Annotated in this window: 99 protein-coding genes and 2 pseudogenes (1 of these 101 cut by a window edge); 43 read left to right on the top strand and 58 right to left on the bottom strand. The window is 48.8% G+C overall.

Annotated features, from left to right (window positions below; genetic code table 11):
• Positions 1-30 precede the first annotated feature (30 nt).
• Complete coding sequence (locus MJO57_RS11395; RefSeq protein WP_252025407.1) at positions 31-1,074, bottom strand: YafY family protein; 1,044 nt, start codon at positions 1,072-1,074, stop codon at positions 31-33.
• Positions 1,075-1,401: 327 nt separating this feature from the next.
• Between MJO57_RS11395 and MJO57_RS11390 the strand changes: the two genes are divergently transcribed.
• From MJO57_RS11390 to MJO57_RS11380, 3 genes are read left to right on the top strand one after another with little or no spacing between them, the layout of a single operon-like run.
• Positions 1,402-3,336: a type I restriction-modification system subunit M gene (locus MJO57_RS11390; RefSeq protein WP_252025405.1), complete on the top strand. Its 1,935-nt coding sequence runs from the start codon at positions 1,402-1,404 to the stop codon at positions 3,334-3,336.
• The gene (locus tag MJO57_RS11385; protein ID WP_252025403.1) at positions 3,317-4,051 is read left to right on the top strand and encodes a hypothetical protein; all 735 of its coding nucleotides are present in this window, start codon (positions 3,317-3,319) and stop codon (positions 4,049-4,051) included. The genes MJO57_RS11390 and MJO57_RS11385 overlap by 20 nt, the downstream gene beginning before the upstream one ends.
• Positions 4,042-4,848 carry a restriction endonuclease subunit S gene (locus MJO57_RS11380; protein WP_252025401.1) on the top strand — a complete coding sequence of 269 codons (807 nt, stop codon included), beginning with the start codon at positions 4,042-4,044 and terminating at the stop codon, positions 4,846-4,848. The genes MJO57_RS11385 and MJO57_RS11380 overlap by 10 nt, the downstream gene beginning before the upstream one ends.
• Here MJO57_RS11380 and MJO57_RS11375 read toward each other — a convergent pair.
• Together MJO57_RS11375 and MJO57_RS11370 are read right to left on the bottom strand one after the other, a co-directional pair.
• A complete protein-coding gene (locus tag MJO57_RS11375) occupies positions 4,739-6,016 on the bottom strand; it encodes an IS4 family transposase (RefSeq protein WP_256493275.1) in 1,278 nt (425 codons plus the stop codon). The genes MJO57_RS11380 and MJO57_RS11375 overlap by 110 nt on opposite strands.
• A 21-nt stretch (positions 6,017-6,037) precedes the next feature.
• On the bottom strand, positions 6,038-6,418 hold the full coding sequence (locus MJO57_RS11370; RefSeq protein ID WP_252025397.1) for a hypothetical protein: 381 nt from the start codon (positions 6,416-6,418) through the stop codon (positions 6,038-6,040).
• Between the two features lie 57 nt (positions 6,419-6,475).
• Here MJO57_RS11370 and MJO57_RS11365 point away from each other — a divergent pair.
• The 6 genes from MJO57_RS11365 to MJO57_RS11340 all read left to right on the top strand — a co-directional run bounded on the left by MJO57_RS11365 (position 6,476) and on the right by MJO57_RS11340 (position 14,143).
• A protein-coding gene (locus tag MJO57_RS11365) for an IS3 family transposase (RefSeq protein WP_252017319.1) occupies positions 6,476-8,046 on the top strand; the annotation gives its coding sequence in 2 pieces (ribosomal slippage) (positions 6,476-6,950 and positions 6,950-8,046; 1,572 coding nt in all).
• A gap of 31 nt (positions 8,047-8,077) precedes the next feature.
• Positions 8,078-8,398: a restriction endonuclease subunit S gene (locus tag MJO57_RS11360; RefSeq protein ID WP_252025395.1), complete on the top strand. Its 321-nt coding sequence runs from the start codon at positions 8,078-8,080 to the stop codon at positions 8,396-8,398.
• A gap of 79 nt (positions 8,399-8,477) precedes the next feature.
• Positions 8,478-11,555, top strand: a complete 3,078-nt coding sequence (locus MJO57_RS11355; RefSeq protein ID WP_252025393.1) for a type I restriction endonuclease subunit R — start codon at positions 8,478-8,480, stop codon at positions 11,553-11,555.
• A 134-nt stretch (positions 11,556-11,689) separates the two neighbouring features.
• Positions 11,690-12,271 carry a M48 family metallopeptidase gene (locus MJO57_RS11350; protein WP_252025391.1) on the top strand — a complete coding sequence of 194 codons (582 nt, stop codon included), beginning with the start codon at positions 11,690-11,692 and terminating at the stop codon, positions 12,269-12,271.
• Between the two features lie 148 nt (positions 12,272-12,419).
• The gene (locus MJO57_RS11345; RefSeq protein ID WP_252025389.1) at positions 12,420-12,941 is read left to right on the top strand and encodes a hypothetical protein; all 522 of its coding nucleotides are present in this window, start codon (positions 12,420-12,422) and stop codon (positions 12,939-12,941) included.
• A 395-nt stretch (positions 12,942-13,336) separates the two neighbouring features.
• On the top strand, positions 13,337-14,143 hold the full coding sequence (locus tag MJO57_RS11340) for a DUF2971 domain-containing protein (protein ID WP_252025387.1): 807 nt from the start codon (positions 13,337-13,339) through the stop codon (positions 14,141-14,143).
• Positions 14,144-14,147: 4 nt separating this feature from the next.
• On the opposite strand, the gene MJO57_RS11335 is transcribed toward MJO57_RS11340, so the two are convergent.
• Positions 14,148-15,806 (bottom strand): transposase, encoded by a 1,659-nt coding sequence (locus MJO57_RS11335; RefSeq protein WP_252017470.1) that lies wholly within the window; start codon positions 15,804-15,806, stop codon positions 14,148-14,150.
• Positions 15,807-16,356: 550 nt separating this feature from the next.
• Here MJO57_RS11335 and MJO57_RS11330 point away from each other — a divergent pair.
• The gene (locus MJO57_RS11330; protein ID WP_252025385.1) at positions 16,357-16,530 is read left to right on the top strand and encodes a hypothetical protein; all 174 of its coding nucleotides are present in this window, start codon (positions 16,357-16,359) and stop codon (positions 16,528-16,530) included.
• Positions 16,531-16,533: 3 nt separating this feature from the next.
• Here MJO57_RS11330 and MJO57_RS11325 read toward each other — a convergent pair whose 3' ends face one another.
• Both MJO57_RS11325 and MJO57_RS11320 read right to left on the bottom strand, forming a co-directional pair.
• On the bottom strand, positions 16,534-17,811 hold the full coding sequence (locus MJO57_RS11325; protein ID WP_256491693.1) for an IS4 family transposase: 1,278 nt from the start codon (positions 17,809-17,811) through the stop codon (positions 16,534-16,536).
• Between the two features lie 452 nt (positions 17,812-18,263).
• A complete protein-coding gene (locus tag MJO57_RS11320) occupies positions 18,264-19,304 on the bottom strand; it encodes an IS1595 family transposase (protein ID WP_252017335.1) in 1,041 nt (346 codons plus the stop codon).
• Positions 19,305-19,439: 135 nt separating this feature from the next.
• Here MJO57_RS11320 and MJO57_RS11315 point away from each other — a divergent pair, with 135 nt between their 5' ends.
• Positions 19,440-20,387 carry an NYN domain-containing protein gene (locus MJO57_RS11315; RefSeq protein ID WP_163369599.1) on the top strand — a complete coding sequence of 316 codons (948 nt, stop codon included), beginning with the start codon at positions 19,440-19,442 and terminating at the stop codon, positions 20,385-20,387.
• Between the two features lie 16 nt (positions 20,388-20,403).
• Here the strand turns inward: MJO57_RS11315 and MJO57_RS11310 are convergent, their stop codons facing one another.
• The 3 genes from MJO57_RS11310 to MJO57_RS11300 all read right to left on the bottom strand — a co-directional run bounded on the left by MJO57_RS11310 (position 20,404) and on the right by MJO57_RS11300 (position 23,361).
• Positions 20,404-20,637: a hypothetical protein gene (locus MJO57_RS11310; RefSeq protein ID WP_252025383.1), complete on the bottom strand. Its 234-nt coding sequence runs from the start codon at positions 20,635-20,637 to the stop codon at positions 20,404-20,406.
• 97 nt (positions 20,638-20,734) lie between these two features.
• Positions 20,735-22,594 (bottom strand): hypothetical protein, encoded by a 1,860-nt coding sequence (locus MJO57_RS11305; RefSeq protein WP_252025381.1) that lies wholly within the window; start codon positions 22,592-22,594, stop codon positions 20,735-20,737.
• On the bottom strand, positions 22,591-23,361 hold the full coding sequence (locus MJO57_RS11300; RefSeq protein WP_252025379.1) for a hypothetical protein: 771 nt from the start codon (positions 23,359-23,361) through the stop codon (positions 22,591-22,593). Before MJO57_RS11300 ends, MJO57_RS11305 begins: the two co-directional genes overlap by 4 nt.
• Before the next feature lie 325 nt (positions 23,362-23,686).
• Here MJO57_RS11300 and MJO57_RS11295 point away from each other — a divergent pair, with 325 nt between their 5' ends.
• Positions 23,687-24,964 (top strand): IS4 family transposase, encoded by a 1,278-nt coding sequence (locus tag MJO57_RS11295; protein ID WP_256491593.1) that lies wholly within the window; start codon positions 23,687-23,689, stop codon positions 24,962-24,964.
• 246 nt (positions 24,965-25,210) lie between these two features.
• Here the strand turns inward: MJO57_RS11295 and MJO57_RS11290 are convergent, their stop codons facing one another.
• The 6 genes from MJO57_RS11290 to MJO57_RS11265 all read right to left on the bottom strand — a co-directional run bounded on the left by MJO57_RS11290 (position 25,211) and on the right by MJO57_RS11265 (position 30,691).
• Positions 25,211-25,693: an IS1595 family transposase gene (locus tag MJO57_RS11290; protein WP_252026893.1), complete on the bottom strand. Its 483-nt coding sequence runs from the start codon at positions 25,691-25,693 to the stop codon at positions 25,211-25,213.
• Positions 25,662-26,150: a transposase gene (locus tag MJO57_RS11285; RefSeq protein WP_252018121.1), complete on the bottom strand. Its 489-nt coding sequence runs from the start codon at positions 26,148-26,150 to the stop codon at positions 25,662-25,664. Before MJO57_RS11285 ends, MJO57_RS11290 begins: the two co-directional genes overlap by 32 nt.
• Positions 26,151-26,172: 22 nt before the next feature.
• On the bottom strand, positions 26,173-26,826 hold the full coding sequence (locus tag MJO57_RS11280; protein ID WP_252025377.1) for a hypothetical protein: 654 nt from the start codon (positions 26,824-26,826) through the stop codon (positions 26,173-26,175).
• Positions 26,826-27,323 carry a hypothetical protein gene (locus MJO57_RS11275; protein WP_252025375.1) on the bottom strand — a complete coding sequence of 166 codons (498 nt, stop codon included), beginning with the start codon at positions 27,321-27,323 and terminating at the stop codon, positions 26,826-26,828. The genes MJO57_RS11280 and MJO57_RS11275 overlap by 1 nt, the downstream gene beginning before the upstream one ends.
• Before the next feature lie 166 nt (positions 27,324-27,489).
• Positions 27,490-28,827, bottom strand: a complete 1,338-nt coding sequence (locus MJO57_RS11270) for a transposase (protein WP_252017304.1) — start codon at positions 28,825-28,827, stop codon at positions 27,490-27,492.
• Between the two features lie 55 nt (positions 28,828-28,882).
• Complete coding sequence (locus MJO57_RS11265) at positions 28,883-30,691, bottom strand: hypothetical protein (protein WP_252025373.1); 1,809 nt, start codon at positions 30,689-30,691, stop codon at positions 28,883-28,885.
• Positions 30,692-30,808: 117 nt separating this feature from the next.
• Between MJO57_RS11265 and MJO57_RS11260 the strand changes: the two genes are divergently transcribed.
• Entirely contained in the window at positions 30,809-32,170 is a 1,362-nt protein-coding gene (locus MJO57_RS11260; RefSeq protein WP_252017318.1) for an ISNCY family transposase, read from the top strand.
• Positions 32,171-32,515: 345 nt separating this feature from the next.
• Positions 32,516-33,877, top strand: a complete 1,362-nt coding sequence (locus MJO57_RS11255) for an ISNCY family transposase (protein ID WP_252017318.1) — start codon at positions 32,516-32,518, stop codon at positions 33,875-33,877.
• A 201-nt stretch (positions 33,878-34,078) separates the two neighbouring features.
• Here the strand turns inward: MJO57_RS11255 and MJO57_RS11250 are convergent, their stop codons facing one another.
• From MJO57_RS11250 to MJO57_RS11175, 16 genes are all read right to left on the bottom strand, one after another.
• The gene (locus MJO57_RS11250; protein WP_252025371.1) at positions 34,079-35,314 is read right to left on the bottom strand and encodes a hypothetical protein; all 1,236 of its coding nucleotides are present in this window, start codon (positions 35,312-35,314) and stop codon (positions 34,079-34,081) included.
• Positions 35,315-35,728: 414 nt separating this feature from the next.
• A complete protein-coding gene (locus tag MJO57_RS11245) occupies positions 35,729-37,156 on the bottom strand; it encodes an IS4 family transposase (RefSeq protein WP_252017676.1) in 1,428 nt (475 codons plus the stop codon).
• Between the two features lie 38 nt (positions 37,157-37,194).
• A complete protein-coding gene (locus MJO57_RS11240; RefSeq protein WP_252025370.1) occupies positions 37,195-37,554 on the bottom strand; it encodes a hypothetical protein in 360 nt (119 codons plus the stop codon).
• A 182-nt stretch (positions 37,555-37,736) separates the two neighbouring features.
• Positions 37,737-39,842: a hypothetical protein gene (locus tag MJO57_RS11235; RefSeq protein ID WP_252025368.1), complete on the bottom strand. Its 2,106-nt coding sequence runs from the start codon at positions 39,840-39,842 to the stop codon at positions 37,737-37,739.
• 245 nt (positions 39,843-40,087) lie between these two features.
• Complete coding sequence (locus tag MJO57_RS11230) at positions 40,088-40,435, bottom strand: type II toxin-antitoxin system PemK/MazF family toxin (RefSeq protein ID WP_252025366.1); 348 nt, start codon at positions 40,433-40,435, stop codon at positions 40,088-40,090.
• Entirely contained in the window at positions 40,411-40,629 is a 219-nt protein-coding gene (locus MJO57_RS11225) for a hypothetical protein (RefSeq protein ID WP_252025364.1), read from the bottom strand. The genes MJO57_RS11230 and MJO57_RS11225 overlap by 25 nt, the downstream gene beginning before the upstream one ends.
• A gap of 70 nt (positions 40,630-40,699) precedes the next feature.
• On the bottom strand, positions 40,700-41,629 hold the full coding sequence (locus MJO57_RS11220) for a hypothetical protein (protein WP_252025362.1): 930 nt from the start codon (positions 41,627-41,629) through the stop codon (positions 40,700-40,702).
• A complete protein-coding gene (locus MJO57_RS11215) occupies positions 41,626-43,089 on the bottom strand; it encodes an IS4 family transposase (RefSeq protein ID WP_252021066.1) in 1,464 nt (487 codons plus the stop codon). Before MJO57_RS11215 ends, MJO57_RS11220 begins: the two co-directional genes overlap by 4 nt.
• A gap of 38 nt (positions 43,090-43,127) precedes the next feature.
• Positions 43,128-43,871, bottom strand: coding sequence for a hypothetical protein (locus MJO57_RS11210; protein WP_252025360.1), 744 nt, complete (start codon positions 43,869-43,871; stop codon positions 43,128-43,130).
• Between the two features lie 6 nt (positions 43,872-43,877).
• Complete coding sequence (locus MJO57_RS11205) at positions 43,878-45,524, bottom strand: tail fiber protein (RefSeq protein ID WP_252025358.1); 1,647 nt, start codon at positions 45,522-45,524, stop codon at positions 43,878-43,880.
• The gene (locus MJO57_RS11200; protein WP_252025357.1) at positions 45,481-46,026 is read right to left on the bottom strand and encodes a hypothetical protein; all 546 of its coding nucleotides are present in this window, start codon (positions 46,024-46,026) and stop codon (positions 45,481-45,483) included. The genes MJO57_RS11205 and MJO57_RS11200 overlap by 44 nt, the downstream gene beginning before the upstream one ends.
• A complete protein-coding gene (locus MJO57_RS11195; RefSeq protein WP_252025355.1) occupies positions 46,026-46,382 on the bottom strand; it encodes a hypothetical protein in 357 nt (118 codons plus the stop codon). The genes MJO57_RS11200 and MJO57_RS11195 overlap by 1 nt, the downstream gene beginning before the upstream one ends.
• A complete protein-coding gene (locus MJO57_RS11190) occupies positions 46,382-46,987 on the bottom strand; it encodes a hypothetical protein (protein ID WP_252025353.1) in 606 nt (201 codons plus the stop codon). Before MJO57_RS11190 ends, MJO57_RS11195 begins: the two co-directional genes overlap by 1 nt.
• Positions 46,988-47,644 carry a DUF6682 family protein gene (locus MJO57_RS11185; protein WP_252025351.1) on the bottom strand — a complete coding sequence of 219 codons (657 nt, stop codon included), beginning with the start codon at positions 47,642-47,644 and terminating at the stop codon, positions 46,988-46,990.
• Positions 47,645-47,717: 73 nt separating this feature from the next.
• The gene (locus tag MJO57_RS11180) at positions 47,718-48,245 is read right to left on the bottom strand and encodes a transposase (RefSeq protein WP_252020273.1); all 528 of its coding nucleotides are present in this window, start codon (positions 48,243-48,245) and stop codon (positions 47,718-47,720) included.
• On the bottom strand, positions 48,154-49,239 hold the full coding sequence (locus tag MJO57_RS11175; protein WP_252020275.1) for an IS66 family transposase: 1,086 nt from the start codon (positions 49,237-49,239) through the stop codon (positions 48,154-48,156). Before MJO57_RS11175 ends, MJO57_RS11180 begins: the two co-directional genes overlap by 92 nt.
• A 384-nt stretch (positions 49,240-49,623) precedes the next feature.
• On the opposite strand from MJO57_RS11175, the gene MJO57_RS11170 reads away from it, so the two are divergent.
• Entirely contained in the window at positions 49,624-50,538 is a 915-nt protein-coding gene (locus MJO57_RS11170) for an IS1595 family transposase (protein WP_252020277.1), read from the top strand.
• A 238-nt stretch (positions 50,539-50,776) separates the two neighbouring features.
• Here MJO57_RS11170 and MJO57_RS11165 read toward each other — a convergent pair whose 3' ends face one another.
• The 3 genes from MJO57_RS11165 to MJO57_RS11155 are packed head-to-tail and all read right to left on the bottom strand — an operon-like array spanning position 50,777 to position 52,293.
• Complete coding sequence (locus tag MJO57_RS11165; protein WP_252020279.1) at positions 50,777-51,007, bottom strand: TonB-dependent receptor domain-containing protein; 231 nt, start codon at positions 51,005-51,007, stop codon at positions 50,777-50,779.
• Positions 50,980-52,020: an IS1595 family transposase gene (locus MJO57_RS11160; protein WP_252017335.1), complete on the bottom strand. Its 1,041-nt coding sequence runs from the start codon at positions 52,018-52,020 to the stop codon at positions 50,980-50,982. The genes MJO57_RS11165 and MJO57_RS11160 overlap by 28 nt, the downstream gene beginning before the upstream one ends.
• Before the next feature lie 60 nt (positions 52,021-52,080).
• Positions 52,081-52,293, bottom strand: a complete 213-nt coding sequence (locus tag MJO57_RS11155) for a hypothetical protein (protein ID WP_252020282.1) — start codon at positions 52,291-52,293, stop codon at positions 52,081-52,083.
• Between MJO57_RS11155 and MJO57_RS11150 the strand changes: the two genes are divergently transcribed.
• Complete coding sequence (locus tag MJO57_RS11150; RefSeq protein ID WP_252017330.1) at positions 52,292-53,806, top strand: IS66 family transposase; 1,515 nt, start codon at positions 52,292-52,294, stop codon at positions 53,804-53,806. The two genes, MJO57_RS11155 and MJO57_RS11150, sit on opposite strands and share 2 nt — an antisense overlap.
• Here MJO57_RS11150 and MJO57_RS11145 read toward each other — a convergent pair.
• From MJO57_RS11145 to MJO57_RS11135, 3 genes are all read right to left on the bottom strand, one after another.
• Positions 53,773-54,660, bottom strand: coding sequence for a transposase (locus tag MJO57_RS11145; RefSeq protein WP_252023927.1), 888 nt, complete (start codon positions 54,658-54,660; stop codon positions 53,773-53,775). The two genes, MJO57_RS11150 and MJO57_RS11145, sit on opposite strands and share 34 nt — an antisense overlap.
• Positions 54,657-55,742, bottom strand: a complete 1,086-nt coding sequence (locus tag MJO57_RS11140) for a hypothetical protein (protein WP_252025349.1) — start codon at positions 55,740-55,742, stop codon at positions 54,657-54,659. Before MJO57_RS11140 ends, MJO57_RS11145 begins: the two co-directional genes overlap by 4 nt.
• Positions 55,743-56,083: 341 nt before the next feature.
• Positions 56,084-57,040 carry an IS1595 family transposase gene (locus MJO57_RS11135; RefSeq protein WP_252017306.1) on the bottom strand — a complete coding sequence of 319 codons (957 nt, stop codon included), beginning with the start codon at positions 57,038-57,040 and terminating at the stop codon, positions 56,084-56,086.
• 168 nt (positions 57,041-57,208) lie between these two features.
• Here MJO57_RS11135 and MJO57_RS11130 point away from each other — a divergent pair, with 168 nt between their 5' ends.
• The 5 genes from MJO57_RS11130 (at position 57,209) to MJO57_RS11110 (ending at position 65,787) form a co-directional block, all read left to right on the top strand.
• A complete protein-coding gene (locus MJO57_RS11130; RefSeq protein ID WP_252017318.1) occupies positions 57,209-58,570 on the top strand; it encodes an ISNCY family transposase in 1,362 nt (453 codons plus the stop codon).
• Between the two features lie 528 nt (positions 58,571-59,098).
• Positions 59,099-61,273 carry an ABC transporter substrate-binding protein gene (locus MJO57_RS11125; RefSeq protein ID WP_252025347.1) on the top strand — a complete coding sequence of 725 codons (2,175 nt, stop codon included), beginning with the start codon at positions 59,099-59,101 and terminating at the stop codon, positions 61,271-61,273.
• Between the two features lie 404 nt (positions 61,274-61,677).
• Positions 61,678-62,655, top strand: a complete 978-nt coding sequence (locus MJO57_RS11120; protein WP_252025345.1) for an ABC transporter permease — start codon at positions 61,678-61,680, stop codon at positions 62,653-62,655.
• Positions 62,656-62,674: 19 nt separating this feature from the next.
• A complete protein-coding gene (locus MJO57_RS11115) occupies positions 62,675-64,105 on the top strand; it encodes an ABC transporter permease (RefSeq protein ID WP_252025343.1) in 1,431 nt (476 codons plus the stop codon).
• Entirely contained in the window at positions 64,102-65,787 is a 1,686-nt protein-coding gene (locus tag MJO57_RS11110; RefSeq protein ID WP_252025341.1) for an ABC transporter ATP-binding protein, read from the top strand. The genes MJO57_RS11115 and MJO57_RS11110 overlap by 4 nt, the downstream gene beginning before the upstream one ends.
• 103 nt (positions 65,788-65,890) lie before the next feature.
• On the opposite strand, the gene MJO57_RS11105 is transcribed toward MJO57_RS11110, so the two are convergent.
• Entirely contained in the window at positions 65,891-66,799 is a 909-nt protein-coding gene (locus MJO57_RS11105; RefSeq protein ID WP_252025339.1) for a DUF3472 domain-containing protein, read from the bottom strand.
• A 63-nt stretch (positions 66,800-66,862) separates the two neighbouring features.
• Here MJO57_RS11105 and MJO57_RS11100 point away from each other — a divergent pair, with 63 nt between their 5' ends.
• On the top strand, positions 66,863-67,264 hold the full coding sequence (locus MJO57_RS11100) for a transposase DNA-binding-containing protein (RefSeq protein WP_252025337.1): 402 nt from the start codon (positions 66,863-66,865) through the stop codon (positions 67,262-67,264).
• Here the strand turns inward: MJO57_RS11100 and MJO57_RS11095 are convergent, their stop codons facing one another.
• Both MJO57_RS11095 and MJO57_RS11090 read right to left on the bottom strand, forming a co-directional pair.
• Positions 67,265-67,441: a hypothetical protein gene (locus tag MJO57_RS11095; RefSeq protein WP_252025336.1), complete on the bottom strand. Its 177-nt coding sequence runs from the start codon at positions 67,439-67,441 to the stop codon at positions 67,265-67,267.
• Positions 67,429-67,584 carry a hypothetical protein gene (locus MJO57_RS11090; protein ID WP_252025334.1) on the bottom strand — a complete coding sequence of 52 codons (156 nt, stop codon included), beginning with the start codon at positions 67,582-67,584 and terminating at the stop codon, positions 67,429-67,431. The genes MJO57_RS11095 and MJO57_RS11090 overlap by 13 nt, the downstream gene beginning before the upstream one ends.
• On the opposite strand from MJO57_RS11090, the gene MJO57_RS11085 reads away from it, so the two are divergent.
• A complete protein-coding gene (locus tag MJO57_RS11085; RefSeq protein WP_252017851.1) occupies positions 67,583-69,097 on the top strand; it encodes an IS66 family transposase in 1,515 nt (504 codons plus the stop codon). The genes MJO57_RS11090 and MJO57_RS11085 overlap by 2 nt on opposite strands.
• On the opposite strand, the gene MJO57_RS11080 is transcribed toward MJO57_RS11085, so the two are convergent.
• Entirely contained in the window at positions 69,064-70,395 is a 1,332-nt protein-coding gene (locus MJO57_RS11080; protein ID WP_252025332.1) for an IS66 family transposase, read from the bottom strand. The genes MJO57_RS11085 and MJO57_RS11080 overlap by 34 nt on opposite strands.
• Between MJO57_RS11080 and MJO57_RS32730 the strand changes: the two genes are divergently transcribed.
• Both MJO57_RS32730 and MJO57_RS11075 read left to right on the top strand, forming a co-directional pair.
• Positions 70,394-70,519, top strand: a complete 126-nt coding sequence (locus MJO57_RS32730; protein ID WP_256493273.1) for a hypothetical protein — start codon at positions 70,394-70,396, stop codon at positions 70,517-70,519. The two genes, MJO57_RS11080 and MJO57_RS32730, sit on opposite strands and share 2 nt — an antisense overlap.
• On the top strand, positions 70,470-71,522 hold the full coding sequence (locus MJO57_RS11075; RefSeq protein WP_252025330.1) for an IS4 family transposase: 1,053 nt from the start codon (positions 70,470-70,472) through the stop codon (positions 71,520-71,522). Before MJO57_RS32730 ends, MJO57_RS11075 begins: the two co-directional genes overlap by 50 nt.
• 7 nt (positions 71,523-71,529) lie before the next feature.
• On the opposite strand, the gene MJO57_RS11070 is transcribed toward MJO57_RS11075, so the two are convergent.
• On the bottom strand, positions 71,530-71,850 hold the full coding sequence (locus MJO57_RS11070) for a hypothetical protein (RefSeq protein ID WP_252025328.1): 321 nt from the start codon (positions 71,848-71,850) through the stop codon (positions 71,530-71,532).
• Positions 71,851-72,237: 387 nt separating this feature from the next.
• Between MJO57_RS11070 and MJO57_RS11065 the strand changes: the two genes are divergently transcribed.
• From MJO57_RS11065 to MJO57_RS11040, 6 genes are all read left to right on the top strand, one after another.
• Positions 72,238-75,357: an ankyrin repeat domain-containing protein gene (locus tag MJO57_RS11065; protein ID WP_252025326.1), complete on the top strand. Its 3,120-nt coding sequence runs from the start codon at positions 72,238-72,240 to the stop codon at positions 75,355-75,357.
• A gap of 198 nt (positions 75,358-75,555) precedes the next feature.
• Positions 75,556-77,001 carry a DUF3375 domain-containing protein gene (locus MJO57_RS11060; protein ID WP_252025324.1) on the top strand — a complete coding sequence of 482 codons (1,446 nt, stop codon included), beginning with the start codon at positions 75,556-75,558 and terminating at the stop codon, positions 76,999-77,001.
• Positions 77,002-77,030: 29 nt separating this feature from the next.
• The gene (locus tag MJO57_RS11055) at positions 77,031-77,498 is read left to right on the top strand and encodes a DUF4194 domain-containing protein (RefSeq protein ID WP_252025322.1); all 468 of its coding nucleotides are present in this window, start codon (positions 77,031-77,033) and stop codon (positions 77,496-77,498) included.
• A complete protein-coding gene (locus MJO57_RS11050; protein WP_252025320.1) occupies positions 77,491-77,643 on the top strand; it encodes a DUF4194 domain-containing protein in 153 nt (50 codons plus the stop codon). Before MJO57_RS11055 ends, MJO57_RS11050 begins: the two co-directional genes overlap by 8 nt.
• A complete protein-coding gene (locus tag MJO57_RS11045) occupies positions 77,624-81,049 on the top strand; it encodes an ATP-binding protein (protein WP_252025318.1) in 3,426 nt (1,141 codons plus the stop codon). The genes MJO57_RS11050 and MJO57_RS11045 overlap by 20 nt, the downstream gene beginning before the upstream one ends.
• Positions 81,050-81,215: 166 nt before the next feature.
• Positions 81,216-82,379, top strand: a complete 1,164-nt coding sequence (locus tag MJO57_RS11040) for a DUF3322 domain-containing protein (RefSeq protein ID WP_252025316.1) — start codon at positions 81,216-81,218, stop codon at positions 82,377-82,379.
• A 33-nt stretch (positions 82,380-82,412) separates the two neighbouring features.
• On the opposite strand, the gene MJO57_RS11035 is transcribed toward MJO57_RS11040, so the two are convergent.
• From MJO57_RS11035 to MJO57_RS11015, 5 genes and pseudogenes are all read right to left on the bottom strand, one after another.
• Positions 82,413-83,189: a ferredoxin--NADP reductase gene (locus MJO57_RS11035; RefSeq protein ID WP_252025314.1), complete on the bottom strand. Its 777-nt coding sequence runs from the start codon at positions 83,187-83,189 to the stop codon at positions 82,413-82,415.
• A gap of 109 nt (positions 83,190-83,298) precedes the next feature.
• Positions 83,299-84,795: an FAD-binding protein gene (locus tag MJO57_RS11030; protein ID WP_252025312.1), complete on the bottom strand. Its 1,497-nt coding sequence runs from the start codon at positions 84,793-84,795 to the stop codon at positions 83,299-83,301.
• Positions 84,796-84,809: 14 nt separating this feature from the next.
• Positions 84,810-85,283 (bottom strand): FAD-binding protein, encoded by a 474-nt coding sequence (locus MJO57_RS11025; RefSeq protein ID WP_252025310.1) that lies wholly within the window; start codon positions 85,281-85,283, stop codon positions 84,810-84,812.
• 158 nt (positions 85,284-85,441) lie between these two features.
• A pseudogene (locus MJO57_RS11020) lies at positions 85,442-85,726 on the bottom strand (transposase); the annotation flags it as partial.
• A 134-nt stretch (positions 85,727-85,860) separates the two neighbouring features.
• A complete protein-coding gene (locus MJO57_RS11015) occupies positions 85,861-87,123 on the bottom strand; it encodes an IS66 family transposase (RefSeq protein WP_252025308.1) in 1,263 nt (420 codons plus the stop codon).
• Positions 87,124-87,433: 310 nt separating this feature from the next.
• Between MJO57_RS11015 and MJO57_RS11010 the strand changes: the two genes are divergently transcribed.
• From MJO57_RS11010 to MJO57_RS11000, 3 genes are all read left to right on the top strand, one after another.
• Positions 87,434-89,938, top strand: a complete 2,505-nt coding sequence (locus MJO57_RS11010; RefSeq protein WP_252025306.1) for a hypothetical protein — start codon at positions 87,434-87,436, stop codon at positions 89,936-89,938.
• A gap of 330 nt (positions 89,939-90,268) precedes the next feature.
• Positions 90,269-90,967, top strand: coding sequence for a hypothetical protein (locus MJO57_RS11005; RefSeq protein ID WP_252025304.1), 699 nt, complete (start codon positions 90,269-90,271; stop codon positions 90,965-90,967).
• Positions 90,968-91,235: 268 nt separating this feature from the next.
• On the top strand, positions 91,236-92,597 hold the full coding sequence (locus tag MJO57_RS11000; RefSeq protein WP_252017318.1) for an ISNCY family transposase: 1,362 nt from the start codon (positions 91,236-91,238) through the stop codon (positions 92,595-92,597).
• A gap of 225 nt (positions 92,598-92,822) precedes the next feature.
• Here the strand turns inward: MJO57_RS11000 and MJO57_RS10995 are convergent, their stop codons facing one another.
• The 6 genes from MJO57_RS10995 to MJO57_RS10970 all read right to left on the bottom strand — a co-directional run bounded on the left by MJO57_RS10995 (position 92,823) and on the right by MJO57_RS10970 (position 100,564).
• A complete protein-coding gene (locus MJO57_RS10995) occupies positions 92,823-93,458 on the bottom strand; it encodes a hypothetical protein (RefSeq protein WP_252025302.1) in 636 nt (211 codons plus the stop codon).
• A 376-nt stretch (positions 93,459-93,834) separates the two neighbouring features.
• Entirely contained in the window at positions 93,835-94,191 is a 357-nt protein-coding gene (gene rplT / locus MJO57_RS10990; RefSeq protein WP_252025300.1) for a 50S ribosomal protein L20, read from the bottom strand.
• A gap of 35 nt (positions 94,192-94,226) precedes the next feature.
• Positions 94,227-94,418 (bottom strand): 50S ribosomal protein L35, encoded by a 192-nt coding sequence (gene rpmI / locus MJO57_RS10985; RefSeq protein ID WP_066018013.1) that lies wholly within the window; start codon positions 94,416-94,418, stop codon positions 94,227-94,229.
• Between the two features lie 165 nt (positions 94,419-94,583).
• A complete protein-coding gene (gene infC, locus MJO57_RS10980; RefSeq protein ID WP_252027010.1) occupies positions 94,584-95,126 on the bottom strand; it encodes a translation initiation factor IF-3 in 543 nt (180 codons plus the stop codon).
• 119 nt (positions 95,127-95,245) lie between these two features.
• Positions 95,246-97,168 (bottom strand): threonine--tRNA ligase, encoded by a 1,923-nt coding sequence (gene thrS / locus MJO57_RS10975; RefSeq protein WP_252025298.1) that lies wholly within the window; start codon positions 97,166-97,168, stop codon positions 95,246-95,248.
• Positions 97,169-97,441: 273 nt separating this feature from the next.
• Entirely contained in the window at positions 97,442-100,564 is a 3,123-nt protein-coding gene (locus MJO57_RS10970) for a hypothetical protein (RefSeq protein ID WP_252025297.1), read from the bottom strand.
• A gap of 652 nt (positions 100,565-101,216) precedes the next feature.
• Here MJO57_RS10970 and MJO57_RS10965 point away from each other — a divergent pair.
• The 4 genes and pseudogenes from MJO57_RS10965 (at position 101,217) to MJO57_RS10950 (ending at position 104,879) form a co-directional block, all read left to right on the top strand.
• The gene (locus MJO57_RS10965; protein ID WP_252025295.1) at positions 101,217-101,969 is read left to right on the top strand and encodes a TerC family protein; all 753 of its coding nucleotides are present in this window, start codon (positions 101,217-101,219) and stop codon (positions 101,967-101,969) included.
• A gap of 67 nt (positions 101,970-102,036) precedes the next feature.
• Positions 102,037-103,077: an IS1595 family transposase gene (locus tag MJO57_RS10960; RefSeq protein ID WP_252017335.1), complete on the top strand. Its 1,041-nt coding sequence runs from the start codon at positions 102,037-102,039 to the stop codon at positions 103,075-103,077.
• Between the two features lie 54 nt (positions 103,078-103,131).
• Positions 103,132-103,284, top strand: a pseudogene (locus MJO57_RS10955) (L-serine ammonia-lyase, iron-sulfur-dependent, subunit alpha); the annotation flags it as partial.
• A gap of 95 nt (positions 103,285-103,379) precedes the next feature.
• On the top strand, positions 103,380-104,879 hold the full coding sequence (locus tag MJO57_RS10950; protein WP_252025293.1) for a hypothetical protein: 1,500 nt from the start codon (positions 103,380-103,382) through the stop codon (positions 104,877-104,879).
• Between the two features lie 447 nt (positions 104,880-105,326).
• On the opposite strand, the gene MJO57_RS10945 is transcribed toward MJO57_RS10950, so the two are convergent.
• Positions 105,327-105,473 (bottom strand): hypothetical protein, encoded by a 147-nt coding sequence (locus tag MJO57_RS10945; RefSeq protein ID WP_252025291.1) that lies wholly within the window; start codon positions 105,471-105,473, stop codon positions 105,327-105,329.
• 124 nt (positions 105,474-105,597) lie between these two features.
• On the opposite strand from MJO57_RS10945, the gene mnmH reads away from it, so the two are divergent.
• From mnmH to MJO57_RS10920, 5 genes are all read left to right on the top strand, one after another.
• The gene (gene mnmH, locus MJO57_RS10940; RefSeq protein WP_256493272.1) at positions 105,598-106,785 is read left to right on the top strand and encodes a tRNA 2-selenouridine(34) synthase MnmH; all 1,188 of its coding nucleotides are present in this window, start codon (positions 105,598-105,600) and stop codon (positions 106,783-106,785) included.
• The gene (locus MJO57_RS10935; RefSeq protein ID WP_252025287.1) at positions 106,782-107,927 is read left to right on the top strand and encodes a MalY/PatB family protein; all 1,146 of its coding nucleotides are present in this window, start codon (positions 106,782-106,784) and stop codon (positions 107,925-107,927) included. The genes mnmH and MJO57_RS10935 overlap by 4 nt, the downstream gene beginning before the upstream one ends.
• A 116-nt stretch (positions 107,928-108,043) precedes the next feature.
• Entirely contained in the window at positions 108,044-108,955 is a 912-nt protein-coding gene (gene tsaA / locus MJO57_RS10930; protein WP_371924817.1) for a tRNA (N6-threonylcarbamoyladenosine(37)-N6)-methyltransferase TrmO, read from the top strand.
• A gap of 15 nt (positions 108,956-108,970) precedes the next feature.
• Positions 108,971-109,204, top strand: coding sequence for a YheU family protein (locus MJO57_RS10925; RefSeq protein ID WP_252025285.1), 234 nt, complete (start codon positions 108,971-108,973; stop codon positions 109,202-109,204).
• A gap of 185 nt (positions 109,205-109,389) precedes the next feature.
• Positions 109,390-110,691: a hypothetical protein gene (locus tag MJO57_RS10920; protein ID WP_252025283.1), complete on the top strand. Its 1,302-nt coding sequence runs from the start codon at positions 109,390-109,392 to the stop codon at positions 110,689-110,691.
• On the opposite strand, the gene MJO57_RS10915 is transcribed toward MJO57_RS10920, so the two are convergent.
• The 4 genes from MJO57_RS10915 to smc all read right to left on the bottom strand — a co-directional run.
• A complete protein-coding gene (locus MJO57_RS10915) occupies positions 110,692-111,273 on the bottom strand; it encodes a hypothetical protein (RefSeq protein ID WP_252025281.1) in 582 nt (193 codons plus the stop codon).
• Positions 111,274-111,325: 52 nt separating this feature from the next.
• The gene (ligA, locus tag MJO57_RS10910) at positions 111,326-113,383 is read right to left on the bottom strand and encodes an NAD-dependent DNA ligase LigA (RefSeq protein WP_252025279.1); all 2,058 of its coding nucleotides are present in this window, start codon (positions 113,381-113,383) and stop codon (positions 111,326-111,328) included.
• Between the two features lie 104 nt (positions 113,384-113,487).
• Positions 113,488-114,702 carry a cell division protein ZipA gene (gene zipA, locus MJO57_RS10905; protein ID WP_252025277.1) on the bottom strand — a complete coding sequence of 405 codons (1,215 nt, stop codon included), beginning with the start codon at positions 114,700-114,702 and terminating at the stop codon, positions 113,488-113,490.
• Between the two features lie 278 nt (positions 114,703-114,980).
• Positions 114,981-115,343: the final stretch of a chromosome segregation protein SMC gene (gene smc / locus MJO57_RS10900; protein ID WP_252027008.1), read on the bottom strand. 3,147 nt of this gene lie beyond the right edge of the window; the window shows 363 of its 3,510 coding nt (coding positions 3,148-3,510); its start codon lies beyond the right edge, outside the window; it ends in the stop codon at positions 114,981-114,983.

The following is a 115,343-nucleotide window of genomic DNA, read 5'->3' as shown; positions in this document are numbered from 1 at the left end:
GAATTTGATTGCCGGAGAACCAGCACTGTTTTATTCAGCTATTTCCTCATCAACTGGCTGGTAATCAATGTCCCAGGCATCCTTACCGAAACCATTAATCCAGAACTTGAGCTGAAGTGAGTCCATAGCGGTGGCGCTGATTTCATAGCAGTCCTTATGCTCAATGTACGTTTGATCTTCAGATAGTCTGGATTCCAGAATATGAAGCCCAGCCTCCTTATCAACGCGGAAAGACAGCTTCACTTTTTTGCCCTCCCCGAATGAGAACCGCGCCTCATCGTTGTACTGCTTCAGGTCAAACCCCTCTGGTCGTTCAAAAGTCATTGAGGTTGAGTGAGCGGATAGCATGCTGTGCATCGCCAGATTCCGTTCATCGTCATAACCCTTGAACCGGCAGACCAGGAACAACCGAGGCCCTTGTTGAGCTAGCCCCAGAGGCATGACGGTTTTTTCTTTTACCTCTCCACCAGCATTCCTGTAGGTAATATCCAGCCAGTAGTTGTTGTAGAGAGCACAGCTGACTTCATTGAACACATCCGGTTGCAATTCGGGCGGTAACAATGGCTGTGTCTCAGGTGCCACCACCACCTTGGATAACCACTGAATCTCCTTGGCGGGGTCTTGGGCATGGCTGATATTTCGGTTGGCTTCCTCAAAAAAGCCAGACATGGAGTCCATCAAGCTGCAGGGCAACAGGTTCTTCAATGTCTTGTGCGCCATTTGCAGAATCAGTGACTCCTGAATACTCAGGGCGTTCACCGTAAAGCCCACAGCCTGCTGGCTCCACCGGTAGCCATAAGGTTTACTGCGGTTATTCATATCAATGGGGAAATGACTGCTCTCTACCAGAGACTTCATATGTCGTTGAATGGTGTGGATATCCCGGTCCAATCCAATCTCGGCCAGCTGTTGTTTCAGCTGTTGAGCAGTAATCCACCAGCTTTTGGGGATGCGTTTCAGTAACTCAATGATGAGAATGGTGGTTTCCAGAGAAGATTGTCGTTTATTCATATCCTTGTCAGACTCCGCAAAACAGGTGTAGCATAGAAAGCTCACTTCATCGCCATTCGGCATCGCTTTCCCGTTTCAGAATCCCATCATAAAACAGCCCTGCGACGAGTTGTGTCGCATGCAAACCAAAAATTGAAAATTTTTTTAGATTTTTACTTCGACAAGACACGACTACCGCCAAACACCTTACATGCGTACAATGACTGATTACCTAAAACTGCACCTCTGAGCTATCTGGTCCCATGCTCCCCAAAGTCAATAAAAGACGGCGGTAAAATCCACGGGCGGTAGCGTCGATTCATATCATCTTCTGTAAAGCACCCTATGGCGATTAAAAAATCCGAACTGTACTCATCTCTCTGGGCCAGCTGCGACGAGCTGCGGGGCGGGATGGATGCCAGCCAGTACAAAGACTATGTGCTGGTGATGCTCTTTGTGAAATACATCAGCGATAAATTTGTCGGCCAGTTCAGCCCGCCGGTGAAAATCCCGACAGGTGCCACCTTTGCGGATATGGTTGCCCTGAAAGGCAAGCCCACCATAGGCGACGACATCAATAAGAAAATCATTATTCCCTTGCGTGATGCCAACAAGCTCACCGGGATGCCGGACTTTAACGATCCGGACAAACTCGGCAGCGGCAAAGAGATGGTGGAAAAACTCACCAACCTGATCGCTATTTTTGAAAGCAAAGACCTGGACTTCAGTAAGAACAGGGCCGATGGCGACGATATTCTCGGCGATGCCTATGAATACCTGATGCGTCACTTCGCCTCTGAAAGTGGCAAGAGCAAAGGGCAGTTTTATACCCCGGCAGAAGTGAGCCGCATACTTGCCAAGGTGATCGATATTGAGAAAATCGATAGCCGTGGCTACTCCGTGTACGACCCGACCTGTGGTTCCGGCTCATTACTCCTGAAAGTGGCGGACGAAGCCGGTGAACACGTTTCCCTCTACGGCCAGGAGAAAGATGCCACCACCAGCGGCCTGGCGCGGATGAACATGATTCTGCACAACAACCCCACCGCGCAAATTCGCCAGGGCAACACCCTGGCCAACCCGCTGTTTACCGAGGGTGACAGCCTGAAAACCTTCGATTTCGTGGTGGCCAATCCGCCGTTCAGCGATAAACGCTGGGGCAGTGGTGTGGATGCGGAAGAGGACCCGCACTACCGTTTTCAGAGCTACGGCGTGCCACCGGCCAAGAACGGCGATTATGCTTACCTGCTGCATATTATCCGCAGCCTGAAAAGCCATGGTAAAGGTGCCTGCATTTTGCCTCATGGTGTGTTGTTCCGGGGTAATGCCGAGGCAACGATTCGTCAGTCCCTGGTGGAACGGGGTTATATCAAAGGCATTATCGGGCTGCCTGCCAACCTGTTTTATGGCACCGGCATTCCGGCCTGTGTGATTGTTATTGATAAAGAAGGCGCGGCGGCACGCAAAGGCATCTTTATGGTGGATGCCGGTAAAGGCTTTATCAAAGATGGCAATAAGAACCGTCTGCGGGAGATGGATATCCATAAGATTGTGGATGTGTTCAACAAGCAGATCGCCATAGACGGTTACAGCCGTATGGTCAGCTACGATGAAATCCGCAAAAACGAATTCAACCTCAATATTCCCCGATACATTGACAGCTCCGTGGCGGAAGATATTCAGGATATCGATGCCCATCTCCACGGTGATATTCCCAAGGTGGATATTGATGCACTGCACCACTACTGGCAGGTATTTCCGACCCTGAAAACCACGCTGTTTGCTACCGCTGCCCGCTCTGAGAATTACTACACGCTCCAGGTCAGTACAGAAGCGCTTAAGCCAACCATTTACGAACATGCGGAATTTGTCGCTTACACCAAGGAGATGAACCAGGTATTTACTGGCTGGAAAACCGCCACCCAAATCTACCTGAAGCAGCAGGATGACGGTTGCAAACCCAAGGCGATGATTGAGGAGATCAGCGAATCACTGCTGAGCGCCTACACCGGCAAACCGCTGCTGGACAAGTACGATGTTTACCAGCACCTGATGAACTATTGGGCAGATACCATGCAGGACGACTGCTACCTGATCTCTGCCGATGGTTGGGAAGCGAAAACCTATCAGATCATCGAGGTTAAAAAAGGCAAAGAGGTGATCAAAGGCTGGACCTGCGACCTGATTCCCAAATACCTGGTGATTAACCGTTACTTTGCTGGAGAGCAAGCTGCCATTGATCAGCTGATTGCCAATAAAGAGCAACTGGAAAGCCAACTGGAAACCTTGCAGGAAGAGCGAAGAGCACAGCGGCGAAGATGGGGTATTGAACGACGTTGGCAGTAAAGCCGAGGCTGCTGCGGTACTGATGGAGTATCAGGAGTTGGCGTGGGCAGCGCTGGATGCCGCAACCCATCAGGAATACACCGTTATACAAAAGCGGCTGGAAACCACCATTGACGATTTTAATGAGCTAAAAAACGACAGCTTTCTGGATGCCCTGAAAAACAGCAAAGGCACCATCACCGCCAAAGCGGTGAAGGATCGCCTGAAGCGCACGGGCGACCGGGAAGAGACTGATACTCTCAATGAGTTCCTGACCACCGAAGCCACTATCAAAGAATGGCGCAAAACCTGCCGGGTGCTCTGGTCGGATGCCCTGACGCTGATTGACCGAACGATTTACCCCGACAACGAAGACCGGGACAACCTGAAAGAGATTGTGGTGCTGAACCGCTATCTGGAATTGCTGGACGATATCGCCACAGAAAAAAGGGCGATCAAACATGAAGAGCTGGAACTGGATAAAGCCCTGTACGAGCACTACCCGGCGCTGACAGAAGACGAGATCAAACAACTGGTGGTGGACGACAAATGGCTAATGACCATTGACCGGGATGTGCATACCGAGATGGATCGCATCAGCCAGCGGCTGACCCAGCGGATTAAAGAGCTGGCGGATCGCTATGAAACCTCGTTGCCGCAATTTAACCAGCGCGTGGTAAGGCTGGAACAGGCGGTGGGTAAACATCTGGTGAAGATGGGGTTTGTATGGAACTGAAGCCGGGGTATAAGCAGACTGAGGTTGGGGTGATTCCGGAGGATTGGTCAGCAATATCACTTGGCAATCTTGCACAAATTCAGCGTGGAGCTTCACCTCGCCCTATCGATAGCCCAGTTTGGTTTGATGAAAACTCCAAAACTGGTTGGTTGAGAATTTCTGATGTATCAAAGTCTAACAAGTATTTAAAAAACACTTTACAAAGTCTATCCGATAAGGGAATCGCTAATAGCCGCTTTGTTCCTTCCAAAAGCTTGGTAATGAGTATCTGTGCCACGGTAGGTCGGCCAATCATTACTCTAAAAGATGTTTGTATACACGATGGGTTTGTGGTTTTTGGCAACTTAAAAACCAATATGGACTTTCTATATTATGTGTTAACAGATCTTGAAAAAGATTGGTCAAAGCATGGTCAAACTGGCTCCCAGATGAACCTGAATACGGGATTAATTAACTCCACTAAAATCCCGCTGCCACCAACCAAAGCCGAACAACAAGCCATTGCCAACGCCCTGAGCGATATGGATACCCTAATCCAGTCGTTGGAGCAGCAGATCATCAAAAAGCAGCAGATTAAGCAAGGGGCTATGCAGTCGCTGCTTAATCCTTATGATGAAAATGGCAACCTGAAAAATGGCTGGTTGACTAAACCTCTTTCAGAATTAGCTGAAATTCTTAAGGTAGACATTAAGCTCCACCCACTGCACAGAAGCCTAATCTTGTACGCCCTGAACAACCATCCCGTGCAGGGTGTTCTCGTTTCGCATTATTTCCCCAGAAGTCCAGTAGCTTTTTAATGCATGAGACCAATGATTTTCCTGCATTCATCAACGATGAAATCACATTACCAAACAGGTGAGTCCCACTTTTCATCACCTTGTGCGTCGAGATTTCCTCAATGCTCCCACTTTCACTGAGGTTCGCCTGTGCAGCATGGGCAAGGTACCTTTTCAACGTCACAACCACAAAGGACATCAGAATCAGGCTAAACACCAGTGTCGCTGATTTGGTGTTAAAACGATGCCACCCTGAATAGGATTTGATCTCTTTGAAAATCAGCTCTATCTGCCACCGTAGACGATAGGCCTGGAGCACATCACTCAAGGTGAACTCCACCCGGTTCAGGTTGGTCACAACGAAAACCCACTTCTGTTTTTTGTCATTCCAGCGGACAACCAAGCGGAATGGCCAGGCTTTGAATCCCGGCCATTCTACATCCAGGTCGAGGCACTGGTCTTTGGGGAAGCCAGACAGTACATCCTTCAGTTTTTGTCCTTTGTAGCGATTGAGATTCTTGCCATCCTCCCGTACCGCGCTGAGTATCGTCGGGTTGATACTCTGAGGTGCCTTGCAGATAAAAGAACCCTCCCTGTCATCAATAGCGGCAAAGAGTTCCAGCTCAAAATAACCGGCATCCATTAGCATCAGGATATAGGCCATGGATGTTGGCAGTGGTGGCAGACAGTCTCTTTCTGAACGGGTATCTTCAGTCAGCTGCACCCGCACCAGGTTGTTGGTGAGAAGATCCATTGTCGTATGAAGCTCGACGGCAGCAGGACTGACCGTTGAGAACCTGCCGGGAAATGCTTCTTTCAGGGCATCATAGACAGCTTGTGACGAACCGTCCTGAATCAGAATGTGCTCAAACTCTGAAAATGGACTGTCTTCATCAAACGCCATGAGTTTGCGGGAAAATATTTCCAGACACTGCACCCATAGCCACAGGATAAGAGTAGGCAGCGCGTCCTTTTTAGCTTGATTTGCCCAAGAACGATAAGAGACATTCAGCCCCGTCAACTCGTTAAATTTACGGTGTAGATCCGCCAGGGTATCGCAGTTTCCATCACCAGCGAGGGCATCAATCAGTGAGAGGATAAAATCCAAAGGACGGATATCTCGCTGTCGTATAGTAAAACCAAGCTGTTCCGCCATACTTAGGAGTTCTGACCGGTCGAAACAGGTCAACAGTTTTTTTCAACTAATCTACTATTTGCAGTACTCATCTTGTTCAGCCATTGATAATGGTTTCGAAGCTTTATTGTGGCTGTTCAAGGTGGGTTCTGCCGCCGGAAACGAACCTTTTTTGAGCTTAATGTCTACCCTAAGAGCTGAAATTAGGAGTGGTGGAACACCAAGTACAAACATTTCTGAATATTGGGGTAATGATTTGCTGTGGTGCACCCCAACTGATATCACAGCACTTGATGGCAAAAAATATCTGACTGATACCAAGCGCAAGATAACACACAAAGGACTAGCTTCAAGTTCAGCGGAATTATTACCTCCAAAGTCAATCGTTATGACTTCTCGCGCAACTATTGGAGAATGTGCTGTCACAATGAGCGAGATGACCCCCTGTGTCAGCATAGTTGTCGCCTCTCCTGAAATTAGAAATCTCAACAGGGGGCGGTCTATGAGTAATCAATGGCCCGCTATTCAGAAGAGTTCAAAGAGTCCATCATTCAGAAGATGATGCCACCCAATAATGTGCCAGTTTCGCAGTTGGTACGTGAGACTGGTATCTCTGATGTGACCCTGTACACTTGGCGAAAGAAAGCAGTATCTAAAGGAGTGCCTGTGCCGGGCGACGGAAAGAATCCAGATCAATGGACAACTGAAAACAAGTTAGCCGTAATCATTGAAACGGCTGCGTTAAATGAAGCAGAAATGGCTGAATACTGTCGTAAAAAAGGTCTGTTTGCTGAACAAATTCAGCAGTGGAAGGCTGCCTTTATTAACAGTGTTTCTGTCCAGCCTGAAAGTCAGTCAAAACAGCGTAAGGCGCTGTCTGACGAACACAAAAAAGATAAGAAAACCATCAAAAAGCTTGAGCGTGAACTCAATCGCAAGGACAAGGCGTTAGCAGAAACTGCTGCCTTGCTGGTACTCACAAAAAAGGCCCAAGAGATCTGGGGGGCGCCAGAGGACGATTAGTCTCTCTCCCGGATCGACAAAATGCTGTTAGCCTGATTAAACAGGCAGTTAAAGATGGGGCTCGTCAGTCAAAAGCCTGCAAAGCCCTTGGTCTTACAGAAAGAACTGTACAACGCTGGATGCAGGGTGATGACGTGCGCGCAGATAATCGCAAAAATGCTGACAGGCCAGAACCGGTTAACAAGTTTTCTGAAGCTGAGCGACAGGCGATTGTTGACGTCTGTAACAGCGAGCGGTTCAAAAGCCTTCCGCCCAGCCAGATTGTGCCCACATTGTTAGATGAAGGTCTCTATATGGGGTCTGAAAGGACATTTTACCGGGTGTTGGAGGAAACAGGGCAACAGCATCATCGGGGCAGTGCTGCCAAGCCAAACAGGTATAAGCCAACGTCCTGGTGTGCTACCGGACCCAACCAGGTCTGGTCCTGGGATATTACCTATCTGCGCTCTCCGATACGGGGGCAGTTTTATTACCTGTACCTGGTGATAGACATCTTTAGTCGTATGATTGTTACATGGGAAATTCATGAAACCGAATCAGCTGAGCATGCATCAGAAATGATCACTAAAGCCTGTATCAAACAGGGAATTGCAGCCTTGGAGTGGCCACTGGTTCTGCACTCAGATAATGGTAGTCCCATGAAGGGTGGCACTATGCTGTCAACACTGCAGCGTCTTGGGGTCGTGAGCTCATTCAGTCGTCCCCGGGTCAGTGATGATAACCCCTTTTCCGAGGCCATATTCAGAACCCTGAAATACCGCCCTGGTTATCCGCGCACGCCATTTGCTGATCTTGAAGCAGCACGTAGCTGGGTGCATGGTTTTGCCCAATGGTACAACGAAGAGCACAAGCACAGTGGGCTGAAATTTCTGACACCCGGGCAAAGGCATCGTGGTGAAACCAAGGTGCTTATGGCTAACCGCAGAAAGGTTTATGAACAAGCCAAAGAACGTCACCCAGAGCGCTGGGGAAAGAGGTCAACAAGGAACTGGGATCTGGCTGATGAAGTCTGGTTGAATCCCGACAGACCTGCTGATGATCAACTAAGCAAAGCCGCTTAAGTTGAGGCGACAACTATGTTGACAAACACCGATGACAACTAATCAAGGCTTTAAGAATTTCATACCCAATGCTGAAACTGATCTTGAGTTCCTCTTTTACCTACTGAAGATGCAAACACCGGGTTTTATTGGTTTGTGTAGTGGGAGTACATTCTTAGAAATCAGTAAACTTCAGGTGGCGAGCTATAAGGTTTCAGTACCCTGGCAAAAGAAGCAGCAAGAAAAAATATCTTCGGCCTTAGCAAGTATGGATGATGATATTTCTGTACTACAAGATAAGCTCGCTAAGCACCAAACTCTCAAACAAGGCATGATGCAAAACCTGCTCACCGGCACCGTCCGCCTCGTTTAACCACCCCTTACCCCCTTCAACCGCCGGCAGCACACTTTCACACCCTGCCGGTACTTCCCCTATTTTCAAGGAGAACGCCATGGCTGGCTCCGGTACCGTAACCAAACCCGAACGGGCCACCCAAAACCGGGTGGTGAAAACCCTGTTTCAGGATCAACTGGGCTATCACTATCTGGGCGACTGGGAAGACCGCCCCAATAACAGCAATGTGGAAGAAACCCGGTTAACGGGCTTTCTGGTGGGCAAGGGTTACAACAGCGCCGCCATCAGCCGGGCGGTCACCCAACTGAAAGCCGCCGCCAGTGAACAGAGCAAAAGCCTCTACCAAAGCAATAAAGCTTTTTATGAGCTGCTCCGTTTCGGCGTGAATGTGAAAACGGATGCAGGCAATCTTACCGAAACCGTCCAGGTGATTGACTGGCACAACCCCGAAGACAACGACTTTGCCATTGCCGAAGAGGTCACCGTCTTTGGTGAACGGGAAAAACGCCCGGATGTGGTGCTCTACGTCAACGGTATCGCCGTGGCGGTGCTGGAGCTGAAAAACAGCCGTGAATCCGTGGGCAAAGCCATACGACAGAGCAATACCAATCAGCGGGACGATTTTATCCGCTCCTTTTTCAATACCGTCCAGTTTGTTTTTGCCGGTAACGATTCGGAGGGTTTGAAATACGGCACCATCCTGACGCCGGAAAAGTTCTTCCTCACCTGGAAAGAGGACGAGGCGGACAACAGCGGTTACAAGCTGGATAAATACCTGGGCAAACTGTGCGAGAAACGGCGGTTTATTGAGCTGCTGTACGACTTTGTACTGTTTGATGGCGGCATCAAAAAACTGCCACGGGTGCATCAATACTTTGGGGTGAAAGCGGCACAGGAACATATCCGTCGGCGGGAAGGCGGGATTATCTGGCACACCCAGGGCAGTGGCAAAAGTATCACCATGGTGTTGCTGGCCAAGTGGATTCTGGAAAACAAGCCCGATGCCCGGGTGCTGGTGATTACCGACCGAGTGGAACTGAACGACCAGATTGAGCGGGTGTTTACCGATGCCGGTGAAGCCATCTCCACCACGAGCAGCGGCCGTGATTTGATGGCCCAGCTTGGCCAGGCCAAACCCCGGCTGATCTGCTCGCTGGTGCATAAGTTCGGCCGCCGGGAGGTGGATGACCTGGATGCCTATATCAAAGAACTGGGCAAGCAGGAACGCCATGCAGTGGGGGATATCTACGTGTTTGTGGATGAGTGCCATCGCACCCAGAGCGGCAGTTTGCACCGACTGATGAAGGCGATTCTGCCCGGTGCGCTGTTTATTGGTTTTACCGGCACGCCGTTGCTGAAAAAGGATAAAGCCACCAGCCTTGAGGTGTTTGGCAAATACATTCACACCTATAAGTTCAACGAGGCTGTGGAAGACGGTGTGGTGCTGGATTTGGTCTATGAGGCCCGGGATATTGACCAGCGACTGAAATCCCAGGGCAAGGTGGATGAGTGGTTTGACGCCAAAACCAAACCGTTGAATGACTACCAGAAATCCGAACTGAAAAAAATGTGGGGCACTATGCAAAAGGTATTGAGTGCCCGCTCTCGGATGAATGTGGTGGTGAGCGATATCATTCTGGATTTCAATACCAAACAACGGCTCAGCTCGCAGTCGGGTAATGCCATTCTGGTGGCTTCCAGCATTTATGAGGCGTGCCGTTATTATCAGATTTTTCAGGAGACGGAGCTGAAGGGTAAGTGTGCGGTGGTTACCTCCTATAACCCGCAGACCAAAGATATCGCCACCGAAGGCACCGGCAATAATACTGAGACGGATAAAGAGTTTGTCTTCCGGGTTTATGAACAACTGCTGAAGGATGTGAAGCCGGAAGCGGGCAAAACCAAGACCGAAACTTACGAATCCAAAGCTAAATCTCTGTTCACCAAAGAACCGGCCAATATGAAACTGCTGATCGTGGTGGATAAGCTGCTGACCGGTTTTGATGCGCCCAGCTGTACGTATCTTTATATTGATAAATCCATGCAGGATCACGGTCTGTTTCAGGCGATCTGCCGGGTGAACCGGCTGGATACGGAAGATAAGATTAACGGCTATATCATTGACTACAAAGACCTGTTTAATAAAGTGGGCAAGGCGGTTGCGGTTTATACCAGTGAGCTGGATTACGACGACTTTAAGGAAGAGGATTGTGAGATTCTACTCAAGCAGCGGCTGGAAGAAGGTCGGGAGCGGCTGGACAATGCCCTGGAAGCCATCGAGATGCTGTGTGAGCCGGTGCCGCCGCCCAGGGGGGATCTGGAGTTTATCCATTACTTCTGTGGTAATAGCGAGATGGCGGCAGACCTCAAGGCAAAAGAACCTTTGCGGGCTGCGCTCTATAAATCGACGGTGGCGCTGATCCGGGCTTATGCCAATATTGCCGATGAACTTGTGGCTGCGGGTTATACCGCTAAACGGATTGAGCAGATCAAAGAGCGGCTGGATTTTTATGTGAAGCTGCGGGAGCTGATTCGCCGTTCCAGCAATGAGGTGATTGACCTTAAAGCCTATGAAGCGGATATGCGTCACCTGATTGATACTTATATTCAGGCGGATGATTCGGTGGAGATTTCCCCGTTCAAGGATACGCCGCTGATTGACGTGATTGTGCGCAGTGGTATGGCCGAGGCGATCCGGACAGAACTGGGGCGGATGAAGGGCAATCAACAGGCGGTGTCGGAAGCCATTGAAAATAACGTACGCAGCCGCATTATCGAGAGCCAGCTGAATGACCCGGCCTATTTTGACAAGATGTCTACACTGCTTGATGAGCTGATTCGCCAGCGCAAGCAGAATGCCATTGAGTACGAAAAGTATCTGAAGGAAATTGCCGAGCTGGCGAACAAAGTCGTGACCGGGCAAAAGGATGATATGCCTGCGGCGTTGGATACTCCGGCAAAGCGTATGCTCTACAATAACCTGGGTGAAGATGAGGCGTTGGTGTTAAAAGTGGATGCCGCAGTTAGAGCCAATCTGATGGATGCCTGGCGTGGGGATGAGGCCAAGGAGAGCTATATACTCAATGCGCTCTATGAGATTCTGCAAGATGAGGATGAAACGTTTCGTGTTTTCAATCTTATCTCTAATCAGCAAGAGTATTTATCAGGAGCCTGAATGCCCGAAATGACGTTAGGAGGTATTGATATTGAGGTGGTGCAAAAGAATATCAAGAATGTTCACCTGAGCGTTCTGCCACCGGAAAAGGTCAGGTTCGGGTTTCTGCACCGCTGCATATCGAACAGGAGACCTTGCGGGCCTATATCATCACCAAACTGCCCTGGATCAGAAAGCAGCAGCAGAAACTGCAAGCCCAGGTGCGCGAAGCGCCACGGGATATGGTGGGTGGTGAAAGCCATTATTTTAACGGGCAACGTTATCTATTAGAGATTGTCGAACGCGATTCGCCGCCGGTGGTGGATTTAGGCCACCATACGATCACGCTCTATGTGCGCCCCGGCACAGACCCGGATAAGCGACTGGCGATTTTGCGGGAATGGTACCGGGCAAAGCTGAAGGAGCGGCTGCCGCCGATTATTGAACACTACGAAAAACTGATGGGTGTGAAGGTTGCCGAGTTTGGTGTTAAGCAGATGAAAACCAAATGGGGTACCTGTAACCCTGCTGCGGGCCGGATTTGGGTGAATCTGGAATTGGCAAAAAAACCGGCATTGTGTCTGGAATATATTGTGGTGCATGAGATGGTGCATTTGCTGGAGCCTTCTCATAACAAGCGGTTTAAGTCTTTGATGGAACAGTATATGCCGAACTGGCGCGGTTATCGGGATGAGTTGAATAGTTTGCCGGTAAGGTATGAGGATTGGGGGTATTGATGGTACTTTTTGAGCAACAATATATTTTCATTGATAATTAAATATTTTGGCACTTGGTATTTGCACAACCAAATTATATACATCTGCTCTCAGACACTTGGATGAGTTGATCCAATGAGGGTTAGCCGCTAATAAACATCAACATCTTATGAAAAAATCAATACTTAATATATTAAAGAAAATCCATAAATGCAGGGAGCTTTCAGCTCATGAAATAGATGTATTTATTGAAAAAAGATTTAATGACCATAGAGATTATTATCCTTTGTCTTTTCTCATGAAGGATAAATACATTCAATTAAGCTTATACAGCGATGATAAGAATATTTCAGAAAATTGTGAACGAACCATTGCATACTCTCTTTATGCCATGATGCAGAATAAGCATGAGGTAATGATAGAGGGGATTAAATTCACAAACAGTACTAACCTAAAATCTGAAAAATTTCACTGCATGGTAAAAACTGACTTCTACTTCAGTGAACAAAGTGAAAAAAGAAAGGATCGAATTATTGGTATTGTCATAGCTGCGTGCATCGCCATTTTTTCATCATGTGTTACGGTTGTAGTGAAAGATCTCCATAGTCAGGAGCAGCAACTCTCAAGGCTGGAAAAGAAAGCTGAAGTGCCACAACAAAAAATACTGCACAAAGAGGCAGCAAACAGCTAATTCTGGCAAGGTCTTGTTTCTTTACAGTCATTCTTTCCAGGATAAGGGTGTGAACCGTCAGTGCACAACCACCGCATTTACAGTAACCCTCAAACCAAAGAGTTTTGTAATCTTGGGCACACTCATTGGACTCAGTCTTTTATGCGATTTCTGTTCATCGGCTCGCATTGCACTAGGGCTTTCTCCACACAACCCCTATCGGTACTGCAATTGCCTTAAGCTAGTGGTTATCATCGGTGGGCTCATTCAGCTCCATATCCAATGCTGTTTACCCACAGGGGACTTCCACGCCATTAGTTCATATCCATGCTGAGTGTACCCAAATAAATTCAAGCGATGCCTCTGGCGTCCCTGATTTAGGCATTATGTTTCAATAGAGGGTGATGTGTATATAAATGAGAATGTTATATAAATATGTTTCAAACCCTGAAAATATTCTTAAAGATGGTTTTATTCGAGCTACACAACTTTCTGCATTAAATGATCCTTTTGAGGCTGTTTACAGCTCTGAAGGCCTCAAAGAGTTAGCTTCAAATTTTGACTTTGAAACCGGTGATGAGTTCATAAAGTACATTGATGAGAATAAACATAAGGTAGGTGTAATTAGTCTTACAGAGTCAAAAGATAATTTACTAATGTGGTCTCATTATGCAAACGAACACAAAGGCGTAATACTAGGTTTTCACACATCCTGTTTTGATAAATCTCACCCTTTCGAGAATTTGTTCAAACTTAGAATGAGAAATACGAATTTCCTAGAAGGGTTTGAACTGTTTAGAGGTGACTGTTACCCCGTTATATATAGAAAACAGCCACGCTATAAAGTCGACATGTATGACTTCGATTATTCAAATATAAGTGCTGAAGGTTGTGACCGAATTTTATTTGAAATTTTTCAACAAAAAAGTGATGAGTGGATATATGAGAAAGAGCATCGAATCACACTAAGGCTCGAGCAAGCGGATAAAGTAATAGTTTATGATCTAGAAAAAATTTCCAGTAAAAAAGCTTTGAATGATATTATTAAATCTAATTTCTATGAAGTAGAAGAAATTCAAGATGAAGTGAAACATACTATTCATTTGAACAAAGTCTTGGACTCGACATCAAGAGAGTTGTATGCGTCACTTCTTGCAGAGCTTTCTGAAAATTATAGAAATCTATACCTATTCAAGCTGGCTTCTAACTCAGTATCTTCGTAATTTCTCAAAAACTGCTGGCAGCACCACACGGAAGATGACGTGAAGCCTCCTCAATCAGGTTACTCAATCTCGGAAATAACCCATCGCCCATTAGTCGGCTTTTCAGATAATCCCAAAAAGAGAGACCATACAGGCGACACGTTTTTTTCAGGCTGGCAAAGGTGTCGCGACATTGCCGCCCCAAATCGCTTCGCGTCCCACTACTGATCTTTCGTCGTTTAACATATTCTCGTATCTGACTCTCGCTCAGGTTGTTGTGCAGCGGTAAGCTCGGGTCATCCAGAACCAGTAATAGCTCTTCCTTGATTACAGCCAACCCTGACAGAGCATCCTGAAGAAGCCCACTGCACGTTTGGGTTTGGATCAGCGCCTGGAACCCCTGTCGTACTTTTATTGCCTTTTTTTCAGTTGGCTCTGTCTTGAAGTCTTTAAGGTCATCGTAAATGGCCCAGAACCATGTCCGAAGCCATTTCTGAGCCATGGCCTGCTGATCATTGACCGGATGAACTTTTGCCAGCCCTCGCTCTGCATGTATCCAGCACTGGCTGTGTTTGAAAACGTCGAACTGCCTTGCCCCATCACTGAAGGTGGTAAGATGTCCTGCTCCATGCTGTATCAGGCTGCCATAAATCATGGCTTCACTGGCCTGCTGGCGCCGTCTACCAGTTAGTCTCAGGTCTTTCATACATTCTTCCCAGGCTTCATGGCTCAGGAAGGTGACGCCTCTGTATGGATTAAGAACGCGTAGCCACTTTTTGGGGTAATCCAGTTTTTCCAGATAGATCAAGGCATCGTCGGTGAACGTGTAAGTTGACCATGGGCGGTGCAGTAGGCTTACGAAATTTTCCCGGCTTTTGCTGTCTGTGCTCTCGAACCAGGCAAAGGACTCGTTATTGATGATGGTGCAGTAACCGTTCTTCCCCTTATGCCTTGTTCCCGTGTCGTCTGTCTGGATATAACTTGAACAGCGAATACCTGTAGTCAACAGCTCATCTTTCTCAGCATGGAACTGCTCGTGTCCTTTCGTCAGAAGCTGGCTGAGTTCCCCGCTGGAAATAGAGATTCCAATGTCCCATAGCCAGTCCAGCAGTTCTGGCTGGGTAACGGAGCAACCATGATACTGGTGCAGAACGTAGGCCTGCAGCATTGGCCCGTAATGATGTCCATGAAGGCTGGCTGGCGGTTTGGCCGTAATGGTTTGTCCATCGGGTGTCACCCATTGCTCTAAAAGATATTCAATACTGGATGTTTGTATTGTCAGTTCCTGAACATGAAAAGGGGTGGTTCCATTCCTGATTGATCCCTCCGGAACATCAGTGGCAGCAATGGGTATGGATTTTTCCGCCGATGGCTTTCGGGGCTGTTTACGCTGCTTTCTGGTTTTCTCGTTGGGCTTCTTAACCTTCTGCTTTGACGAGGTGTCTGGGCTGGCTCCATCGTTACCCTCAGGAGCGGATGGATCTCCATCAGGGCTGCCGGTGTCATCATCGGGAGGTTTGGTGTTTGGTTTGATGTCAGGCTTTGCGGGCAGTTTTTTTAGACGACGAATCTCTGCTTCAAGCAATTCTATCTGCTCTTTGAGCTGAATGATCTGCTCTTGCTGCTGAGTGATGAATCTCAGTAGATCTTCAGGTTGTAACTGCTGGTGTTCTAGAAAAGCCATGGTGAGAGGATAGACGACTGACCGAAATTATCCTGCTTCCAGCACTTTTTGAGAAATTACGTATCTTCGATTATAATTGGCTATAAATCATTATTCGACTTTAACAACTTGAGCCTGGGATATTTTCGTCAAACAGGCTATTTAGATTTTTGGCGAGCTGAATTGAATGATGAGTTTTATACATTGAAGTTCTCTGAGCAAATTGGTATATAAATCGGGTAAGAGCTGGTCTTTCTCAAGCCCTTTCCACACTATCCGGCATGAGAGTTCGCAATAGGCGGTTCGCAAAAATGGTTAACTTTCACTGGGCTAAATAGGGCTGTATTTGCTTTAAATGTTGAAATGAAGAAACCGAGATTGGGAAACCGCAGTCTTGATCTGATCGTCTTACACTTCCACTTCATTCTGCGCCAGATTCGGCGCAGCTCCCATCCTTGCATCATAAGCTCATCCATCAAGATTTTATCTAATCTTCCGCTACCAATAAAAACCAAGGCTCACAAAGGATGAGCAAATTTTGAAAAGCCTGATGCGCCTGATTAAGTCTGCTTTGGAATATCGCCCCATTACAGATCTGGATGAGAGTAAAACCAGTATGCAGCTTGTCCCCAAAGGCATACGGGGTATTTATGCCCTCTATCGTAAGCAGGGGAAGCACTACAATGTAGTTTATGTAGGCATGTCCAGCGAAGGGAAGCTTCGCAAGCGCTTGTTCTTAAGGTAGACATTAAGCCCCACCCACCGCACAAAGGCCTAATCTTGTACGCCCTGAACAACCATCCCGTGCAGGGTGTTCTCGTTTCGCATTATTTCCCCAGAAGTCCAGTAGCTTTTTAATGCATGAGACCAATGACTTTCCTGCATTCATCAACGATGAAATCACATTACCAAACAGGTGAGTCCCACTTTTCATCACCTTGTGCGTCGAGATTTCCTCAATGCTCCCACTTTCACAGAGGTTCGCCTGTGCAGCATGGGCAAGGTACCTTTTCAACGTCACAACCACAAAGGACATCAGAATCAGGCTAAACACCAGTGTCGCTGATTTGGTGTTAAAACGATGCCACCCTGAATAGGATTTGATCTCTTTGAAAATCAGCTCTATCTGCCACCGTAGACGATAGGCCTGGAGCACATCACTCAAGGTGAACTCCACCCGGTTCAGGTTGGTCACAACGAAAACCCACTTCTGTTTTTTGTCATTCCAGCGGACAACCAAGCGGAATGGCCAGGCTTTGAATCCCGGCCATTCTACATCCAGGTCGAGGCACTGGTCTTTGGGGAAGCCAGACAGTACATCCTTCAGTTTTTGTCCTTTGTAGCGATTGAGATTCTTGCCATCCTCCCGTACCGCGCTGAGTATCGTCGGGTTGATACTCTGAGGTGCCTTGCAGATAAAAGAACCCTCCCTGTCATCAATAGCGGCAAAGAGTTCCAGCTCAAAATAACCGGCATCCATTAGCATCAGGATATAGGCCATGGATGTTGGCAGTGGTGGCAGACAGTCTCTTTCTGAACGGGTATCTTCAGTCAGCTGCACCCGCACCAGGTTGTTGGTGAGAAGATCCATTGTCGTATGAAGCTCGACGGCAGCAGGACTGACCGTTGAGAACCTGCCGGGAAATGCTTCTTTCAGGGCATCATAGACAGCTTGTGACGAACCGTCCTGAATCAGAATGTGCTCAAACTCTGAAAATGGACTGTCTTCATCAAACGCCATGACTTTGCGGGAAAATATTTCCAGACACTGCACCCATAGCCACAGGATAAGAGTAGGCAGCGCGTCCTTTTTAGCTTGATTTGCCCAAGAACGATAAGAGACATTCAGCCCCGTCAACTCGTTAAATTTACGGTGTAGATCCGCCTGGGTATCGCAGTTTCCATCACCAGCGAGGGCATCGATCAGTGAGAGGATAAAATCCAAAGGACGGATATCTCGCTGTCGTATAGTAAAACCAAGCTGTTCCGCCATACTTAGGAGTTCTGACCGGTCGAAACAGGTCAACAGTTTTTTTCAACTAATCTACTATTTGCAGTACTCATCTTGTTCAGCCATTGATAATGGTTTCGAAGCTTTATTGTGGCTGTTCAAGGTGGGTTCTGCCGCCGGAAACGAACCTTTTTTGAGCTTAATGTCTACCCTAAGAGCGCTTGTTCAGCCACAAGCGGAACCGAGATGGCGAGTGGACGCACTTCTCATACTTTGAGGTGTGGGACAATATCTCCGATCAGGAGATAAAAGAACTGGAAGGACTTTTCCGGCAGATTTACCGGTTTGATGAGAGGGCAAACCGCCTGAATATTCAGCAGACATTTAAGCCGCTGAACCGAATTCTGCGAAGTACTGAAAACGTGTTCGGTTTGACCAGGATCAAAAAAAGCTAACCGACAGTAGCCTGCTCCCCCTTGATTTCGATGTACTTACCCCTACCTTATACTTATAACGGTAACCTTTGGCTAAGTTACCGTTAATGGTTGGAAGCACCAATGTTCAGTAATTCTGCTGATCAACCGGCCAACAGTTAATTTTTTTGCTGCCGTCAGTTCTCGCCTCCAGGCCAGATAATGGGGAAGGTAACGAGTTGCAACCCCTTGGAATACGCCGCCAATCCAGCGTTTTAAATGACTGTGATAAGAATTTACAGTCTGGATGTGGTAGATGCCTTCAACAACATGTTGACCTGCTGATGTCACCAGCTCCTTGAAGACAAATCCAAGCTTGTCAGCAAGTTTTTCGTGAGCGAGGTGTGCATCCGCACAGACCGTGGCCTGTATCGATATGCGGCCATTTAAATGCCTGCACAATTCATTAGCACTTTCGTTTTCTAATACACCGTCAACGGTATTTCGATTACGGTCCCGAGCCACCATTACCGGGACTTTTCGGGCTTTGTTGGGATCATTACCCCGCTTTCGGGTTGGCCGTGGAAGGCCTTCTCTTTGCCCTTTGAAGGATTCACGGAAAAATGTTTCATCAAGCTCAGTAATGCCACAAAGCTCTTCTGCTTGATCATTATTAATCACTTCAAGAAAGCGGTGACGCCAGCGGAACGCAGTTTTCAAGTCAATGGCATTCTCAGCAGCAGCTGGTCGCAAGACCATAGAGTGAGTCATACCTGCGAGGTACTTGTTCCATTTTTCAGGGTGCCTGAGCCTTGCCAAAGGCGTTCCACTAAAGGCGTTAAACGTTGAGTCGCAAGTCTTGCAGTGGTAGCGCTGTCGGCCATTTCGTATGCCCCAGCGACCAACGCTATGGCTTTTGCATTTGGGGCACCTGGGGTTTTCGGCAAATTGGGCAAGTATGCTCTTTTCTACGTCAGGTGTTGCATTATCGTTATTGGGTATAGATTCACTGTAAACAGGTTCAGAGTCAGTGGTTTCTACTACCTCGGTAACCTCTATTTGAGTACTAAGGAGCGAGTTGTTAAGAATGTCTCGCTGTTCACTGGTTAATGTTGAAATGGAATCAATAAAATTCTGGAAGAGTTCAGATTGCATATCACTCCCCTACAACGTAGATTTTATGGGAGTTTAGCTGATTCAACCATTAACGGTAACTTAGCCGTAACCTTTGGCGTCATTCATGCCCGGCAGCGCAGACAGTGACCGTCAATCGACTTTAAGGAAGAGTAAGTGATCAACCAAAAAAATTTTGCGGTTCTGATTGATGGAGAAAATTGCAGCCCTAAACAGTTTTCCGGGATTTTGAAGGAAGTACAAAGGCTGGGAAGTATTGCGGTAAAGCGAGTCTATGCAGACTGGACGAACCCTGCACGATCTTCATGGAAGGAGATTTTACACCTTAACGGGGCAAGACCAATTCAACAGTTTGACTATGGTAAGGATGCTGCAGACCATGCGTTGATCATGGATGCGGTGGAAATTCTAACCAAAACACCTGAAATTAACGCCGTCTGTATTGCTTCGTCTGACAATGGCTTTCAGTTTCTGGCTCAGCGAATCAGAGAAATGGGCAAGTATGTTCTGGGTGTTGGGCGCAGAGAGCCACCCGCTAAAAACTTAATTGCTGCATGCCACAGCTATGTTTATTACGATAATCTTCCAGACGCAAATAATGAAAATGATTTTGAGACCACAAAATCTGATATGCCGCTGGAAGAACTTCTCGTCAAGGCATACAACAGCTTCTCATCCAACGATGAACAAATTTACCTTGGTGATTTAGGTAAATCATTAAAAGACTTTGACCCTGCCTTCGATCCCAGGAGTTATGGCTTTGCCAGTTTAAAGAAACTGGTTAAAAATCATCCTGAGATTATATCCATTACTGAAGAAACTAGTGACAGGTGCTTTATCACGCTTGCTCAAAAGGCAGAGATAGTCACTGAAAATACATTAAATGGAACCATGAAAAGGTGGTGTGGAAACTTCGGTTTTATTGAAGGTGATGATGGGCATGATTATTATTTCTGCAAAACCAATGTAACTAAGGAGCAAAGAGACGACCGCTTCAAAGTAGGGCAAAGGTTTACCTTTACGGTCAGCAAGAAGCCCGATCCAGAGGCAGAAGATAATGCTACAAGAAATGGAAAAGTTGCCCTGGTTATGGCTGTTTCTTGATTAGAATTGTCTTGTCTTAAACTTCCACATCGTACTGCGCCAGATTCGGCGCAGCTCCTTTTACTTCCCCACTCTGAATAAACACCTTCTCTCCAACGCTCACAGACTCCCCCATAACCGTAATAACCGAACCATTCCGAAGCTTTGCCTGACTGGTGCCGTTGCCATTATTGCCAGTAATGGTAGCAACGATCCGTACGTCATCAGGAAGCAGAGCCCTAAACTGTTGCCAGATATTCGTGGTGGCCATTGTTAATTATCCCTGTGCTAGTCTTTTGAATGTGACTGTTGTTCATCCATATCCAGCAGGCGCAAAGCCCCGGAGAAACTCCCTCCGGGCATTTATTCTAATAGTGGCGCTCTAAGTCAACCGATTGAATAACGGTTCCCACGCCACTTGCACTGATACTGGTCGCCAGACAAAGGGCTTGCCAGTCTCCCGTTATATCCTGAACCTCGACTAGCATACCCGGCTCAATTAACCCGGGTGCTGTGTTGGTGTCGGTCAATGGCAGCTCGATGGTGGTAATGCTCTGATTGCCACCCTTAGCCAGCTCATTCCGGCCTCGCTCAGTATTGACCTGCGTTTCCGTGAGCCAGTCTTCCAGAATATCGGGAGCCGGGTTATCGCCATTGGAGCCGGTTCGTTTGACGTTGACCGCCACGCCAGCATTAGTCCCGGAAACATAGACTGCATTATAAGCCTGCTCCGGTCGCCAGTTGGCGCTCAAACTAATAACCATACTGGCCGGAATGATCTTATCCATCGTGGCCGTATTCCAGTGCCAAGGGCTGGCCGGGTATCGGGGTTGAATGCTCACCTGGTCATTATCACGGCTCGGGATAATCACTGATCCGGCTGTGGTTGCGACCTTGGCCACTACCTGCATAGCGGTCTGGTTCTGATAGCTGAATGAGCCTCCGGGCATAATCCAATCCGGTGTGCTGTAGTCATTCAGGTCAGGATAGGTGGCTGTAAACCCGGTATTGGCCAGTTCTTCGATGATAGCCTGTTTGGCGTTGAGGTTAGCGCTGTTGCTCTTGCTTCGTTGTGGCGCATAAGGCGCTGCGAGCAGTTGGGTTCGGCTGCTGCCATAGAGGGTGTAACGCTCATCCCCGAAGCGTCTATCCGTACTGTAACGCTCGATAATGAAGATCCACTTCCAGCCATTGATATCCACCTCGATCTGCTTCGGACCGTTCTCGTCCGGTTCCACCAGTGCGATATTGGAAGCGCCCCACAGCTGCCCGGTAAAGCTCCATGAGAAGCTATCAATATCCAAGCTAATCTCCATTGAGGGCAGTTCCAGTGGTGTCCGGGCAGGCAATACCACGGCAGTGATGATGTTCATAAGCAGATAACTCTCCCTGATCTCTGGCTGTTCCGGCTCCGGCTTTTCAATGACCTCCGGGTCTATCTCGCCGCCATAGTTGCCGGTTACCGTTTCATCCCTGGCTTTCTGACCGAAGCCCCACGGCAGGATGACCGGCTGATCTTCGGCTCGGTTGCTCTGGAAGGTAAAGCGTCGTTTGCTATCCACAGGGACAGCGATGACTTCTTTTTCAAAGGCACCAATCTGGAAAAATACCGAGCCGTTTGTCTGTGGCTGGTATTCCCTATCTCGGAAGGTAAAGTTCAGAGGCTGCTGCGGATGGATGTAAGCAGGGCTTTGCCACTTTCTGGAACCGTACAGATCAACTGACTGCATCCCCTCGGATACACTGCTATCCCGCTCCGGCGGAAGGTTCCACGGTGAGGATTGCCCCTGATCCTGCGACTTAATGCTTTTATCCCATGCACTCTTCTTACCGCTATCTTTCCGCTCGGACTGCTGCCAACGGTCACTGGCTGTCGACTCTTTCTTCTGGCTCTGGCCATGACTAAAACTGACTTTAACTTCCTTTTTAGCCACAGCACCCCAAAACAGGCCAAACGGTGTGGCTTCCAGAGGCTTTGCCTGCTGACTACTTTGCCGCCGGGTAGTACTAACAGGCCGACTGGTGGAATAGCCCGCAGAAAAGCCCTGCTGCCGACTGAGTGCCCCTTGCCATTGGCTTTTATAAGGGCGAATCACACCGGGAGGCGGTGCAAAATAAACCAACGGTCTCCCGTCAAAGGAAAAGTAAGCAATAGCCGACGATGACACGGTATAGGGAGCGCCAGTCAGCCGAAAGTCTAAATCCCCCGTTGGAACCTCATAACTCATGATAAAGGCTCTGCTTTGATCGGACCGTGAGACAGAGGCCGATAAAATGGAATCGCCCGGAGGGTAATGCCGCCTTCGATGGTGCGGGTATGATTGGTGCCGGTATCAATCCACCAGGTCGGTTCGGTGGCTGGCAAGGTGCCGCCTGCCTCCACCCGGTAAACATGGCCATTGGGAACAGTAGGATGAATGATTTCACCTTGGACGACTGAAGCGGTGGCGGTAAAAGGCACACCGTATTCATCAACCGCCAGCACAAAGGTATCGCCGCCATCGGTCAGCACTTCCAGTGTATAGCTGCCATTTTCAGCGTCACTGGTGGTATTGCCGGTCACCGCCCATGAACCATCGGGCTTGTGTTCAATGGCCACCAGCTGCCTTGCTGCGGGTTCGGCCTGATTGTCCAGCACCCGCTCTACCTTGCCGCTGATGGTAGCCGGGTCGCCGGTTGGCGCACCGCCGCCTCCGCTGGTGCTGATGGCTATCTCGTAAATGATCACGTTATCTACCGTAATCAGATCGCTCATATATGGACGACCATCTTTGTATATTAGAAAGCAGAACGATTTAGTGCCAAAGGAATCCGGGAGATATTGAAAATGCACCACGCCGTTTTGGATGATGGAACCAATGACGTAACGGGTAGCTCCATTCATAAACAACTCTGCACTGCCGTTGTAGGGTAAACCATCCACTGAAATATTGGCCTTGATCTGATGCTGATAAGTGATTTCCTTTGGATAGAACTCGTAAGGGATTTGAAGCATTACCAGTCTCCTGACACTTGCACATAAACCGTCAATGGCCTGTCAGAAGGCTGATTACTGAATTGAGGCAAGGCAAGATAGTCATGTCCATTAACAGATACGATTTCCATAAAGTTTCTTTTATTACTGGAATTCGCTGTGCGTAGCCACGGATAAAAAGAGTAAGCGCCTCTTAATCGGTATACTTAGGGTAGACATTAAGCTCAAAAAAGGTTCGTTTCCGGCGGCAGAACCCACCTTGAACAGCCACAATAAAGCTTCGAAACCATTATCAATGGCTGAACAAGATGAGTACTGCAAATAGTAGATTAGTTGAAAAAAACTGTTGACCTGTTTCGACCGGTCAGAACTCCTAAGTATGGCGGAACAGCTTGGTTTTACTATACGACAGCGAGATATCCGTCCTTTGGATTTTATCCTCTCACTGATCGATGCCCTCGCTGGTGATGGAAACTGCGATACCCAGGCGGATCTACACCGTAAATTTAACGAGTTGACGGGGCTGAATGTCTCTTATCGTTCTTGGGCAAATCAAGCTAAAAAGGACGCGCTGCCTACTCTTATCCTGTGGCTATGGGTGCAGTGTCTGGAAATATTTTCCCGCAAAGTCATGGCGTTTGATGAAGACAGTCCATTTTCAGAGTTTGAGCACATTCTGATTCAGGACGGTTCGTCACAAGCTGTCTATGATGCCCTGAAAGAAGCATTTCCCGGCAGGTTCTCAACGGTCAGTCCTGCTGCCGTCGAGCTTCATACGACAATGGATCTTCTCACCAACAACCTGGTGCGGGTGCAGCTGACTGAAGATACCCGTTCAGAAAGAGACTGTCTGCCACCACTGCCAACATCCATGGCCTATATCCTGATGCTAATGGATGCCGGTTATTTTGAGCTGGAACTCTTTGCCGCTATTGATGACAGGGAGGGTTCTTTTATCTGCAAGGCACCTCAGAGTATCAACCCGACGATACTCAGCGCGGTACGGGAGGATGGCAAGAATCTCAATCGCTACAAAGGACAAAAACTGAAGGATGTACTGTCTGGCTTCCCCAAAGACCAGTGCCTCGACCTGGATGTAGAATGGCCGGGATTCAAAGCCTGGCCATTCCGCTTGGTTGTCCGCTGGAATGACAAAAAACAGAAGTGGGTTTTCGTTGTGACCAACCTGAACCGGGTGGAGTTCACCTTGAGTGATGTGCTCCAGGCCTATCGTCTACGGTGGCAGATAGAGCTGATTTTCAAAGAGATCAAATCCTATTCAGGGTGGCATCGTTTTAACACCAAATCAGCGACACTGGTGTTTAGCCTGATTCTGATGTCCTTTGTGGTTGTGACGTTGAAAAGGTACCTTGCCCATGCTGCACAGGCGAACCTCTGTGAAAGTGGGAGCATTGAGGAAATCTCGACGCACAAGGTGATGAAAAGTGGGACTCACCTGTTTGGTAATGTGATTTCATCGTTGATAAATGCAGGAAAGTCATTGGTCTCATGCATTAAAAAGCTACTGGACTTCTGGGGAAATAATGCGAAACGAGAACACCCTGCACGGGATGGTTGTTCAGGGCGTACAAGATTAGGCTTCTGTGCAGTGGGTGGAGCTTAATGTCTACCTTAAGAATCGGTATATATGGTTTGCCCCAAAAAGCATAAACCAAGGACTTCTTGCCTTGGCATTTGCTTCAAAGTCTGCAACATCATAAAAGATAGCGCTTCGTTCAACTGAATTCGCACTACCTCCTTCGAAAGCAGCAAGGTTAATTGTTATTCCATTTTCTGACCACGCTTCACCGGGTATCTGTGTAAACGGTCTGAACGTATAATTTTTTGGCTCTTTTCCAATTCCAGACTGCTATGTAACCAGCAAGTTGACTAAGGGCTGAAGAAGACTTTTGCCTCTTCGGCCAATATTATGCAAAAACTCAAAAAAGCCAAGGTAAAGGGGTAAAGCCTCTTGGGATATTCCCCTGTGAGGCCTTAGCCACGAGCGTAGAAGTGACCAAAACCCCTCCATAGTATTAACATGCACCTCGTAAATACCGTCTTTGTCATCATCACGAGCATACTCACCTTTGCCGTGACAGACCGTTTTATGTCTGAAGCCCCAGCTTTCAAGGTCATCATAGATGTTGTATTCATCGGTATAAATCTGGCTCTGTGGGGCTACGTGTTTCTTGATAAATGGTTCGATTGTCGCCTTCTTAACGTTCGACAGCATGTTGATAATGACCTGACCTCCCCTTTGAATCATTCCCAATACCGGCGGTTTGTCTTTTTCAAGAGTCCCACGGCCCGGAGCGCCTTTAAGCCTTCTTTTTCTCGGTGGACGATCCAGATTTTTTTAATGCTTCAGGGTGTCCCTTGTGACCAGCTACAATGTAGACCTCGTCGAATTCAACTTCGCCATCAAGAATCACTTCAGGCTTTCGGTCAACAACACCATTTCGTAAGACTGTGGTCATATGGTGTGCATCACTGACACACAGATCAAGTTCCTGAGCTATCTGGCTGTTGGAGACGTTCAGCCCCATTAAATAGAGACAGGCAATCCAGACTTTGAGTGGTCGGTGGTGTCCTGCGAAAACCGTATTTGTCAGGTCATCGAAGTAGCGCTTACAGGACTTACAGTAATAGTGCTGGCACTCTACCTGCACATTGTCGTGTCCATTCTTTTTGACATTCTCAGAATCACAGTGCGGACAGAGAACAGTGCCATCTGGCCAGCGGTTCTCACGGATCATCTCAAAGCAGGTGTCATTACTGATGAGATCTGAGATTCGGCCTATATTCATGGTCAATGCTGGCGATGGCTAATTATATCCACCAAGGATAGTTCAGCAGTTCGGAATTCGAAAAGAGCCAATTTTTTTTGTCAATTCCAAAGGTTCCCTTGTTGTCACCGGGATGAGTGACGGTATCCAAGGTTCCTTTGAGCATATAGCTGCTGAGCAATCCCCAACCTTTATGATTGCTGCCTTCATCGATCTCAAAATCACCGGCATAAATACAGTAAGGCAAATAAGAGCTTCCGTTAGAGTTATTCCTGACGTACCAGCTATAAAACAGAAAAATAATCGTTCGCTCATCACCCACAGCCATCCAATACTGCTGCCCTCCATGCGTTTGACAACCGGCGACTACCTGACTGTAACCACTGTAGGTTTCAGGATCGGTAACAACATCCGCTATCTGCATCCGAATCGTCAGCGAGTTTTCTTTACCGCTTTCAACCAGAAGAAACATATCGTCCTGATTCGCTGACTTGTTTTTATAAACGGTACGATTGCTGTCAGGAACGTCAGAGCTCATCTCTTTTGTCCAGCCACAACCCGGCTTGCTGCCGTAACCAGTCACCAGAATCGCATCCATGACCTTATCAATAGAATTCTGGTAATTCCCGCCGACATTTCGGGTCACTTCAAGCTGTGGCGCACCGGCGTCTTCCGAACTATAGAATTGAACCGTCATCAGTCTGCATCCCCCCGAATCTGTAGTGTAAAATCGTCGTTTGTTTCCGTACCCTGCCCTGACAGCACCGTCCGACAAATCCAAACAGGCGCAAGGCATCCGTCAGTGTTAAAGCGGATCGCATTACCCGTTGCCCAACCGCTGCCCCAACCATCGGCTTTCAAGGTGAAATAAGGCACTCCTGCCTCCGGGTTAATCGGTGCGGTATCCGTTGCTGTGCTGCCGGTTGCTATGATCCCGAGTTTTTCCTCAACAATCTGGAAGGCAGTACTGCTGGTAAAAATGATCGCCCATTTGCCATAGATAGCGCCCTTGTTGGTCACTTCCACCGGGTAGTTGATGGTGTTGTATTGGGCAGTTGTCTGGTCGCCTTCCCGGTAATCCGTCCAGTTTGGATCGCCGTTGTCCCATACCTTCTGGCTAAAAAAGTTTTTTACTCTCGCCTGAAGATCGCCATATACGACAGCACTGCTGACCGAGGTTTCCCCTGCAGGCAAATCCCACGGCACCGGGGAGATAATGGACAGATCACCATTGATCCTCGACTTTAGAGTCTGTATAAAACGATAATTCGGTCAGCTTTTTATAGTGAAGCAAGCCGAAATCAGTGAACTGTTTTTCCAAGTTCGTTATTACTTCCGTTTTTTGCCTAAAAGCCTTTAGTTATGCTGCTTCTGAATTATCCGGTATTAACTGGTCGATCAGATCGCGAAAATTGAACTCATATTTTTGCTTATATCTGTTCCAGCCCTTGCGAATAGAGAACCTCGGAATAATTCCTGAAAGAGCAATTTTCATCATGCCTGCAGTGGTTGTATCCGGGCTTCTCCAGGGTATCCGAGAAATATTCAGACATGCCTGATTTTTACAAACGGTTAATAACTGCAATAATGCATAGCCTGCCATTTTCAAATGCATCCATCGAAGCAGTGTTCGCAATTTCTGCTGCCATAAATGGCAACAGCCAAAAGCATGTTTGAGTTGGTGAAACATTGGCTCTACCGGCCATCTCCGGGAATAGGCACGAAGCACCTCCAGTCCCTCAAGTTCCGGATTGGTCGAGATGAATATTCTGCTTTCGGTCAGACCTTTGTCATTTTCAAAGCGACTCCAGACGACGCGTACTTCACGACCTTTAAGGAATCTGGCGCGACAGATCAGGGTACGATAACGTATTTTGCGAAATTTGCCGTACATCCATACTGTTGCTTTTTCTTCCGGCAGTTTCTTAACCTGTTCTGTCGTCATCTTGATGCCGTACTTTTTTGGGCGCCCTCGCTTCTTTACGGTGGGTGCTGGCGGCAAAGCATAGAGGGCCCGATTTGAAGGTATCTGACCAACAACTTCTATGTTCATTTCCAGAGCTGGCTTTATCAGTGTCCAGTTCATATACCAGCAATCGGTTAGCAGGCGTAGCACTCGATCCTTCACTTCATTGCGTACCACCCTGAGCATGGCCACGGCAATTTTCAGTTTGCTGGTGTTACCTGAAGCTGGTGTCGGAAATGAGATCACCGGTATGGCGGTAAATACTTCATCTGCAGCCCGCTCAAATATGATGGCCAGGGAAACCCAACACTGCCCCCAGATGTACGTCGGCCGATTGCGTTTCTTGCTGTGTTGATGATGTGTACGACAAGCAGGGGCTTTGTCGGAAAACCGTTCGATTACCCAGTCATCAAGCCCCAGGACCACAGGTTGATTCTCAGGAGCTTTGGAGCAGACCAGACGGATCAAGTGGCGTGCCAAGTTCTTCCATTGCCACTTGCCCTGAGATAGCCAGTGGTGGTAGCTGCTCCACACACAATGAAAATCAATTGTTAACAACGCCTGTGTAACAAAGCCGTCGGCTGAAAGCATGCAACCGAACAGCAGTTCGCAGAACGTTGGTACTGCAGTTGATGATAGCGCTCCAGCAAGAAAGGTTGTATATGAAGCGAGCTCCCTGAGGATTACTTGATGATCTGAAGTGAGCATGGCAACCATCTCGAATTTCGTCATTGGGGATGGTTGCTTTTAGCAGATTATGCGCCGGAACTATTGTGCTCTTAAAACTCTAAAGTCGAGCATTGATCTGCACATCGCTTAATACGCTCATGTGCTCCACCCGATCCTTGATGGTATAGGGTGCCGATAGCGGGTTACTGTTAGCATCAATCAGGCTCAACGGATCAGCAAAGGTAACGGTGCCTGCCTCTCTATCGACGGTGTATTGATCGCTGGCTAGCAGAGCCCCTGCGCTATCTTCCACCACTATTTCTGCCTGATGGTCACGAGCCAGGTTAATCACTTGTCCTGCCGTTGGCGTGCCAGCATCCGTGGTGGCCGTATGACTGATAACCACAATATCCCCGGCTCGATAGATTGGCACTTTGCCATCGGGAGGCAGACGCACCGGGTCGAGGCCGATCAATTCAGCATCCAACGGCAGACTGGTTTCCACCACGCAGTTGTAACGGACACTTTGCGGGATCACGTAAATCGGCTTCTTTTCAGGAGAGTTTCCATCGATAAATTGAATCTCGCACCAGCCAGTAGTCACGTCGATGCTCCCGACCACTTCTGCGGTATCAAACTCGCCATTAAAGTCAGCTGTCGCCGTAATAATATCCCCGTTATCCACCCGCACCGCCGTTAGCTGCAAGCTGCCCTGACGGATTGGAGCGCCGGGAGTACGGAAGGCCACCGCATCGATCTTGAAGCCAACGCCAATGGTCGCCGCTGCCTGAATGGTGGCCGTGTTGACGGTTCCGGACGGATAACTGGCCAGTGTCGCCATTCCCCCGCTGTAATCCACCCTGCCGACCTGAACACCGGCATTGGTTTCAGTACTCAGGTTTTTATAGAGGGAACCATCCCGGTCATAGTAGGTTTCACCATTCCATTCAAAGACCACGCTGCCGGGAAGCAAAACGACATTGTCCATCAAGGGCAACAGATCAATGGTTAGCTCTGGCGAGGTAATATTCTCGTTATACGGCGCATGACTGAGGTTGCTCGCCTGTGCAATGGCGGTAATAGTGCTGCCATTGAAGGTTTGGGTCTTGGTGGTATTGGTGGCCTCGACCTTTCTGATGTAACCGTTGTTATACGTTCTTGAAACCCGCCATTCTGGATAGGAGTAATCCTGCAAAGCCAGAATGGTAAAGGCGCCTGTCTGGTAATCAATGGTGCCGGTCACCCCCCGCCACCCTCCCGCTGTATCATCGCTGACCTGCTTGGCGACATTTCTGGTGGTCTCATAAGTTGTCCAGTCATCCTCCTGCCTTGCGCCATTGGGAACGTTGGACAGCTGCTCGACCAGAAATTGCAGCTGGATAGAACCTGGCAGCAAGGGAGCCCCCGGAATGGTGCCGCTCATAACGCCCTGACCATCCACAGCCACAATAACCTCGCCACCAGCACTGGTGCCTTCTTCATAGGTCAGTTGAATCTCGGTGCCGCTATCGGGCAGGTTATCCAGCTTAAAGCTCAACTCGCCGGGAGCGTAATGAATAGCGCCGCTACCATCGCCCGTCAGCAGACCATTAGCCTGATCGGTCAGGGTTTTATTCTCCCCGGAGGAAACATACGTCACTGTCATTGAGCCGGGTTTAATACCGGGCTTCTCGACGGTATGCCGGAAGGTCATATCATCCACCGGCACCGAGCCTGTGCGAATGGTTACTTCATCATCATTCTGCGCCACATAGCTAAATACAATGGCACTGTCAGGATCAGGCAGCGCATCGAGGGTAATCGCTGCCGAGCCGGTTGCAAACAGAATGGTGCCGGTTCCAGAACCAGTCATCTGCCCATTACCGGGATCACGAATATCCTGCCATTTGCCAAGGGCGATATAGCTAGTTCTCGTCCAAAAACACAACCAATTGAAAACTGTAGATTTTATCCTGAAAAATTAAGTGGAGCCCTACTGCTATCTGGCGACTAAACTTCCCAAGAGCAAGAAACATAAGGGATTGCCAAAAACAGAGGACTCCAAATGCGCAAAAAACGCAACCCGCAGTGTAGTATGGAACTCCATTACGTACCTCATGAAATCTGCTCCCAGCTTTCCGGTATCTCGCAATGGCTTGACGCCCATCCACAGTTCAATGACTGGATTTATGAGGACTTAAGTTCTGGTGATAAACAGAACACTGGGCGGAACGGACTATCAGCAGAATCCGTTCTTCGTGCGGCACTCCTGAAACAGTATTTGAATTGTGATTATGACTACTTGTCGTTTGTTTTGATGGACTCCATGCTCTTTCGAGACTTTTGTCGCCTCGAACCAAACCAGCGCCCCAGTCGCTCCAGTTTGCATGGGCTCATCAGCCTTCTTACTGCATCTACATGGGAACGGATTAATAACTGTCAGCTAATGACCGCTAAAGATCAGGGTATTGAAAAAGGGCGCACTGTGGCTATTGACAGCACAGTCACCGAATCGGATATCAAACCTCCTTGCGACAGTGATCTTTTAGCCAGTTCCGTTAAAGAAATTTGTCGGCTGCTGGAACGGGGACAAACACTGACAGCGACACCGCTTTATGAATATACCCATCACAACCGAGCCGTAAAAGATGCGGCCAGAAAATGCATCTACGCTGGCAAAGAAGAGCGGCATCAGCATTATAAAAAACTGCTGCAGTTGACCCGAAAATCCCGGAAGGTACTTATCGAAGCTACTGTCACGCTAGCAAACGCCCGTCAGCAGGGGCAGTGTCTCCTGGCTGATGATGCCGACAAGTGGCAGGCCGATGTGGATCACCTGTTACCCCTGGTGGATGCAATAGTCTCCCAGACAGAGCGCAGGGTCTTTAAGGGTGAAAAGGTGCCAGCCCAGGAAAAAGTGGTTAGCCTGTATGAACCCCATACGGATATCATCGTAAAAGACAGGCGGCAAGTACAGTATGGCCATAAACTGAACCTGGTTCAGGGAAAAAGTCGATTGATCCTGGACCTGGTTATTGAGGAAGGTAACCCAGCCGATTCGGACCAATTCATTCCGATGATGGAAAGACAAAAAGAAATTTATGGTCGTGTACCTCGCCAGACAAGCGGTGACGGCGGATACGCGTGTCGCGCTAATTTGGAAAAAGCCAAGGCCATGGGAATCAGCGATGTAGCTTTTAATAAGAAGCGCGGACTTGAAGTCGAAGAGATGACTAAAAGTCAGTATGTGTATAAAACGCTCTTTCGCTTCCGGGCAGGTATTGAAGCGGGAATTTCGTGGCTAAAGAGATGTTTTGGGCTATCACGTTGCCACTGCAAGGGTTCTGAGCGTTTTGATTCTCATTGCTGGTTATCGGTGGTCTGTTACAACCTGGTGATTCTGGCCAGACACCCGGCACCATCCTGATAGCCACCTCCACGCTACATGAAAGTACCTTTCCAGCATGGTGGGAGGATGTTTTCTGCCTGCTTTTCGCGTTTTTCTCCAATATCCGTCCCAGATTAGAGAAAAAAAGGGAAGAGTTTTTGCGGCTCTCTGGAATTTCAGGAAATATCAAAACGCACGTACAATCTAATTATGATTGCCTGATGCGTTTTTGGACGAGAACTAGCTAGTTCTCGTCCAAAAACACAACCAATTGAAAACTGTAGATTTTATCCTGAAAAATTAAGTGGAGCCCTACTGCTATCTGGCGACTAAACTTCCCAAGAGCAAGAAACATAAGGGATTGCCAAAAACAGAGGACTCCAAATGCGCAAAAAACGCAACCCGCAGTGTAGTATGGAACTCCATTACGTACCTCATGAAATCTGCTCCCAGCTTTCCGGTATCTCGCAATGGCTTGACGCCCATCCACAGTTCAATGACTGGATTTATGAGGACTTAAGTTCTGGTGATAAACAGAACACTGGGCGGAACGGACTATCAGCAGAATCCGTTCTTCGTGCGGCACTCCTGAAACAGTATTTGAATTGTGATTATGACTACTTGTCGTTTGTTTTGATGGACTCCATGCTCTTTCGAGACTTTTGTCGCCTCGAACCAAACCAGCGCCCCAGTCGCTCCAGTTTGCATGGGCTCATCAGCCTTCTTACTGCATCTACATGGGAACGGATTAATAACTGTCAGCTAATGACCGCTAAAGATCAGGGTATTGAAAAAGGGCGCACTGTGGCTATTGACAGCACAGTCACCGAATCGGATATCAAACCTCCTTGCGACAGTGATCTTTTAGCCAGTTCCGTTAAAGAAATTTGTCGGCTGCTGGAACGGGGACAAACACTGACAGCGACACCGCTTTATGAATATACCCATCACAACCGAGCCGTAAAAGATGCGGCCAGAAAATGCATCTACGCTGGCAAAGAAGAGCGGCATCAGCATTATAAAAAACTGCTGCAGTTGACCCGAAAATCCCGGAAGGTACTTATCGAAGCTACTGTCACGCTAGCAAACGCCCGTCAGCAGGGGCAGTGTCTCCTGGCTGATGATGCCGACAAGTGGCAGGCCGATGTGGATCACCTGTTACCCCTGGTGGATGCAATAGTCTCCCAGACAGAGCGCAGGGTCTTTAAGGGTGAAAAGGTGCCAGCCCAGGAAAAAGTGGTTAGCCTGTATGAACCCCATACGGATATCATCGTAAAAGACAGGCGGCAAGTACAGTATGGCCATAAACTGAACCTGGTTCAGGGAAAAAGTCGATTGATCCTGGACCTGGTTATTGAGGAAGGTAACCCAGCGGATTCGGACCAATTCATTCCGATGATGGAAAGACAAAAAGAAATTTATGGTCGTGTACCTCGCCAGACAAGCGGTGACGGCGGATACGCGTGTCGCGCTAATTTGGAAAAAGCCAAGGCCATGGGAATCAGCGATGTAGCTTTTAATAAGAAGCGCGGACTTGAAGTCGAAGAGATGACTAAAAGTCAGTATGTGTATAAAACGCTCTTTCGCTTCCGGGCAGGTATTGAAGCGGGAATTTCGTGGCTAAAGAGATGTTTTGGGCTATCACGTTGCCACTGCAAGGGTTCTGAGCGTTTTGATTCTCATTGCTGGTTATCGGTGGTCTGTTACAACCTGGTGATTCTGGCCAGACACCCGGCACCATCCTGATAGCCACCTCCACGCTACATGAAAGTACCTTTCCAGCATGGTGGGAGGATGTTTTCTGCCTGCTTTTCGCGTTTTTCTCCAATATCCGTCCCAGATTAGAGAAAAAAAGGGAAGAGTTTTTGCGGCTCTCTGGAATTTCAGGAAATATCAAAACGCACGTACAATCTAATTATGATTGCCTGATGCGTTTTTGGACGAGAACTAGCTAATCACCAGTGTTCCCGGCCTTGGTTTGGCCTCGGCCATGTTCAGAGTGTAATTAAAGCCCCGGTTCTGGCCTGTGACCGGGATAGCGCCACTGATCGCTGCCCCGGTAATCGCCACCGCTGGCTGATAGGAGGCATTAGCGGTTGCTGCGGTATAGCTACTTGCTCGCCAGACGTTAATCTCCCCGAGCTCATAATCCACGGTCAGCTTGCTGTAATTATTGGTGCCGCTTTTATGGAGCAGACTGCCTGCGCCGTTATCTTCAAAAGTGCCGCCATCAAGCGACAGGGTCAGGGTTCCGGGCAAAACACCCCGCTGAAGGTAGGTACGGCTCTGGTTGCCGGTAATATGAACAAAGCGACAGCTGATAGATCGGTTACTGGCCGAAGTCGCCACCATCGTTTTGCCGGTATAGCCACCGTATTGATCCAACAACGGGCTTTCTACCTTGGCGCTCGGCACCAACGGTGCATAAACGCTCTCGGCCTTTACCGTCAGATCGCCTGCGGTAATGTTGGCGCTCATTGGCTGAATGCCATAGTAACGGCTAGTGTCAGCTATCTGTGTTTCCTGAATACGGCTGGTCTCTTCCTCTGGCTCTCCCGGCACTGGTGGCGCTCCGACAAAGGTCGTTACTAAGGGAGCACTGATCTCCATTTCCACCTTTCGCCGGGTAAAATCTACATACTCCTGCCCGTTGTTATAAGTGAAGGTCTCAATGGAATGGCTGACCGAAGTAATACGGATAAACTGGCTGATTTTTTCATCCGGTGTAATCAGCTTATAAACCTCGCCAATTTCAGGAACCGTCCATTCCTCCCGCTGATAGCCGACAACGGCTCGCTGTCCTTCCAGCTGGTCGCCCACCAGCTCCCATGATGCCTTAATACCGGGAACCACATAGCTCTCAATCCGGTCTCTGGCATCAAGGCGCTCATCAGTTTGACTGTCGGTATTGAATAACAAGACAGAAACATTCTGATCCTTGGGAGGCTCGGTCAGGATCAAATGGCTGCCGAGGTAAATGTCATTGTTATCGGTGCTGATCCCGATAAACGCCTTCCGTAAAGCCACATCACCGATGGTTCGGTCGATCCGGGAAATGTCCTGAAAGAGATTATTGACATTGCCATCAATGACCTCGTTTCCGGTTACCCGGCCGCCACCGTCTTCCTCATCGGTAAGTCTCTGGCTTTCAAATAGCTTTACATCGTTATTGTTAATGGCCATCGGTTTTCCTTTTTTCAGGCAAAACTGTCAGATTGTCACGAGAACTGGTGTAAGATTGCTGCCAGATCATCCATGTGAGTAACGTTTAATGGCAAATATCGTATATATTGCAACCAGTCTGGATGGGTACATTGCCGACAAACAGGGAGGACTGGATTGGTTGCACAGCATTCCTAATCCAGAACAGGATGATTTTGGCTTCGCCAAATTTATGAACCGGGTTGATGCAGTGGTGATGGGACGAATCACTTTTGAAGTTGTTTGCGGTTTCGATTGCCCCTGGCCCTACTCTAAACCGGTGTATGTCCTCAGCCAGACACTCAGCTCAATTCCCGAACCGTTTCAAGACAAAGCTGAATTGGTCAGTGGTTCGCTGCAAACGATATTGGCGCAGCTTCATGACCTGACTCTTGATCACATCTCTCCAGCGCTGAACTGCCGGGCTATCTGCCAGGTTTTTACCCGATCCTGCAATTTCGCCCAGCCTTCCCATACCACTAACCAGCCGGGCTGCCCTGTATGCTTTGAATCACCCCAACCACCAAGCCGAGCAATCGTTTGAAGCAGCCAAGTGACTGTTGGCGGCTTATCGGGCAACGCTTTTTTTTCATAGGTTAGCCAGAGAACCTGCCATTCATCATCACTGACCACCTCATTCGCGAGTGTTTTTTCACTCCAAAGCTTTCTGTCTTTGTGCTGCCTGTCATTCGGTAACATTAATGCTTCACGGATTTGCATTAGTCTGACAGCGACAAACATTAATATGACCGCAAGTCGTTCAATGTTATCCGGAGATTGCAGACGAAGCCTTTCTACTCCTGCTCCCGATTTCCAAGCCTTATGGAACTCTTCTATTCGCCATCGGAGCTCGTAAAATCGAATGATAGAGCGACAGTCTTCGAATGTTTCAATATCTTCAGTTGTCAATAGTACCCAGTGCAAACGGTCTTCGGAGTCATTGCCAATCTCTTCAGCCGACACAATATTCATAGTTACCGGTTCCGGCCTGCCGCCTGGCCTTTGCGGCGCCTGTATTGTCATCTTCTTTCTTTTGACCTGCAGCGTTGCCTTTCGCTTCTTTCTACCTCCTTTTTGAGGAACCACTATCGTATATTTCCCCAACACTTCAGTCTGAGCTAAGGAATCAAATAATAAGAGTTCGCCATCCACCAGGATTCTGTTTTGTGTAGCTCTTACAACAAACCGCTGTCGGTTATCCAGTTTGTAGTGCATATATTCGTATATATCCGCCTCCCGGTCGCAAACACTGATGATGTCAGGCATTTTACCCCCCATCCTTTGTTCTGTGTTTTCAGAGGCTCTTTGCCACTTAAAGCTTTCCTTTCCCTCGTAAGGTAGCTGACGACGTTGGTTCTTTTTCCCCCGCTGAACGTCCTCTCTAACCCATCGTTCTTGATCAATAAGCCCAATGCTTCGCTCTGTATCCGCATCAACCAAGAAGACAGAGTGGACGTGGAATCCTCTGGTTTTAGAGCCTTCAGGACCTCCAAGATCACCAAGCTCGGATCTGACAGCATGTTTATAACCCAGGGTTGTTGTATCTTCGAGAGCCAGAAGTAGGCGAGACTGTCTCGCTATTTTGGCAGTTGCCTGAAAGCCTGCCTCAGCTATTGCTTCAGGCTTTACGGCCTCATTCTCAATCAGCCGGTAAGCTCCAGTTACCAGTGCGGTATAACCTTCGCATGAAGATGACAAAGAATTACCGGTATGAGCTGAAAGCTCGGCAGCAACTTTGACAAGTCGTTTTGTACGTCGAGTATCGCCCAAATCAGCACATCCAAAAGTTAGTTCTGACCATGGTTTAGGAGAAAGTGGAAGCATGACCTGTTTTATCAGTGAGAAATGATAGAACAAGGTAGCTATTTGTGATCAAGAGACAGGGCTTTATGGAGAGCATTACTGGTACCAAAACCTGCGAACCGTGCCGAGTTGGGATTAACGCCCATCCGTCGCATATCCCGTTCATACTCTGCCTGTTGCAGATCGGAATTGGCCTGATAGTCGCTGCTGGCTTCCCCCAACCGGCTCTGAAGCTGGGCATCGGATACCGTGGCATTGTCGCCCAGATACTGAAAGTTGGGCTGGTAGTTATCGAACACATCAAACAGCTTGTCGCCGTATTCCTTGAGAGTGTCTGCCGCATCAGTTGCGGCTTCGATATTCAGTTGATAGGTTCCGTCCTGATCATCGTACCCATAGCGAGGGGCGATGTCGGGCATTGCGAACCTGTCTATGCCGTTCTTCTTGTCATAGTAACTGGTGGGATTCAGGGAGAAGGTATTAAAACTCCCCATCTGGTCCAGGCTTACCTGATAGGCACTGCCCGGCTGAAGCCCCGATCCTACGGAGCCTGAAGGCCTTCCATACCGGGTAATACCCTGCGATGTAGATAGTCCCATAGTTATTCTCCTGTAGCAGTCCAGTGGATAATGGCGTCAGTCAGACTGACATCGGTAGCCCCCAGGTCGTAGCTGGTGCTGTCCCAGTAAAAGGTATTAACGGGAGAGGTACTGATGGATCTTGGTCTGCGGTAGTAAACCGTGGCTCTGATGCTTCTGACATAGATATTGGCCACGCTGCTGGGCTTTAGCCCTTCTATACCTATATATCTGTGTCCGGCTCTCTCACACCACACCTCTATCGGTGGATGGATTCTTCCATCCAAATAAGTGGTGTCAGCCCAACTGAGAAAAATATTCTTGTACTCGACGATCCGTTGGTTAAGGTCTCCATCCGTGAGAACCTGGTCGTGATGGGTGGTTTCTTCATAGGTTTGGTGACCGCCAGCGCCATCGGGCAGTTTAACCCTGACCCGACCTTTGATGAGCCCGTTAGAACCGTAAAGTGAACTGCTGAAGAACAGATTTTTGACCACTATGTTTATATCCACCGTGGCCGTGTATTCAATGCGGGTAATTTCCCAGCCGCTGAGTTCATGATTGTTGATGGTGATATCGTATGTTGCAGACTGTGCTGACGTTCCCTCAGGGCTTAATGTGACATCCAGAGCCGTGCCGAGTTTGCCCCGCTGATCATACTCATAATCAATCGATCCACTGGTAAACGTCCCCTCCCGATCTTCCGTTGTCAGGGATACGGCAATATCGTAATTGGCCTGGGTGAGGGTTTTGCTGACTTGCAATACATGGGTTTCAAACTCGTTAATATCGACGCTGGTTGATTCACTGGTGATCCAGTCGCTGCCATCGGGACGATACTCCAGCGTCAGGGTGGCCTTGCGGTTCTGGTAGCCCGTTGATTCACCGGTGGAACGATGGCTGGCTACACGGCAGTTGACCGTCACTTTCTTCACCTGATCGGTGTTATACACCGCCCACCACCGGCTGTTACTGCTGCCCAGATAGGTCTTGCCGCTGGCATCGGTTTTGGTGCCATCGGCCAGCAACAATCGGGCGTAGGGAATAAACACCCATGCTCCCTCAATACTGGGGTGGGGTTGGGGTATGCTGTGATCCATTTCCAGCCGCTGGGACTGGTCAGGGTAATCGGCGTTGTAGACCGTGATGTCACGGGGGTAGAGGTTCACCGTGGGCATGGCCTTGAAATAGGCAGGAATCACCACTTCCTGGCCATTCGTAGCCACACCGCTTTCCGTCCTGCGCACTTCTTTGTAGCGAATATGTCCGGCGGTTTCAGAATAGATAAAGGACTCGATCCGTCCCTCTTTCAGCAGCAGGTAATCGTTGTTGGCAATGCCGCCACTGCCGGTAATCACCATCTGACCAAAACCATCGGTGCCGGTACTCAGCTCAATGGAGCCACGTCCTACGGTCAAAGCAGTGCCATTCTGTAATTCACCGGATTTGAGCTGGCTGATATTCACCGGTCCGTTTACCGCCAGATAGCCATTAAAAATCAGCACATATTCCGGTGCTTCGTCGGTACCAACATTCCGCACGGAAAAGGGCTGCTCTGACAGCTCCGGGCTTTCCAGCAGGAGGTCCGCCAGGTTGATAATGGCGGTTCCCTGTCCTGGCGTTCCGGCCAGTGCATTAAAGCCGCCAACCTGAGCACCACTGTTTACATGGCGCACCCAGTAATAATGCAGCGTAGTGTTTCCGGTGACATCGGTGTAACGGCTGCCATTGGATTCATGGACCAGTGACGCCTGTTCCCGGTCATCTACCTGAGCCCGCCACACTTCCGTGTGGTTATGGCCATTGTAGGCAGGTGCTTCCCACTCCAGAATCACGGCGCCAAAGATGCCGGTCGCTGCAAGGCCACTGGCGTTGGTCGGGCTGTCAGGCCGATCGGTTTCGATCACGGGAACGGATGGCACGGCAGGTTCCAGGGTATCGGTAATGGAACCCACGGCGGTGGCAGGCAGACTGAGCCGCTGACCAATCTCATTTGCTAACCCCAGCTCCGCCAGCTCACTGTGCAGCACTGCTTTGTCTCCGGCGTTGCCGGAACGTCCGGCCAGCCGGTTCAGAAACTCACGCACGTATCGGTCTACCGTAGCAGGCAGTGCGGGAAATTTGGCCATGTTAATCCTGGGAAGCTTGTCTGAACTGGCGAGCGATTGATAAACGAAAACCGCTGCATAAGTTCACTCAATTGAATAATCCAATGAACCGGTTTCGCCCAATAAAAGTGGTTTCGTACAGCGATGCAAAAATCATCTGCAGTCGATTCTTGACCAGATGACAGAAGATGATTGTGAAATAATGATCCACCGGAAAGGTGACAAAGATGCGGTTATCCTGTCAGAGGACAGAGACAGCCGTTTAATTAATTGTTTCGAAGTAAATTACAAACAGATTCTACAACTTGCGCATGCTTCTCTGGTTTGATGGCTCCCAATGCTTTTTCAATCAGCGACCCATGGGCAGTAAATAACTTTCCGGGACGGGCAAAACTGGTCAGTGGCAACAGGCCGGTAACAAAATCATCCGTTTCGATGGTAACTGCCAAAGTATCCGCATAGGATTTGCTGGTAATCTGGCACAGGACAAAATCCCCTTTGCCAGCATCCGCCAGAACCAGCGCTGGCCGAAGCTTGGCCCGGGAAAGATCAGAGAATGGAAACTTGATAGCGACGACGATCCCCGCTGCTAATCCTGATTCAGGGACTTCCATGCTTCATCCTCATCCGGGTTGTCCCAATCTGCTGCCAGACTTTTTTCACTGAGCAGAGCCTCATCGTTAACCTGATGTTTGGGGGACTCATCCAACACAGTAATCAGGATCCTGCACCCTTCTGGTAACTTGATACCCGAAGGAACAAGAATATTCCCCTGTTCATCCGTTTTAGCTTCGAATGTATTGAGCATGTATAAGCCTCTTGGGTTAGCTGATAACCATACTGTTGCTTAAGACATCAGGAATATCAAAGTCTTTTTTCTATAACTCCGCCATGGAACTGGCCACAATCACTGCCGTTACCGTATCGGTGCCTGCCAGCTCAAACTGCCAGCGACTGCCACGGCCTGCGGGGAGTCGGAAGCCCCGGTCAGAGGTAACCGGCAGTTCCAGTACCTGTTGTTCATCACGGAATACCCGGAATACCAGATTGGTGTAGCTGTCGGCCATGATCCGTGCCGAGGTAAAGGCGGCTGGTTTGCCCTGGAATACTTTGCTTCGCCACCGATAAGGCATCAGCTCCGTGCCTTTATCCCACGCCTTGATGGTGTCGCCGATGGCCAGATAGAGGCTGTCGTCCTGAAGATCACGGTAACAGGCATCGGCATAGGTGCCGAGTTCGGTAAAGGTGCCGCTGTCGGGGCTGAAAATAAAACCGCCACCGTTAGCAGCATGACCATAGAAACCAAAGTACCGGCCATCATGGAAGCAGGCATGGATGGTGTCCGGCCTGAACCGTTGCCGCCAGTCTTCCGGGTTAATGATGTTACGGGTCATCAGGTCAGCCCTGCCACCGGCCACCCTGACCAGACCGTCCGGGGAGGCATACAGGGCCATATCGCCCATATCCACCATACTGCGTTTACTGATGCAGGCGTGTGCCGTATCGAGCCGTTCCATCGTCATGGCAGACGGTTCAGTACCAAAGGCCACGTAGGGATAACCGTCCGTGGTAATGATCACACTGTTGGCGGCAACCGCCAGTGACTGGATTTCATACTCCACGGTCAGCCGGTAAGCCGCTGGCCAAGCATATAAATGATAAGGCTCGCTAAACATCAACTCCTTACCGGAGAAACCCACCGCTACGCCGCCGGGCAGCACAACTATCCCTTGCAGATTGTTGGGAGGCGCTACCCAACCGATGGTTTCCAGAATATCACCCCGCCTATCCATCTGACTCTTGATCACATCTCTCCAGCGCTGAACTGCCGGGCTATCTGCCAGGTTTTTACCCGATCCTGCAATTTCGCCCAGCCTTCCCATACCACTAACCAGCCGGGCTGCCCTGTATGCTTTGAATCACCCCAACCACCAAGCCGAGCAATCGTTTGAAGCAGCCAAGTGACTGTTGGCGGCTTATCGGGCAACGCTTTTTTTTCATAGGTTAGCCAGAGAACCTGCCATTCATCATCACTGACCACCTCATTCGCGAGTGTTTTTTCACTCCAAAGCTTTCTGTCTTTGTGCTGCCTGTCATTCGGTAACATTTTTCTGTCTTTGTGCTGCCTGTCATTCGGTAACATTAATGCTTCACGGATTTGCATTAGTCTGACAGCGACAAACATTAATATGACCGCAAGTCGTTCAATGTTATCCGGAGATTGCAGACGAAGCCTTTCTACTCCTGCTCCCGATTTCCAAGCCTTATGGAACTCTTCTATTCGCCATCGGAGCTCGTAAAATCGAATGATAGAGCGACAGTCTTCGAATGTTTCAATATCTTCAGTTGTCAATAGTACCCAGTGCAAACGGTCTTCGGAGTCATTGCCAATCTCTTCAGCCGACACAATATTCATAGTTACCGGTTCCGGCCTGCCGCCTGGCCTTTGCGGCGCCTGTATTGTCATCTTCTTTCTTTTGACCTGCAGCGTTGCCTTTCGCTTCTTTCTACCTCCTTTTTGAGGAACCACTATCGTATATTTCCCCAACACTTCAGTCTGAGCTAAGGAATCAAATAATAAGAGTTCGCCATCCACCAGGATTCTGTTTTGTGTAGCTCTTACAACAAACCGCTGTCGGTTATCCAGTTTGTAGTGCATATATTCGTATATATCCGCCTCCCGGTCGCAAACACTGATGATGTCAGGCATTTTACCCCCCATCCTTTGTTCTGTGTTTTCAGAGGCTCTTTGCCACTTAAAGCTTTCCTTTCCCTCGTAAGGTAGCTGACGACGTTGGTTCTTTTTCCCCCGCTGAACGTCCTCTCTAACCCATCGTTCTTGATCAATAAGCCCAATGCTTCGCTCTGTATCCGCATCAACCAAGAAGACAGAGTGGACGTGGAATCCTCTGGTTTTAGAGCCTTCAGGACCTCCAAGATCACCAAGCTCGGATCTGACAGCATGTTTATAACCCAGGGTTGTTGTATCTTCGAGAGCCAGAAGTAGGCGAGACTGTCTCGCTATTTTGGCAGTTGCCTGAAAGCCTGCCTCAGCTATTGCTTCAGGCTTTACGGCCTCATTCTCAATCAGCCGGTAAGCTCCAGTTACCAGTGCGGTATAACCTTCGCATGAAGATGACAAAGAATTACCGGTATGAGCTGAAAGCTCGGCAGCAACTTTGACAAGTCGTTTTGTACGTCGAGTATCGCCCAAATCAGCACATCCAAAAGTTAGTTCTGACCATGGTTTAGGAGAAAGTGGAAGCATGACCTGTTTTATCAGTGAGAAATGATAGAACAAGGTAGCTATTTGTGATCAAGAGACAGCCTATCCATGGGTGTTTCATCCACCACACTGGTGACGCCTACCGGGGTATCGGTGGCTACAATGACATTGTTGTTTATCTGGGTACAGAGCTGATACACGCCCACCTGGGTACTGGTGTAGACCCTGAAATGGGTGATATTCAGATCAACGGAGCCAGGGCCTGATGCAAGGGTAATATCTACCGTTTCACCTGGCTTCACCACAATCTCACCCGATGGCAGGGATGGTGGTCCTTCCCGACCGTTCTGGTCCACCCAGGTGTAGGTATAGAAGCGGGTTTCAGCGTCCACTTCTTCTGCATCATCCAGCGGTGTGCCACTGAGGCTGACTACGGGAGCTACGTCCGGCTCCGGTATGCCCAGTTGCAGGTCATTGACCGGATAATCACTGCCACCACTCAAGGCAAGGCCGTTATCGGTGTAACGGGAACCTTTTACTGTGCCGGTGTAGTAGACCCGGTTATTGGGATCGTCGGCCACGGGAGAACGGATGACATCAACGTCCGTCGTCCAGTCGAACCAGTACCGTTCACCTTCATTGCGATAGAGATAGATGGTCTTCGGGGTATCGTTCAATGCCTGCTCATCGGCGGGTGCGTAGTAGGCTCTCAGGCTCCCGTTGGTTAAACGACAGTCGATAGCTTGCTCGGCCTGCGTATCTTCCAGCAGATGGCTATCCAGCCAGGGGACTTCGCCGGTAAAGGAGGTAATGTCGAGTTTCATGGGCTGTTACTTCTTTAGCCCGTAGATGGAAAAGGTACCACTGATTACATTGTTAGTCTGGGCATCAGTAAAGAACCTGACACCCTGGATAGACTCAAAAACCGGTGCCGACAGCATGGCTGATAGGTAAGGGTTGCCATTGCCAGTATTAAAGTTTGCCGTCCATGCTCCTTTTGATGAACCGCTCATGGATATACTCAGGGTACCGGACAGGTAGACACTATCCATTTCTGCTTCAGCCAACACGTAGCCTGTGTAAGAGCCCTCTATGGCACCATCAGCCCCTCCGGTTTTGATCACCGAGGTAGTGGCCATGCCAAACCCATCCTGCCATGCGCTGCCATTCCAGAAAGCGATGCCCAGTTTCTTTTGCCGGTAATCACTGTCTTCTATTGCAAGATTGCTGATGACCAGATGGTAACCGGAGTAGAGTGAGTCATCGAAGCCATCAGTAATTGAAATATCGGCACTATTGGTATGCTCAAACGTACCCAGTAATTTCATATCATCGTCCTCATCAGCCGGTGGCTCTGTCGGTGTCGAGTTTTCCAGGGCTTCCACCCGTGCAGTCAGGGCAGCCAGAGCATCAATCAGGTCTGGGGGAACTACCTGGCTTTCCAATGTCTCCACCCTTGGTACCAGATCGGAAAAATGGGTGTTCATGTTGCTTTGCAGGCCGGATACATCACTCTCTACCCGATTCAGCCCGGAATTAATCGTGCCAATGTCGTTTTGAGCCTGAGACAGTCCTGAGTTGACCGAAGCTATATCCGTTTGCAGTTGAACAACATCATTGCCCTGGTTACTCACATCGAGTTGCAACTGCGTCAGGTCATTGGCTTGAGTAGCGAACTGTGACTGCACCTGAGTCAGTCCACTGCCCTGAGTAGCCACTTGTGTCTGTATCTGGCTCACATCATCGCTGAGTGAGTCAATCTGAGTTTGCAAATTGTCGGAACTTGATTCGTACAGAGTCAGCTTGCCCAACGACTCAATCTCAACATCAGCGTCGGCAGACAACGGGGTATTCAAGTGAATGTCCGTACCGGTATCTGCGGTGAAGTGCGTGTCCTTAATCAGCTTCAGGCCATCCACAAATACACTGACAGGCCGGTTGATTTCATAGTTATGGCTAAACGTCTGCTGTCCAGCAATGCCGCTATAAACCGAGCGTTGGGGAACGGCAAGCTGCGATACCAGGTTGGGTCCGGCTATTGCCTTGATGATCACCATGGCAGCACGGTTACGGGGACGGGTTTCATCACCACCACGGGCATTGCTCAGCATCCACCGTTCAGTGCCTTCCGCAGTGTCACCGGTGCCAAGGTCGTGATACTGGCCTCTGATCACCGCCGGATCGGCAGAGGTACCAAACGGCATCGCATCCCACTTGGATTCATTAATGGCTATAGCGACTTCATGAGCATGGTTCGCCATCTCATCGGCCTGCCCACTTCCCAGCTCCCGGTCTGTATCTACACCACACCCATGGTCCCATCCCCGGATAAACTCGCCCCGGTAATCGGGCAGGAATGCTTTGCCGGTTTCGATCCGGTCTTTGTAAAGCTCATAAAGCTCCGGGTATTGAGTACTATCAATCTCTGCTCCGTCACACTCCAGCCATCCTGCCGGTGGGTGCGATTGCCGAACCATCCCACAATGCTGTTAATCCAACGGGTGTGGTTTCCAGAAAGGTGTCGCTGACTGCGGTCCATGCACCGTTATGTCGGAAATAAAGCTGACCATCCTGCGGGGCTTCTTCGACATCGCCAGAACTACCACCTGAGCTTCCTGTCTGCACCTGCCAGCTTGCCGTAGTTCCATCAGTGACCAGTGCCTTACCATCGTGTCCGGCCTGATCTGGCAGGCCATCCACCAACTCCCAGCGCCGTAAACGTCTGGCATACTGCTTGCCATCAATGGGCGCGTCATCGAGTTTTTTGTCCAGAGCATCGGCAAGACCATCAATCTCACTGGCATCGTGGTAGTGGCTACCGGGCGGGAATGAATCCGGTTTATCCGTGATCTGTTCCCAGCTCAGAAAGGGGCCAAGGTGGACAGTGATTGGCCTGACCACTTCCTCCACAGTAACCTGAATCACATCATGGTTATCATCCAGATGCAGGACGATGGGCTGGTAACTGCTGTTATCCATTACGACGACAGCTCCACGTTATGAGTAACGCTGGCCAACAGCTGCCACCGTCCGGTCATGACGGTCTGCACTTCGCCTGCATCCGGTGATACCAGTTGCAGGTCGTAATAAAATTTCTGGGTTGCCAGGTTGCGGGTATCCTCCGGAGTAATATCCAGCGTCGCCTCACTGCCGGTAACAAAGATCTCCTTGCGTAACGCCACTTCATCATAACTCTGTAACGGGTGATACTTCATGGAAAAAATCAACGTCCAGCCGGTGTAATCCACAGGCAGACCATTTTTCCGGAACTCAATGGGCAAACTGATATTATTGCCCCGGATATGGGGTTCAAGATTCACCTCGGTCACAGCCATCAGATAAATCTCCTTCTTGTCACCGATTGCTCGCCACTGCTGACGCCGACCAACCCACGGATACGTTTCTTGTTCAATTCCCGCTCATACTTCTGCCGGTTCACTTCCGACAGTTGCGGGTTGGTCCAGGGCTCGTCCGGCATCATTTGCAGATCCGCCAGTACACCCCAGCAGGCAAACTCAAAGGTAAGATTGGCCAAGTCGTCCGGTACTAAGGTGGCATCAAAGGCTGGCATCAGTGTCAGCTCAATGTCGTGCATTACATCCTTGTCAGGGATCGGGGCAACGTGCAATGCCGTGGTCTGAAAGTGGCGATAGTAGTAAGGGGTTCCAGCAGAAAGGTAAGGAGGCAGCAGGTCACGGCTTTCCAGTCGGGTACCATCTTCTCGTAAAATGTTCTGCACTGTGGCGATCTCAGTGCCCGCGGGGGAAGTCAAGGTATAGTCCTTGATGCCCTCTACCATAAACAGTTTGTTATGATGCCGCCAAAGGTTTGCCCGGTGGCAAATATCCCGCAGGACAATAATCAGGTAGTTACGGATCACCTGATCTGGACAGCCCTTGGCATAAGGGCGGATTCGGGAAAGGTAGGCGTCCAGTTCCATTTAGTTCTCCCCGATGCTGCCCTGAAGCATCTGCCGGAACATTTGATCCACGTTCCACTTCAACCCCAGGTCATTGGCAAACATGGCCAGGTAACTCTGGGCCTGCTGCATATTGGCTTCCGTTTCCATATCCATGCTGAATGCCCTGAACAGCATGTAGTTGATCACCGGGTTCAGCCATAGCTCATCAAAGCTGAATAGCTGGGTGTCAGTGTCAAAATTGGTCATCACTATTCGTGCGGGTGCCTGACTGACCAGCAGATTGAGCTGATGATCTGCAGGGGGCACAGGGTACACATAAAAAACCGATGGGCTTTTCTGGTCGTAGACATACTGCTCTACAGACTCACCAGCAGCAGTCGTCCAGTTGGGCAATAGGCTATCCAGTGAACTGCGGGTGGTGGCAATCACCGTTCTGCCTGTGGAGGGGTTATCCACAATATCCAACAACCGGTAAGTACCTGGAGGGAGCGATTGCACAACCTGAGCCTGGCAGGTAAAGGCCAATAACTGCGAGTTCACATCAGGCCGGTTCTGCACCACTGCCAGCAGCGCTTCGTTATAGGCATCCAGCAGATCGTTATTGCTCCACCTGGGAACAGCGGTATTGTCCTGAAGCAGATTTCGAACCCGCTGGATGATGGCGGTAACCTTCATAGCTTACAGCCGGTTTCCCTGCTGGTCACAAAACTCCAGATCGACGCCCATCCGTTTCTTAAGCCTGGGGTAACTATTCAGCACTGAGCAAAGGCATATTACAGTAATTCCGAACAGCTCTATGAAGTGATTGATATATGTCCATTCCCTGTTTTCTGGCAGACGACAAATAGCTGCGAATCCGTGCAAACATAGAACCACCGTCTGCACTCCTGAAGCAGCCTGAGATTTTCTGCTTTAACTTGGCCATTCGAACATCCCGCTCACTGCCATTGTTATCGAAGGGAATGGTAAAATCTGACATGAAGCGCAGTGTCTCAGCCTTGAACTCAGTGAGTCGTTTGAAGAGATTGTAAGCTTTAGTATTCTTGACTTTCTTGCGCTTAAGCTCCTCTCGTTGCTTCTCCATATAGACGACTTCTTTCATTAGAGCCCGCTGAAGCAACCGGTCATAAATCTTCTCGATTCGTTCACAGACAACACTTGGCATCTGTAGCATACCTATGGTCTTAAAGCCCTTGCAGTAATGCCAGGAAAGCCTCAGTAGCTTCATCAATCGCAACGCCAGTTGCCAGTTGATTGCTGTCCCTATCAACAACACCCAAAAGCTCCCTCAGGTGATGGGCATTGCAAAGTACGTGAGTTGCCGCATATGCAAAATAGGATTTCCAATGATCATGAACCAGAACGCCTGCAAATGTTAGCAGTATGCCCATCGTGTCCATGGCCTCACGACCTCGCTTTTCAGACAAGTAGTAGAGCGTCCATTGTTCATCCCGCATAACGTGTAGCCAGTGCAAAGAGCCCTCGGCCCGCATACCCGTTTCATCGGCTCCGGCAACAGACGATTCCCGCAAGGCGTCACGAATAACCTCTTCAGTAGAAGCCAGATTTTCATAGGTTCTGGCCACAAAATTGGCGACAGTGCCTGCACTTACACTCATTTTATAGAGAGTATTAAAATACTCTGACACGCGCTTAAAAGGCAGGAAATGGTATTGGTTAAGATAGACGGCCATAGCCTGTGTGGCTGAGCCATATTGTGCGGCAGCGGTAACACCTTCCGGGAATTCAGCCTGATTCCGACAACCACAAGTGCAGATTTTTACTTCAGCTCTATGGGCCGTTACTTCAAATTCACCCGGTCTCCCTGGTTCAAACACCTGTCGTTCAATATATTTGACCGGCTCACTATCAAGAAGAGACGCCTGACATTTATTGCATTCTTTAACCGGAAGGTACTCAATATAGTCAGGGATATCGACCTGTTTAAGACAAGTGCCCTGATGCCCTTTCTTTCCACCGGCTTTATTACCAGAAGACTGTCTCAGACTTTTAGGATTGGGTTTTTCATCCGATGGATCGGTACCTTTATCTGCGGAAAGGTCGTCAGAATGATCTGGAGAATTACTGTTTTTACAAGGTTTTTGATAACCATCAGACGATGGCGGCTTGCTGCTGTTTTGACTGTTCTTGCCAACCTTTTCTTCCAATTCTCGACATCGCTCTTCCAGACAGGCAACTCTCATCCGCAGCTCTGCATTCTCTTTCAAGAGAATCTCAGCCGACATAGTTGCGGGTAGTTCTGGAATCATGCTGGCGAATATTGTGGAAAAATGGTGCTTAAGAGGATGGTATAAAAATCAAAAATTCCAGATTTATGTGGGGGTGCTGAACAGTTACAGAAATTCCTGATTACCACCGACCCTACGTCGTGAGCCAGCTGCTATAATAAACGTCGATAGTCATGTGTTTTGGAGGTAAAACTGATGTGTAAAAACACCAGGCTCTATTTTGATTACGAACTGCTCTACAGTGAAAACTGACTGTAGGTCACGAAAAACAAGGATTGGGCAACATTACCGGACAATATGCTGACAACCTTTGTAGATAAAGGGCTTCAGCAATGTTCAACCCAGTAGCAGTCTGAAATCCTACAAGAGCCAAACACCATTCAGTTCCAAAAAGGCCTTGGCATTATGCAATTTCTGGCTAATTACGGCAGTGAAGAGCAGTGTGAGAACACGCTGTCCTCTTGGCGCTGGCCAGATGGCTTCCAATGCCCGAAGTGTGGCTCCCGCAGTTTCTGCAAGCTTCACCGGAAAGCTGAATTCCAGTGCAATTGCTGCCGTTGCCAAACCTCGCTTACCAGTAACACTATCTTTGACTCAACAAAGCTGCCTCTAGCTACCTGGTTTCTGGGTATCTATCTCGTCACCCAGAATAAAGCGGGGATTTCTTGCCTGACGCTTCATCGACAACTTGGCATTTCCTACAATGCCGCATTGCGCATGAAACACAAACTCATGCAGGTCATGATGGAAAGAGATAACAGCTGGCAGTTGAGTGGTTTTGTTCAGATTGATGACGCCTATTGGGGCGGAGAGCGCCACGGAGGCCGCCGGGGCAGAGGCTCAGAGAACAAAGCCCCCTTCGTGGCCGCAGTTCAGACAGATGCTGATAACCACCCTATCTACATGAAGTTCAATGCCGTTGATAACTTCCGGCGAAAAACCATTCAGGAGTGGGCAGAACATGCCCTGAAAAAGGGTGTCCGGGCCGTCAGCGATGGCTTGTCCTGTTTCCGGGGTATTGAAGATGCCGGATGCCAGCACACAGCCATCATTACCGGTGGTGGGCATGCATCCATGGAGAATGAGTTGTTCACCTGGGTAAATACCATGCTGGGAAACGTGAAAACAGCGATTACCGGTACTTACCATAAGCTCGACCCCAAGCATCTGGGCCGTTATCTATCAGAGTTCAACTATCGGTTTAACCGGCGTTTTGATATGCCTTCAATGATCTCAAGGCTAGGTCGGGCTGCAGTCAATACAGCACCGATGCCGGATCGACTTCTCAAACTGCCAGACGTCCAGTGGAAACCGGGTTAGCCATCAACCGATAATTGAAAGTCAGTTGACGTATTAATATCATTATTTCGAATGATGATGTGGGTCTTTGCTTGTTCGGAGCGGTTATGAAACCGAATTTAGTTGATAATCTGGAGAACAAGCCGTCATGATGCCTGCTCCACCGGTAATACTGGAGAGGTTCTATTATTTCTTTACCGGGTTATAGACATAAAGAATGAAAAGCTGCACGTATATTCTTAAATTATCTTTCCCTGTGTCATGACGTACGATCAGTGGTAATCAGGAAGCCTTTTGAAGTGCCTCCAAATAAACGTTGCATGTCGGGGGCCCTGAAACTCTTACCAACCCCGCCCCGGACCAGCAACACATCGGCTGGACGATAAGCAAAAGATGCCTTCGGCGTAAATGCTGATCCGGTTTTTGAGTCATCATTGTAATCATCAAAACGACCGGCAAGGGCTAAGTTACCGTTAATGGTTGGAAGCACCAATGTTCAGTAATTCTGCTGATCAACCGGCCAACAGTTAATTTTTTTGCTGCCGTCAGTTCTCGCCTCCAGGCCAGATAATGGGGAAGGTAACGAGTTGCAACCCCTTGGAATACGCCGCCAATCCAGCGTTTTAAATGACTGTGATAAGAATTTACAGTCTGGATGTGGTAGATGCCTTCAACAACATGTTGACCTGCTGATGTCACCAGCTCCTTGAAGACAAATCCAAGCTTGTCAGCAAGTTTTTCGTGAGCGAGGTGTGCATCCGCACAGACCGTGGCCTGTATCGATATGCGGCCATTTAAATGCCTGCACAATTCATTAGCACTTTCGTTTTCTAATACACCGTCAACGGTATTTCGATTACGGTCCCGAGCCACCATTACCGGGACTTTTCGGGCTTTGTTGGGATCATTACCCCGCTTTCGGGTTGGCCGTGGAAGGCCTTCTCTTTGCCCTTTGAAGGATTCACGGAAAAATGTTTCATCAAGCTCAGTAATGCCACAAAGCTCTTCTGCTTGATCATTATTAATCACTTCAAGAAAGCGGTGACGCCAGCGGAACGCAGTTTTCAAGTCAATGGCATTCTCAGCAGCAGCTGGTCGCAAGACCATAGAGTGAGTCATACCTGCGAGGTACTTGTTCCATTTTTCAGGGTGCCTGAGCCTTGCCAAAGGCGTTCCACTAAAGGCGTTAAACGTTGAGTCGCAAGTCTTGCAGTGGTAGCGCTGTCGGCCATTTCGTATGCCCCAGCGACCAACGCTATGGCTTTTGCATTTGGGGCACCTGGGGTTTTCGGCAAATTGGGCAAGTATGCTCTTTTCTACGTCAGGTGTTGCATTATCGTTATTGGGTATAGATTCACTGTAAACAGGTTCAGAGTCAGTGGTTTCTACTACCTCGGTAACCTCTATTTGAGTACTAAGGAGCGAGTTGTTAAGAATGTCTCGCTGTTCACTGGTTAATGTTGAAATGGAATCAATAAAATTCTGGAAGAGTTCAGATTGCATATCACTCCCCTACAACGTAGATTTTATGGGAGTTTAGCTGATTCAACCATTAACGGTAACTTAGCCACCGGCAAGGGTAACTTCCAAATCCTCAACAACTGGAACCATCACCTCACCACCAACACCATATTGGGTTCTCTCACCACCGCCTGAGGTACCACCTTTACCTACATAGATGCCATGTAACTGTTCAGCACCCCCACATAAATCTGGAATTTTCTGATTTTTATACCATCCTCTTAAGCACCATTTTTCCACAATATTCGCCAGCATGATTCCAGAACTACCCGCAACTATGTCGGCTGAGATTCTCTTGAAAGAGAATGCAGAGCTGCGGATGAGAGTTGCCTGTCTGGAAGAGCGATGTCGAGAATTGGAAGAAAAGGTTGGCAAGAACAGTCAAAACAGCAGCAAGCCGCCATCGTCTGATGGTTATCAAAAACCTTGTAAAAACAGTAATTCTCCAGATCATTCTGACGACCTTTCCGCAGATAAAGGTACCGATCCATCGGATGAAAAACCCAATCCTAAAAGTCTGAGACAGTCTTCTGGTAATAAAGCCGGTGGAAAGAAAGGGCATCAGGGCACTTGTCTTAAACAGGTCGATATCCCTGACTATATTGAGTACCTTCCGGTTAAAGAATGCAATAAATGTCAGGCGTCTCTTCTTGATAGTGAGCCGGTCAAATATATTGAACGACAGGTGTTTGAACCAGGGAGACCGGGTGAATTTGAAGTAACGGCCCATAGAGCTGAAGTAAAAATCTGCACTTGTGGTTGTCGGAATCAGGCTGAATTCCCGGAAGGTGTTACCGCTGCCGCACAATATGGCTCAGCCACACAGGCTATGGCCGTCTATCTTAACCAATACCATTTCCTGCCTTTTAAGCGCGTGTCAGAGTATTTTAATACTCTCTATAAAATGAGTGTAAGTGCAGGCACTGTCGCCAATTTTGTGGCCAGAACCTATGAAAATCTGGCTTCTACTGAAGAGGTTATTCGTGACGCCTTGCGGGAATCGTCTGTTGCCGGAGCCGATGAAACGGGTATGCGGGCCGAGGGCTCTTTGCACTGGCTACACGTTATGCGGGATGAACAATGGACGCTCTACTACTTGTCTGAAAAGCGAGGTCGTGAGGCCATGGACACGATGGGCATACTGCTAACATTTGCAGGCGTTCTGGTTCATGATCATTGGAAATCCTATTTTGCATATGCGGCAACTCACGTACTTTGCAATGCCCATCACCTGAGGGAGCTTTTGGGTGTTGTTGATAGGGACAGCAATCAACTGGCGTTGCGATTGATGAAGCTACTGAGGCTTTCCTGGCATTACTGCAAGGGCTTTAAGACCATAGGTATGCTACAGATGCCAAGTGTTGTCTGTGAACGAATCGAGAAGATTTATGACCGGTTGCTTCAGCGGGCTCTAATGAAAGAAGTCGTCTATATGGAGAAGCAACGAGAGGAGCTTAAGCGCAAGAAAGTCAAGAATACTAAAGCTTACAATCTCTTCAAACGACTCACTGAGTTCAAGGCTGAGACACTGCGCTTCATGTCAGATTTTACCATTCCCTTCGATAACAATGGCAGTGAGCGGGATGTTCGAATGGCCAAGTTAAAGCAGAAAATCTCAGGCTGCTTCAGGAGTGCAGACGGTGGTTCTATGTTTGCACGGATTCGCAGCTATTTGTCGTCTGCCAGAAAACAGGGAATGGACATATATCAATCACTTCATAGAGCTGTTCGGAATTACTGTAATATGCCTTTGCTCAGTGCTGAATAGTTACCAGACAAGTAGTAGAGCGTCCATTGTTCATCCCGCATAACGTGTAGCCAGTGCAAAGAGCCCTCGGCCCGCATACCCGTTTCATCGGCTCCGGCAACAGACGATTCCCGCAAGGCGTCACGAATAACCTCTTCAGTAGAAGCCAGATTTTCATAGGTTCTGGCCACAAAATTGGCGACAGTGCCTGCACTTACACTCATTTTATAGAGAGTATTAAAATACTCTGACACGCGCTTAAAAGGCAGGAAATGGTATTGGTTAAGATAGACGGCCATAGCCTGTGTGGCTGAGCCATATTGTGCGGCAGCGGTAACACCTTCCGGGAATTCAGCCTGATTCCGACAACCACAAGTGCAGATTTTTACTTCAGCTCTATGGGCCGTTACTTCAAATTCACCCGGTCTCCCTGGTTCAAACACCTGTCGTTCAATATATTTGACCGGCTCACTATCAAGAAGAGACGCCTGACATTTATTGCATTCTTTAACCGGAAGGTACTCAATATAGTCAGGGATATCGACCTGTTTAAGACAAGTGCCCTGATGCCCTTTCTTTCCACCGGCTTTATTACCAGAAGACTGTCTCAGACTTTTAGGATTGGGTTTTTCATCCGATGGATCGGTACCTTTATCTGCGGAAAGGTCGTCAGAATGATCTGGAGAATTACTGTTTTTACAAGGTTTTTGATAACCATCAGACGATGGCGGCTTGCTGCTGTTTTGACTGTTCTTGCCAACCTTTTCTTCCAATTCTCGACATCGCTCTTCCAGACAGGCAACTCTCATCCGCAGCTCTGCATTCTCTTTCAAGAGAATCTCAGCCGACATAGTTGCGGGTAGTTCTGGAATCATGCTGGCGAATATTGTGGAAAAATGGTGCTTAAGAGGATGGTATAAAAATCAGAAAATTCCAGATTTATGTGGGGGTGCTGAACAGTTACGATGCCATCAAGGGTGCCTTGATCCCTAACATCCTCATACTCTGTGCGGTTAATTTCTGCGAAGGTAGCAAAAGCAGCAGTTCCAGAAGGCAGCTCCATCAGGTCACCAGAAAAGGAACCTGTCCAGCTGATGATGGAAGACTCTGAGTCAATTTTAGAAGTACCGCGGGCTGCATCAACAACACTTTGAGGAATCTCTTCCAGAAGATTCAACGTTCCAGCCTTCACCATATCATCGATGGTTTTCTGGATAATTTCGTCGCTTGTTTCATCCATTGTCTGGATGGTATAACCAATGGTAGTTTCCCAGTCATACTGATCCTTGAACAGACCATTAACTCCAGCCATGGCTCCAAGATACTGGCTTTCACCGCCACTGGATCGCTCTCCAAACTCCACCATTCGGCGAGTAAATGTTCCATCCTGAGCGCCCGGAGTACCAGAGGTTGGATTGCCTGGATCGGCAGCTGCAAGCTCAATGTCGTAGGCATTCGGCTCAAAATAAGCCAAGGTCTCTTTCTGACCAAACCTCAGACGGGAAAATGCGGTCATATCATCAGAAAGGTGATACTCGAAGTTCGCCATTAAGTCGAAGCTTTCATTTTCCGGCTTAAGAGTCCTGTGAGCTGAACGGTTATAGCCACACTTCCCATCGGATCGAAGTACAGCATTTTCACCAAGCAGGCCTTCACAATCAGCAGGTATAGTTACTGTTTTATCCGCTGCCTGAAAAGAAGCACCGTATGAACTATAAGCAGAAATCTGGCTGCGGTCGCTATCATCATTATTTGCCCAGTCACGATCGGCATTACGAAGCATTTCATTGTTCTGGAATTGGGCGATGAACGTTACCCTGGATCTTTCGCCAGCTGTACCGGCCAAAACTTCAAGCCTGTTATTCTGATAACCGCCATCATGTGCGTCACCAGTGCGAAGCTTCACTTCAGCGCCCTCATAATCCTTCTTGAGAATTACGTTAACAACACCACTCATTGCGTCAGAGCCATAGATAGTTCTCGTCCAAAAACACAACCAATTGAAAACTGTAGATTTTATCCTAAAAAATTACCTGATTACCACTGATCGTACGTCATGACACAGGGAAAGATAATTTAAGAATATACGTGCAGCTTTTCATTCTTTATGTCTATAACCCGGTAAAGAAATAATAGAACCTCTCCAGTATTACCGGTGGAGCAGGCATCATGACGGCTTGTTCTCCAGATTATCAACTAAATTCGGTTTCATAACCGCTCCGAACAAGCAAAGACCCACATCATCATTCGAAATAATGATATTAATACGTCAACTGACTTTCAATTATCGGTTGATGGCTAACCCGGTTTCCACTGGACGTCTGGCAGTTTGAGAAGTCGATCCGGCATCGGTGCTGTATTGACTGCAGCCCGACCTAGCCTTGAGATCATTGAAGGCATATCAAAACGCCGGTTAAACCGATAGTTGAACTCTGATAGATAACGGCCCAGATGCTTGGGGTCGAGCTTATGGTAAGTACCGGTAATCGCTGTTTTCACGTTTCCCAGCATGGTATTTACCCAGGTGAACAACTCATTCTCCATGGATGCATGCCCACCACCGGTAATGATGGCTGTGTGCTGGCATCCGGCATCTTCAATACCCCGGAAACAGGACAAGCCATCGCTGACGGCCCGGACACCCTTTTTCAGGGCATGTTCTGCCCACTCCTGAATGGTTTTTCGCCGGAAGTTATCAACGGCATTGAACTTCATGTAGATAGGGTGGTTATCAGCATCTGTCTGAACTGCGGCCACGAAGGGGGCTTTGTTCTCTGAGCCTCTGCCCCGGCGGCCTCCGTGGCGCTCTCCGCCCCAATAGGCGTCATCAATCTGAACAAAACCACTCAACTGCCAGCTGTTATCTCTTTCCATCATGACCTGCATGAGTTTGTGTTTCATGCGCAATGCGGCATTGTAGGAAATGCCAAGTTGTCGATGAAGCGTCAGGCAAGAAATCCCCGCTTTATTCTGGGTGACGAGATAGATACCCAGAAACCAGGTAGCTAGAGGCAGCTTTGTTGAGTCAAAGATAGTGTTACTGGTAAGCGAGGTTTGGCAACGGCAGCAATTGCACTGGAATTCAGCTTTCCGGTGAAGCTTGCAGAAACTGCGGGAGCCACACTTCGGGCATTGGAAGCCATCTGGCCAGCGCCAAGAGGACAGCGCGTTCTCACACTGCTCTTCACTGCCGTAATTAGCCAGAAATTGCATAATGCCAAGGCCTTTTTGGAACTGAATGGTGTTTTTACACATCAGTTTTACCTCCAAAACACATGACTATCGACGTTTATTATAGCAGCTGGCTCACGACGTAGGGTCGGTGGTCATCAGGAAAAATTAAGTGGAGCCCTACTGCTATCTGGCGACTAAACTTCCCAAGAGCAAGAAACATAAGGGATTGCCAAAAACAGAGGACTCCAAATGCGCAAAAAACGCAACCCGCAGTGTAGTATGGAACTCCATTACGTACCTCATGAAATCTGCTCCCAGCTTTCCGGTATCTCGCAATGGCTTGACGCCCATCCACAGTTCAATGACTGGATTTATGAGGACTTAAGTTCTGGTGATAAACAGAACACTGGGCGGAACGGACTATCAGCAGAATCCGTTCTTCGTGCGGCACTCCTGAAACAGTATTTGAATTGTGATTATGACTACTTGTCGTTTGTTTTGATGGACTCCATGCTCTTTCGAGACTTTTGTCGCCTCGAACCAAACCAGCGCCCCAGTCGCTCCAGTTTGCATGGGCTCATCAGCCTTCTTACTGCATCTACATGGGAACGGATTAATAACTGTCAGCTAATGACCGCTAAAGATCAGGGTATTGAAAAAGGGCGCACTGTGGCTATTGACAGCACAGTCACCGAATCGGATATCAAACCTCCTTGCGACAGTGATCTTTTAGCCAGTTCCGTTAAAGAAATTTGTCGGCTGCTGGAACGGGGACAAACACTGACAGCGACACCGCTTTATGAATATACCCATCACAACCGAGCCGTAAAAGATGCGGCCAGAAAATGCATCTACGCTGGCAAAGAAGAGCGGCATCAGCATTATAAAAAACTGCTGCAGTTGACCCGAAAATCCCGGAAGGTACTTATCGAAGCTACTGTCACGCTAGCAAACGCCCGTCAGCAGGGGCAGTGTCTCCTGGCTGATGATGCCGACAAGTGGCAGGCCGATGTGGATCACCTGTTACCCCTGGTGGATGCAATAGTCTCCCAGACAGAGCGCAGGGTCTTTAAGGGTGAAAAGGTGCCAGCCCAGGAAAAAGTGGTTAGCCTGTATGAACCCCATACGGATATCATCGTAAAAGACAGGCGGCAAGTACAGTATGGCCATAAACTGAACCTGGTTCAGGGAAAAAGTCGATTGATCCTGGACCTGGTTATTGAGGAAGGTAACCCAGCGGATTCGGACCAATTCATTCCGATGATGGAAAGACAAAAAGAAATTTATGGTCGTGTACCTCGCCAGACAAGCGGTGACGGCGGATACGCGTGTCGCGCTAATTTGGAAAAAGCCAAGGCCATGGGAATCAGCGATGTAGCTTTTAATAAGAAGCGCGGACTTGAAGTCGAAGAGATGACTAAAAGTCAGTATGTGTATAAAACGCTCTTTCGCTTCCGGGCAGGTATTGAAGCGGGAATTTCGTGGCTAAAGAGATGTTTTGGGCTATCACGTTGCCACTGCAAGGGTTCTGAGCGTTTTGATTCTCATTGCTGGTTATCGGTGGTCTGTTACAACCTGGTGATTCTGGCCAGACACCCGGCACCATCCTGATAGCCACCTCCACGCTACATGAAAGTACCTTTCCAGCATGGTGGGAGGATGTTTTCTGCCTGCTTTTCGCGTTTTTCTCCAATATCCGTCCCAGATTAGAGAAAAAAAGGGAAGAGTTTTTGCGGCTCTCTGGAATTTCAGGAAATATCAAAACGAACGTACAATCTAATTATGATTGCCTGATGCGTTTTTGGACGAGAACTATCTACAAAAAACCCATAAATACAGTGTTTTCCTCCGGCCTCATTGTACCTACCCTGAAATGTTCGGCAGTTGACGTTAAAAACACGCTGGCACCATAAGCGGGCAGGCTAACAAAACTTGCACCAAAAGAAGACAAATTACAAATATTCCCGAACGGGGATGACGATGTTAGTGCAAATACGTACAATCCGGAACTGTCCGATCAGCCGAAACAGCGGCGATCTCTTTACCAAGTATGCGTTTATGGCTGATCGCCGACAGAACGCATGGCGACCAGGTGCCCACCAGCCCTGACCACCGACAATAATAATGAGAATGATTTCTATGCAGCGAAACACCACCAGGCAGTGGGTCGCTATTCTGACTGCAGCCCTGTTGCTTTCGGGATGTTCAGGCCCCTGGAACGATCCAAACCCAGCCACAAACCCGGAAGAGACAACCTACTTTGGCAGCTTTATCACTCGTCCTAAACACCTCGACCCGGTCAGGTCGTACAGTGCTGAAGAGGGCCTTTTCCTGGACCAGATCTATGAGCCACCCTTACAGTACCATTTTCTGAAAAGGCCCTATGAGCTGCAGCCCGCCACGGCAGCGGCAATGCCTGTCCTGGAGCTGCTGGATGAAAACCTGAACCCTTTACCTGAAGACAGCCGGGAAGCGGCCTACAGCCGGATAACCATACGACTAAAGCCAGATACTTTCTATCAGCCGCACCCGGCACTGGCGCGGGACCAGCAGAATAAGCCACGCTATTTTTTCAATAACAGTCAACAGGGTGACGGCTACAAACTACTGAGTGACTTCCCGGTTACCGGTACCCGCGAGCTTAATGCAGATGATTATATCTATCAGATAAAACGCATGGCCGATCCCCTTAACAAGTCTCCCCTGATTGGCCTGATGTCCGATTATATTGTGGGCATGAAGGACTTCGGTGAATGGGCAAAAGCTACCAGGATAGATGACCAGTGGCTGGATTTACGCCGCCGTGATATTGAAGGCCTGGAAAAAATTGATGACCTGACGTTCTCCATTCGCATTAACGGCATTTATCCACAGTTTCAATACTGGCTGGCCATGCGCTTTTTTGCGCCGGTGCCCTGGGAGGCTGACCGCTTTTATCACAACCCGGGCTTTGCCGATAAAAACCTGGTCCTGGACTGGAACCCTATCGGTACCGGCCCGTTTATGATGACCGTCAACTCGCCCAACCGGGAGATTGTACTCGAACGTAACCCGAACTATCGCCGGGATTATTACCCTTCTGAAGGCTCCGGCGATGACGCCAAACGCGGTTACCTGGCCGATGCTGGCAAACAGCTGCCGTTTATTGACAAAGCCATCTTTCGGTATGAAAAAGCCGCCACCTCCATGTGGAGCAAATTTGTCCAGGGCTATTACGACCGCTCCGGTGACGGCGACCCCAATATCAATACTGCGACCTTTGACCAGGCCTTTACCGTTGGCCCCGACGGCCTCGAACTGACCCCGGAACTTGAGCAGCGAGATATTATTGTGGATGAAGAGATCCGCCCCTCCCTTTATTACACCGGCTTTAATATGCTCGACCCGGTAGTGGGCGGTTACACCGAAGACAAGCGGAAGCTGCGCCAGGCGATCAGTATTGTTTACAATGACCAGGAATATATTGATATTTTCCGCAACGGTATCGGCCAGGTTGCCCAGGGCCCTATCCCCCCCGGCCTTTATGGTTATGCCGAGGGCAAAGAGGCCACCAATCCCTTTATCTTCGACTGGGATGAAAGCACCGGCACCCCAAAGCGGAAGTCCGTTGAATATGCCAGACAGTTGCTGGCTGAGGCCGGTTACCCCAACGGCCGCCACCATGAAACCGGCAAGCCCCTGATCCTCTATATGGATACCACGGCCGCCGACAGCAGCCCCCGGTCAGACTGGATCAAGAAGCAACTGGCGCAGATTGATGTTCAGCTGGAGTTCCGAACCACCGACTACCCCCGCTTCAAGGAGAAAATGCGTCAGGGCAATACCCAGATGTTTGGCTGGGGCTGGCTGGCGGATTACCCGGACCCGGAAAACTTCCTGTTCCTGCTGGATAGCCGACAAGGGCTGGTTAAATGTCAGTGTGATGGCAGTAATTCTACCAACTATGACAACCCGGAATTTGATCAGCTATACGACAAGGTTAAAGCACTGCCCAATGGCCCTGAACGGTTGTCGGCCATTAACCGCATGGTTGAGATTGTCCAGCAAGACAGTCCGTGGATCTGGGGTTTTAACAATAAAGACTACTATCTCTCCAATCAGTGGGTATTCAATACCAAGCGCCACGGCATCAGCCAGGGCACCCTGAAATATCTCCGGCTTGACCCTGAGCTCAGGCAGCAGAAACAGGAAGCGTGGAACCGCCCGGTAGTGTGGCCGCTGATGGCCAGTGTCGGGTTGCTGGTTCTGCTGGTGGTTCCGGGGGTTCGTGCCTACCGCCGGCGTCAGAAGCTGACCATCAGAACCAAACCGTAATCCGTCAGTTTCAGGTATGGATTTACACGGGAAAGTCTGGCGACAACCCCTCGTTTCCACGCTCCGGAGGGTGTCGCAAAACCCTCGTTCCCACGCTCCGCGTGGGAATGCATACGGATCTGGCAACATGCTAAAGAGCCACTGCCTGGTAGGGTTTTCGGGGGCTCCATGCGAGTATGGTATTTGTGACAGGATCGGTATGCATTCCCACGCAGAGCGTGGGAACGAGATGTCCGGAGTGTCCGGAGGGTTTTGCGACAACCTCCCAGAGCGTGGGAACGAGGGGTCCGGAGGATGACGCCCGAGAGTGACATCCCCCCTTTTTCGCTCCCTCTCAACCGTCGGAACGATACTCAATTTTTTTCAGCCAGAAATACTGCAGATATTTCTGTCGAGGTAAGGATATGCTCACATATATAATCAGACGGCTGTTTTACGCTATTCCCATTCTTATTGGCGTCAACCTGCTGACCTTTGTCCTGTTTTTTATTGTCAATACCCCGGAAGATATGGCCCGCGCCCACCTGGGTGATAAATATGTCACCGAACAGGCCATTCAGGACTGGATTGCCGACAAGGGCTATGACCAGCCCCTGTTCTTTAACGGTGCAGCCGATGGCTTCAACCGCCTGACTGAGACCGTATTTTTCAATAAATCGGTAAAACTGTTTGCCTTTGATTTTGGGGCATCCGACGAAGGCAGAAATATCCAGTCAGATGTCGTTGACCGTATGGGACCAAGCCTGGCACTGGCCCTGCCCACCTTCCTGATTGGCATCTGGGTCAATATCACCGTGGCATTGATGGTGCTGATGTTCCGTGGCAGCAGGCTGGACCGTTTTGCGGTGGGTGTTTTTGTTACCCTGATGTCCGTTTCCTATCTGTTCTACATCATTATCGGCCAGCACTTTATGGCCAAAATATCACGGCTGGTGCCAGTTTCCGGCTTTAACGATGGCATAGACGGCTGGCGTTTTCTGATTCTGCCAATCCTGATTGGCACTATTGCCGGTATCGGCGCTGGTTCCCGCTGGTACCGTTCGCTGTTTATCGAGGTTTCCGGCCAGGATTTTGCCAGGACCGCCAGGGCCAAAGGGGTCAGTGAAGCAGGCGTACTGTTCCGTCATATCCTGCCCAACGCCATGCTGCCCATCCTGACCGGAGTCGTGGTAGTCATTCCCACCCTGTTTATGGGCAGCCTGGTGATGGAGTCCTTCTTCAGTATTCCCGGGCTGGGCAGTTATCTGCTGGATGCCATCCGGGCACAGGATTTTGCCATCGTCCGGGCGATGGTCTTCCTTGGCTCGGTCCTGTATATCATCGGTCTTATTCTTACCGATATTTCCTATACCTGGGCAGATCCCCGGGTTCGATTGAGCTAAACGACAAAGGGATGTAATTATGGATTTTGAAATCGGACCCGGCCTGCTCAATGAAAGTGTCCTCTGGACCATTCTCTGGAGCGATGTGCTGATCTTTTTTCTGGTAGGTGCCATCACTTTTTTTATTCTGTCGTTGAAAAAAAACCCACAGAACCGGGAGCGCTGGCGACAGGTGTTCTCAACCCGGCTGGGTATGAGCACCTTTGTCATCATCATGGCCTATGTGGCGATTGCCCTGGTGGACTCGGTACATTTCCGCAAGGCACTTCCTTCGATACCATCAGCCGCACAGGGGCAAAACAGCGAGCAGGTCTTTTACAGCAACCAGGTCAACAGCCTGCTTGACCTGGCTCTGGGCGAGATGGGGGAGATGCCGGAAAGAACCTACTCTGCCCCGTTCGCCCTTAAATCCTGGAACAAGGAAAACCTGCTTCTGCCCAATGGCGAACGGGTGCGGGATTATCCCAAGCTGGCCTATGGAGGAAGCCATCTCGACAACCCTGAAGATTTCAGCAGCGATATTTTTATCAACTCGCTACCGGGTATTGCCAAAGGTTTAGCTATTGCCCTGTTGTTTATTGGTTTACATGCACTCTGGCTGAAGAAAAACGGCAGCAGCACAGCAAATCTGCAATGGCGTTCAGGCTGGATCACCTTTGCCATCATTATGGCGGTGCTTGGCTGGCTGGTGACCATGGGGAATCTTTACCATGTACTGGGTACTGACCAGGCCGGCAATGATACCCTTTATGAAAGCCTGAAGGGCATTCGCACCGGCGTATTAATCGGCACCCTGGCAACCCTGATCACCATGCCCATTGCCATTACCCTGGGTCTTGCTGCCGGCTACTTTAAAGGCTGGATTGATGATGTCGTCCAGTACATCTATACAACATTGATCTCCATTCCCGGCCTGCTGCTGATTGCGGCGTCCGTTTTGCTGTTTCAGGTCTGGATCAACAATAACCCGGATTTCTTTGAAGTGGGCCTGGAAAAAGCCGATGCCAAATTCCTGGCGCTCTGCTTTATCCTGGGTATTACCAGCTGGACGACACTGTGCCGGTTACTGCGGGCAGAAACCCTGAAAATCAGCCAGCTGGATTATGTCCAGGCAGCCCATGCTTTTGGCGTCAGCCATTTCCAGATTATCAAACGACATATTCTGCCTAACCTGAGCCATATTATTATTATCTCCTTTGTGCTCGACTTCTCCGCCCTGGTACTGGCGGAAGCGGTACTCTCCTATATTGGCGTGGGTATCGACCCGGCCATGGCCAGCTGGGGCAATATGATCAATATGGCCAGTACCGAACTCTCCCGGGAGCCAGGCATCTGGTGGAATCTCTGTGGCGCCTTTTTCCTGATGTTTACCCTGGTACTGTCGGTTAACCTGTTTTCCGACCTGGTAAACGACGCCTTTGATCCAAAAACCAGGCTGGAGTCTGCATGATGACAACTGCTTTGAAAGATCCCTCTACAGAAGTTGCCTGCAGTACCACTAAAAAGGTCGCTGCCACTGTCGCTGCCACTAAAGAGCACAGTCTTGCCCTGTCGGTGAATCAACTGAATGTTTGTTTACGACATTCGCCATATACCCCTATTTTACAGGATGTCAGCTTTCAGCTGCGCAAGGGGGAGATCTACGCCCTGGTGGGAGAATCTGGCAGCGGAAAATCAATGACAACGCTGTCAATCCTGCGACTGCTGCCAGATGCCCTGGAAATCACCAAAGGCAATATTTCTTTACCGGACACAGACCTGTTCAGTCTTACCGAACAGGAAATGGGAGATGTGCGTGGCAAAAAGATCGCCATGATTTTCCAGGACGCCCTGACCGCCCTGAACCCGGTACAAACCGTTGGCAAACAGATTGCCGAAACCCTGAAGCTGCATACCACACTGAGCGCTACTGCAATCAGGGCGCGCACCGTGGAGTTGTTTGCCGAAGTGGGCATTCCCGAACCGGAAAAGCGCGTAGACTGGTACCCTCATCAGATGTCCGGTGGCCAGCAGCAACGGGTGATGATTGCCATGGCCCTGGCCTGTGAGCCTGATATTTTGCTGGCCGACGAACCCACTACAGCCCTGGATGTCACCATCCAGAAACAGATCCTGGAACTGATTAAAAAGCTGACCCACAGCCATAAACTGGCGGTACTGCTGATTACCCATGATATGGGTGTTGTACGACAGACGGCAGATCGTGTGGGCGTGATGTACCAGGGAAAAATCATAGAACAGGGTAACTGTGGTGATTTTTTTGCTAACCCCGGAGAAGCTTATAGCCAACAGCTGATTGACAGCCTTCCCGACAGGCATGACTACCTGGCCCTTAAAGGTCAGCAACCGCTATTAAAGGTTGAAGATCTGGCCATTCATTTTCCGGTTCGCAAAGGCCTGTTGCAGCGAGTCCACAGCTATACCAGAGCGGTAGACGGGATCAGCTTTACCATTGGCAAAGGAGAGACCCTGGCATTAGTGGGCGAGTCCGGTTGTGGCAAATCCACAACCGGCCGGGCCATTCTCAACCTGGAAAAGACAACTGCTGGCAACATCTGGTATAACAATTTGCGCCTGACCAGCATGTCCCGCCGGGAAATGCTGCCTTTACGAAAAAAAGTCCAGGTCATCTTCCAGAACCCATTCTCTTCAATGAACCCACGCATGACCGTGGAGGATATTATCGAGGAGGGTATGATAAGCCTTGGCCTTGAACTGTCACATGGGGAGAGAATTGAACGGATAGAAGCCCTGCTTGCCCGGGTCAAACTGGAACCTGACCATCGGCACCGTTACCCCCATGAATTCTCTGGCGGCCAACGACAGAGGATCGCCATTGCCAGGGCCCTGGCGGTTGAGCCGGACCTTATTATCTGTGATGAGCCCACCAGTGCCCTGGATGTTTCCATCCGGGCAGAAGTGCTGGACCTGTTGCTGGAGCTGCAGCGGGAGCTGAATGTCTCTTATCTGTTTATTACCCATGATCTGTCTATTATCCCACACATTGCCCATCGCGTAGCGGTTATGCAGGGTGGGAAAATTGTGGAACAGGGTAATACCGAACAGGTACTTAACCAGCCCCGGCACGAATATACACAGAAGCTGCTGAATGCCGTGCCTGCTGTCACGTAGTGCATTATTTCAATGGGTTTGACGTGTACCATCTCCGCTCACCCTGAGTGAGATTAGATATCTTCGTGCACGTAAAACCGGTTGGCGCAGTCACAGGGACGACTTATTTAGCAGTTGATGTTGCTGCTGAACTAGCTGGTGTCGAGGTTTTGGCCGTCGTAGTTGCGGTTGAGGTTGAGGTTGAGGTTGAAGAACTTGCGTTTGTGCTTGATGGGTCAGAAGCATTAACCGCTGATGTTCCACCATTGTCTGCTGATTGTTGAGCAGCATCTGCCTCCGGGTTTTCTTTATATCCGGCATCGATATAGACGTAAGTTTTATGATCCGAGTAGAACTTGGCATTACAGTTGTTATTCAGGTTAAGCGAAGTGATTTGCCCGTAATGAGGCACCCCTTTGAAGTAGTAAGTGGGGGTAAAAAACAGGATTTCCGAAAAAGGCTGTGTAGGGCATCGGTAAGACTGCCATTTAAAATATTCATCAAACGCAGCGACAGGGCCTTGCTCAATACCGGTAGACAACGGCACGGTCACCCGGCCGATTAGTGTTGTCTCGCTGGTTTGGACATCGTAAACATGGGCTTCCCAGGTAGCACCACTCGCATCATTATCCGCTATCGTCACCATAAAATCATAGTCATGACCAACAATCCAGTCGTAGGGGATATGACAGCTGGTTCCGGCTCCGGTATCGGCACCGGGGAAACAGTACTCATAGTCAGATGTGGTGCCGCTGCCAAAAACACTGAACAGGGCAGTTTTACCATACTGACCGAGCGGTTGCAGACCAAAATAAAAGGGGTTATTGCCAGCGTGGGTGAAGTAGGTAAAAAATGCCCAGTAGTAGGCCATCGGCGCATCTGACCAGGAAACACCCTGGTCAGTCATCGGTCTCATCCGGAAACTAACCGCATCAAACCCGCTACCCGGCTGGCCACTGTTGTCAAAGTAGACATTTTGTGAACCTGTACAGCCAGCACAGACACCTTCGGCCGGAATTTTTGCTGGAGTCATTGAGCTGTCTCTTGATCACAAATAGCTACCTTGTTCTATCATTTCTCACTGATAAAACAGGTCATGCTTCCACTTTCTCCTAAACCATGGTCAGAACTAACTTTTGGATGTGCTGATTTGGGCGATACTCGACGTACAAAACGACTTGTCAAAGTTGCTGCCGAGCTTTCAGCTCATACCGGTAATTCTTTGTCATCTTCATGCGAAGGTTATACCGCACTGGTAACTGGAGCTTACCGGCTGATTGAGAATGAGGCCGTAAAGCCTGAAGCAATAGCTGAGGCAGGCTTTCAGGCAACTGCCAAAATAGCGAGACAGTCTCGCCTACTTCTGGCTCTCGAAGATACAACAACCCTGGGTTATAAACATGCTGTCAGATCCGAGCTTGGTGATCTTGGAGGTCCTGAAGGCTCTAAAACCAGAGGATTCCACGTCCACTCTGTCTTCTTGGTTGATGCGGAGTAACTATTCAGCACTGAGCAAAGGCATATTACAGTAATTCCGAACAGCTCTATGAAGTGATTGATATATGTCCATTCCCTGTTTTCTGGCAGACGACAAATAGCTGCGAATCCGTGCAAACATAGAACCACCGTCTGCACTCCTGAAGCAGCCTGAGATTTTCTGCTTTAACTTGGCCATTCGAACATCCCGCTCACTGCCATTGTTATCGAAGGGAATGGTAAAATCTGACGTAACTGTTCAGCACCCCCACATAAATCTGGAATTTTCTGATTTTTATACCATCCTCTTAAGCACCATTTTTCCACAATATTCGCCAGCATGATTCCAGAACTACCCGCAACTATGTCGGCTGAGATTCTCTTGAAAGAGAATGCAGAGCTGCGGATGAGAGTTGCCTGTCTGGAAGAGCGATGTCGAGAATTGGAAGAAAAGGTTGGCAAGAACAGTCAAAACAGCAGCAAGCCGCCATCGTCTGATGGTTATCAAAAACCTTGTAAAAACAGTAATTCTCCAGATCATTCTGACGACCTTTCCGCAGATAAAGGTACCGATCCATCGGATGAAAAACCCAATCCTAAAAGTCTGAGACAGTCTTCTGGTAATAAAGCCGGTGGAAAGAAAGGGCATCAGGGCACTTGTCTTAAACAGGTCGATATCCCTGACTATATTGAGTACCTTCCGGTTAAAGAATGCAATAAATGTCAGGCGTCTCTTCTTGATAGTGAGCCGGTCAAATATATTGAACGACAGGTGTTTGAACCAGGGAGACCGGGTGAATTTGAAGTAACGGCCCATAGAGCTGAAGTAAAAATCTGCACTTGTGGTTGTCGGAATCAGGCTGAATTCCCGGAAGGTGTTACCGCTGCCGCACAATATGGCTCAGCCACACAGGCTATGGCCGTCTATCTTAACCAATACCATTTCCTGCCTTTTAAGCGCGTGTCAGAGTATTTTAATACTCTCTATAAAATGAGTGTAAGTGCAGGCACTGTCGCCAATTTTGTGGCCAGAACCTATGAAAATCTGGCTTCTACTGAAGAGGTTATTCGTGACGCCTTGCGGGAATCGTCTGTTGCCGGAGCCGATGAAACGGGTATGCGGGCCGAGGGCTCTTTGCACTGGCTACACGTTATGCGGGATGAACAATGGACGCTCTACTACTTGTCTGAAAAGCGAGGTCGTGAGGCCATGGACACGATGGGCATACTGCTAACATTTGCAGGCGTTCTGGTTCATGATCATTGGAAATCCTATTTTGCATATGCGGCAACTCACGTACTTTGCAATGCCCATCACCTGAGGGAGCTTTTGGGTGTTGTTGATAGGGACAGCAATCAACTGGCGTTGCGATTGATGAAGCTACTGAGGCTTTCCTGGCATTACTGCAAGGGCTTTAAGACCATAGGTATGCTACAGATGCCAAGTGTTGTCTGTGAACGAATCGAGAAGATTTATGACCGGTTGCTTCAGCGGGCTCTAATGAAAGAAGTCGTCTATATGGAGAAGCAACGAGAGGAGCTTAAGCGCAAGAAAGTCAAGAATACTAAAGCTTACAATCTCTTCAAACGACTCACTGAGTTCAAGGCTGAGACACTGCGCTTCATGTCAGATTTTACCATTCCCTTCGATAACAATGGCAGTGAGCGGGATGTTCGAATGGCCAAGTTAAAGCAGAAAATCTCAGGCTGCTTCAGGAGTGCAGACGGTGGTTTTATGTTTGCACGGATTCGCAGCTATTTGTCGTCTGCCAGAAAACAGGGAATGGACATATATCAATCACTTCATAGAGCTGTTCGGAATTACTGTAATATGCCTTTGCTCAGTGCTGAATAGTTACAATCTGACATGAAGCGCAGTGTCTCAGCCTTGAACTCAGTGAGTCGTTTGAAGAGATTGTAAGCTTTAGTATTCTTGACTTTCTTGCGCTTAAGCTCCTCTCGTTGCTTCTCCATATAGACGACTTCTTTCATTAGAGCCCGCTGAAGCAACCGGTCATAAATCTTCTCGATTCGTTCACAGACAACACTTGGCATCTGTAGCATACCTATGGTCTTAAAGCCCTTGCAGTAATGCCAGGAAAGCCTCAGTAGCTTCATCAATCGCAACGCCAGTTGATTGCTGTCCCTATCAACAACACCCAAAAGCTCCCTCAGGTGATGGGCATTGCAAAGTACGTGAGTTGCCGCATATGCAAAATAGGATTTCCAATGATCATGAACCAGAACGCCTGCAAATGTTAGCAGTATGCCCATCGTGTCCATGGCCTCACGACCTCGCTTTTCAGACAAGTAGTAGAGCGTCCATTGTTCATCCCGCATAACGTGTAGCCAGTGCAAAGAGCCCTCGGCCCGCATACCCGTTTCATCGGCTCCGGCAACAGACGATTCCCGCAAGGCGTCACGAATAACCTCTTCAGTAGAAGCCAGATTTTCATAGGTTCTGGCCACAAAATTGGCGACAGTGCCTGCACTTACACTCATTTTATAGAGAGTATTAAAATACTCTGACACGCGCTTAAAAGGCAGGAAATGGTATTGGTTAAGATAGACGGCCATAGCCTGTGTGGCTGAGCCATATTGTGCGGCAGCGGTAACACCTTCCGGGAATTCAGCCTGATTCCGACAACCACAAGTGCAGATTTTTACTTCAGCTCTATGGGCCGTTACTTCAAATTCACCCGGTCTCCCTGGTTCAAACACCTGTCGTTCAATATATTTGACCGGCTCACTATCAAGAAGAGACGCCTGACATTTATTGCATTCTTTAACCGGAAGGTACTCAATATAGTCAGGGATATCGACCTGTTTAAGACAAGTGCCCTGATGCCCTTTCTTTCCACCGGCTTTATTACCAGAAGACTGTCTCAGACTTTTAGGATTGGGTTTTTCATCCGATGGATCGGTACCTTTATCTGCGGAAAGGTCGTCAGAATGATCTGGAGAATTACTGTTTTTACAAGGTTTTTGATAACCATCAGACGATGGCGGCTTGCTGCTGTTTTGACTGTTCTTGCCAACCTTTTCTTCCAATTCTCGACATCGCTCTTCCAGACAGGCAACTCTCATCCGCAGCTCTGCATTCTCTTTCAAGAGAATCTCAGCCGACATAGTTGCGGGTAGTTCTGGAATCATGCTGGCGAATATTGTGGAAAAATGGTGCTTAAGAGGATGGTATAAAAATCAGAAAATTCCAGATTTATGTGGGGGTGCTGAACAGTTACGATGCGGATACAGAGCGAAGCATTGGGCTTATTGATCAAGAACGATGGGTTAGAGAGGACGTTCAGCGGGGGAAAAAGAACCAACGTCGTCAGCTACCTTACGAGGGAAAGGAAAGCTTTAAGTGGCAAAGAGCCTCTGAAAACACAGAACAAAGGATGGGGGGTAAAATGCCTGACATCATCAGTGTTTGCGACCGGGAGGCGGATATATACGAATATATGCACTACAAACTGGATAACCGACAGCGGTTTGTTGTAAGAGCTACACAAAACAGAATCCTGGTGGATGGCGAACTCTTATTATTTGATTCCTTAGCTCAGACTGAAGTGTTGGGGAAATATACGATAGTGGTTCCTCAAAAAGGAGGTAGAAAGAAGCGAAAGGCAACGCTGCAGGTCAAAAGAAAGAAGATGACAATACAGGCGCCGCAAAGGCCAGGCGGCAGGCCGGAACCGGTAACTATGAATATTGTGTCGGCTGAAGAGATTGGCAATGACTCCGAAGACCGTTTGCACTGGGTACTATTGACAACTGAAGATATTGAAACATTCGAAGACTGTCGCTCTATCATTCGATTTTACGAGCTCCGATGGCGAATAGAAGAGTTCCATAAGGCTTGGAAATCGGGAGCAGGAGTAGAAAGGCTTCGTCTGCAATCTCCGGATAACATTGAACGACTTGCGGTCATATTAATGTTTGTCGCTGTCAGACTAATGCAAATCCGTGAAGCATTAATGTTACCGAATGACAGGCAGCACAAAGACAGAAAGCTTTGGAGTGAAAAAACACTCGCGAATGAGGTGGTCAGTGATGATGAATGGCAGGTTCTCTGGCTAACCTATGAAAAAAAAGCGTTGCCCGATAAGCCGCCAACAGTCACTTGGCTGCTTCAAACGATTGCTCGGCTTGGTGGTTGGGGTGATTCAAAGCATACAGGGCAGCCCGGCTGGTTAGTGGTATGGGAAGGCTGGGCGAAATTGCAGGATCGGGTAAAAACCTGGCAGATAGCCCGGCAGTTCAGCGCTGGAGAGATGTGATCAAGAGTCAGGTCATTGAGGGGGGGTGCTCGATTTGTGCCAGGGTGGTCGGTGGTTGTTTTTGCAAGGCGGCATTGGCCAGGGCAGCGGTTTCAGCGGCGGCTTCGTCCGGCAGGTATCGCCAATAGTGGTTACTGGTTTCGTTCGTAGGAAAATAGGTGCAATACCCTCCATTCGGGCCAAGGGTAGTTAATTGAAAATAATCGGTCTTGCCAGTGTATTTATTGTGATAGATAAATACATCCCCAACCGTATTAAGACAATTGTCGTTAGCCCATTGCTGAAAGCTAACATTCTGAGTGGTGGTGGTATCTGCAGACGCAGCCATAATCCACAAGGAGCAAGCGGACATTAGGAATTTCTTGTTCATAACAGCACACGGTATGAGATGAATTAACAAATGTAAGGATATAAGACATCTGATTAATGTAATGATCATGAACCAGTGTAGATCAATTAAATATCCGCCGCGCAAACAATGCCGTAAACAATGGCGATTGTTTTTCTTATTGCCACCACAGTCTCTCAAATGCTGATGTCTCGCTAATTCAACCACTTCATTTACAACTATCTCTATTATGCAACTTCCCCACTATTTTGGAGTCATATATTTGCAAAAGAGATATAAGTGGCCAAATTCATGTTCTCTTTAAATACAGGAATCCACTCAAGACTTTTCCAACCCTGGCAACCGGTTACGTCTGCAGAGTCACCAATGCAAACGACTGCCCATCAACCGGAATATATTGAATTGCCCGAGGTTCATCGTTACGAGGAACTGGAAACCCATGCTTCTTTTCCTGAGATAAAATCCCGTTTCCTGAGTGATATTCTGGAAATGAAGCAACAGGCATCCCACTTTGTTAATCATCAGTACGACGAATCAATCAGTACTTTTTACGACAAACTGCAATCACCGCCTGAATATCTCAAAGACAGCCTGCTGCCCCTGTATCGTGAAACGCGTTTCCAGATTCATCAGTTAGTCATGCAACTTAAGGATCAACAAAACGATCCAACCGTTGACAACAAAGATTATATTGCCTCTGTGCTTCATGACTGCCTGAACGGTATTGAGTATTGCCCTGCCGGTGTTCATAGCCGCTTCAGTCAAAGTTTTCTGAATCTTGAAGCCTCCCGGGCAGGATTGGGTGGGAAACTCTACAAGATAAGGAGTGAGCTGTTTCATCAATTTATTCAGTCATTCCTGCTTGATCAGCAACGGGAGGGATTGATTACGCTATTGCCAAGCATGGAAATTCACTGGTTCAACAGCTTTCACAATCTTTTATGTGAGCCTCTGGGGCTTGCTCCCATCGTTGACCCAATGGCACCGAACAGTCTGAGTGATGTCCTGACCCGGCGGTTTCTTTCTGCTGCCCCCCTGTCTGTCAATGCCTGTACCATCCTGCGTAAACTCTCGTCAGAGTGGTCAGATCAACTGAGCGCAACCCTTGAAAAAATGGGAGTGCAGGCTTGGGAAAACGAAGCGATTGTTCCCGCTGAACTGACTTCAGACAGAACGGGTATTCTTGAAAGCACACTCTTTAAACCGGTCAATCATTTACTGAAAACAACAGAAGAGCAGTCGCTTGATATTTGGGCCATGATCGAGGAAACGAGCAATGGCAACTATCACCTTGGCCGGTATCGGGAGAAGTTACTGGCCTGGGCGGCCCACCATTTCAGTGAGTCATCAGCCCGGGTGTTCACCGCTACTCCCCAAGGCGTCGATTCGCTATTGTATATCGGGACAATAAATGAACTCTTCTTCTGGGTATTTCGTCATGACCAACGCTTGTCCGCAGGGCAGGCTTGTAGTTTTGCCGCAGATAATCACACCACGCTGACATTACTTTATTTAACGTTGATTGACTTTTCAACCTGGCCTGAGTCAACCGCTTATGCCCTGCTCACTCAGGCGATGGAGCAGACGGATCAGGCTGAACATATTGCCTTGTTTTTCCTGCAACACACCACCATCAAACAGCTAGGTAAAACACCCGCGATGGTTAAGGCACTTGCCAACCAGCTCTGTGACAAGCTGATCAAAAACGACAACATCTTTAAAGAAAGGTTGTGTCAGTGCGTATGTGATCATTTTGCCTCTGATAAAACAACCATTGCTCCGGGCATTGCTCCGGGCGCTCTGGACTGGCTGATCAATACACCACTGCTGAAGCCGGTCTTGCTGAGGCTGCAACAACAAGGAATAGATATTTCGCCAATCACAAAAAAACTGGCCAGCTGGCAGATCTCCGATTTTTCACACGACGACATAAAAAAATTGTTGCCCCCCAACGATTGTCTGCAGCTATTCAACCAGGCATTTAAGCTGAAGCAGGCAGAAACCCTGTCCAATCTGTTGTTAACCGGTCGTTGCGATCAATTGACCCGTCGCTTGAACGATGAACAGGAAACCCCCATGGCTTTCTTTGCCCGTTCCGGTAATTTACCCGGGTTGGAATACCTGCTGGAATTGGACAACCCGGAGGTTAACCAAAAAGACATCTTCGGCTGGACGCCTCTGTTCAGCGCTGCCAGATACGGCCACACAACGTGCGTCAAGGCGTTACTGAACGCCCCCGGCATTAACGTCAATAAGAAGAATAAGCATAGCTTGACGCCCCTGAACTGCGCGGCCAGATACGGCCACACAGAGTGCGTCAAGGCGTTACTGGCCGCCCCAGGCATTGACGTCAATCCCAATCCACATGGCTGGACGCCTCTGAATAGCGCCGCCAGATATGGCCACGCAGAGTGCGTCAAGGCGTTACTGGCCGCCCCCGGCATTGATGTCAATGGCAAACAGTGTGGCTGGACCCCCCTGAACAGCGCAGTCCGGTACGGATATACAGAGTGCGTCAAGGTGTTACTGGCCGCCCCCGGCATTGACGTCAATGGGAAGAATAAGGATGGTTTGACGCCCCTGAACTGCGCAGCCAGATACGGCCACACAGCGTGCGTTGTGGCGTTACTGGCCGCCCCCGGTATTAACGTCAATGAGAAATGCAGGGATGGCTGGATGCCCCTGGGCTGCGCAACCAGAGAAGGCCACATAGAGTGCGTCAGGGTGTTACTGGCCGCCCCCGGAATAGACGTCAATGAGAAGGATGACTTTGGCTGGACGCCTCTGACCATCGCTGCCAGATACGGCCACGCAGAGTGCATCAGGACGTTGCTGGCTGTTCCCGGGATTCACGTCAATCAGAAGGATAACGGTGGCTGGACGTCCCTGACCATCGCTGCCAGATACGGCCACGCAGAGTGCGTCATGGCGTTACTGGCCGCCCCCGGCATTGACGTTAATAAGGAGACCGACAATGGCTGGACCCCCCTGAACTGTGCTGCCGGATATGGCCACGCAAAGTGCGTCAGTGCGTTACTGGCCACCCCCGGAATTAACGTCAATGGAAAGAGTATTAGTGGCTGGTCAGCTCTGAACAGCGCTGCCATAGAAGGCCGTGCAGAGTGCGTCAAGGCGTTACTGGCAGCCTCTGGCATTGACATCAATGAGAAGAATAACAATGGCTGGACTCCTCTGCACTGCGCTGCCAGCATAGGCCATACAGAGTGCGTCAAGGCGTTGCTGGCCGCCCCCGGCATTGACATCAATGAGAAGAATAACGATGGCTGGACTCCTCTGCACTGCGCTGCCAGTAAAGGCCATACAGAGTGCGTCAAGGCGTTGCTGGCCGCCCCCGGCATTGACATCAATGAGAAGAATGACGATGACTTGACACCCCTGAACTGTGCTGTCAGACACAGCCACGGCAGGTGCATCACCGCGCTACTGAATGCCCTCGCTGACTCAATGCGAAACGAGCTGGCTTGAGGTCCCGGAACAGCGCTGCCAGATTCAGCGGCACGATTGAACTGAACGAAGTGCGGCGAGGCGTTACTGACTGCCCCGGTACCCCCCATCATCCTCATCATCCCCATTCTCCCTATCATCCCCATCATAATGGTGCGTAACTTAAGATAATCGGCTACTATCACCCGGTTATCATTGACCTGACAACCACCCTGAACCATGGACTTCAACCGGATATCCGGCCTGCGCAGCCATCCTGCCTGGCGTTTATTGCAAGCGGACAGCGCACCACTGATCATCAGTTTCCTTTACCGCACATTTATCGCCACCAACCAGCGCTCCATCGCTGCCGAGGAACTGGCAACCCGGCTGGATGATTATCTCCATCACCTGCGGGAAACCAATGGCGAGAAGCTTTTTCCCCGCAAAGGACGGGACTATCTCAACGACTGGTCCAGTGGTGAACAGGGTTATCTGCGCAAATATTATCCGGCGGCCAACATTGGTGATGAGCCACTGTTTGACCTGACGCCGGCCACGGAAAAGGTGATTGAGTGGATTGCCAGCTTTGAGCAAAAGCAGTTTGTCGGTACCGAGTCCCGACTGCTGACCATATTCCGCCTGTTGCGGGAGATCGCCGACGAGACTGAAACCGACCCCACCTTGCGCATTGCCCAACTGGAACAGGAGAAGCAGGCCATTGAACGGAAAATCGCCCAGCTCCGGGATGGCCATATCGCTCCTCACGACAGTACCCGCATCAAGGAAAAATTCCTGCAGGCGGAAGAGACGGCAAGACAGCTGTTGTCCGACTTCCGTCAGGTAGAGGAGAACTTCCGGGCCCTGGACCGGGGCGTTCGTGAACGCATCACCACCAGCAACAGCGGCAAGGGACAGATGCTGGATACCATTTTCTCTGAGCAGGATACCATTACCGAATCTGACCAGGGTCGCAGTTTCAAGGCGTTCTGGAGCTGGCTCATGTCACCGGTCAGTCAGGATGAACTTCAGGACACTTTGTACAAAGTGCTGGTGCTGCCAGAGATCAATGCCCTGAACCAGGAACAGGACCCTCTGCTGGACGGTATCCGTTTCCGCCTGCTGGAAGCGGGGGAAAAAGTCAACAGCACCTGCGCCCTGTTAGTGGAGCAGCTGCGCCGTTACCTGGACGACCAGGCCTGGCTGGAAAACCGCCGGATTATGGAAATTGTGCGGGACATTGAACAAAGCGCCATCGCTATTCGCCAGAACCCACCACCGGAGAAAGTGTTTACCAGCCTGGCTCCGTTAAAGCCTGAAATAGAGCTACCCATGGCTCGGGGTCTATTCCGCCCGGCCCTGCGCCCGGTCATTGATGAAGTGCCCGAAGAGGGTGAAGCGGATGTGGATACCAGCGCCCTCTACCGTCAGCACTATGTGGATGAACAGGTATTAAAGGGGCAGATCCGCTTCGCCCTGCATACCCGCACGCAGATTACCCTGTCTGAGCTGGTGGAACTGTATCCGGTGAAAAAAGGACTCAGTGAAGTGGTCGCCTATCTCCATATCGCGTCGGAGTCGGACCGGGCGCTGGTCAATACGGAACATACTCAGGCTATACCCTGGGTGGACAGTAGTGGCAGGGAAAAATCTGCCTGGATGCCTGCAGTGATATTTACCCGATAATTTCAACCATTGGCTTTTGGCATATCGAAATGAGTGAAGAAAAACCGGCATCAGCCACCGACAGCCTTGGCCTGGTAGTGGTCAATCTGATGAAAGGCGTTGTCTACCGTGATCAAAACCCTGCCGTCTGGCAGCAACTGGAGGAACGCCACGCACCGGTACTGGACTATGTCCGGGTCATGGGGCTGGACTTGATCCTGGATGAAGCCGAAGGCTATGCCTTTTTACGTCAGCTGAATGACGAAGAAACAGAAGACAAACCAGAATCGGCCAAACTACCCAAACTGGTGGCCCGTCGCCCCCTGAGTTTTCCCGTCAGCCTGCTCTGTGTGTTGCTGCGCAAAAAGATGGTGGAGCAGGATGCCAGTGGTGGCGATGCCCGCCTGATCCTGACCCGGGAGCAGATCGTTGAGATGATGCGGGTGTTCCTGCCGGACCGGGCCAATGAAGCCCGGCTTTTTGACCAGATCGACACCCACATCAACCAAGGTGGCTGAATTTGGCTTTCTGAAAAAACTCTCCGGTAATCCACCCGCCTGGGAAGTGCGCCGTATTATCAAGGCACTGGTGGACGCCGACTGGCTGGCCGATTTTAACGACAAACTCAAGGTATACCGGGACCATGCAGACACACTCGTTTGATTTTTCCGACAACCCGATCCGGGCCGGGTTCCGGCTGGCATCGCTGGAAGTGCTGAACTGGGGCACTTTTCACAAAAAAATCTGGGTGGCCAATCCCGATGGTGATAACAGCCTGCTGACTGGCGATATCGGCTCCGGCAAATCCACCCTGGTGGACGGGCTGACCACCCTGCTGGTCCCCAGCCAGAAGATTACCTACAACAAGGCGGCCGGGGCAGAAACCAGGGAACGTAACCTCACCTCCTATGTGCGCGGTTACTATAAAAGCGCAAAAGATGACGACACCCTCAGCGCCAAGGCGGTGGCCCTGCGGGACCACAACAGCTACAGCGTGCTGCTGGCCCGGTTTGTCAACGAAGGCTTTGACCAGACCATCACCCTGGCCCAGGTATTCTGGAGCCGGGACAACAGCAACACACCGGAACGGTTCTATGTAGTGGCCCGCAAACCGTTGTCCATTGCCAGACAGTTCAGCGGCTTTGGCAGCGATATTGCTGATCTGAAAAAGAAACTGAAGCGCATGGACCATGTCAAACTGTTCGACAGCTTCAGCCAGTACCAGGCGGAGTTCCGGCGCCAGATGGGTATTGACAACGACCAGGCCCTGGAACTGCTCTATCAAACCGTCTCCATGAAATCGGTTGGCAACCTGACCGAGTTTGTCCGCAGTCATATGCTGGAAAGCACCGATGCGCAAGAGAAAGTCAACGAACTCAGCCGTCAGTTTGACAACCTGAACCGGGCCCATGAAGCCGTTCTGAAAGCCCGCCAGCAGATTGACCTGCTGGCGCCACTGATTCAGAACTGTGACCAGTATGAGGCGCTGGAAGCCGGGATTGCTTCCCTGCGCCAATGTCGTGAGGCGCTGTACGGCTATTTTGCCGATCAAAAAATCACTCTGCTGACCCAGCGTATTGAACGGCGTGAGCAGGAACAACAAAAGCTGGAGGCCCGTTTGCAGGAACTGCGCCTGGCCATTGAAGTGCTGCGCACCACCAGCCGGGAGCTGGAACGGGCCATAGACCAGAACGGTGGCCAGCGGTTGTCGGAACTGAAAACCGAACTGGAACGGCTCGACCGGGAACGAAGCCGTATTGCCAGGGCCTGCGATGACTATCTGGGCATTTGCCGGACACTGGAACTACCGGAACCAGTGGACGACGATGGTTTTTACCACAATCGTCAGCAGGCAAAAAGCAGCCAGGAGTCCCTGGAAAAAGAGCAGGCCGAACTGCAGAACCGTCAGGTGGAACATGCCGTAACGCTGCAATCCCTGCGCCACCAGCATCAGGAGCTGGAACAGGAAATTACCTCTCTGAAAAGCCGTCAGTCCAATATTCCCAGTCGCAACCTGGCCATTCGTCAGGCCCTGAGTGATCGTCTGGATCTGCCGGAATCTACCCTGCCCTTTGCCGGTGAGCTGTTGCAGGTTCGGGAGGAAGACCGGCACTGGGAAGGTGCGGTAGAACGGGTCCTGCATAATTTCGCCCTGAGTCTGCTGGTACCCGATGAGCATTATCAGGCAGTAGCCGACTATGTGGACCGCACTCATCTGAAGGGACGACTGGTCTACTACCGGGTTCGCCAGCCTGCCCGCAGCGCCATTGACCCTATTGATCCCCGATCACTCTGCCGTAAGGTTTCCATCAAAACCGACAGCCAGTTCTACACCTGGCTGGAACAGGAACTGGCCCAGCGCTTTGACTATATCTGCTGCGACCAGTTGGATGATTTCCGCCGGGAAACCCGGGCCATTACCACCTCTGGACAGATCAAAAGCGGTGGCAGCCGCCATGAGAAAGACGACCGTTACCGTATCGATGATCGGTCCCGCTTTGTTTTGGGCTGGAGCAACCGGGAGAAAATATTCACTCTGGAGGCTTCCCGGCAACAGCTGGAAGAGCAAATCCAGCAGTCCGCTACAGCCCAGGCCCGATTCAGCCAGCAGATGAAACAACTGGGTCATCGTCAGCTGCAGCTGGAGCTATTGCTGAAGGTGACCAGTTTTGCCGACATCCACTGGCAGCCCCTGGCGATACAAATAGACTCCCTGGAGCAGGAAAAGCAGCAGCTGGAATCCGGCTCCGATATTCTACGCACCCTGCGGGAGCGACTGGAAAAGTGCGAGGCCAGAACCCGGGAAAAAGAAGATCAGGAGCGGAAACTGGCCAGGGAGTCCGGCACCGCCGAAGAGAAACTGAAGCAGGACCGCAACCTGCTGAAACAGTCCGAGAAACAGCTGGCAGAACTGCCGGAAGCACTGCGGGAACAGAGCTTTCCAACGCTTGCAGAAATGGAACCGGATGCCCTGGGTGAGCGGAAAATCACTATTGAGAGTTGCGACAGCTGTCAGGTCGACATGCGGAAGTGGTTACAAAATCGACTGGATAAACGAGTCGATAAAGCAAGGGAACTGTCCGCCAGAATTACCGGACAGATGGCCGATTATAAAAACGCCTACCCCCAGGAAACCCGTGAAGTGGATGCCGCCATGGGCTCCGTGGCCGAGTTTTCTGCCATGCTGGACACCCTGCAGGGGGAAGACCTGCCCCGGCATGAACAGCGCTTCAAGCAGATGTTGAATGAGGGCACCATTCATAATATGGCCATGTTCCAGAACTGGCTGGACCACCAGCAACAGACCATCCGGGACAAAATTGCCACCATCAATCGCTCTCTGGCGGCCATTGATTACAGTGAAGGGACTTATATACGGCTGGTGGCTGACAATCACCGTGACCCGGAAATCAACCAGTTTAAAATCGATCTGCGCAACTGTCTCGGGGATACCCTGAGCGCCGATAACAGCGACGATGCCTATGCAGAAAACAAGTTCCTGCAGGTGAAAACCATTGTCGAACGGTTCAATGGCCGGGAAGGCCAGACCGAACTGGATAAACGCTGGACCCGCAAGGTCACCGATGTGCGCAACTGGTTTCTGTTCAATGCCTCGGAACGCTATCGGGAAGACGACTCGGAGAAGGAGTTTTACTCCGATGCTGGTGGTAAATCCGGTGGCCAGAAAGAAAAGCTGGCCTACACCATCCTGGCGGCAGCCCTGGCCTATCAGCTAGGGCTTGAATGGGGGGAAAACCGTTCCCGCTCCTTTCGTTTTGTGATGATCGACGAGGCCTTTGGCCGTGGCTCCGATGAGTCCGCACGCTATGGTTTGGAGCTGTTCCGCAAGTTGAACCTGCAACTGCTCATTGTCACTCCACTGCAGAAAATCCATGTGATTGAGGATTATGTTAACTCTGTCCACTTTGTCCATAACCAGGGGGGCAACCACTCCATGCTGCGCAACCTGACCATTGAGCAATACCGCCAGGAGAAACAGCAGGAGCAGGAACGGCAGCAGCAGAGGGAAGCCGATGCGGACTCAGCCACTACATTAGTGCCTGAATAATTTACCTGCTTTTTTGCCACGAGGTACAGAGGCACAACACAGAGATACAACACAGAGACACAACACAGAGACACAAAAAGAAGCGTTTAAAACGCCGTGCCTCTGTGGCCAATCACTCTTACAGTGCAGGTTAAGCTCATTATAATCAGTCCGGTCAATTGCCAGCATGATATCCCTGAAAGAACTGCAACAAAAAGCTCTGCGGCCCTGGACATCGGGGGCATTTTTAAAAAGCGTACTCCGTGATGAACCCTTGTTCCCACTGGAGATCGCCTTTCGCAAACCATCCGGTAAAACCCTCAGCCAGGACTATGGGAAAGTCCGGGACTGGATCGCCCTGCTGCATAACCACAGCAAGGCAGTCAAAGGCAGTGGCTATACCCTGGAATACCGCAGTATCAACCACCAGCAATTGGGCCCGCAACGCATTCCTGTGCGGATTCACTTTGTTGACCGGGAGGATTGGCTGGGTTTTATCGGCAAGGTAAAAGCCTTTCGACAATTTGATGAACTGGCAGGCTCTACCCGCCGGGCATTCCCCGGATTACTGCCCTGGCTGCAGCTGAAACCATTAAAGGCCCTGGAGCTGGCAGACAGCTGGCCACAGCTGCTGAAGGTCTGCCGCTACTTTCAACTGAATCCGCAACCCGGTCGTTATATCCGACAGCTGGATATTCAGGGCGTTGATAGCAAATTTATCGAAAACCACAAGGGCGTCTTATCAGAGCTGCTGAGTCAGGTTCTGGACCCGGAAGATTTTGACGCCACCATTACCGGACTGGCAGAAAATGGCTTTGAACGACGTTTTGGTTTGCGCTTCGATGAGCCATTAATCCGCTACCGCCTGTTGGACAGTGCTGCACTGGTAACGGACATCACCGTACCGGTTTCCCAGTTTATCGACCCGGGTGTGGGCAGGGTGTTTATTACCGAAAACAAGGTCAACGGCCTGGCCTTTCCAGCGGTTTCCGACGCCATGGTTATTTTCGGGCTGGGCTATGGTATTCAATCACTGTCGCTCATTGACTGGTTACGAAGCAAAGAGATCAGTTACTGGGGAGATATTGATACCCACGGCTTTGCCATTCTGTCCCGCTTACGCCACCACTTCCCCCGGGCCCGCTCACTGCTGATGGATGAAACCACTCTGACCCGGCATCTGGATTTATGTACAGAGGAACCGGAAAACAAAAGATTTACCGGTGAACTTGCCCACTTAACGCCCACTGAACAGCAACTGTTTTCAGCCCTGAAAAACAACCGACACGGAAAAAACCTCAGGTTGGAGCAGGAGCGTATCGGTTATGGCTGGCTGCTCGACGCTTTGTGATTTGTCTGCTCCTTCATCTGAAGCGGAAACGAGCTATTTCTCAACAAAGGCCCTTTCAATAACATAATCAGCTACATCACCGAGATGAGCGGATGCTGTAAAGCCAAGATTATCCAGAATCGCACAGGTATCATTGAGCATGGCCTGACTGCCACAAATCATGGCCTTATCGGTTTCTGGATTCAGTGGTGGAAGGTCCAGATCATTACACAGCTGACCATGGGTAATCAGGTCCGTCAGCCGGCCGGTATTTCTGAATAGCTCACGGGTAACCGTTGGGTAATAGACCAGCTTATGACGTATCTCCCCTCCCAGATAGTCATGGTTGGGCAGATCATCCATCAGGTAGTCGTGATAGGCCAGTTCACTGACGTAGCGAACACCATGGACAAGTATGACCCTGTCAAACCGTTCATAGGTTTCCGGGTCTTTGATAATACTCATGAACGGAGCAAGGCCCGTTCCGGTAGCAAAAAGGAACAGGTTTTGGGCTGGCTTCAAATCACCCACCATCAGCGTACCAACCGGCTTGCGGCTCATCAGCACCGAATCCCCCGGCTGTACATGTTGAAGCCTGGAAGTCAGGGCCCCATCAGGTACCTTGATGCTAAGGAACTCAAGGTGCTCCTCATAGTTGGCACTGGCAATACTGTATGCCCGCATCAATGGTTTGCCCTCAACCTCAAGGCCGAGCATAACAAAATGGCCATTATGAAATCTGAACGATGGGTCTCGGGTTGTGGTGAAGCTGAACAGTGTATCGCTCCAATGCGTCACGGTTAATACGGTTTCTTGATTAAATGCTGACATACCCTGCTTCTTGTTCGTTATTTGCGTCCTTACCAAGGGTGATTTCGGAATCCATATCCGAAGGAGGCGCCAGATCTTTCTATCAGCGTCCTCAAAACCAAGGGTAACTTTAGCAAAGTCCGGGTAAAAATACTGGCCTCCTAGAGTTTTCACCTACAACGGCGTTTTTATGCCCCTGAGTATTCTGATCTGCCAGGTCACCAGCTTTAACTGTTCGTGCATCCACCTGACGCCGGGCAATATGATTCGCCGAGAGATAACCAAACGTCATCGCGGGTCCAATGGTTGAACCGGCACCGGGATAGGTTTGCTTCATTACCGAAGCGGAGGTATTACCAATCGCGTAAAGTCCTGAGATTGCTCTGCCATCCTCTCTAAGTACCTGACCATCGACGTCGGTCACCAAGCCACCCTTAGTGCCAATATCGCCAATATTGACTTTAACCGCATAGAACGGGCCTTTCTCCAGGGGGCCAAGGCATGGGTTAGGCGAGGTATTCGGGTCACCGTAATAACGGTCAAACAGAGAATCCCCTTTGCCAAACTCAGGATCTTTGCCCTCTGCAGAGTAATGATTGTAATTGGTAACCGTTTCCTGCAACCCGGTAGCATCCACTCCGATTTTTTCTGCCAGTGCCTCAAGACTTTGTGCTTTTTGGAAGAAATTCTTATAGCGCTTTGGAACCGCCTTATCCGGCACGGCATAGCCTGGCAATAAAGCACCACAGGGGTATTTATGACGGTATTGGGCATCAAAAACAAACCAGCATGGTACAGATTCAGTGCCATACATGCCGTCCCCAAAATCATTATAGGGAGCCGCTTCATTCATAAAGCGCTTGCCGTCTTTATTGATCAGAATGCAGTTGGGTAAAGCGCGCTCTACAAACATGGCCCTGGAACGGGTTTCACCCGCAACATGGCTGGTCGGCGCCCACCAACTGTGTGCCATTAATGCGGTTGCTGCCCCAAGGTTCAGACCAGCCTGGATACCATCCCCTGTATTAATACCCTCTGGCGCAGCACTCCAGAGAGTCCGGGAAGGCTGAGGATGATATTTATCCCGCATGGCCTGATTACTTTCAAAGCCTCCGGCACCGATGATCACCCCTTTTCGGGCTTTGATCCTGACCGGCTTGCCATCACGGTTAACCACTACACCAATAACCTGACCGTTTGCATTCACCAGTGACTCCATCGGGCTGTTCAACCATAAAGGTATATCTCTATCCAGCATAGAAGCTCGCAAAGCGGCAATCAGCGCATTGCCCATGGTAAGGTAACGGTCCCGTCCGGATTTCAAACGCCAGAAAATATCCCGGTAATAACGCCACAGGATTCTCATACTGGTCAGCAGAAAACCTTTGCCACGGCAGAGCAATACTCGTGCTTCTTTCATGGTCATGGCCATTCGCCCCAGCATCAGTGTGGCGGGTGTCGTCGGTCTTAAGTTGGCAAACTCACCGCCCAGTTTACCGGCATGGAAAGGGATGGGATCCATGGAGCGATAGCCCGGCATTCCCCCTGGCAGTTCCGGGTAGTAATCCGCATAGGCTGACTGGGCTTCGTAGCGAACCCGCGTGTTCTCTTCGAGGTAACGGAGCATTTTTTTCGCATTGGTTACATAAGCCTCAATACGACCATCACCCGGCTCTTCTCCGATAACCCGTTTGGCTCTTTTCGGGTTACAGACTGCTCTGCAATGAAAATTGGCCAAAGGCCTTGATATACAATGCCTTCAGGAAACTGCTGGCTAAATATTGCCAAGCCCTGCCACAGGAGGATTCCAGCCTGATTTATGAAATCAGCAGTCTGCAATACGAAAAGAGCCACCCGTTTAATGTAATCAACGGCCATCTCATCTGAGTCGTTGATGCCCATTGACTGCATCTGAAAACTGTTCGGAATCCAGATGCCGCCGCCAGAGATGGCTGAGGTACCGCCATACTGACTGGTCTTTTCCACCACCAATGTTTTCAGACCAAGATCATGGGTTCGCAGTGAGGCAGTTAATGCACCTGCACCAGATCCCACGACAACCACATCAACAATGGTGTCCCAGGGTTTGCTCCTGTTTTTTTTATTATTGTGCATAGCCTTGTCCGGGAATAAGGAAGGTTATTGGTATCGCCATGAATGTGGTGACATAATCCATCTATAGTGGACTGCTGAAGTGGACCACAAAGGCAGGCGACGTCAATGATGGATTATTGCCGCCATCAGCTAAACTCTCATCCTTTAAAAAGACGTAACTATTCAGCACTGAGCAAAGGCATATTACAGTAATTCCGAACAGCTCTATGAAGTGATTGATATATGTCCATTCCCTGTTTTCTGGCAGACGACAAATAGCTGCGAATCCGTGCAAACATAGAACCACCGTCTGCACTCCTGAAGCAGCCTGAGATTTTCTGCTTTAACTTGGCCATTCGAACATCCCGCTCACTGCCATTGTTATCGAAGGGAATGGTAAAATCTGACATGAAGCGCAGTGTCTCAGCCTTGAACTCAGTGAGTCGTTTGAAGAGATTGTAAGCTTGGCTCTTTTCGGGTTACAGACTGCTCTGCAATGAAAATTGGCCAAAGGCCTTGATATACAATGCCTTCAGGAAACTGCTGGCTAAATATTGCCAAGCCCTGCCACAGGAGGATTCCAGCCTGATTTATGAAATCAGCAGTCTGCAATACGAAAAGAGCCGTAAGCTTTAGTATTCTTGACTTTCTTGCGCTTAAGCTCCTCTCGTTGCTTCTCCATATAGACGACTTCTTTCATTAGAGCCCGCTGAAGCAACCGGTCATAAATCTTCTCGATTCGTTCACAGACAACACTTGGCATCTGTAGCATACCTATGGTCTTAAAGCCCTTGCAGTAATGCCAGGAAAGCCTCAGTAGCTTCATCAATCGCAACGCCAGTTGATTGCTGTCCCTATCAACAACACCCAAAAGCTCCCTCAGGTGATGGGCATTGCAAAGTACGTGAGTTGCCGCATATGCAAAATAGGATTTCCAATGATCATGAACCAGAACGCCTGCAAATGTTAGCAGTATGCCCATCGTGTCCATGGCCTCACGACCTCGCTTTTCAGACAAGTAGTAGAGCGTCCATTGTTCATCCCGCATAACGTGTAGCCAGTGCAAAGAGCCCTCGGCCCGCATACCCGTTTCATCGGCTCCGGCAACAGACGATTCCCGCAAGGCGTCACGAATAACCTCTTCAGTAGAAGCCAGATTTTCATAGGTTCTGGCCACAAAATTGGCGACAGTGCCTGCACTTACACTCATTTTATAGAGAGTATTAAAATACTCTGACACGCGCTTAAAAGGCAGGAAATGGTATTGGTTAAGATAGACGGCCATAGCCTGTGTGGCTGAGCCATATTGTGCGGCAGCGGTAACACCTTCCGGGAATTCAGCCTGATTCCGACAACCACAAGTGCAGATTTTTACTTCAGCTCTATGGGCCGTTACTTCAAATTCACCCGGTCTCCCTGGTTCAAACACCTGTCGTTCAATATATTTGACCGGCTCACTATCAAGAAGAGACGCCTGACATTTATTGCATTCTTTAACCGGAAGGTACTCAATATAGTCAGGGATATCGACCTGTTTAAGACAAGTGCCCTGATGCCCTTTCTTTCCACCGACTTTATTACCAGAAGACTGTCTCAGACTTTTAGGATTGGGTTTTTCATCCGATGGATCGGTACCTTTATCTGCGGAAAGGTCGTCAGAATGATCTGGAGAATTACTGTTTTTACAAGGTTTTTGATAACCATCAGACGATGGCGGCTTGCTGCTGTTTTGACTGTTCTTGCCAACCTTTTCTTCCAATTCTCGACATCGCTCTTCCAGACAGGCAACTCTCATCCGCAGCTCTGCATTCTCTTTCAAGAGAATCTCAGCCGACATAGTTGCGGGTAGTTCTGGAATCATGCTGGCGAATATTGTGGAAAAATGGTGCTTAAGAGGATGGTATAAAAATCAGAAAATTCCAGATTTATGTGGGGGTGCTGAACAGTTACAAAAAGACTAACGACCCTGAGTAGCCAGAAATATTCGATTCCATATGGCCAGCTACTTAGTCCGGTTAATTCTGAAAAGTGCTGCTCCTTTGGGGTAATACTCACTGTGTCATTCTTAATATCAGAATAGTTTTCATTTCATTTTTATATTAATGACAACAAGTCGTAATATTTTGCAGAACTACACTGGATGAGCTCTTATTCCAACAAAGAACCTTTTTATGGATCATCGAATTTCACCTGAACGCTCTTACGCTGTCTCCAGATCACATGATTCCCTTCTCCACAGAGAGCATTATCCCGACAAGGATATAACGGCACTCAATCCGAAACGTACTTTGAAACTGCATAATAAAGAATGTTGCTTTAGAAAAGTCAACAGCTTGCACAATCTTACGATACAAGACGCTGACAACACCAGGCTTTGCCAACGTTCAACCTCGAATCAAATGGCAGGTAGATTCCAATTACGCCCGTTACTATCCCAACAGAAAAAAATAACACCATCCATTCCGGACCCATCTGATGAAGCGTTAACGCTGCATGAGCAGCCTTCACCCGCAGAAAAACCCAAAGTGATAGAAGAAAAAAAATCACAGATGAAAAGTGGGCTGGAAATCGGAAGTCTGGGAATAATAGACAGTCTGAAAGTAATCATAAATGGAGAAGGTACATGGCTAAAAATAAAACATTCATTGATTCAATGTTGCGCAGGCATGAATCAAAACACAACAGATGAAGAATGGCTTGATTACCTGAACCAAAAGATTCAAATAATTGATAACCAGTCGGAAAAATACTGGAACCGATTCCCCAAAGAACTGAGGATATTAATCCAGCATATACTGTTCTCAACGCTAAGTGCATGTCGTCGCTATAAAGGTTCAATGCCAAGCATAAATCCCGTACATCTGAATAATATGAACAGTGCTATACAGAAAATTTTACAACATTACTACATAAGGTTTGGGGAAGATCAATTCCAACAGATATTTGATGCTAAAACCTACCCAAAAAGGACTCCCGTCAATTTGCTGCAATACCACGCACAATATTATGACTTTGATGTTATTCCCCCTGCCCTGGAAACGCTACTCGACCCAACCGCAGAAGAGTTAGCATACCTTCCTGTTTTATGGAATCTGAGAAACGGTATTACCACGGCAACAACAGCTCTTGACGTCGATGAACAAGCCATACAGGAAACGGCAGAAAGAAGAGAACAACAGCGACTTCTTAAGATTTTCACTCCCCCCTGCCTGGACTCATACCTCTCGCCAGTAGACTCTATGGCGGGTTTTTCAAACTATAACAACACCTGCTTTGCTGCAGTTTCGGTCTGGCAAATTCTGGTTTCACCCTATATTCATTTACTGTCAGCGTCGCCTCATCCAGAGACTATTGAGTGTGACCCAGAAGGTGTCAAGGACGAAAGGTATGCATCACTGGCCTCAGCAGAAGAAACCATTCTTCTGAAAAATCTCTCTCCTGAAGCATGCCTGACATTACTCAAAAAAGCGTCAGACAGCGATTCCAAAACAGCACTTTTTACCGCCGCTATCAGAAACTCCCTGATCACTATGGAAAGCCAGTATCGTAATAAGCAGTACCCGGACATGCAAAACACCTATGAACTGTTATTAACATTATGTACAGCCTGCGCTGCTGATGATATTTTCGTTGGCTTTGAAGATTTCCAGGAAAGATTTATAAAATTTATATCCGGGCAAACTCTACAGAAAAAATCAGAAGAGACAAAGACGAAAAAAACCGATCAAAAAGATACGCTATCAGTTTTTCCCCTGAAATATCTGCCTCAACAGGATTCTGCAGAGTTTTTAGCACCGCTGTTAAAATTAGTTATCCCAAGGGAACAGCTGAATCAATGTGCATTTCGGGTATTGACTGAGCGACGGATCATGAGGGGCTCCGATATAGTAACAGTAACCGATGACCCGCAGACAACTCCGGGAAATATCACCGAAACCCACCCAATAAAAGCTACCGTCACACCTGACACGTTGATTTATTCCGTCCCGATTTCACTTGAGCAAGCTAAAAGCAATGTTTTTTCACTTCAAAGGATTCTGGATGATGCACTTTCTTTTAAACCTTTACCTGAAGGTGTGCACCAGACAATTACAATAGATCGTAATAACTTTAAACATGCAATACACAACCTCCCAACCCCTCTTGCCAGAGCAAAAGAAACGGGAACAGGAGATCTGCTATGGGACATTCTTCAGGAACGGCAGGTATTATTAGTTGAAGAGATTCCAAAAGTGCTAACTATACAGCTAAAAATGCTCCATGATCCCTATGATCGGGCAAACGTTGCCGAAAAGCTGGCTCATGATGTAACTCAGGAATTTCAGTTAACTTTTCGAAAAGCCAGTCAGGATGCCGAGCTCCCACCTGATGAAATTACCCAGAAATACAAGATTGTAGTCAAAGTGTTTTATGTTGAAGAGGGAGAAGCAAGAACACGTCACTACCGGTGCCTGATCAATGGCAGAGAGCGATTGCCGGAAAATGATGCACAAGAGCTGATTGATCAAGTCGTTATGGATGATAAAAGGGTATTCAACGTACCTCCAGATCAGGAACCCTTAAGCCAGCTTGGCATTCTCTGTATGTTTACTGCTGAAAAAATAACCTCCTCCCCATCCCATAGGGAAAATGCTGATCGTTTTATGCCAATGAAAACGGACCATCACAATACATAGGAAGCACCGTTTGCTTCAGATCAACAGACCTCTCCGGCAATCGTCCACTTAGACGATGATGACCAGCGACTCCTCACCGGACAATCGCAACATCAGAATTTTGCAAGTCTTCTGCACAGGGGAAGTTCGATGCTTTTAATGGCTTGGGAATTCGTTTTGGCTCTATTTGATTTCCGAACTGCTCTGCAGTGAAAATTGGATGTGGACCACGCAATGTAAGGCTTGAGGGCAAATTGCCGAGCAAAGCTCTGAGAGCCTTTAATGATAAGTGCTTCAGCCAGGTTCAATCTGGGAACAGTCTGTAATCCAATAAGAGCCTTCGTTTTAACAGTGGCAAATCTACTGTTTGTCTGGAACGATCCGGAAGGCAACCTTCCCATTGCAGAACAGGCTATCCCTCGTATTAAAGCCTGCTTTGATGATGAGTGGTCTGACTGGGAAATTGCCGAGATGCATATCGGCACAAACTGCCGTGAGCTGGTCGATAATGTTGCTGATAAAGCTCACTTTGGCCCGGTTCATGGCGCACCCATCAAACTGTTTTGCAATGTATTTGAGGGCCATGTCGCCGAGCAAATCATGATTGGTAAGAGTGAGCGCCTTGCTGAAGAGGGTGAACTGAAGACAGTCGCCACCTATTATGGTCCTTCTTACCAGATTACCGATATGACTGGTGAGATGAACGGTATGCCAATTCATTCAATTCTCCTGAATTGCCATGTACCTGTTGACCTGAACAGCTTTACCCTGCGCTACGGTGTGCTGGTCAAGAAAATTCCGGGACTGACTGATGAGCAGAACCGTGAGGTTGCCCGGGCTTATATTCAGCAGGCTCAGGAAGCATTCTATGAAGATGTTGAGATCTGGGATAACAAAGTCCGGATTGATAACCCACTACTCTGTGATGGTGATGGACCTGTCTACCAGCTGCGCAAATGGTATAACCAGTTCTATACCAATGTAGCTGAACTGAAAGATGAACTTAAGGAGCGGAAAGTCTTTAAGACGGAGTCTGCCCAAGCAGTGTAAGCTTTTTGCCTGAACTTCCCCCCATCAGTAACATCATGCATTTAAACATCTGATGGGGGTTTTAAAAATACCAGATAAAAATAGCAACGCCAGCCATTGGACAGAAAAAAGAACGCTGGACTAAGTAGCTAGTTCTCGTCCAAAAACACAACCAATTGAAAACTGTAGATTTTATCCTGAAAAATTAAGTGGAGCCCTACTGCTATCTGGCGACTAAACTTCCCAAGAGCAAGAAACATAAGGGATTGCCAAAAACAGAGGACTCCAAATGCGCAAAAAACGCAACCCGCAGTGTAGTATGGAACTCCATTACGTACCTCATGAAATCTGCTCCCAGCTTTCCGGTATCTCGCAATGGCTTGACGCCCATCCACAGTTCAATGACTGGATTTATGAGGACTTAAGTTCTGGTGATAAACAGAACACTGGGCGGAACGGACTATCAGCAGAATCCGTTCTTCGTGCGGCACTCCTGAAACAGTATTTGAATTGTGATTATGACTACTTGTCGTTTGTTTTGATGGACTCCATGCTCTTTCGAGACTTTTGTCGCCTCGAACCAAACCAGCGCCCCAGTCGCTCCAGTTTGCATGGGCTCATCAGCCTTCTTACTGCATCTACATGGGAACGGATTAATAACTGTCAGCTAATGACCGCTAAAGATCAGGGTATTGAAAAAGGGCGCACTGTGGCTATTGACAGCACAGTCACCGAATCGGATATCAAACCTCCTTGCGACAGTGATCTTTTAGCCAGTTCCGTTAAAGAAATTTGTCGGCTGCTGGAACGGGGACAAACACTGACAGCGACACCGCTTTATGAATATACCCATCACAACCGAGCCGTAAAAGATGCGGCCAGAAAATGCATCTACGCTGGCAAAGAAGAGCGGCATCAGCATTATAAAAAACTGCTGCAGTTGACCCGAAAATCCCGGAAGGTACTTATCGAAGCTACTGTCACGCTAGCAAACGCCCGTCAGCAGGGGCAGTGTCTCCTGGCTGATGATGCCGACAAGTGGCAGGCCGATGTGGATCACCTGTTACCCCTGGTGGATGCAATAGTCTCCCAGACAGAGCGCAGGGTCTTTAAGGGTGAAAAGGTGCCAGCCCAGGAAAAAGTGGTTAGCCTGTATGAACCCCATACGGATATCATCGTAAAAGACAGGCGGCAAGTACAGTATGGCCATAAACTGAACCTGGTTCAGGGAAAAAGTCGATTGATCCTGGACCTGGTTATTGAGGAAGGTAACCCAGCGGATTCGGACCAATTCATTCCGATGATGGAAAGACAAAAAGAAATTTATGGTCGTGTACCTCGCCAGACAAGCGGTGACGGCGGATACGCGTGTCGCGCTAATTTGGAAAAAGCCAAGGCCATGGGAATCAGCGATGTAGCTTTTAATAAGAAGCGCGGACTTGAAGTCGAAGAGATGACTAAAAGTCAGTATGTGTATAAAACGCTCTTTCGCTTCCGGGCAGGTATTGAAGCGGGAATTTCGTGGCTAAAGAGATGTTTTGGGCTATCACGTTGCCACTGCAAGGGTTCTGAGCGTTTTGATTCTCATTGCTGGTTATCGGTGGTCTGTTACAACCTGGTGATTCTGGCCAGACACCCGGCACCATCCTGATAGCCACCTCCACGCTACATGAAAGTACCTTTCCAGCATGGTGGGAGGATGTTTTCTGCCTGCTTTTCGCGTTTTTCTCCAATATCCGTCCCAGATTAGAGAAAAAAAGGGAAGAGTTTTTGCGGCTCTCTGGAATTTCAGGAAATATCAAAACGCACGTACAATCTAATTATGATTGCCTGATGCGTTTTTGGACGAGAACTAGCTAACCATATGAAATCATCATTAACCTTTCCACAGCTTACTTAACTCTGCCCACACACTATCAAGGTCTGCTTCAAATTTTTTCAGCTCCTGCTCGAATTTGTTCAAATCGCGTGGATCCAGTGCTGTCGCACGATAAATGTCGACGGGTAATTTAACCAGGCTACCAGCCGTACCGATCACCAAACCGACAACCGCACCAGCGACGGCAAGCGCAAGAGTAACAGGCAAACCAAGCACTGCAGTAACTATTGCACCAAGAACACTACCATTTTTAAAAGCATCGGAGTCTTGGCCGCCAATCATTTTAGCCAGTTTAACGATACCTCCTGCAATACCACCCGGGATACCTCCCACCAACCCCGTAATGGCACCGCCAGCAATAGCAGCACCAAATCCCAAACCAATAGTGGATTTGATCAGTTGATTCTTAATAGTGCGAAATGGGAAAGCAATACGATCCCGAATGGATGATCGAGACTCTAAGCTATCACTGCTTATACTGTATCGCTCCCCTTCAGCTGGATGGGCATAACGGCCACTGAACCGAGCAGTGCTATCGGTGCTAGTGGTGCTATTTGAAGGTGGCATTCCTGCTGCGAAGCCATAACCAGGAACTCCGCCCAGTCCCCGGCCAGTCTCAATATGTGAATTCATAATAGTATATCTCCATAAATTTAATTGTTATTTATTTGTTCAGTAAACTGTATTTTGCCTTGAAAAATTAAAGCAGAAGCAAGTCAGTTGCCATAACAATGCAGGCAGAAACACTGACATTTCTTGATTGCTTTAGATAATGGTTTGCTTTATGGAGATTTTTTAAAAGATGTGATTTAAGGCAAAGTGCTTGCAAATGTGATGCTGACGAAGCGGTACTGAACAATCAATTGATCATCCGGAACAGCTGAAAGCTGTCTCTCATGGCAAATAATCCATATCCCTGAGCTGAAACTTTCTTTTGCTTGATAGTGGAACCCAATAGAAAAGGGAGACGTGCTTTGCAGGTCTCCCTTTTAAAAACCGGTTTAAAAACTTAAGCCAGAGCAGCTTTTGCCTTTTCAACCAGTTGGCCAAAAATCGCCTTGTCGTGAACGGCCAGATCAGCCAACACCTTACGGTCGATTTCGATAGCCGCTTTCTTCATACCAGCAATGAAACGGCTGTAGGACAGGCCATTCATGCGAGCACCGGCATTGATACGGGCAATCCACAGAGCGCGGAACTGACGCTTACGCTGACGACGGTCACGGTAAGCATACTGACCAGCTTTGGTAACTGCCTGCTTGGCTACGCGGAATACACGTGAACGTGCACCGTAGTAACCTTTAGCCTGCTTCAGAATTTTCTTGTGACGACGGCGCGCAATGACGCCACGCTTAACACGTGCCATGAATTATCTCTCCTGTAAAATGATCAAAAAAGCGATTAGTCGCGCAGCATACGCTTAACGAGACCCTGATCGGCTGGGGATACCAGGGAGGTACCACGCAGCTGACGCTTACGCTTGGTGGTCATCTTGGTCAGGATGTGACTCTTGAAGGCACCTTTACGCTTGTAACCGGAAGCGGTTTTCTTGAAACGCTTCGCGGCTCCACTGTTGGTTTTCATCTTTGGCATGAAAAACACTCCGCATTCGCGACCACTGATCTGCGAAACCAGCGTCGGGACAATTAAAAATAGTGCCGCCAAAAGCCGAAGCCATCAACGGGCACGAAGCAACTAAAAAAAACGGCCAGACTCCATACCCTCAACGGATACCAAACCCAAACGCCGTTTTTTTAATTACTTCTTCTTTTTAGGGGCAATCACCATGATCAGTTGACGGCCTTCCATTTTTGGATGCTGTTCAACGGTTCCGATTTCTTCCAGGTCTTTTTCAACCCGTTTCATCAGTTCCATGCCCAGCTCCTGGTGAGCCATCTCACGACCACGAAAACGAAGGGAAACCTTCGCCTTGTTGCCCTCAGTAAGGAAACGTATCAGGTTGCGCAGTTTTACCTGATAATCCCCTTCTTCTGTACCCGGGCGAAATTTGATTTCTTTCACCTGGATCAAAGTCTGCTTTTTCTTAGCCGCAGCCTTCTGCTTTTTCGATTCGTACTGGTGCTTACCATAATCCAGGATCTTGCAAACCGGCGGCTCACTGGTCGCATTGATCTCAACCAGATCCAACCCCGCTTCCTCGGCCATGCTTAACGCATCACGTATATCAACTACACCGACCTGTTCTCCGTCGGCTCCAATGAGGCGGACCTCTTTTGCACGGATATTTTCATTAATCGGAGCCTTTACTGGGCGACGATCACGGAAGCTGTTGCGTCTGATGGTTATATCTCCTGTGTAAGCAACATAGTACGTCCCTGGGCTGCCAGACCATCAGCAACCCGGGACAGTTTTCTCGAAACGCACCAACTGATTCAAACCCGTCAGGCAGCTTGAACCAATCAAACAGCGCGACCACGCTTAAGTACATCTGCCTGCAGTCGCTCCTGGAACGCTTCGATGGACATGACGCCCAGATCCTCACCGGTACGGGTACGGACCGCAACGGTATTATCTTCCATTTCCTTATCACCGATCACCAGCAGATAAGGAATCTTCATTAAGGTATGTTCGCGGATTTTAAAGCCGATTTTCTCGTTTCTCAAGTCCGCTTTTGCCCTGATACCCTGTTCAGACAGGTTTTTTTCCAATTTTCTGGCGTAATCTGCCTGACGATCAGTGATATTGAGGATAGCAGCCTGCGCAGGAGCCAACCAGACCGGCATAGCGCCCTCATAGTGCTCAATCAGAATACCGATAAAGCGCTCGAAGGAACCGAGCGTTGCGCGGTGTAACATCACCGGCGTTTTGCGTTCTCCGTGCTCATCAACATATTCCGCACCCAATCTGCCCGGCATGGAAAAATCCACCTGAATGGTGCCACATTGCCATACCCGGCCAATGCAGTCTTTCAGGGAAAATTCGATCTTGGGTCCGTAGAAAGCGCCTTCACCGGGCAGTTCTTCCCATGGAAGTTCCTTGGCATCGAGGGCTTCTGCCAGCGCTTTTTCGGCTTTATCCCAAATTTCATCGGAACCTACCCGCTTGTCAGGACGGGTAGAGAGCTTGTAAATCAGGTTTTCACGCTCAAAGCCGAAGTCGTCGTATACACTGTGCAGGAAGTCGATAAATTCACAGACTTCCGATTGAATCTGATCTTCCGTGGCGAAAATATGGGCATCGTCCTGAACAAAGCCACGCACACGCATCAAACCATGCAGGGAGCCGGAGGGTTCATTACGGTGGCAGGAGCCGAATTCAGCCAGTCGCAGCGGCAGATCACGATAGCTCTTCAGGCCCTGATTAAAAACCTGCACGTGACAAGGACAGTTCATGGGCTTGATCGCCATGTCCCTGTTTTCGGAGCGGGTGGTAAACATGCCATCCGCGTATTTATCCCAGTGACCGGACTTCTCCCACAAGCTGCGATCCACCAGTTGAGGGGTCTTGATCTCTTCATAACCAGCCAGCCGCTGTTTGTTGCGCATGTACTGTTCCAGTTCCTGGTAGATCACCCAGCCATTCGGGTGCCAGAACACCATACCCGGGGCCTCTTCCTGCATATGGAACAGGTCGAGCTTCTTGGCCAGTTTGCGGTGGTCGCGCTTTTCCGCTTCTTCCAGACGGTGCAGGTAGGCCTTCAGGGCTTTCTTGTCTTCCCAGGCAGTACCGTAAACACGGGTCAGCATTTCATTATTGGAATCGCCACGCCAGTAAGCTCCAGCAACCCGCATCAGCTTGAACGCCTTCAGTTTACCGGTGGAAGGTACGTGTGGGCCACGACAGAGATCCATCCACTCCCCCTGACGGTAGACAGAGATGGCTTCACTGGCAGGCAGATCATTGATGATCTCAACCTTATACTCTTCACCCATGGCTTTAAAGGCACTGATGGCTTCTTCACGGCTCATCACCACACGCTCAATAGCGAGATCCTGTCTGGCCAGCTCTTCCATGCGTTTTTCAATTTTGGACAAATCGTCCATATTGAAAGCACGCTCGTAAGAAAAATCGTAATAAAAGCCATTTTCAATCACTGGCCCAATGGTAACCTGAGCACCAGGAAACAGGTCCTGCACGGCCATGGCCAGAAGGTGCGCGGTAGAGTGACGAATCACATCCACCCCCTCTTGATCACGGGTGGTGATGATGGATAAATCAGAGTCGTCGATAATTTTGGCACTGGCATCCACCAGTTCACCATTCACCCGGCCGGCGAGCGTCGCCTTGGCCAGCCCCGGACCGATGTCCTGGGCGACTTCCATTACAGTTACTGCATCAGCAAACTCACGCTTGCTGCCATCGGGAAGCGTAATAACAGGCATGAAGGAGTCCTTACATTGTTGTCAGTGGCAGCCCGTACCGGAGGCTGCTTGTTGATGGCTCGTGCCAACCCATACGCAGGGCTGAGAGCCAGAAACCAGTGGCAATCCACACCAAGGATTGCATGAATTTTCCCAGCCTTCATTCATGAACTATGGGCTTGTAAAAGCGAGGGAGAAAAATTCAGGTTTAGCCTCTAATGATCATCGTTACCAATCAATGATGTCAACCAGATAATTTTGCTTGTCGATATTGTCGAATCTTGCCTGCCGGCATCAGGTACAGCAATCCCAATAATGTTTGTGTGAAGCAAACCACTCGTTCCGGACTCTGACTAACTCAATATCGTAATCATTCGGTTCACCATCTGTCTCAACTTTGGTTACCATCATTCCCGGTCTGAAGATAAAGACTTCATTAGTGTCCAGCTCTGCCTTGATCGTCATTTCAAGGGCTTCTGCGTATACCGATAAGTCACATTTCAAGTCTGCGTAATCGAAGCTTTCAACCTTTTCTGACCACGAAGAATGAAATGCCTCAATATCGTCCAGGCTGAATAGTTGTCGACTCTGGTATCTGTCAAGCCATCGACTTACCTCACACCATGAGGGAACCTGCTTACCCGAACGAAGATATCCCTTCTCAAGATAATTTCTGACGTATCGATTAAACCTGGATTCCAGTTCATGTGGCTTAACATCAGCGCCCATTCGTGCTTCCGCCTTGTTGCTGGCCAGAGCCCGTTTGTTCTTTTGCTTTTGCCTGGCTTTTTTACTCTTTCCTGCACCATGCCCCGTCTTTTCTGCAGGAGTCACTTCACCTGACTTCTGATGTTCCTGTGTCGCTTTTTCTTTAACAGAATGACAGGATGCATTCACCAGCGAATCAGGTAACGCATGACCCAATACTGCTGGCAGATTTGGATTATCCATTATATCGACATCGCCATGCCGGGTATCCCGACCAGCTTCTTCAATATTGATTTGCATTGCAAATGCTGGCTTCTGTTCTGTATTGCTGACAACAGAACCGGAAAGGTCCGATTCAGGGGGACCATCAGCACTTTGTTGAGCCTCGTCACCCAGAATTTGTTGCGCACGATGACAAACCTCCCAGGAAGCCAACGATCTCAGGGAAGAACAAGCCCTTTCAATTTGACCACCATTGACTCTGAGCGAATTCGATGCTTCCTTAAGACTGCCAGCTTTAGCTGGATCCTTTGAAGCATTGTGCCCCTGTTTTCTCAGGACTCCCCCCCTCAACTTATATAACCTGTCCAGCAGCTTACAATCCTCAGCAACCTTTTCTCCCCTGGTCGTCAGATCAGCAAGCTGATCGTGTAACTCAATCATCTTATCGGCAATATCGTGCAGTAGCTCCCCCTCATCTGAGCACTGGCTGTTAAACTGCCTGACGACTGAATGTAGATGATTCAAGTCCTCGATCACGGGTTCTGACTCACGGGCATATACTCGGATAGCTTCACAAAACAGGAAATCAAGCCCAAGTTTCTCAGGCAATATATCTTGAACAATGGTGTTGTTAAATTGTTCTATCGTGGGCAAATAGCTTTCACACTGTTTAACTGTCCGCAAAATTTTGTCTCGCAGCATGTCTGCCAGTGCATATTGAGCCAATGCAATATCTATCTGGCTACCATGTACCAATAAATTTTCCAGGCGCTGTTCTACCGTCTGAAACGGCACCTTGGCCAGATAGAGATTAATAGCAGCACATATATCAGGATGAAGTAAAAACTCCTGCTGTTTCTCATTCGCTTTTTTCCCAGGGACATTGACCACTGTTGTTTTCACGCCAGTCTCTTTGACAGGACACCTACTCTTTTTAATTTTAACCGTCTCTCTCTGACGCTTAAGTCTTGTTTCCAATTCATTTTTTTTCTCAAGTTCATCATCATGAATCAAATCGACAACTGCATCATTGACTTTTTTTTCTTCGATTTCCAAACGACTTCTAATATCCTTGACTGCAAGCCCTATACACTGCATTAGTTTAACAGCATCATAATAGAGGTTGTCTGGTAGTATTTGCCCACCAAACTTATCAGCAATGTTGGCTTGTTCACAAACTCCCTGCACAAGTTTGATCAGATTCTCAAATCCTGACACTCGTAAAAAATCTTTTGCAAGATTCTCAGCGTTATGCCGAAATAAAACATCACTCAAATAAGAAAGATGAAGTACTAATAAAAAAATATCACCTTTCTCAAAGGCACCCAGTGGAAGTACTTTCACCATCCTTTCCACACACATACAGGCTTGTTTAAAATTACCAACAAGGCAATAACCAATAATGGTGTAGAAAAGCCTTCTGGCATTTTTTCTTGCAAAACTGGCACTTGCAAAATCCTCAAGATTAAGGCTATCAAGCCAATTAATCAAAACCTTGTTATTTGCAGACAGCAGATTGCAAAAATCAACATTACAGTCATTCTGACAAGTAAATTTAAGCAGGTCACAAACCTCTTTCATTATGACATTACCTGTAAAGGCAGCATCATCATATATTGACTGAATCTGAGTAGAGGCAATATCTGCAAGCGTCTCTGAGGCACATGCAACCTGGTAGTGGGCTTTTAAAAGTTCCAAATTCTCCAGTATCCAATTGATATAGCAATGCGGGGTAAAATCAGGTCTCATCAGGTCAGGTCTTGTATGCATAACTTCAGAGAAAGCAAAATTGGCATTCATTCGTTTACGCATAAAGCCAATCAAGACTGACGACAGCCTCATACCATACCAATAGCTTTTTTCTAACGCTTGTTTACCTCCGATTTTCTTTACTAGCTCAGCGTCCTGACCAAAAGACTCTGCCAATTGCCATTGCTTAAAAGTGGCCTGTAATTTAACATCAGAAACACCTCGAGCTCGGATTGATGGAAAACTTTCAATGAGTTTACTCTCATATTCTCTTATTAAATCCTGAAGCTTTTTAAAGCATGTCAAGGCATTCGGTGGATCAACCCTGTAGACCAGTCCAATGCATGAAACAGATGCCTCTTTGAATAGCTGGGTATACTCGCCTGCAAGGTCAGTAATCACCTTATGCATCCCCTCAAATGCATCAGCATTTCTGCATATTGCTTCATCCTTCTGAATCTTTTTGCTTCCGGGAACCAGTACCTTTGGGCTAAAGTGCACTCGAACCGGCCTATCCCTGACAGGCTCAGATCGACCCAAAGGGAACTCTTCCCCCGGATCAGAGTTTTTTACCGTTACAGCGCTTAAAGATTCTGAAGCCGTTGTCAAAGATCGGGGTCCAGATGTGCGGTCAGGCTTTCCTTCAGCAGGGTTTGACTCTGTTCGAGACTGGGAAGTCTCTGCGAATGGTGAGGCTTTGCATTGCGACACCGGTGGTTTTCCAGATAAATTTTCCATTTCTTAATTCCTTTGCAATCTGCAAAACCTGTCAGGTCTACATTGTCTTGAGATCTATTTTTATTAATAAGCAAAACCGATATTTATAACTGTCTGACTTCAGCCTTCACCTAATTGTTCCCCAACTTGTTAAATTTCAGGGTGACAACGGTGGTCTGGATGACCTGGGGCTTTATAGTATCCGCTTGGTACATCCCGGAGATTGCTTGGCAATTCTTCACCACGGGATAACCACGACTACACTTACCGCAGCGATGTGAACAAGGCGGAATGGCATTGTCCCGTTTGTCTTTTGAGCCCGGTATTGGCGGCGAATTCGACGCGGATTTTCGACATGAGTGTGGATGAAGGAACAAGGTGTAAGTTAATTGTTACTTAACTCGTTCTCGTCCAAAAACTCTGCAGCCTATGCGTGCCAAGGCTTAGAGGGAAAAAATCAAGTTTTGTTTTGACGCCTTTTTCAACCAGTTTTCGGGGGCTACAGCGGAGTTGATGTGATTTTCCTGTAAATTCAGAGCACGTCAAATCTCTGTAGGCTACGTGGCCCAAGGGCTATAGTTTTTGGATGGGAACTAACTCAAATTTTTGATGAATTTTTAGTAGTTGATCTACGGCATTGCGCCATCTTGTCAGATTAGTTGGTTTATACGATATGTTTGATTGGATCTATTCCCCTGAGGCGTGGATTGCCCTGGCAACGCTTACCTCACTTGAGATCGTGCTGGGCATCGATAACATCATCTTCATCTCGATTTTGGTGGCGCGCTTGCCAGAACACCATCGGGATTTTGCCCGCCGCATGGGCCTGGGCTTAGCGATGCTCACCCGTTTAGTGCTGCTGTTCTCCCTCACTTGGGTAATGGGCTTAACCGATCCATTGTTTACTGTATTTGAACAGGCGATTTCTGGCCGTGACATCATCTTAATCGGCGGTGGCTTGTTTCTGTTGGCGAAGGCTACCCATGAGATCCACCAAAGCCTGGAAGGTGAAGAGGAAACCCACTCCACCGCCGGTACCGCAACCATGGGCATGGTGCTGGTGCAGATTGCCATCTTAGACGTGGTATTCTCACTGGACTCGGTAATCACCGCGGTAGGCCTGGCGGATCAGCTGGCGGTCATGGCGATTGCTATCGTGATTGCGGTGGGTGTGATGCTGTTCTCGGCCAAAGCGATTGGTGAGTTTGTTGATAACCACCCAACCGTGAAGATGCTGGCGTTGTCGTTCTTGGTGTTGGTGGGCATGACCCTGATCGTCGAAGGCTTCGATGTCCACATTCATAAAGGCTACGTCTACTTCGCCATGGCGTTCTCAGTGGTGGTAGAGCTGCTGAACCTGAAACTGCGCAAGAGCAAAAGTGAGCCAGTACAACTTCGCAAGCCGATGGATGGTGACATCGAATAATGGCTAAGTTACCGTTAATGGTTGAATCAGCTAAACTCCCATAAAATCTACGTTGTAGGGGAGTGATATGCAATCTGAACTCTTCCAGAATTTTATTGATTCCATTTCAACATTAACCAGTGAACAGCGAGACATTCTTAACAACTCGCTCCTTAGTACTCAAATAGAGGTTACCGAGGTAGTAGAAACCACTGACTCTGAACCTGTTTACAGTGAATCTATACCCAATAACGATAATGCAACACCTGACGTAGAAAAGAGCATACTTGCCCAATTTGCCGAAAACCCCAGGTGCCCCAAATGCAAAAGCCATAGCGTTGGTCGCTGGGGCATACGAAATGGCCGACAGCGCTACCACTGCAAGACTTGCGACTCAACGTTTAACGCCTTTAGTGGAACGCCTTTGGCAAGGCTCAGGCACCCTGAAAAATGGAACAAGTACCTCGCAGGTATGACTCACTCTATGGTCTTGCGACCAGCTGCTGCTGAGAATGCCATTGACTTGAAAACTGCGTTCCGCTGGCGTCACCGCTTTCTTGAAGTGATTAATAATGATCAAGCAGAAGAGCTTTGTGGCATTACTGAGCTTGATGAAACATTTTTCCGTGAATCCTTCAAAGGGCAAAGAGAAGGCCTTCCACGGCCAACCCGAAAGCGGGGTAATGATCCCAACAAAGCCCGAAAAGTCCCGGTAATGGTGGCTCGGGACCGTAATCGAAATACCGTTGACGGTGTATTAGAAAACGAAAGTGCTAATGAATTGTGCAGGCATTTAAATGGCCGCATATCGATACAGGCCACGGTCTGTGCGGATGCACACCTCGCTCACGAAAAACTTGCTGACAAGCTTGGATTTGTCTTCAAGGAGCTGGTGACATCAGCAGGTCAACATGTTGTTGAAGGCATCTACCACATCCAGACTGTAAATTCTTATCACAGTCATTTAAAACGCTGGATTGGCGGCGTATTCCAAGGGGTTGCAACTCGTTACCTTCCCCATTATCTGGCCTGGAGGCGAGAACTGACGGCAGCAAAAAAATTAACTGTTGGCCGGTTGATCAGCAGAATTACTGAACATTGGTGCTTCCAACCATTAACGGTAACTTAGCCTCGAATAATCATGTCCGGATTCGCGCTTAGGCGTGGCGGGTAATAAAACAAATCAGCTTTGGCAGCGGTTCAGGGCGCCACCGTGGAGCAGGTGGAAAATGCTGCTGAAATCGGCATAGAACACCATCTGGGTAGGACCTGCGATCCCATTGCCGGGCTGGTGCAGATCCCCTGCATTGAGCGTAACGGTATGGCAGCCATCAAAACCACCCATCAGTTAAACATCACCAATCCCTGAACTTTTATGCTGGCTATAATGTCAAGAAATAGTGAAAGCCAATAAAAAAACAGGATTTGTTCATGGATATTGCACTTTACGGACTGAGCGCATTCTCGTATGTCTGGAACACAGAACGGGATAACCAATGTTCAAAGATAAAGGCCTTTATCAGGGCGGTGAAGGTAATACCTTTTGGAATAAAGATTAAACAGGTCGATGGCAAATTGATTCTTCAGAATCACCCAACCAGTCTTTTCGCCAGATCCATCAGCAAAAGACCTGATTTGCTCAATCTGCTTAATATCAACGATGACCACCAGCAACAATCAACACCCTCTATCTTACGGGATCATGAACTGAACCCTGTGGACACAAATACATATGAATTGTCCTCTCCTGCAGAAACTTTTGGCCAGTCATCCGCCCTGCCCAACGACTCAAAAATTCCTGACACAGAGGAAATCGAGGCTGGTTTCCGGACAAACAAAGACATAACAGTGATGGAAGATAAGATCACTCACGGAGAACTTTCTACCGAACAAAAAACCGTTATACAACCTGCTATCGCCATAAGTAAGCTTGCCCAACCCATTAATGAAGATGATTTTTCTTTTCTGGATAATTTCCCCTGTGTGGAAGTAACTCAAAAGCAAAAAACCTCCGGGCAATCTTTTCTTGATGACTGGTTTACTAACTACCATGATACATTTGTTGCCCATGCTTCACCCACTGTGGCTGAAGTGTATCAATCAATGCTTGTTGAAGACCAGAAACTTTTACCAGGAGAGGCCTTGTGCAGAAAAGGCTTTGTCAATTATGAAACCGGGGTAGCGCATGAAAGAAAAAATTTAAAGTTTGATATGGAAAAGATAAAAGCTCTTATCCTGATGGAAAAGATCCCACTGTATGACATCATGATCGAGCCAAGAAAGGGTGTAAAAAACTCATTTCAGTGGTCGTTTGTAAAAAATGGCATGACGTTATCTTATACTGATAAAGTGGATTACTTTGACAGAATTAATGATGTTGCCAAACAAAATGAAATCCCCGCCTATCTTATTCATTTTGTTCTTGATGAAATGAGAGATAAAGAGTGCAGAGTTCACTCCATTATTCATACACTGTATACAGACTTTCAGAAACAGGCGCAGAACAATCCGGAAGATATTGATTCAAAAGACGTAGAACAGACGATCGCCAACCTGATATCAATCAAAAATATAATACTTGGGTTTGATTTCAAAAACACCAGTGAGCTGAGATTCTCCCCACAATCCGTGTACTGGGGATACGGTAATTTGGTCATTCTAAAAGGAAATTTACCTAAAAGTGTCATCACCAGGCAGGGTCTGCTGCTAAATGAAGTGTATGGATTACAGTCAATGGAAAACAATGGCAATCTTTACCATTTGGATCTCCATGAGGATGACGTCCTGATTCTTGCTCCGCGGTCTGTAAATGGCCACTCCCTGGAAGGATTAAGAGGTACGATTGGATATCATAATATGTACTTTTATGATGAACTATCGGATGAATATCTTGATAAGCTGGATGTACCCGAGCATTTGAGAGCAAAATAAGCAATCAAAGGAAGATTTTTCATGGAAACAACAATATATGGGTTTGCTGCATTCTCATATGCCTGGAACAGGGAGAGGGATAATAAATATTCAAAGATAAAACCTTTGCCCGGGCCGTTAAGGTTATTCCCTTCGGGATAAAAGTAACCCCGGAGAAACTTCGCTCGATGCAACATAATCACCCAAACAGCATTTTCGCCAGATCCATCGGCAGAAACCGGATTTTGAGAGACCTCCTCTATTGCAACCAGGAGATCCGGTAGCAATCATCCATAATAAGACCTGACACTCCTGACATCAGTGGATTGCTGCGTTTTTAAAAGATAAAGAACACGCCTTGTTTCCGGATCTGAACAAAAAAGACTCCTCTTTTAGCGAGTAAGACCCCATCGTACCACCAGGAAAAACAATACAGAAGCCCGAATACGGGCTCCTGCAATTAGCAGTTTAACACGCCATTTCCAGCAGCAGCTTGTTCAGCCGCTGAACATAACTGGCGGGATCGTCCAGCTGACCACCGGCCACAAGATTGGCCTGGTCAAACACCACACGGGGCAGATCGGCAAAACGGTCTTCATCAACTTCTTTATCCAACCGGGTTAACTGCATTAGTGTTTTAGTAAGGGTAGTTACGGTTTCCCTTACACCTATTCAGACTTGCCAAATCAATGCTCCGGGTAGGAAACTATGCGGTTTTGATCAGCCACTGCAGCCCTCAATGACGACATCTATAAATACATCTGTAAATACATCTGTAAATAAAGAAAGACCCAACACTGAAGACTTCCTGTCTATTTTTCTTCAGGACATTCCACTGATGGATGTTCGTGCCCCCATAGAGTTTGCCAAAGGCAGCTTTCCTACGGCGACGAACGCTCCTATTCTGGATGACCGGCAGCGTGAGTTGATTGGTACCTGCTACAAGAAGAAAGGGCCTCAAACGGCTGTAACACTAGGCTACAAGCTGGCTACTGACGATGTTCGGGCGCAGCGACTCGCAGACTGGCAATCATTTATTATGAAACACCCTGAAGGTTACCTGTTCTGCTTTCGTGGTGGACAGCGCTCTCATATTACCCAGCAATGGCTGAAAGCGTCTGGCTATCCTTATCCGTTAATCAAAGGAGGTTATAAAGCGCTGAGACGCTTTCTGATTGATGAACTGGAACGCTCCATTGAAGAAATTCCTTTCATTATCCTCAGTGGCAAAACCGGTACAGGCAAGACCCACCTTATTCAGCAACTGCCTTATAGCATTGATCTGGAAGGCCTGGCCAACCACAGAGGCTCAAGCTTTGGCCGCAGATACGGTGGACAGCCCAGCCAGATCGATTTTGAAAACCGGCTGTCCATCGCACTGCTGAAACACCGTCACAACTACCCCGGAATGCCGGTCCTGCTGGAAGACGAAAGTAAGCTGATTGGTCGCTGCAGCCTGCCACAGGAGATGCGGGACAAAATGCAGCAATCCCCGTTAATCTTGCTCGAAGAGATAATAGAAGAGCGGGTCAGGATTGGTCTTAAGGAGTATGTAACCGACAATCTCGCCGAGTGCATTGTCGCTTATGGTGAACAGCAAGGCTTTGAGCAGTTTACCGAAGGCCTCTCCGGCAGCCTTTATCGTATTCGCCGCCGACTGGGTGGAGAGCGCTATCAGCAATTAACCGATATTCTGGAAAAAGCCATTCAGCAGCATAAAACTGCCGGGATAATAGAAGGCTATAGCCCTTTAATCAGTGACCTGCTCAACAATTATTACGACCCGATGTATGACTATCAGCTGGGGCAGAAGGAAGGTAAAATTATCGTCCGGGGAAACCAAAAGAAGATCCGGGAAAGCTACAGAAAATTGCTGGCTAATAACGATACAATATACGAAAACGACGATAACAGGATAAACCAGTGAGCATCGATTTCGATAAAGTGGTGGATCGAACCAGGACCTCCAGCCTCAAATGGGAACGCTTCAGTCCTGACGTTCTCCCCATGTGGGTAGCGGATATGGATTTTCAGTCAGCTCCAGAGATTATTGAAGCTCTCCACCAGCGTATCGATCATGGTGTTTTCGGATATACTGAGCCAGACAGTGAGCTTGAGCAACTGGTGGTTGAGCGCTGTCGCAACCTCTATCACTGGGATATTGAGCCGGAGTGGATTGTCTGGACACCAGGCGTGGTATCTGCTCTAAATGTCTGCGTTCGTGCCTATGCTGGCAAACTGGAAGGCGTAATCTCTCCCATTCCTGTCTATTATCCGTTTCTTACGGCTCCCAAACTGGCAGGACGTGACCTTATTGGTGTGGAATGGATCAAACAAAGCGGCCAATGGGTTCTTGATCTCGAAAGCCTGGAGCAGTCAATCACTCCGGACTGCAAACTGCTGATGCTCTGCAACCCTCAGAATCCCAATGGCCGGGTATTTACCCGGTCAGAGCTGGAAAAGCTTGAGCAACTCTGCAAAAAGTACAGCCTTGTCGTCTGTTCAGATGAAGTTCATTGCGATCTTATTCTTGACCGTCATGCTGAACATATTCCCTATGCTTCAATCAGCGAATTTGCCAGAGACAACTCAATCACCCTGATGTCACCGTCCAAAACCTTCAACCTGGCAGGTTTTGGCTGCGCATTCGCGATTATTCCCAATAATCGGTTACGTGATCAGTTCAACCGGGTTCGTACTGGAATTGTTCCATCAACGGACAGCGCTCTGATTGGTTACACTGCAGCAAAAGCAGCCTATCGTTTTGGTGAGCCCTGGCGTCAGTCGTTGCTGGATTACCTGCGTGGTAGCCATGATTATCTACTGGAAGCCATCAATAAGATCCCCGGCCTTGCCATGGAACCACTGCAGGCAACCTACCTGGCCTGGATTGATGTCAGCGAACTGGGACAGAAAGACCCACAGCAGTTTTTTGAACAGGTCGGCATCGGCCTCTCGCCGGGAAAGCAGTTCGGTGACGAAAATTACCTGAGGCTCAACTTTGGTTGCAGTCGATCATTACTGAAAGAAGGTGTTGAGCGAATAGCTAAAGCGGTGACGAGCCTCTAAACAACCCTCTCCCCAGCCGGAGTCTTTTGTCACGTTAATACTCACCTGCGTACCACGTCCCGGAAAGCCCCTATCTGGGCTTTGACCCGCATGAGCAGGAAATTTCCTTCTCTCATGTGAAAGCCCATGCTTCGGGCAATATCATCAAGTTCCAAAGCTATCGACAATTTTCTTACGATAGTCCGTCTGTGATTCGGCCGCTTCTGATTCGGGTGGTTGCCAATCAACGATTCCGGGCGCATGATGTGGGCATTTTGCGAACACTACGAGCAACTGTGAAAAAGACTGAATCCTCCCGAAAAAGAGCACCATTTTACCTTGAGCAGATAGGCATTATTCACTCCTGCTACCGACAGAAATTCGGAATCCCGCGTCAGCCCGGCATCGTTACCGCTGCTGAAGCCACTCTGGAGCTTCTACCACCCTATAATCAGGAAAATCTGGTACGTGGTCTGAATGGCTTTTCACATATCTGGATCCATTTCATCTTTCACAAAACCATGGATGAGGGCTGGCGCCCGACCATCCGCCCACCCAGGCTCGGCGGCAGACAACGTATGGGGGTATTTGCTACCCGCTCCACACACCGGCCCAACCCCATGGGCATGTCTGTGGTTGAGCTACGTAATATTGAATCCGGAAATGGCAAACTGAAGCTGCACCTGGGGGCTGCGGACCTTCTTGATGGTACACCTGTAATTGATATAAAACCCTACCTGCCCTACGCGGACGCGCTGCCGGATGCAAAGGGCGGCTTTGCACCACTACCCATGGCGATAGCCGACGTCAAATTTACTGACCTGGCCATGAATCAATGCCTTCGTTATGAGCAGCGCACGGGTAGAAAGCTGATTCAGTTGATTGAGCAAATACTTGGGCAAGACCCGAGGCCCGCTTACTTAAGAGGGACGTCAGATCGTCGCCACGGCACCGCACTGTGGGATCTGAATGTCGTCTGGGAATACACTAACCAACACTTCCTGGTAACACAGCTGGAACCCTTCCAGCAGGACTCTGGCAAAATATAATCACAGAGAACACATATGATTATCCCCCATGAGATGCTCGCCCCTGAGACCCTGAACAATCTGATCGAAGAGTTTGTCAGCCGAGAGGGTACCGATAATGGATATGACGACACGCTTCCGGAAAAAGTGGAACAAGTCTTGCATTTGCTGAAGTCCGGGGAACTGGTGATCGTGTTTGACCCGGTGACTCAGACCCCGAATATGATGTCAACAGAATCGGCACATCGGGTACTGACAGACAACGATTAACCGGTTGTCTGAATTTCCCGGGCAGAAAGCCGAATCGCAACCTACAATGTGCAAATTTGCCAGAAAAGATATCCTTTTTGATTATGCTCAACCGACTGGCTTTCTGAGTGATCATTTGAAGCCATGCATTTTTCACGGCAACAATAATAACGTCCTGAACAATAACGTCATGAAAGGAGACCATTGTGCTCCCCCTAACGCACACCTCGTCACAAACGGCCTCCGCTGCCTCCCTCTGCCCTGATGAGCACTCGGAACCACTGAGCAGTCTTTTCCTGCCACAATCTTCATTCGATAGCACCGCTGATCATAAAGCGCTTGCAACCTACAATATCAGTGATGCATCCCATCCAGCTATCAGCCAACGGTCGGATACTGTCAGCGTTTCTACCAGCCAGTTTCTCAATAAAGCCGTTAGTGATAGCAAAGCAGAAAAGAGTGTGGATCAAAAGCATTCCTATCTCCTGCCAGAAAATTTTATCACCTGTGCCATTGAGCATTATACATCGACGGGTGATACCTCGGTATTAACGCCACTGGTCAAAGACCCACCCAGCTGGTCTGAAGTGCATGAGTCACTCAAATCGTATTATATTAAATGGTCGCACTTGCCTTGTTTGCCTTGTTGCCAGATAAAGCATGACACCCCCCTTAATGAGATTATTTCATGGAGAAAGATGTTCCTGACCCAGATTCCCGTTAAGGAGACCGTTGAGGGTATTTGCCGGATTATCGAATACTTTCGCGATGGACTGAAGCACAGGGCACCCAACCAGCCACTGGTCATTGCCGGAATTGCCTCAGGCAATGCCATTTATGAACGCGCCATCCAAGAGTACTTTCAGAAACAACAAGGTAGCAAAGCCAGATGCATCGACGGTGGAGACCTCGTTCAGCTATCAGACGACTTGCTGATTCATTGCTCCGACATCAGTGACGAAGGTGAAATTTACCGGTCATCCGACTCCCCCCCCATGATGCCAGTGGCCAAAAGGGACTATAGGCACGCAGTCAGTGTCATCGCCGAAATTCTGCCAAAAGCCGGCATTCTGCTCTTTGCATCCTGGATCCCGTTATGTGAAGATGGCTGGTTCGATTCGCTGGTCCAACACCCGCAGATAGTTGGCTTAATCCATCTCAGGGATAGTAAGACTTGTGGCCGGGCATCAAAGGATTTTTTCACTCTTAAGAAAAAAACACCGCAAACCGACCAGCGCTTGGACCTGATCAAACCTGGTAATAAATTCTGGAACACCTATTTCGACATACTGGGTTGGGGCGCCAATGACTCCCTGCAACAGGGTCGGAAAGAGGAAATTCAACTTTCAACTGTTCTGGAAGTAAAATACCCTTTTTCCGTATTCGGCGTGCCCAAGTTGCCTGAACATCTGCTGTACAGTGATGAATTCCGGAAAAATGCATTTTGTAAACTCCCGCTAAAGAAAGATCCGGATTCTGACTATTCAGACTATTCAGACAGCGACTGACTACAAACTACATCGTCGTAACTGCTCACCGTAATTGCTGGCTCTCTGCTTTACGGTACTGGCCGTTCTTAACAGCCATTGTTTGCTCTTGTGACTCCCCTTGCGGTACCCGTACCAACCTTCATGGTAATTCAGGTACTGATGATCTGCGGCCCATAGCGATGTACCGTTAATCTTGCGGGATTTGTGGGTATACCAGCCAATAAAGTCAATGGAGTCCCCAAAGTCTTCGCGGCTGGGGAAGAAACCACCGGCTTCACTGACATATTCATCCCAGGTGCCATCCTGAGCCTGTGAGTAGCCATAGGCAGAAGAATTACGGGGTAACGGAATGAACAGGAACCATGGGCGCGGTGGCTGGGCATCGTGCCGGTAAGATGATTCCTGGTACATAATGGCCATCATGATCTGGATAGGAGTCCCCCAGCGCTGGTTGGCTTTTTTAGCATCTTGATACCAGCTGCGTTTCTCCTTGAACACACTGCACAGGTTCTGGGGCTGCCCGGGTGGTGCCTTACTGGCACAGCCTGCCAGCACTGCACATACCATTAAGATAAACAACTTTCGGCTCAGGTTTGACATTCAGCCGCCATCCTCCACGGGATATAACTTCAACTATAAAAATCGGCAGGCACTACACGCCCCAGGTCTGCCTCATCTGCATAAAATCATCTTCAGTGACGATACGCACTCCCAGTTTCTCCGCTTTAGCCATTTTGGAACCTGCCTTTTCACCGGCCAGCAATGCTGATGTTTTTGCTGAAACGGAGCCGGTCACCTTGGCCCCCAGTTTTTGCAGGATGGCTTTACCTTCGTCGCGGGTCATTGCGCTTAAGGTCCCGGTCAACACCCAGGTTTCACCGGCAAGCGGTTGATCTCCTTCTTCTTCAACCAGTAATTCAGTTTCCCATTCCACACCATTCGCCAGAAGTGCATCGATCACTTCGCGGTTGTGTTCCTGTCGGAAAAACTTCTCAATATGACCAGCTACCACTGGGCCAACATCATCAACGGTTTGCAAGTCGTCCAGCGAAGCGGCCATTAATTTGTTCAGATCACGGTAGTGACTTGCCAGCCCCAATGCCGTTGCCTCACCCACTTCCCGAATACCCAGTGAGTAGATGAAACGGGGAAACGTGGTTCTTCTGGACTGATCAAGCGCATTAATCAGGTTCTCAGCGGACTTTCTCCCCATACGCTCCAGGCTTGAAACTTCCGGGGCAGAAAGACTGAAAAGATCTGCAACCGTTGCTATCAATTTGCGATTGACTAGCTGTTCAACCAGTTTATCCCCAAGACCATCAATATCCATTGCCTTGCGGGAGGCAAAGTGCTTAATGGCTTCTTTGCGCTGTGCTGAACAAAACAGTCCGCCAGAGCAGCGCAAGATGGCTTCTTCCCGTTCCAGCTCAGAATCACACACAGGACAGCAATCAGGAAACGTGATATCCCGGGCATCATCAGGGCGCATGGAGTGAATAACCCGATCCACCTTGGGGATCACGTCACCAGCGCGGAGGATCACAACACTATCCCCTATTTTGATATCAAGACGTTCAATTTCATCCATATTGTGCAGGGTTGCATTACTGACGGTGACTCCCCCAACAAACACCGGCTGCAAACGAGCTACCGGAGTAATGGCGCCGGTTCTTCCTACCTGAAACTCCACATCCTTAAGCGTAGTAATCGCTTCCTGTGCCGGGAACTTCCGGGCAACGGCCCAGCGAGGTGCCCGGGCAACAAACCCCAGAGCCTGCTGCAGGGCAATGGAATTCACTTTATAAACAATACCGTCAATCTCGTAAGGAAGCCTCTCACGTTTCTCAGCCATGGCTTGATAGTAGTCTTCACAGGCCTGAACACCTTTGACAACCTGCAATTCAGGATTGACTCGTAACCCCCATTTTTTCAAGCAAGCAAGAATTTCACCGTGTGTATCTGGCAGCACTCCGCCATCCACAACACCTGCGCTATAGCAATAGATTGTTAATGGTCGTTTAGCCGTTATGCGTGCATCCAATTGACGTAGACTGCCAGCCGCCGCATTTCTCGGGTTTACAAATATTTTCTCACCTTTGGCACTGGCCCGCCGGTTTAACTGCGCAAAGCCAGCCTTCGGCATATACACCTCGCCCCGGACCTCAAGCCGTTGCGGCCAGTCGTCTCCTATCAATTTAAGTGGGATTGACTCAATGGTACGGATATTCTGGGTAATATCTTCGCCGGTAGTGCCATCACCCCGGGTAGCCGCCCTGACCAGAAGGCCACCTTCGTATAACAGGCTGACAGCAATACCGTCCAGCTTTGGCTCACAGGCGTATTCAACATCCTCAGCGATGCCCAGTCGCTCTTTAACCCGGCGATTAAAGTCCGCCTGATCTTCTTCGTCAAAAGCATTCTCCAGAGAGAGCATGGCCAGTTCATGGCGAACCTGGCCAAACGCTTTCAAAGGCGTTCCGCCGACCCGTTGGGTAGGCGAGTCTTCAGTAATCAGCTGTGGATATTCAGATTCCAGTGATTGCAGGCGGATAAACAGTTTATCGTATTCACTGTCCGGAATTTCCGGCTCATCCAGAACATAATAGCGATAGTTGTGCTCATTGATCTGCTGACGCAACAGAGGGATCTCTTGCTCTGCAAGCTCAAGGGAAAGAACGGGTGGAATATCTGAAGAAGACGTCATGCTCATGGAGATTATCAAATACAAGCGGGTCCTCTATGTGAGAACCCGCTGAAGAAAACATCAGGCCGCTGGCGTTTACCCTGAATGGCTTTAGCCTGCCCATAGGAGTATCAATGTACCGGCTGTTTCGCCAACTGCTTTCGCTCATATTCACGAATACGCTGACGACAGTGCTCAAGTGTCTGCTGAGTCATCACACTGAACTGTTCATCTTTCAGCTCCCCACCCAAGTCAAGGGCAAGACGACGAGCGACCTCTTCCATCTGGGCAAAGGCCTGCATGGGTTTTTCAGGCCCCGGCAGACTCATAAATAAACTCAAGGCCGGTGTTTCAGTCTCTTCCAGATTATCGATGACAAAGGTACCCGGCTTTATGCCATTGGCCATGCTAAACAAAATTTTTCCGGTGCCATCGGCATTGGCATATCGATGGAAGATTGACATATCCCCAAAGCGCATACCGGAAGCCAGCATGGACTGCATCAGTTGTTCACCCGCAAAAGTGCCACCACCTTTTGACAGCACATTGATGACAATCACTTCATGGGCAGGCGGACGATCCTTTAACTTCTCTGCTTTTTCACGCCAGCCCAGGTTAAGCTCTTTCTGTGGATTCGAACGCTCTCTGGCCGAAACGCCACGATCCTGATTCTGAGCCCTCCCCTGGCTGGTTGTCACTCTTGGACGACCAACTAATTCTTCCGATTCGACATCCAATCTGGACGTTTCATGTGCGCGGGCAGACGGGGCAGAACCATCTATCCTTGAAAGGCCATCCGCCCGTGAAAAACCTTCGGTTTGTAAATCATTTTCAGACGATGAAAGGCATTTACCTCTTAAGGGTTGCTGTGAGTCATCCAGGTTCATAAGCACAGGAACAGACTCATCCAGATCAAGTGCACTTTGAGCTTTCGCTTTTTTCCCGGCAACAGAATTCCCTGCAGAGTTTTCCTCAGTATGTAGTTTAGCTTCTTCTACAGGATGTCGATGACGATGTCTTAACGATTCACGGTAAACGGGCGGTTCTTCAACAGGCTCTTCTGAGTAACCATCAGAATAATCTCCCCCTGAAAACCCGGGTTCAACACGAGTTCTGGCAGAATCCTTTTTGCCAGACCTTTCTGGCAAAATGCTTTCTTTCAAAGACCTGGGACGGGCACCGCCATTGGGCAGTTCACTGGAAAAATCATCGTCATAGCCTTTGACCTCCTCCAGGCCAAAACTGATTTCCGATGACCTTTTTCTGGCCAGCCGCATCCTGCGATAACCGTCAGCCAATACACCAGCGATTACCAGTATTCCTATGAGTATTAGCCATTCACGCAAACTCATGTCCTTGCTGCCCTATAAACCTTGAAACAACGCCGGAATTACAGTCTCTTTCCCTGTAATAACACTTTACGACAAAACACTTATGAAACCATAGACCGCTGTCATTTATAACATACGAGTTAATTACTGCTACAATCGGCCAACATTACAATATTACAATAAATTAATAAGAAATTAAGCTATAAACACTGACTTTATGCGTTTTATAGGCTGCCCAATATCAAAATCACAGCTTAATTATCCGATCCTGCAAAGTCTGACAATACTGAAAATTATAATTCAGCCATTGCTGCCGCCTGTTCAATATCCACCGACACCGGTCTGGACACCCCCGGCTCATGCATGGTGACACCCACCAGCTGGCTTGCGGCCTGCATGGCGATTTTGTTGTGAGTGATATAAACAAACTGCACTTTATCACTCATTTCAGAAACCATTTTCGCATATCGGCCTACGTTAGCATCATCCAAAGGAGCGTCAACCTCATCCAGCATACAGAAAGGGGACGGATTCAATTGGAAAATGGCAAATACCAGGGCAATAGCCGTCAGTGCCTTTTCGCCACCGGAAAGCAGGTGAATGGTACTGTTTTTCTTCCCGGGTGGCTGAGCCATTATAGCCACACCAGTATCCAG

Source organism: Endozoicomonas sp. SCSIO W0465 (assembly GCF_023716865.1).
GTDB lineage: Bacteria > Pseudomonadota > Gammaproteobacteria > Pseudomonadales > Endozoicomonadaceae > Endozoicomonas.
The sequence above is the reverse complement of the archived record's forward strand: the minus strand, read 5'-3'. Positions and strand labels throughout refer to the sequence as shown.

What these genes read in the sequence shown, in the direction of transcription:
- MJO57_RS11395 (WP_252025407.1), bottom strand. Translation starts at nt 1,074, where the DNA reads ATGCCGAATGGCGATGAAGTGAGCTTTCTATGCTACACCTGTTTTGCG.
- MJO57_RS11390 (WP_252025405.1), top strand. Translation starts at nt 1,402, where the DNA reads ATGGATGCCAGCCAGTACAAAGACTATGTGCTGGTGATGCTCTTTGTG.
- MJO57_RS11380 (WP_252025401.1), top strand. Translation starts at nt 4,042, where the DNA reads ATGGAACTGAAGCCGGGGTATAAGCAGACTGAGGTTGGGGTGATTCCG.
- MJO57_RS11370 (WP_252025397.1), bottom strand. Translation starts at nt 6,418, where the DNA reads ATGCTGACACAGGGGGTCATCTCGCTCATTGTGACAGCACATTCTCCA.
- MJO57_RS11360 (WP_252025395.1), top strand. Translation starts at nt 8,078, where the DNA reads ATGACAACTAATCAAGGCTTTAAGAATTTCATACCCAATGCTGAAACT.
- MJO57_RS11355 (WP_252025393.1), top strand. Translation starts at nt 8,478, where the DNA reads ATGGCTGGCTCCGGTACCGTAACCAAACCCGAACGGGCCACCCAAAAC.
- MJO57_RS11345 (WP_252025389.1), top strand. Translation starts at nt 12,420, where the DNA reads ATGAAAAAATCAATACTTAATATATTAAAGAAAATCCATAAATGCAGG.
- MJO57_RS11340 (WP_252025387.1), top strand. Translation starts at nt 13,337, where the DNA reads ATGAGAATGTTATATAAATATGTTTCAAACCCTGAAAATATTCTTAAA.
- MJO57_RS11335 (WP_252017470.1), bottom strand. Translation starts at nt 15,806, where the DNA reads ATGGCTTTTCTAGAACACCAGCAGTTACAACCTGAAGATCTACTGAGA.
- MJO57_RS11320 (WP_252017335.1), bottom strand. Translation starts at nt 19,304, where the DNA reads ATGCAATCTGAACTCTTCCAGAATTTTATTGATTCCATTTCAACATTA.
- MJO57_RS11310 (WP_252025383.1), bottom strand. Translation starts at nt 20,637, where the DNA reads ATGGCCACCACGAATATCTGGCAACAGTTTAGGGCTCTGCTTCCTGAT.
- MJO57_RS11305 (WP_252025381.1), bottom strand. Translation starts at nt 22,594, where the DNA reads ATGAGTTATGAGGTTCCAACGGGGGATTTAGACTTTCGGCTGACTGGC.
- MJO57_RS11300 (WP_252025379.1), bottom strand. Translation starts at nt 23,361, where the DNA reads ATGCTTCAAATCCCTTACGAGTTCTATCCAAAGGAAATCACTTATCAG.
- MJO57_RS11285 (WP_252018121.1), bottom strand. Translation starts at nt 26,150, where the DNA reads ATGAATATAGGCCGAATCTCAGATCTCATCAGTAATGACACCTGCTTT.
- MJO57_RS11280 (WP_252025377.1), bottom strand. Translation starts at nt 26,826, where the DNA reads ATGACGGTTCAATTCTATAGTTCGGAAGACGCCGGTGCGCCACAGCTT.
- MJO57_RS11270 (WP_252017304.1), bottom strand. Translation starts at nt 28,827, where the DNA reads ATGACGAAATTCGAGATGGTTGCCATGCTCACTTCAGATCATCAAGTA.
- MJO57_RS11260 (WP_252017318.1), top strand. Translation starts at nt 30,809, where the DNA reads ATGCGCAAAAAACGCAACCCGCAGTGTAGTATGGAACTCCATTACGTA.
- MJO57_RS11255 (WP_252017318.1), top strand. Translation starts at nt 32,516, where the DNA reads ATGCGCAAAAAACGCAACCCGCAGTGTAGTATGGAACTCCATTACGTA.
- MJO57_RS11250 (WP_252025371.1), bottom strand. Translation starts at nt 35,314, where the DNA reads ATGGCCATTAACAATAACGATGTAAAGCTATTTGAAAGCCAGAGACTT.
- MJO57_RS11245 (WP_252017676.1), bottom strand. Translation starts at nt 37,156, where the DNA reads ATGCTTCCACTTTCTCCTAAACCATGGTCAGAACTAACTTTTGGATGT.
- MJO57_RS11240 (WP_252025370.1), bottom strand. Translation starts at nt 37,554, where the DNA reads ATGCCCGACATCGCCCCTCGCTATGGGTACGATGATCAGGACGGAACC.
- MJO57_RS11235 (WP_252025368.1), bottom strand. Translation starts at nt 39,842, where the DNA reads ATGGCCAAATTTCCCGCACTGCCTGCTACGGTAGACCGATACGTGCGT.
- MJO57_RS11230 (WP_252025366.1), bottom strand. Translation starts at nt 40,435, where the DNA reads ATGGAAGTCCCTGAATCAGGATTAGCAGCGGGGATCGTCGTCGCTATC.
- MJO57_RS11225 (WP_252025364.1), bottom strand. Translation starts at nt 40,629, where the DNA reads ATGCTCAATACATTCGAAGCTAAAACGGATGAACAGGGGAATATTCTT.
- MJO57_RS11215 (WP_252021066.1), bottom strand. Translation starts at nt 43,089, where the DNA reads ATGCTTCCACTTTCTCCTAAACCATGGTCAGAACTAACTTTTGGATGT.
- MJO57_RS11210 (WP_252025360.1), bottom strand. Translation starts at nt 43,871, where the DNA reads ATGAAACTCGACATTACCTCCTTTACCGGCGAAGTCCCCTGGCTGGAT.
- MJO57_RS11205 (WP_252025358.1), bottom strand. Translation starts at nt 45,524, where the DNA reads ATGGTTCGGCAATCGCACCCACCGGCAGGATGGCTGGAGTGTGACGGA.
- MJO57_RS11200 (WP_252025357.1), bottom strand. Translation starts at nt 46,026, where the DNA reads ATGGATAACAGCAGTTACCAGCCCATCGTCCTGCATCTGGATGATAAC.
- MJO57_RS11195 (WP_252025355.1), bottom strand. Translation starts at nt 46,382, where the DNA reads ATGGCTGTGACCGAGGTGAATCTTGAACCCCATATCCGGGGCAATAAT.
- MJO57_RS11190 (WP_252025353.1), bottom strand. Translation starts at nt 46,987, where the DNA reads ATGGAACTGGACGCCTACCTTTCCCGAATCCGCCCTTATGCCAAGGGC.
- MJO57_RS11185 (WP_252025351.1), bottom strand. Translation starts at nt 47,644, where the DNA reads ATGAAGGTTACCGCCATCATCCAGCGGGTTCGAAATCTGCTTCAGGAC.
- MJO57_RS11175 (WP_252020275.1), bottom strand. Translation starts at nt 49,239, where the DNA reads ATGATTCCAGAACTACCCGCAACTATGTCGGCTGAGATTCTCTTGAAA.
- MJO57_RS11170 (WP_252020277.1), top strand. Translation starts at nt 49,624, where the DNA reads ATGCAATTTCTGGCTAATTACGGCAGTGAAGAGCAGTGTGAGAACACG.
- MJO57_RS11160 (WP_252017335.1), bottom strand. Translation starts at nt 52,020, where the DNA reads ATGCAATCTGAACTCTTCCAGAATTTTATTGATTCCATTTCAACATTA.
- MJO57_RS11150 (WP_252017330.1), top strand. Translation starts at nt 52,292, where the DNA reads ATGATTCCAGAACTACCCGCAACTATGTCGGCTGAGATTCTCTTGAAA.
- MJO57_RS11155 (WP_252020282.1), bottom strand. Translation starts at nt 52,293, where the DNA reads ATGCTGGCGAATATTGTGGAAAAATGGTGCTTAAGAGGATGGTATAAA.
- MJO57_RS11145 (WP_252023927.1), bottom strand. Translation starts at nt 54,660, where the DNA reads ATGATTCCAGAACTACCCGCAACTATGTCGGCTGAGATTCTCTTGAAA.
- MJO57_RS11140 (WP_252025349.1), bottom strand. Translation starts at nt 55,742, where the DNA reads ATGAGTGGTGTTGTTAACGTAATTCTCAAGAAGGATTATGAGGGCGCT.
- MJO57_RS11135 (WP_252017306.1), bottom strand. Translation starts at nt 57,040, where the DNA reads ATGTGTAAAAACACCATTCAGTTCCAAAAAGGCCTTGGCATTATGCAA.
- MJO57_RS11130 (WP_252017318.1), top strand. Translation starts at nt 57,209, where the DNA reads ATGCGCAAAAAACGCAACCCGCAGTGTAGTATGGAACTCCATTACGTA.
- MJO57_RS11125 (WP_252025347.1), top strand. Translation starts at nt 59,099, where the DNA reads ATGCAGCGAAACACCACCAGGCAGTGGGTCGCTATTCTGACTGCAGCC.
- MJO57_RS11120 (WP_252025345.1), top strand. Translation starts at nt 61,678, where the DNA reads ATGCTCACATATATAATCAGACGGCTGTTTTACGCTATTCCCATTCTT.
- MJO57_RS11115 (WP_252025343.1), top strand. Translation starts at nt 62,675, where the DNA reads ATGGATTTTGAAATCGGACCCGGCCTGCTCAATGAAAGTGTCCTCTGG.
- MJO57_RS11110 (WP_252025341.1), top strand. Translation starts at nt 64,102, where the DNA reads ATGATGACAACTGCTTTGAAAGATCCCTCTACAGAAGTTGCCTGCAGT.
- MJO57_RS11105 (WP_252025339.1), bottom strand. Translation starts at nt 66,799, where the DNA reads ATGACTCCAGCAAAAATTCCGGCCGAAGGTGTCTGTGCTGGCTGTACA.
- MJO57_RS11100 (WP_252025337.1), top strand. Translation starts at nt 66,863, where the DNA reads ATGCTTCCACTTTCTCCTAAACCATGGTCAGAACTAACTTTTGGATGT.
- MJO57_RS11095 (WP_252025336.1), bottom strand. Translation starts at nt 67,441, where the DNA reads ATGGCCAAGTTAAAGCAGAAAATCTCAGGCTGCTTCAGGAGTGCAGAC.
- MJO57_RS11085 (WP_252017851.1), top strand. Translation starts at nt 67,583, where the DNA reads ATGATTCCAGAACTACCCGCAACTATGTCGGCTGAGATTCTCTTGAAA.
- MJO57_RS11090 (WP_252025334.1), bottom strand. Translation starts at nt 67,584, where the DNA reads ATGCTGGCGAATATTGTGGAAAAATGGTGCTTAAGAGGATGGTATAAA.
- MJO57_RS32730 (WP_256493273.1), top strand. Translation starts at nt 70,394, where the DNA reads ATGCTGGCGAATATTGTGGAAAAATGGTGCTTAAGAGGATGGTATAAA.
- MJO57_RS11080 (WP_252025332.1), bottom strand. Translation starts at nt 70,395, where the DNA reads ATGATTCCAGAACTACCCGCAACTATGTCGGCTGAGATTCTCTTGAAA.
- MJO57_RS11070 (WP_252025328.1), bottom strand. Translation starts at nt 71,850, where the DNA reads ATGGCTGCGTCTGCAGATACCACCACCACTCAGAATGTTAGCTTTCAG.
- MJO57_RS11065 (WP_252025326.1), top strand. Translation starts at nt 72,238, where the DNA reads ATGCAAACGACTGCCCATCAACCGGAATATATTGAATTGCCCGAGGTT.
- MJO57_RS11060 (WP_252025324.1), top strand. Translation starts at nt 75,556, where the DNA reads ATGGACTTCAACCGGATATCCGGCCTGCGCAGCCATCCTGCCTGGCGT.
- MJO57_RS11055 (WP_252025322.1), top strand. Translation starts at nt 77,031, where the DNA reads ATGAGTGAAGAAAAACCGGCATCAGCCACCGACAGCCTTGGCCTGGTA.
- MJO57_RS11045 (WP_252025318.1), top strand. Translation starts at nt 77,624, where the DNA reads ATGCAGACACACTCGTTTGATTTTTCCGACAACCCGATCCGGGCCGGG.
- MJO57_RS11040 (WP_252025316.1), top strand. Translation starts at nt 81,216, where the DNA reads ATGATATCCCTGAAAGAACTGCAACAAAAAGCTCTGCGGCCCTGGACA.
- MJO57_RS11035 (WP_252025314.1), bottom strand. Translation starts at nt 83,189, where the DNA reads ATGTCAGCATTTAATCAAGAAACCGTATTAACCGTGACGCATTGGAGC.
- MJO57_RS11030 (WP_252025312.1), bottom strand. Translation starts at nt 84,795, where the DNA reads ATGCTCCGTTACCTCGAAGAGAACACGCGGGTTCGCTACGAAGCCCAG.
- MJO57_RS11025 (WP_252025310.1), bottom strand. Translation starts at nt 85,283, where the DNA reads ATGCACAATAATAAAAAAAACAGGAGCAAACCCTGGGACACCATTGTT.
- MJO57_RS11015 (WP_252025308.1), bottom strand. Translation starts at nt 87,123, where the DNA reads ATGATTCCAGAACTACCCGCAACTATGTCGGCTGAGATTCTCTTGAAA.
- MJO57_RS11010 (WP_252025306.1), top strand. Translation starts at nt 87,434, where the DNA reads ATGGATCATCGAATTTCACCTGAACGCTCTTACGCTGTCTCCAGATCA.
- MJO57_RS11000 (WP_252017318.1), top strand. Translation starts at nt 91,236, where the DNA reads ATGCGCAAAAAACGCAACCCGCAGTGTAGTATGGAACTCCATTACGTA.
- MJO57_RS10995 (WP_252025302.1), bottom strand. Translation starts at nt 93,458, where the DNA reads ATGAATTCACATATTGAGACTGGCCGGGGACTGGGCGGAGTTCCTGGT.
- rplT (WP_252025300.1), bottom strand. Translation starts at nt 94,191, where the DNA reads ATGGCACGTGTTAAGCGTGGCGTCATTGCGCGCCGTCGTCACAAGAAA.
- rpmI (WP_066018013.1), bottom strand. Translation starts at nt 94,418, where the DNA reads ATGCCAAAGATGAAAACCAACAGTGGAGCCGCGAAGCGTTTCAAGAAA.
- thrS (WP_252025298.1), bottom strand. Translation starts at nt 97,168, where the DNA reads ATGCCTGTTATTACGCTTCCCGATGGCAGCAAGCGTGAGTTTGCTGAT.
- MJO57_RS10970 (WP_252025297.1), bottom strand. Translation starts at nt 100,564, where the DNA reads ATGGAAAATTTATCTGGAAAACCACCGGTGTCGCAATGCAAAGCCTCA.
- MJO57_RS10965 (WP_252025295.1), top strand. Translation starts at nt 101,217, where the DNA reads ATGTTTGATTGGATCTATTCCCCTGAGGCGTGGATTGCCCTGGCAACG.
- MJO57_RS10960 (WP_252017335.1), top strand. Translation starts at nt 102,037, where the DNA reads ATGCAATCTGAACTCTTCCAGAATTTTATTGATTCCATTTCAACATTA.
- MJO57_RS10950 (WP_252025293.1), top strand. Translation starts at nt 103,380, where the DNA reads ATGGATATTGCACTTTACGGACTGAGCGCATTCTCGTATGTCTGGAAC.
- mnmH (WP_256493272.1), top strand. Translation starts at nt 105,598, where the DNA reads ATGACGACATCTATAAATACATCTGTAAATACATCTGTAAATAAAGAA.
- MJO57_RS10925 (WP_252025285.1), top strand. Translation starts at nt 108,971, where the DNA reads ATGATTATCCCCCATGAGATGCTCGCCCCTGAGACCCTGAACAATCTG.
- MJO57_RS10915 (WP_252025281.1), bottom strand. Translation starts at nt 111,273, where the DNA reads ATGTCAAACCTGAGCCGAAAGTTGTTTATCTTAATGGTATGTGCAGTG.
- ligA (WP_252025279.1), bottom strand. Translation starts at nt 113,383, where the DNA reads ATGAGCATGACGTCTTCTTCAGATATTCCACCCGTTCTTTCCCTTGAG.